Source organism: Clostridium sp. OM05-6BH (genome assembly GCF_003481635.1).
GTDB lineage: Bacteria > Bacillota > Clostridia > Lachnospirales > Lachnospiraceae > Butyribacter.
Map to the genome: position 1 here is coordinate 1 of NZ_QULH01000004.1, position 115,343 is coordinate 115,343.

Annotated in this window: 99 protein-coding genes, 1 tRNA gene and 4 pseudogenes (1 of these 104 running past the window's edge); 91 read left to right on the forward strand and 13 right to left on the reverse strand. The window is 42.6% G+C overall.

The window, feature by feature from the left end; translation table 11 throughout:
• Together DXB73_RS14485 and DXB73_RS05200 are read left to right on the forward strand one after the other, a co-directional pair.
• Positions 1-528 (forward strand): annotated as a pseudogene (locus DXB73_RS14485) (hypothetical protein); the annotation flags it as partial.
• Positions 529-752: 224 nt separating this feature from the next.
• Complete coding sequence (locus DXB73_RS05200) at positions 753-1,274, forward strand: hypothetical protein (protein ID WP_118690340.1); 522 nt, start codon at positions 753-755, stop codon at positions 1,272-1,274.
• A 207-nt stretch (positions 1,275-1,481) separates the two neighbouring features.
• Here DXB73_RS05200 and DXB73_RS05205 read toward each other — a convergent pair whose 3' ends face one another.
• Positions 1,482-2,684, reverse strand: a complete 1,203-nt coding sequence (locus tag DXB73_RS05205) for an AraC family transcriptional regulator (RefSeq protein WP_118690341.1) — start codon at positions 2,682-2,684, stop codon at positions 1,482-1,484.
• A 176-nt stretch (positions 2,685-2,860) separates the two neighbouring features.
• On the opposite strand from DXB73_RS05205, the gene DXB73_RS05210 reads away from it, so the two are divergent.
• From DXB73_RS05210 to DXB73_RS05230, 5 genes are all read left to right on the forward strand, one after another.
• Positions 2,861-4,030, forward strand: coding sequence for a cellulase family glycosylhydrolase (locus DXB73_RS05210; protein ID WP_118690342.1), 1,170 nt, complete (start codon positions 2,861-2,863; stop codon positions 4,028-4,030).
• A gap of 24 nt (positions 4,031-4,054) precedes the next feature.
• Complete coding sequence (locus tag DXB73_RS05215) at positions 4,055-5,452, forward strand: glycoside-pentoside-hexuronide (GPH):cation symporter (RefSeq protein ID WP_118690343.1); 1,398 nt, start codon at positions 4,055-4,057, stop codon at positions 5,450-5,452.
• Positions 5,453-5,576: 124 nt separating this feature from the next.
• Positions 5,577-7,628 (forward strand): beta-galactosidase, encoded by a 2,052-nt coding sequence (locus tag DXB73_RS05220; RefSeq protein WP_118690344.1) that lies wholly within the window; start codon positions 5,577-5,579, stop codon positions 7,626-7,628.
• On the forward strand, positions 7,625-8,965 hold the full coding sequence (locus tag DXB73_RS05225; protein WP_118690345.1) for a glycoside hydrolase family 30 beta sandwich domain-containing protein: 1,341 nt from the start codon (positions 7,625-7,627) through the stop codon (positions 8,963-8,965). The genes DXB73_RS05220 and DXB73_RS05225 overlap by 4 nt, the downstream gene beginning before the upstream one ends.
• An 86-nt stretch (positions 8,966-9,051) precedes the next feature.
• A complete protein-coding gene (locus tag DXB73_RS05230) occupies positions 9,052-10,698 on the forward strand; it encodes a glycoside hydrolase family 43 protein (protein WP_118690346.1) in 1,647 nt (548 codons plus the stop codon).
• Between the two features lie 139 nt (positions 10,699-10,837).
• Here the strand turns inward: DXB73_RS05230 and DXB73_RS05235 are convergent, their stop codons facing one another.
• Positions 10,838-11,344, reverse strand: coding sequence for an ECF transporter S component (locus tag DXB73_RS05235; protein ID WP_022024761.1), 507 nt, complete (start codon positions 11,342-11,344; stop codon positions 10,838-10,840).
• A 160-nt stretch (positions 11,345-11,504) separates the two neighbouring features.
• Here DXB73_RS05235 and DXB73_RS05240 point away from each other — a divergent pair, with 160 nt between their 5' ends.
• The 24 genes and pseudogenes from DXB73_RS05240 to DXB73_RS05350 all read left to right on the forward strand — a co-directional run bounded on the left by DXB73_RS05240 (position 11,505) and on the right by DXB73_RS05350 (position 33,036).
• Complete coding sequence (locus tag DXB73_RS05240) at positions 11,505-13,787, forward strand: GGDEF and EAL domain-containing protein (RefSeq protein WP_182448257.1); 2,283 nt, start codon at positions 11,505-11,507, stop codon at positions 13,785-13,787.
• A 29-nt stretch (positions 13,788-13,816) separates the two neighbouring features.
• Positions 13,817-14,035, forward strand: a pseudogene (locus DXB73_RS05245) (hydrolase); the annotation flags it as partial.
• A 134-nt stretch (positions 14,036-14,169) separates the two neighbouring features.
• Positions 14,170-15,045: a C39 family peptidase gene (locus DXB73_RS05250; RefSeq protein ID WP_118690348.1), complete on the forward strand. Its 876-nt coding sequence runs from the start codon at positions 14,170-14,172 to the stop codon at positions 15,043-15,045.
• 73 nt (positions 15,046-15,118) lie between these two features.
• Positions 15,119-15,814, forward strand: a complete 696-nt coding sequence (gene vanR / locus DXB73_RS05255) for a VanR-ABDEGLN family response regulator transcription factor (protein ID WP_118506648.1) — start codon at positions 15,119-15,121, stop codon at positions 15,812-15,814.
• A 424-nt stretch (positions 15,815-16,238) separates the two neighbouring features.
• Positions 16,239-16,922, forward strand: a pseudogene (locus DXB73_RS14805) (HAMP domain-containing sensor histidine kinase); the annotation flags it as partial.
• A complete protein-coding gene (locus DXB73_RS14490; protein ID WP_182448256.1) occupies positions 16,900-17,037 on the forward strand; it encodes a hypothetical protein in 138 nt (45 codons plus the stop codon). The pseudogene DXB73_RS14805 and the gene DXB73_RS14490, both read left to right, overlap by 23 nt.
• A gap of 264 nt (positions 17,038-17,301) precedes the next feature.
• Entirely contained in the window at positions 17,302-17,508 is a 207-nt protein-coding gene (locus DXB73_RS05265) for a type II toxin-antitoxin system Y4mF family antitoxin (RefSeq protein WP_118690349.1), read from the forward strand.
• Positions 17,505-17,837 (forward strand): HipA N-terminal domain-containing protein, encoded by a 333-nt coding sequence (locus DXB73_RS05270; RefSeq protein ID WP_118690350.1) that lies wholly within the window; start codon positions 17,505-17,507, stop codon positions 17,835-17,837. Before DXB73_RS05265 ends, DXB73_RS05270 begins: the two co-directional genes overlap by 4 nt.
• Positions 17,834-18,784: a HipA domain-containing protein gene (locus DXB73_RS05275; protein ID WP_118690351.1), complete on the forward strand. Its 951-nt coding sequence runs from the start codon at positions 17,834-17,836 to the stop codon at positions 18,782-18,784. Before DXB73_RS05270 ends, DXB73_RS05275 begins: the two co-directional genes overlap by 4 nt.
• A gap of 225 nt (positions 18,785-19,009) precedes the next feature.
• Entirely contained in the window at positions 19,010-21,148 is a 2,139-nt protein-coding gene (locus DXB73_RS05280; RefSeq protein ID WP_118690352.1) for an EAL domain-containing protein, read from the forward strand.
• Positions 21,149-21,177: 29 nt separating this feature from the next.
• Entirely contained in the window at positions 21,178-22,374 is a 1,197-nt protein-coding gene (locus DXB73_RS05285; protein WP_118690353.1) for a cation:proton antiporter, read from the forward strand.
• 124 nt (positions 22,375-22,498) lie between these two features.
• Positions 22,499-22,894: a C-GCAxxG-C-C family protein gene (locus tag DXB73_RS05290; protein WP_118690354.1), complete on the forward strand. Its 396-nt coding sequence runs from the start codon at positions 22,499-22,501 to the stop codon at positions 22,892-22,894.
• 341 nt (positions 22,895-23,235) lie between these two features.
• Positions 23,236-24,228, forward strand: a complete 993-nt coding sequence (locus tag DXB73_RS05295; RefSeq protein ID WP_118690355.1) for a Fic family protein — start codon at positions 23,236-23,238, stop codon at positions 24,226-24,228.
• Positions 24,229-24,575: 347 nt separating this feature from the next.
• Positions 24,576-25,439, forward strand: coding sequence for an EamA family transporter (locus tag DXB73_RS05300; RefSeq protein ID WP_118690356.1), 864 nt, complete (start codon positions 24,576-24,578; stop codon positions 25,437-25,439).
• 29 nt (positions 25,440-25,468) lie between these two features.
• Positions 25,469-25,714: a nicotinamide mononucleotide transporter gene (locus DXB73_RS05305; protein WP_243104002.1), complete on the forward strand. Its 246-nt coding sequence runs from the start codon at positions 25,469-25,471 to the stop codon at positions 25,712-25,714.
• A 172-nt stretch (positions 25,715-25,886) separates the two neighbouring features.
• Positions 25,887-26,348 carry an S-ribosylhomocysteine lyase gene (locus DXB73_RS05310; RefSeq protein ID WP_118506601.1) on the forward strand — a complete coding sequence of 154 codons (462 nt, stop codon included), beginning with the start codon at positions 25,887-25,889 and terminating at the stop codon, positions 26,346-26,348.
• Between the two features lie 72 nt (positions 26,349-26,420).
• Positions 26,421-27,113, forward strand: coding sequence for a 5'-methylthioadenosine/adenosylhomocysteine nucleosidase (locus tag DXB73_RS05315; RefSeq protein WP_118506602.1), 693 nt, complete (start codon positions 26,421-26,423; stop codon positions 27,111-27,113).
• Between the two features lie 41 nt (positions 27,114-27,154).
• Positions 27,155-27,958, forward strand: a complete 804-nt coding sequence (locus tag DXB73_RS05320; protein WP_118690357.1) for a PfkB family carbohydrate kinase — start codon at positions 27,155-27,157, stop codon at positions 27,956-27,958.
• Between the two features lie 108 nt (positions 27,959-28,066).
• Positions 28,067-28,531 (forward strand): GNAT family N-acetyltransferase, encoded by a 465-nt coding sequence (locus DXB73_RS05325; protein WP_118690358.1) that lies wholly within the window; start codon positions 28,067-28,069, stop codon positions 28,529-28,531.
• A 409-nt stretch (positions 28,532-28,940) separates the two neighbouring features.
• The gene (locus DXB73_RS05330) at positions 28,941-29,942 is read left to right on the forward strand and encodes a calcium/sodium antiporter (protein WP_118690359.1); all 1,002 of its coding nucleotides are present in this window, start codon (positions 28,941-28,943) and stop codon (positions 29,940-29,942) included.
• 106 nt (positions 29,943-30,048) lie between these two features.
• Positions 30,049-30,738: a TMEM165/GDT1 family protein gene (locus tag DXB73_RS05335; RefSeq protein ID WP_118690360.1), complete on the forward strand. Its 690-nt coding sequence runs from the start codon at positions 30,049-30,051 to the stop codon at positions 30,736-30,738.
• A gap of 378 nt (positions 30,739-31,116) precedes the next feature.
• Entirely contained in the window at positions 31,117-31,242 is a 126-nt protein-coding gene (locus tag DXB73_RS15070; protein WP_279221299.1) for a hypothetical protein, read from the forward strand.
• A 1-nt stretch (position 31,243) separates the two neighbouring features.
• A complete protein-coding gene (locus DXB73_RS15145) occupies positions 31,244-32,179 on the forward strand; it encodes a cysteine-rich small domain-containing protein (protein WP_118690361.1) in 936 nt (311 codons plus the stop codon).
• A gap of 80 nt (positions 32,180-32,259) precedes the next feature.
• Positions 32,260-33,036, forward strand: coding sequence for a GNAT family N-acetyltransferase (locus tag DXB73_RS05350; RefSeq protein ID WP_118690362.1), 777 nt, complete (start codon positions 32,260-32,262; stop codon positions 33,034-33,036).
• Here DXB73_RS05350 and DXB73_RS05355 read toward each other — a convergent pair.
• The gene (locus DXB73_RS05355; protein ID WP_118690363.1) at positions 32,996-33,670 is read right to left on the reverse strand and encodes a DNA alkylation repair protein; all 675 of its coding nucleotides are present in this window, start codon (positions 33,668-33,670) and stop codon (positions 32,996-32,998) included. The genes DXB73_RS05350 and DXB73_RS05355 overlap by 41 nt on opposite strands.
• A gap of 215 nt (positions 33,671-33,885) precedes the next feature.
• Between DXB73_RS05355 and DXB73_RS05360 the strand changes: the two genes are divergently transcribed.
• The 3 genes from DXB73_RS05360 to DXB73_RS05370 are packed head-to-tail and all read left to right on the forward strand — an operon-like array spanning position 33,886 to position 36,706.
• Positions 33,886-34,215, forward strand: a complete 330-nt coding sequence (locus tag DXB73_RS05360; RefSeq protein WP_118690364.1) for a PadR family transcriptional regulator — start codon at positions 33,886-33,888, stop codon at positions 34,213-34,215.
• An 8-nt stretch (positions 34,216-34,223) separates the two neighbouring features.
• Positions 34,224-35,918, forward strand: a complete 1,695-nt coding sequence (locus DXB73_RS05365) for a permease prefix domain 1-containing protein (RefSeq protein ID WP_118690365.1) — start codon at positions 34,224-34,226, stop codon at positions 35,916-35,918.
• Between the two features lie 14 nt (positions 35,919-35,932).
• Positions 35,933-36,706: a hypothetical protein gene (locus DXB73_RS05370; RefSeq protein WP_118690366.1), complete on the forward strand. Its 774-nt coding sequence runs from the start codon at positions 35,933-35,935 to the stop codon at positions 36,704-36,706.
• Here DXB73_RS05370 and DXB73_RS05375 read toward each other — a convergent pair.
• The gene (locus DXB73_RS05375; protein ID WP_118690367.1) at positions 36,703-38,034 is read right to left on the reverse strand and encodes an MATE family efflux transporter; all 1,332 of its coding nucleotides are present in this window, start codon (positions 38,032-38,034) and stop codon (positions 36,703-36,705) included. The two genes, DXB73_RS05370 and DXB73_RS05375, sit on opposite strands and share 4 nt — an antisense overlap.
• A complete protein-coding gene (locus tag DXB73_RS05380; protein ID WP_118690368.1) occupies positions 38,031-38,975 on the reverse strand; it encodes a GTP-binding protein in 945 nt (314 codons plus the stop codon). The genes DXB73_RS05375 and DXB73_RS05380 overlap by 4 nt, the downstream gene beginning before the upstream one ends.
• Before the next feature lie 99 nt (positions 38,976-39,074).
• Between DXB73_RS05380 and DXB73_RS05385 the strand changes: the two genes are divergently transcribed.
• From DXB73_RS05385 to DXB73_RS05405, 5 genes are all read left to right on the forward strand, one after another.
• The gene (locus DXB73_RS05385; RefSeq protein WP_118690369.1) at positions 39,075-40,085 is read left to right on the forward strand and encodes a hypothetical protein; all 1,011 of its coding nucleotides are present in this window, start codon (positions 39,075-39,077) and stop codon (positions 40,083-40,085) included.
• A 126-nt stretch (positions 40,086-40,211) separates the two neighbouring features.
• Positions 40,212-40,862 (forward strand): TetR/AcrR family transcriptional regulator, encoded by a 651-nt coding sequence (locus DXB73_RS05390; protein WP_182448255.1) that lies wholly within the window; start codon positions 40,212-40,214, stop codon positions 40,860-40,862.
• A 149-nt stretch (positions 40,863-41,011) separates the two neighbouring features.
• A complete protein-coding gene (locus tag DXB73_RS05395) occupies positions 41,012-41,713 on the forward strand; it encodes an ABC transporter ATP-binding protein (protein WP_118690371.1) in 702 nt (233 codons plus the stop codon).
• Between the two features lie 29 nt (positions 41,714-41,742).
• Entirely contained in the window at positions 41,743-44,472 is a 2,730-nt protein-coding gene (locus DXB73_RS05400; protein WP_118690372.1) for an FtsX-like permease family protein, read from the forward strand.
• Positions 44,473-44,568: 96 nt separating this feature from the next.
• The gene (locus DXB73_RS05405) at positions 44,569-45,171 is read left to right on the forward strand and encodes an HD domain-containing protein (RefSeq protein WP_118690373.1); all 603 of its coding nucleotides are present in this window, start codon (positions 44,569-44,571) and stop codon (positions 45,169-45,171) included.
• 80 nt (positions 45,172-45,251) lie between these two features.
• On the opposite strand, the gene DXB73_RS05410 is transcribed toward DXB73_RS05405, so the two are convergent.
• Positions 45,252-46,634 (reverse strand): polysaccharide biosynthesis protein, encoded by a 1,383-nt coding sequence (locus DXB73_RS05410; protein ID WP_118690374.1) that lies wholly within the window; start codon positions 46,632-46,634, stop codon positions 45,252-45,254.
• 118 nt (positions 46,635-46,752) lie between these two features.
• Between DXB73_RS05410 and DXB73_RS05415 the strand changes: the two genes are divergently transcribed.
• Entirely contained in the window at positions 46,753-47,883 is a 1,131-nt protein-coding gene (locus DXB73_RS05415) for an aminotransferase class V-fold PLP-dependent enzyme (protein ID WP_118690375.1), read from the forward strand.
• Positions 47,884-47,890: 7 nt separating this feature from the next.
• On the opposite strand, the gene DXB73_RS05420 is transcribed toward DXB73_RS05415, so the two are convergent.
• Together DXB73_RS05420 and DXB73_RS05425 are read right to left on the reverse strand one after the other, a co-directional pair.
• A complete protein-coding gene (locus tag DXB73_RS05420; protein WP_118506621.1) occupies positions 47,891-48,736 on the reverse strand; it encodes a histidinol-phosphatase HisJ family protein in 846 nt (281 codons plus the stop codon).
• Positions 48,737-48,756: 20 nt separating this feature from the next.
• A complete protein-coding gene (locus DXB73_RS05425; RefSeq protein WP_118690464.1) occupies positions 48,757-50,535 on the reverse strand; it encodes an NFACT RNA binding domain-containing protein in 1,779 nt (592 codons plus the stop codon).
• Positions 50,536-50,691: 156 nt separating this feature from the next.
• Between DXB73_RS05425 and DXB73_RS05430 the strand changes: the two genes are divergently transcribed.
• Complete coding sequence (locus DXB73_RS05430; protein ID WP_243104001.1) at positions 50,692-51,444, forward strand: lysophospholipid acyltransferase family protein; 753 nt, start codon at positions 50,692-50,694, stop codon at positions 51,442-51,444.
• Here DXB73_RS05430 and DXB73_RS05435 read toward each other — a convergent pair.
• The gene (locus DXB73_RS05435; protein ID WP_118690376.1) at positions 51,417-52,697 is read right to left on the reverse strand and encodes a D-alanyl-D-alanine carboxypeptidase family protein; all 1,281 of its coding nucleotides are present in this window, start codon (positions 52,695-52,697) and stop codon (positions 51,417-51,419) included. The two genes, DXB73_RS05430 and DXB73_RS05435, sit on opposite strands and share 28 nt — an antisense overlap.
• A gap of 179 nt (positions 52,698-52,876) precedes the next feature.
• Here DXB73_RS05435 and DXB73_RS05440 point away from each other — a divergent pair, with 179 nt between their 5' ends.
• From DXB73_RS05440 to DXB73_RS05590, 31 genes are all read left to right on the forward strand, one after another.
• On the forward strand, positions 52,877-54,310 hold the full coding sequence (locus DXB73_RS05440) for a carboxyl transferase domain-containing protein (protein ID WP_118506624.1): 1,434 nt from the start codon (positions 52,877-52,879) through the stop codon (positions 54,308-54,310).
• Positions 54,311-54,325: 15 nt separating this feature from the next.
• Entirely contained in the window at positions 54,326-55,117 is a 792-nt protein-coding gene (locus DXB73_RS05445; RefSeq protein WP_243104000.1) for an OadG family protein, read from the forward strand.
• A 26-nt stretch (positions 55,118-55,143) separates the two neighbouring features.
• Positions 55,144-55,503 carry a biotin/lipoyl-containing protein gene (locus tag DXB73_RS05450; protein WP_118690377.1) on the forward strand — a complete coding sequence of 120 codons (360 nt, stop codon included), beginning with the start codon at positions 55,144-55,146 and terminating at the stop codon, positions 55,501-55,503.
• 13 nt (positions 55,504-55,516) lie between these two features.
• Positions 55,517-56,665 (forward strand): sodium ion-translocating decarboxylase subunit beta, encoded by a 1,149-nt coding sequence (locus DXB73_RS05455; RefSeq protein ID WP_118506625.1) that lies wholly within the window; start codon positions 55,517-55,519, stop codon positions 56,663-56,665.
• An 89-nt stretch (positions 56,666-56,754) separates the two neighbouring features.
• Positions 56,755-58,161, forward strand: coding sequence for an oxaloacetate decarboxylase subunit alpha (locus DXB73_RS05460; RefSeq protein WP_118690378.1), 1,407 nt, complete (start codon positions 56,755-56,757; stop codon positions 58,159-58,161).
• Between the two features lie 159 nt (positions 58,162-58,320).
• Positions 58,321-58,677, forward strand: coding sequence for a YlxM family DNA-binding protein (ylxM, locus tag DXB73_RS05465; RefSeq protein WP_022025752.1), 357 nt, complete (start codon positions 58,321-58,323; stop codon positions 58,675-58,677).
• A gap of 219 nt (positions 58,678-58,896) precedes the next feature.
• Entirely contained in the window at positions 58,897-59,931 is a 1,035-nt protein-coding gene (locus DXB73_RS05470; protein ID WP_118690379.1) for an Ig-like domain-containing protein, read from the forward strand.
• Positions 59,932-60,062: 131 nt separating this feature from the next.
• The gene (ffh, locus tag DXB73_RS05475; RefSeq protein ID WP_118690380.1) at positions 60,063-61,409 is read left to right on the forward strand and encodes a signal recognition particle protein; all 1,347 of its coding nucleotides are present in this window, start codon (positions 60,063-60,065) and stop codon (positions 61,407-61,409) included.
• 33 nt (positions 61,410-61,442) lie between these two features.
• Entirely contained in the window at positions 61,443-61,688 is a 246-nt protein-coding gene (rpsP, locus tag DXB73_RS05480) for a 30S ribosomal protein S16 (protein WP_022025755.1), read from the forward strand.
• 26 nt (positions 61,689-61,714) lie between these two features.
• Positions 61,715-61,945 carry a KH domain-containing protein gene (locus DXB73_RS05485; protein WP_022025756.1) on the forward strand — a complete coding sequence of 77 codons (231 nt, stop codon included), beginning with the start codon at positions 61,715-61,717 and terminating at the stop codon, positions 61,943-61,945.
• Between the two features lie 314 nt (positions 61,946-62,259).
• Positions 62,260-62,763 (forward strand): ribosome maturation factor RimM, encoded by a 504-nt coding sequence (gene rimM, locus DXB73_RS05490; RefSeq protein ID WP_118690381.1) that lies wholly within the window; start codon positions 62,260-62,262, stop codon positions 62,761-62,763.
• 9 nt (positions 62,764-62,772) lie between these two features.
• Positions 62,773-63,522: a tRNA (guanosine(37)-N1)-methyltransferase TrmD gene (gene trmD, locus DXB73_RS05495; RefSeq protein WP_022025758.1), complete on the forward strand. Its 750-nt coding sequence runs from the start codon at positions 62,773-62,775 to the stop codon at positions 63,520-63,522.
• Positions 63,506-64,699 (forward strand): FAD:protein FMN transferase, encoded by a 1,194-nt coding sequence (locus DXB73_RS05500; protein ID WP_118690382.1) that lies wholly within the window; start codon positions 63,506-63,508, stop codon positions 64,697-64,699. Before trmD ends, DXB73_RS05500 begins: the two co-directional genes overlap by 17 nt.
• Before the next feature lie 17 nt (positions 64,700-64,716).
• A complete protein-coding gene (locus DXB73_RS05505; RefSeq protein ID WP_118690383.1) occupies positions 64,717-65,073 on the forward strand; it encodes a DUF4190 domain-containing protein in 357 nt (118 codons plus the stop codon).
• Between the two features lie 219 nt (positions 65,074-65,292).
• Positions 65,293-66,771, forward strand: coding sequence for a stage IV sporulation protein A (spoIVA, locus tag DXB73_RS05510; RefSeq protein WP_118690384.1), 1,479 nt, complete (start codon positions 65,293-65,295; stop codon positions 66,769-66,771).
• A 164-nt stretch (positions 66,772-66,935) separates the two neighbouring features.
• A complete protein-coding gene (locus tag DXB73_RS05515; RefSeq protein ID WP_182448254.1) occupies positions 66,936-68,270 on the forward strand; it encodes an SH3 domain-containing C40 family peptidase in 1,335 nt (444 codons plus the stop codon).
• 136 nt (positions 68,271-68,406) lie between these two features.
• Positions 68,407-70,116, forward strand: coding sequence for a hypothetical protein (locus DXB73_RS05520; RefSeq protein WP_118690386.1), 1,710 nt, complete (start codon positions 68,407-68,409; stop codon positions 70,114-70,116).
• Between the two features lie 198 nt (positions 70,117-70,314).
• A complete protein-coding gene (locus DXB73_RS05525; RefSeq protein WP_182434094.1) occupies positions 70,315-70,980 on the forward strand; it encodes a BofC C-terminal domain-containing protein in 666 nt (221 codons plus the stop codon).
• A 32-nt stretch (positions 70,981-71,012) separates the two neighbouring features.
• A complete protein-coding gene (locus DXB73_RS05530) occupies positions 71,013-72,293 on the forward strand; it encodes an aminoacetone oxidase family FAD-binding enzyme (protein ID WP_182448253.1) in 1,281 nt (426 codons plus the stop codon).
• Positions 72,290-73,939, forward strand: coding sequence for an FAD-dependent protein (locus tag DXB73_RS05535; RefSeq protein ID WP_118690388.1), 1,650 nt, complete (start codon positions 72,290-72,292; stop codon positions 73,937-73,939). The genes DXB73_RS05530 and DXB73_RS05535 overlap by 4 nt, the downstream gene beginning before the upstream one ends.
• Before the next feature lie 90 nt (positions 73,940-74,029).
• Positions 74,030-74,260, forward strand: coding sequence for a DUF896 domain-containing protein (locus DXB73_RS05540; RefSeq protein ID WP_118690389.1), 231 nt, complete (start codon positions 74,030-74,032; stop codon positions 74,258-74,260).
• Positions 74,261-74,839: a 5-formyltetrahydrofolate cyclo-ligase gene (locus DXB73_RS05545; RefSeq protein WP_118690390.1), complete on the forward strand. Its 579-nt coding sequence runs from the start codon at positions 74,261-74,263 to the stop codon at positions 74,837-74,839.
• 121 nt (positions 74,840-74,960) lie between these two features.
• Complete coding sequence (rpsO, locus tag DXB73_RS05550) at positions 74,961-75,227, forward strand: 30S ribosomal protein S15 (RefSeq protein ID WP_118690391.1); 267 nt, start codon at positions 74,961-74,963, stop codon at positions 75,225-75,227.
• Between the two features lie 251 nt (positions 75,228-75,478).
• Positions 75,479-77,575 (forward strand): polyribonucleotide nucleotidyltransferase, encoded by a 2,097-nt coding sequence (locus DXB73_RS05555; protein WP_118690392.1) that lies wholly within the window; start codon positions 75,479-75,481, stop codon positions 77,573-77,575.
• Positions 77,576-77,659: 84 nt separating this feature from the next.
• Positions 77,660-78,151, forward strand: coding sequence for a Gx transporter family protein (locus tag DXB73_RS05560; protein WP_022025809.1), 492 nt, complete (start codon positions 77,660-77,662; stop codon positions 78,149-78,151).
• Between the two features lie 75 nt (positions 78,152-78,226).
• The gene (locus tag DXB73_RS05565; protein WP_022025808.1) at positions 78,227-78,892 is read left to right on the forward strand and encodes an ATP-dependent Clp protease proteolytic subunit; all 666 of its coding nucleotides are present in this window, start codon (positions 78,227-78,229) and stop codon (positions 78,890-78,892) included.
• Positions 78,893-79,016: 124 nt separating this feature from the next.
• On the forward strand, positions 79,017-79,892 hold the full coding sequence (locus DXB73_RS05570; RefSeq protein WP_118690393.1) for an undecaprenyl-diphosphate phosphatase: 876 nt from the start codon (positions 79,017-79,019) through the stop codon (positions 79,890-79,892).
• Between the two features lie 13 nt (positions 79,893-79,905).
• Positions 79,906-82,863: a DNA translocase FtsK gene (locus tag DXB73_RS05575; protein ID WP_118690394.1), complete on the forward strand. Its 2,958-nt coding sequence runs from the start codon at positions 79,906-79,908 to the stop codon at positions 82,861-82,863.
• Positions 82,860-83,810: a RimK family alpha-L-glutamate ligase gene (locus tag DXB73_RS05580; protein WP_118690395.1), complete on the forward strand. Its 951-nt coding sequence runs from the start codon at positions 82,860-82,862 to the stop codon at positions 83,808-83,810. The genes DXB73_RS05575 and DXB73_RS05580 overlap by 4 nt, the downstream gene beginning before the upstream one ends.
• Before the next feature lie 4 nt (positions 83,811-83,814).
• The gene (locus DXB73_RS05585; protein ID WP_118690396.1) at positions 83,815-84,756 is read left to right on the forward strand and encodes an ATP-grasp domain-containing protein; all 942 of its coding nucleotides are present in this window, start codon (positions 83,815-83,817) and stop codon (positions 84,754-84,756) included.
• A gap of 75 nt (positions 84,757-84,831) precedes the next feature.
• Positions 84,832-86,502 carry a formate--tetrahydrofolate ligase gene (locus DXB73_RS05590; protein ID WP_118690397.1) on the forward strand — a complete coding sequence of 557 codons (1,671 nt, stop codon included), beginning with the start codon at positions 84,832-84,834 and terminating at the stop codon, positions 86,500-86,502.
• A gap of 172 nt (positions 86,503-86,674) precedes the next feature.
• On the opposite strand, the gene DXB73_RS05595 is transcribed toward DXB73_RS05590, so the two are convergent.
• A complete protein-coding gene (locus tag DXB73_RS05595; RefSeq protein WP_022025802.1) occupies positions 86,675-87,139 on the reverse strand; it encodes an aspartate carbamoyltransferase regulatory subunit in 465 nt (154 codons plus the stop codon).
• A gap of 11 nt (positions 87,140-87,150) precedes the next feature.
• A complete protein-coding gene (gene pyrB / locus DXB73_RS05600) occupies positions 87,151-88,068 on the reverse strand; it encodes an aspartate carbamoyltransferase (RefSeq protein WP_118690398.1) in 918 nt (305 codons plus the stop codon).
• Positions 88,069-88,240: 172 nt separating this feature from the next.
• Here pyrB and DXB73_RS05605 point away from each other — a divergent pair, with 172 nt between their 5' ends.
• Both DXB73_RS05605 and DXB73_RS05610 read left to right on the forward strand, forming a co-directional pair.
• Positions 88,241-89,737, forward strand: a complete 1,497-nt coding sequence (locus DXB73_RS05605; protein WP_118690399.1) for a methyl-accepting chemotaxis protein — start codon at positions 88,241-88,243, stop codon at positions 89,735-89,737.
• 115 nt (positions 89,738-89,852) lie between these two features.
• On the forward strand, positions 89,853-92,138 hold the full coding sequence (locus tag DXB73_RS05610) for a hydratase (RefSeq protein WP_118690400.1): 2,286 nt from the start codon (positions 89,853-89,855) through the stop codon (positions 92,136-92,138).
• A 136-nt stretch (positions 92,139-92,274) separates the two neighbouring features.
• Here DXB73_RS05610 and DXB73_RS05615 read toward each other — a convergent pair whose 3' ends face one another.
• Complete coding sequence (locus DXB73_RS05615; RefSeq protein WP_022025797.1) at positions 92,275-92,535, reverse strand: DUF4321 domain-containing protein; 261 nt, start codon at positions 92,533-92,535, stop codon at positions 92,275-92,277.
• 213 nt (positions 92,536-92,748) lie between these two features.
• Here DXB73_RS05615 and DXB73_RS05620 point away from each other — a divergent pair, with 213 nt between their 5' ends.
• Positions 92,749-93,855 carry an LCP family protein gene (locus DXB73_RS05620; protein WP_118690401.1) on the forward strand — a complete coding sequence of 369 codons (1,107 nt, stop codon included), beginning with the start codon at positions 92,749-92,751 and terminating at the stop codon, positions 93,853-93,855.
• Between the two features lie 56 nt (positions 93,856-93,911).
• Positions 93,912-94,946 (forward strand): LCP family protein, encoded by a 1,035-nt coding sequence (locus tag DXB73_RS05625; RefSeq protein ID WP_182448252.1) that lies wholly within the window; start codon positions 93,912-93,914, stop codon positions 94,944-94,946.
• A gap of 138 nt (positions 94,947-95,084) precedes the next feature.
• On the opposite strand, the gene DXB73_RS05630 is transcribed toward DXB73_RS05625, so the two are convergent.
• The gene (locus DXB73_RS05630; RefSeq protein ID WP_118690403.1) at positions 95,085-96,356 is read right to left on the reverse strand and encodes a D-alanyl-D-alanine carboxypeptidase family protein; all 1,272 of its coding nucleotides are present in this window, start codon (positions 96,354-96,356) and stop codon (positions 95,085-95,087) included.
• A gap of 379 nt (positions 96,357-96,735) precedes the next feature.
• Between DXB73_RS05630 and DXB73_RS14815 the strand changes: the two are divergent.
• From DXB73_RS14815 to alaS, 15 genes and pseudogenes are all read left to right on the forward strand, one after another.
• Positions 96,736-97,017: pseudogene (locus DXB73_RS14815) on the forward strand (YhbY family RNA-binding protein); the annotation flags it as partial.
• 165 nt (positions 97,018-97,182) lie between these two features.
• A complete protein-coding gene (nadD, locus tag DXB73_RS05640; RefSeq protein ID WP_118690405.1) occupies positions 97,183-97,842 on the forward strand; it encodes a nicotinate-nucleotide adenylyltransferase in 660 nt (219 codons plus the stop codon).
• Positions 97,843-97,844: 2 nt separating this feature from the next.
• Complete coding sequence (yqeK, locus tag DXB73_RS05645) at positions 97,845-98,426, forward strand: bis(5'-nucleosyl)-tetraphosphatase (symmetrical) YqeK (RefSeq protein WP_118690406.1); 582 nt, start codon at positions 97,845-97,847, stop codon at positions 98,424-98,426.
• Between the two features lie 26 nt (positions 98,427-98,452).
• Positions 98,453-98,803 (forward strand): ribosome silencing factor, encoded by a 351-nt coding sequence (gene rsfS / locus DXB73_RS05650; RefSeq protein WP_022025790.1) that lies wholly within the window; start codon positions 98,453-98,455, stop codon positions 98,801-98,803.
• Between the two features lie 211 nt (positions 98,804-99,014).
• Positions 99,015-99,632, forward strand: a complete 618-nt coding sequence (gene lexA / locus DXB73_RS05655; RefSeq protein WP_118690467.1) for a transcriptional repressor LexA — start codon at positions 99,015-99,017, stop codon at positions 99,630-99,632.
• An 80-nt stretch (positions 99,633-99,712) separates the two neighbouring features.
• Entirely contained in the window at positions 99,713-100,687 is a 975-nt protein-coding gene (holA, locus tag DXB73_RS05660) for a DNA polymerase III subunit delta (RefSeq protein ID WP_118690407.1), read from the forward strand.
• A 142-nt stretch (positions 100,688-100,829) separates the two neighbouring features.
• Positions 100,830-100,916 (forward strand) — tRNA-Ser (locus tag DXB73_RS05665).
• A 160-nt stretch (positions 100,917-101,076) separates the two neighbouring features.
• Entirely contained in the window at positions 101,077-101,223 is a 147-nt protein-coding gene (locus tag DXB73_RS14495) for a hypothetical protein (protein WP_182448251.1), read from the forward strand.
• Between the two features lie 139 nt (positions 101,224-101,362).
• Complete coding sequence (gltB, locus tag DXB73_RS05670; protein ID WP_118690468.1) at positions 101,363-105,904, forward strand: glutamate synthase large subunit; 4,542 nt, start codon at positions 101,363-101,365, stop codon at positions 105,902-105,904.
• A gap of 33 nt (positions 105,905-105,937) precedes the next feature.
• The gene (locus tag DXB73_RS05675) at positions 105,938-107,419 is read left to right on the forward strand and encodes a glutamate synthase subunit beta (protein WP_118690408.1); all 1,482 of its coding nucleotides are present in this window, start codon (positions 105,938-105,940) and stop codon (positions 107,417-107,419) included.
• 279 nt (positions 107,420-107,698) lie between these two features.
• Complete coding sequence (locus DXB73_RS05680) at positions 107,699-109,009, forward strand: glutamine synthetase family protein (RefSeq protein ID WP_118690409.1); 1,311 nt, start codon at positions 107,699-107,701, stop codon at positions 109,007-109,009.
• A 36-nt stretch (positions 109,010-109,045) separates the two neighbouring features.
• Positions 109,046-109,606, forward strand: coding sequence for an ANTAR domain-containing protein (locus DXB73_RS05685; RefSeq protein ID WP_118690410.1), 561 nt, complete (start codon positions 109,046-109,048; stop codon positions 109,604-109,606).
• The gene (locus DXB73_RS05690; RefSeq protein ID WP_022025781.1) at positions 109,603-110,703 is read left to right on the forward strand and encodes a carbamoyl phosphate synthase small subunit; all 1,101 of its coding nucleotides are present in this window, start codon (positions 109,603-109,605) and stop codon (positions 110,701-110,703) included. The genes DXB73_RS05685 and DXB73_RS05690 overlap by 4 nt, the downstream gene beginning before the upstream one ends.
• A gap of 42 nt (positions 110,704-110,745) precedes the next feature.
• A complete protein-coding gene (gene carB / locus DXB73_RS05695; protein WP_118690411.1) occupies positions 110,746-113,961 on the forward strand; it encodes a carbamoyl-phosphate synthase large subunit in 3,216 nt (1,071 codons plus the stop codon).
• Between the two features lie 66 nt (positions 113,962-114,027).
• Positions 114,028-115,343: the start of an alanine--tRNA ligase gene (gene alaS, locus DXB73_RS05700; protein WP_118690412.1), read on the forward strand. 1,354 nt of this gene lie beyond the right edge of the window; 1,316 of the gene's 2,670 nt are visible here — the first part of the coding sequence; it begins with the start codon at positions 114,028-114,030; the stop codon falls past the right edge of the window.

Here is a 115,343-nt window from a genome sequence, read left to right on the forward strand (position 1 = left end):
GCGATGTTGAATTATGGTGCCTGCTCACAGAAGTATTTTAATAAGGCAGTAGATGATCTGGCAAATAAGAATTTAAATTCTTATGATCAGGAAATACCGGATCGATTTGATGGTTATATTAATGGTTTTGTTGCTGAAAAAGCTGAAAATGGTGTGCTTGGACAATTTGCCGGACTTAGTATGGTGTTAAAATCGGAAACTACATTGAATATCTTCTATGAACCGAAGGAAGGAATTGATGTGTCAAAGCTGACATTTTCGGTAGACGGAAAAGAAATCACACCGGTGAAACGAGGGCAGTATTATATTCTGTCTCTGGAAAATATCAAGGCAAATGAGTTGGAAAATTCAAAAACATTTACCGTAACGGATGGCACGAACACATTGAGCGGAGAGTACTGTGCAATGATGTACTGCTATCAGGTATTAACTGCTGCAGAAGGAACTTATGCGGATGATCTGGTGACACTGGTGAAAGCATTCAGTGATTATGCATATACCGCTAAGTCTGTATGCGGATCTAATTAGTAAGAGAATGACCAAGGTAACCGAATGGCAAGAGTACATAGATATGAACAAAGAATTTATTTGAAAATGAAAGGAGTATCAGATTATGAAAGAGAGATATGAAGTACCGGAGATGGAGATTGTAGAGTTTGAAACAGAGGATATTATTACAACAAGTGGTGATCCGGAGACGCCTTTTGTACCGTTTTCCGAAAAATAATGAAGATAATGTTAGGAGACCGGCTATGAAAAATAAGAAAAAAACAATGATTATTACGGCGATTGGTCTTGTGGTTATGCTGGCAGTCATTGTCGCTGCGGTAGTGATGAGGCAGTCTGGTCAAAATACTGCAAAGGAATCGGATAGGTCAGAACAGACAGCAACAGATCCGACATCTTTGGATGACAATATGTCATCCAAAGCTTCATCCGATCAGAAGGATGATACGAGCAGGGATAGCGGTAAGAATGATTCAGATAACAAAAATTCCGGTAACAAGGATTCTGACAGCAAGGATTCCGTCAGCAAGGATTCCGTCAGCAAGGATTCCGTCAGTAAGGATTCCGTCAGTAAAAATAACGATAGCATAGATTCCGGCAACAAGGATTTCGGCAGTAAGGATTCTGACAGCAAAAAAAACGATAGCATAGATTCTGACAGCAAGGATTCCGGCAGTAAAAATAACGATAGCATAGATTCTGGCAGTAAGGATAACGGTGAGAAAGATTCGGATACGATTGAGCTTCCGTTTGTTCCGGCAGAATAGAATGGTGTCACGAAAGGTGGCATTGTGAGGAAGGATCGGAGGGTATCGGTGAAAGAAAAAAGTACACTTACATGGCTTAGAAAAGTGACAAAGAAATACCGTTCCTTTGTTGTACTGTTGACCATATTTGAAATTTGTATCCCATAGGTTGCCTGCGTTGGAGATCTGCAGCAAACGGCTTCATTTTGAAGAGGGAATTACGCTAGATCATTCCTTTCGTCCGTAGATTTCACGGTATTGACGCAGAGTGTATCCGGTGTGCTTTTTGAATTGGGTTCCCAAGTGGCTTTGCGATGAAAATCCCAGATAAGTTGCGATCTCTATATAGGAATAATCGGAATAGATCAGTAGATTTTTGGCACGGTTGATCTTCTCCTGAAGAATGTAACCGGATATACTGATCCCTTCGCATTCCTTGAATAGCTGGGAGAGGTAGTTGGGGTTACAGTCTGCTTCAGCAGCCAAATCTTCCAGTGTGATCCGGTCATGTAAATGAGAAAAGATAAAATCCTTGCATTTATTAATGCGGGGATTTTTCTGTTTTTTCAAAATGCCTTTCTGCTTCTCTTTGATCTCATGAACCATTTCAGCATATTGAAATTCTGCTTTGTGGGCAAGGGGAGCGACAAGGGCAAGATCCTTGCACTCTTCGATCTGTTGGATGTAGGAATCGCTCAGAGAAAAGGAAATTTCAGGAGAGAGGCCTCCGCGGATCGCAGCACGGCTTGCGAGAGTGACCAGAACAATACCGAGATTTTTGAGATTGCGCAAGGGGTCCTTTGCAAGAGTGCCGATTGTTCCGTCATAATCCTCTTGCATGCTTTTTTCTAGTTGGATCAGATCACCGTTTTCGATGCTGCCAAATTCCCGCATCTCCTGATCGTAGGGATTATGATGGATATTATTTTCATTGTTTTCAAATAGTATATCGTTAAAGTGTTTTTGTACTTTTACCGTATGGTCATGATTGAGGCAGTTAGTCTCTATGATCTGCTCGGTTGTTGATTCTACTCCGGTGATCATATGGTTCAGAAACAATATATCTTCCAGGTAGTCATCCGGATTGACCTGTGGAACGTATTTTTCAATTTCTTCTTCTAATATTAGTTCGTTGTAGTCGCAGTTCAGATAAACAGGAGAGGCAAAATTGACAGGACCGACAATATAAATAGCATTGCGGCCTGTAACGATGCCGTAAATATCTTTTTGCCGGATGGATCTTAGACAAGGAACTCCCTGTGGCAGTGATTCCAGTAAAAAGCCCAGAAACTCCTTGTCTTTGATATAGGTATCCTGAAAAGCAAGGACTTTGCAGCAGGAAAAAGTAATTTCCCCGTCGATGGTTAATTTATATGCATGAGTGTGCAATTTTTTGGAAAGATATTGAAGTAAAATGGTATCTTGCATCATGGTTTCCTCCTATTCTGTCATGTTATAGATGAAGTATATCATATTATCTGATAATTATGATATAAATCTAATATTTTTAATATAAATGAGCCCGTTTCCATCATAAAATATGGTCACAAGTTAAGAAACAACCGAAACGGAATATCTAAAAAGAAAGAAAGGTAGGGTGAACATTTATGAAAGTGAAGGGTGTTAATTTAGGAAACTGGCTTGTTCTGGAAAAGTGGATGAATCCGGCATTGTTTGAAGGAACCACGGCAGAGGATGAGTATTGGCTTCCAAGACAGTTGTCAAAAGAAGTATATGAGGCAAGGATCAAGATCCATCGCAGTGAGTACATTACGGAGCGTGATTTTGTAACGATTAAATCATGGGGATTGGATGCGGTTCGTATTCCGGTACCATATTTTATCTTTGGAGACAGAGAGCCATTTATTGGATGCATTGAGGATCTGGACAAGGCATTCAACTGGGCTGAAAAATATGGTTTGAAGATACTGATCGATCTGCACACTGCACCGGACGGACAGAATGGATCTGATAACGGCGGAATCTGCGGCGTGTGTAAATGGGCACAGAATCCGGAAGAGGTGGAATTTGTTCATACCGTATTGGAACGACTGGCACAAAGATACGGACACAGAGAAGGACTTTGGGGGATTGAGCTGATCAATGAGCCGGCATTGCAGGGAGCATGGGAGCTTCTCAATATCCAGAAGAGATATCCACCGGTAGACGAGGAGATGGCGAAAGGAAGCGCTCCGATCACCGTGGAATTCATCCGGAAGTTTTATCTGGATGCGTATGACCGCATTGAAAAATATCTGTCAGAGGATAAATACATCGTTATTCACGACGGATTCGAACTTACTATTTGGAAAGATTTTATGCGGGAAGAAAAGTATAAAAATGTCGTTCTGGATACCCATCAATATTTGATGATGGCAGAAATGATGGGATGTGAGCAGACAGTAGAAGGATACGAAAAATATGTGAAAGAGCACTTCATGAAGGAGATCGAGGAAATGCAGCAGTATTTCCCGGTTATCTGCGGTGAGTGGTGTCTGTTTAATTCTCTTGCCTGTGGTTGGGATACTAAGGGAGGACAGACCGTTCTTAACGGACTGGAAGGTGCTTCTGTGGAGACATATACTCCGGAGCAGAAAAAGGAAATCTATCAGGCGGTTGCAAAAATGCAGAAAGAGGCCTGGGATAAGGGATCTGGATATTTTTACTGGAGTTATAAGTTGCTTACAGATACAGTCAACACAGATGGCTGGGTCGGCTGGGACAGCTGGGATCTGGGACGTTGTGTTGATTTTGGATGGTTTCCGTTAGATAAATAAATTACAAAATAGGAGGTAACAAGTATGAATGATAATAAGATGAATCCAAATGCAAGACTTACCTTTTTAGAGCGTTTTGCTTATGGTATAGGAGATTATGCAGGAAATTTAGTATATTCTGCAATTAGTGCATTTTTGTTGGTATATTACACGAATGTGGTGGGAGCCAGTGCAGCAGCAGCCGCTTCGATCATTGCAATTTCAAAAATATTTGATGGTATTTCAGATCTGGTAATGGGATATATTATTGATCATACCCATAGTAAATGGGGAAAAGCCCGTCCATGGATCGCCAGATTATGTATTCCGCTGGCTGTGTGTACGGTTCTGATGTTTACCGTTCCGGCATCATTTGTTGGCAAGACACAGTTAGCTTATATGTTCCTAACATATAACTTGGTATCCACGATCTTCTATACAGGAATCAATGTTCCGTATGCTACGCTTAACGGATTGATGACAACCAACCAGTATGAGAGAGGTCTTCTTGGCAACTTCCGTAACCTTTTGGCAACGGCAGGTACGATGACGATCAACACGGTCGTATTAAAGATGACAGCAGCTTTTGGTGGTGGAGATGTTTATTCCCAGAAGGGTTGGACGCTGACATTTATCGTTTTGATGATCGTATTTGTAATCTTGAATATGTTCACATTCTTTATGTGTAAAGAACGTGTCGTAGAGAGTGGTTCCGATCAGAAAGAAACAAAGGAAAACCGGATTTCTTTCTTCAAGGGGATCAAGGGATTATTTGTAAATAAGTACTGGGTACTGCTTGTAATCGCAATCTTTGCAATGTACTTTATGATGTCCTGTTTCTTCGGATCAGCTGTATATTTTGCGCAATATAATGTTGGAAATGCCGGAAAATACGCAATTATTTCGAACTGTCTGTCCATGGCACAGATCGCATTTCTGTTTGTGACACCGTTTATCATGAAAAAGGTTTCCAAGAAAAATCTGTTTATGTGTGGAATGGCTGTTTCCGGAATCGGATTCCTTCTCTCCGGTTTTACAACAAATGTAACACTTACCTGTGTATTATCTGTTGTAAAGGGTATGGGATTTGCTTGTGGAGGAGCATCCATGTTTGGTCTTTTGCAGGATGCGATCACTTATGGAGAGTGGTACAACGGTTATGGTACTGCCGGCATGGGCAACGCAGCTTCCTCTTTCTGTATGAAAGTTGGATCCGGTATCGGTACTGCAGCACTGGGCTGGGTTTTAGGTTTCGGTGGATTTGATGCAAAGAATGCAGTACAGTCGGCAAAAGCATTGGCTGCGATCAACTGGTCCTTTGCTTGGATCCCATTTATAATGGTTGTGATCGTCGTAATCTGCATGGTATTCTTTGATCTGGATAAGAAATACGATCAGGTTATCGCAGATCTGGAGCAGGGAAAGCATCGTAACGATCAGTAGTAATTTGTAATCTGACAGAAAGTGTGCATTCACTGTACAATGTAAAAGTAAAAAAGACCTTCCGAGATCATTATGGTTTTGGAAGGTCTGTCTTATATGAAGCTATGTGTGATGGAGGAATGTTATGAAAGATTTAGAAAGAAATGATATAATGTTTGGCGCAGCATATTATCCGGAGTATATGCCCTACGAACGTTTACAGGAGGATATTGCCATGATGCAGGAGGCGGGCATGAATACTGTCCGCATTGCCGAGTCGACATGGAGCACGTTGGAACCGGTCGAGGGGAAATTCGATTTTTCTTATGTTGACAAGGTTCTTGCAGCGGTAGAAAAAGCCGGGATGTATGCAGTGATCGGGACACCTACTTATGCTATTCCTTCCTGGCTGGAAAAGAAATGCCCTGAGGTGATGGTATTTGATGGTTATACCAGGGCAAAATATGGACGGCGCCAGATCATGGATATTGTTCATCCGGTGTTTCGGCAGTGTGCTGAAAATGTAATTTGTAAATTGCTCGAACATACAGCGAAGAATCCTTGTGTCATCGGCTTTCAGATTGATAACGAAACAAAACATTACGGCACTGCTTCTCCTGAGGTACAGGCAATGTTCGTGGAGTATCTTAAAGAGCAGTTTCATACGACAGAGCGGTTAAATGAGGTGTTTGGACTGCGTTATTGGAGTAATTCGATCCATGACTGGTCAGATTTTCCGGATATGGCCGGATGTATTCACGGCGGGCTTGCCAGTGAATTTGCCAAATTTCAGAGGAGTCTGGCGGCAGAATATCTGATGTGGCAGTCCGAGATCGTAAAGAAATATAAGAGGCAGGATCAGTTCATTACGCATAATTTTGATTTCGAATGGAAGAAATTCGGAGCCGATATTGCACAGGATGGATATTCTTATGGAGTGCAGCCGGACATAAATCATTATGAAGCGTCTAAGGCAGTAACGATTGCAGGAACGGATATTTACCATCCGACACAAGATGATCTGACCGGGGCAGAAATTGCATTTGGCGGTGATGCTATCCGTACCTTGAAGGATAGTTCATATTTGGTGTTGGAATGCCAGGCACAGGCATTTAAATACTGGACGCCGTATCCGGGGCAGCTGCGACTGCAGGGATACAGTCATCTGGCAAGTGGTGCCGAAGGAATCATGTACTGGAACTGGCATTCTATTCATAACGGGTATGAGACATATTGGAAAGGTGTTTTAAGCCATGATCTTGCTGTGAATCCTGCTTATGAAGAAGCCGGAACGTTTGGAAGAGAGATAGCGGGAATCGGAAAGGATGTCCTGCGCATTTCAAGAAAAAGCCCGGTGGCACTGGTAGTAGATAATCAGTCGCTAACCAGTTTCCGGTGGTTTCCAATTGACAAGGATTTAAGCTATAACGATGTGGTACGCCGGATGTATGACTGCCTGTATGAAATGAATATTCCATGTGATGTGATAGATATTCATCAGATGGAAGAACGATTAGAGCAGGAGGATAAGCCATATCAGATGATCGTTACTCCAGCGTTATACAGTGTTTCAGATACCTTTATACAGAAACTAAAGAAATATGTACAGTCAGGGGGTGTGCTTGTCAGCTCCTTTAAGTCCTTTGTGGCAGATCGTCATTTAAGCGTGTATCCGGATGCGCAGCCTCACGGTATGACCGAGTGCTTCGGTATGAGCTATAATCAGTTTACTGAGCCGGGTCGGATCAAGGTTGCCGGAGAACAGGTTTTATATTTTGCAGAATTGCTAAAACCGGACAGTGCTCAAGTAATGGAACAATATGAGCATAAATACTGGGGAAAATATGCGGCGGTTACAAAGAATTCTTTTGGTCAGGGATATGGATATTATATCGGTTGTTACGTAACAAAGGACAAGCTGAAAGAAATATTGAAGGATGCCATAGCATGCGCTCACATTGACAATTATTTTAAGGATAATATTATGTGGCCGGTGATCATTCGCAGTGGGATCAATGATAAACATGAAAATATCCACTATATTCTTCATTACAGCGAAGATGAGAAAGAGATTCCATGTCCTTTTGAAATGGTGGAGGATATTCTCACCGGACAGTGTTATAAAAAGGAGCAGAGTTTGCCGTTGAAAGACTGGGGTGTTATGATTCTGCGGGAGAAAGAAGGAGGAAAAGAATGAAGCTGACTTATGTAGAAAGTGTTGGAGTAAAAAAGCTTGAACAATATGAAAAAACAGTGGAATTTGTTGATGATGACGGTGTGGAGGATCAGGTGATAAACGTTTATCCGCAGGTGAAATATCAGAGCTTTGAAGGATTTGGCGGAGCTATTACGGATGCGGCAGGTTATGTGTTTCAACAGCTGGATCCGGAGCAGCAAGAAAGACTTCTTACGATGTATTTTCATCCGGACCATATGAATTACCGGAAGGTGAGGATCCATATGGACAGCTGTGATTTTTCAACACATTTGTATTCTGCCATAAGCGATCCGCTGGATCAGGATCTGGAATCATTCGATTTTTCGGACACAGAGAAATATATTCTTCCGCTTCTTGCTGCCGCGCAGAAGATGGCACAAAAACCATTAAAGATCATGTTGTCTCCATGGTCACCGCCTGAATTTATGAAGACAAATGATTCGCGAAAAAATGGTGGAAGCTTAAAAAAGGAATATTATCCGTTATGGGCAAAATGTATCTGCCGTTATATCACAGAGTTTGAAAAACGTGGCTATGAGGTGGAGCGTATATCAATACAAAATGAACCAAAGGCTGTCCAGCTCTGGGACTCCTGCGTGTATTCTGCAGAGCAGGAAAAAGAATTTCTTACAGATCATTTATACCCGGCGATGAAGCAGGCCGGTCTGGAGCATGTAGAGATCTTTATATGGGATCACAACAAGGAACGTGTTTTTGAAAGAGCCTGCGATCTGATCGATGCGACGACAGATGGCATGATTGCCGGAACAGCATTTCATTGGTACAGTGGGGATCATTTTGAGGCATTGGACCTGGTACGACAGCAGTTCCCGGATAAAAAGCTTATTTTGTCCGAAAGCTGCCTGGAATACAACAAGTTTGATTCTGCTGCAGAATCGGTCAATGCCGGTCGACTCGCTCATGATATGATTGGAAATTTGAATCATGGTCTGAATGCATTTTATGATTGGAACATCCTCTTAAATAAAGAGGGGGGACCAAATCATGTGGGAAACTATTGTGATGCACCGTTCTTGTTTGATGAGGAACGCAAGAAATTGCTGCAGAGGATGAGTGCGGATTACTACTGGCATTTTGCGCATTTTATCCAACCGGGTGCAGTGCGTCTTGGCTTTAGCAGATATACCGATGAGATAGATGTCACTGCATGGGAAAATCCGGATGGAAGAATTGTATTGATTCTGTTAAACCGTGGAGAAGAAGCAGTACCGGTTCATATACGGATTTCCGGAAAAGAAACAGAAATTGTTCTGTCTGCCCACAGTATAGTCAGTGGTGTGATCAGTAGGGAGTAAATGGATTGATCATTTTTATGCAGCCGAAATGACTCGTTTTGAGAAGATAACGAGAGTACATTTTTTATGAAATGGAGGAAACAAATATGCTTAGAAATCCAATATTAAAAGGTTTTAATCCGGATCCTTGTATATGTCGGAAAGGGGAAGATTATTATATTGCCGTATCTACCTTTGAATGGTTTCCGGGGATTCCGATCTATCATTCTCGCGATATGAAAAACTGGGAGCTTTATACCCATGTGCTGACAGATGACAGCAATCCGGATCTAAAAAAACTTCCATCAGCGAAAGGAATTTGGGCACCATGCCTGACTTACTGCGAGACAGAGGATATGTTTTATGTGATCTATGGTGTGATGAATTCCATGAATGCACGTTATTTTGATGTGGATAATTTCCTGATCACCGCTAAGGATATTAAGGGTCCATGGAGTGAGCCTGTATATTTGCATTCCTCCGGTTTCGATGCATCTATTCTTCACGATGATGATGGGCGAAAATATATTGTATCTTTGGATTGGGAGACAAGAGAAGGCTATGAGAAACCAGGAGTGATTGCTGTTTCTGAGTATGATCCGGAGAAAAAGGAGATTATTGGGTATCCAAAACGGATCTGGAAGGGTGGAACAGACAGAGGCTGTATTGAAGCACCACATCTGACCAAACGAAATGGATATTATTATATTATGTGTGCCGAGGGAGGAACCGGATATAATCATTGTGTAACCATGGGGCGTTCCAAAAATGTATGGGGACCTTATGAAGGAGATCCACAGAATCCAATCGTTACGTCTAATCCGATAGAGTCCAACGAAAGACATGATCCGGACCATTTAAAGCCAAAGTATTTCAACCCGGATGTGGTATTGCAGAAAGCCGGTCATGGAAGCTATGTGGAGACGCAGCTTGGAGAGGTATATCTGGTACATCTTTGCTCCAGACCATTCCGTCCGGAGCTTCGCTGTACGCTTGGCAGAGAGACTGCCATCCAGAAAATGAAATGGACCGAGGATGGCTGGCTTCGCATGGCAGACGGAAGCAATATTGCTAAGGAATACTGCGAAGAAAGTGAATTGCCGGAATATAAGGTGTCCGAAATACCGGACTTTGATGATTTTGACGGAACGGAGCTTGGCAACTTTTATTATGCACCTCGTCTCATGCCTCAGAGCTTTGCAGACATTCATGCTAGAAAAGGATATGTCCGATTAAGGGGACAGGAGTCAAGAACTTCTCTAAATAAGGTGAGTATTCTGGCAAGGAAACTCACAAGTGTTTATGCAACGATAACGACAAAGATGGAGTTTGTGCCGGAGGTACATCAACATTCGGCAGGTCTTATCATTTATTATGATAATATGAATTATATCAATCTGCGGAAATATTACAGCGAAACGCTGGGACAGAGTGCAATTTCCATTATTGCTCTGGAAAATGGAGAGAAGACAGAATTTGTCAATACAAGAAAAGCAGTGGATGATGTACCGATCTGTTTCCGATTGGAGATCCGAGGGAAACATTCACAGTTTTATTGGGGGTATGATGGGGAACATTATGAAAAGATCGGCATCCCATTTGATACCACAAAGTTTTCTGATGAGTATTGTAAATATGGAGAGTTTACCGGAACAATGGTGGGCATCACCTGTGCGGATCGTGTTAAACACAAGCATTACGCCGATTTCGATTTCTTTGAATATGTGGCAAAGGAAGACTGCCCGGTGGAGTAGAAATACTTTATTTGTTTTAAGATATATAATGATGGCAGTGATTCAGAACTGTAATTATATGCCTTGCCATACGATTAGTCATGGATGATGATTAATCGTATGACGGCAAAGCATTGGTAAAAATGATTATGAGATAATCTTATTCTATAGTTATCTTACTTTTTTCAAAGGCCTTGATTAGTATAGTGCCAAGGATCAGACCAACAATTCCTTGAATGGCATTGGCCGGGATGTTGACTGCAGAAGCAATAAAGCCATACATAAACCCTTCAAATACATAATAACCAAGTACCATTATGATCTCAGCTAAGATACCGCTGACAATGCGTGCAGGAAGATTATGACCTAAAGATTTGCGTATCAACTTAAAGGTATAGCAGGCGATCAGAGCCATAAGACCTTTAATAATAAAGGTGGCCGGGGCATAGACGAGATAACCGGATAATAGATCGGCTAATCCGGAACCAAGACCGGCTGCAACAAAACCGTATACCGGAGATAACATCCAGCCACAAAGCAATACGATGCAGTCACCAATATTTAAGTAGCCTTTTAAGGGTGATGGGAATTTGATGATCATTGTTGCAACGCAGGCGAGTGCTGCGAAGAGTGCTGCGGTTACTAATTTCTTTGTTTTCGTTTCCATAATTTTTACTCCTTTGTTTTTATTCATGTGACAGTATACAATAAAATTGATCGGATAACAATATAAAGCAGAGAACTCTGAAATCGAAAGTCAATTGACAAGTACGCGTTTCAGGGTATAATGTAATAGGATTGTTTGTGTTGGAATGGAGGATATCTATATGGACAAGTTGTACATGGTCATATTATTGTTAACAATAATTCCTATACTGATTTGTATAAAATATGCCAGAAAGGTAAAAAGTGATGTGGCAGATTCTATTACCAGATGTTTGTTCTTTGTGACAATCACGATAATTAGCAATATCGTATTTGCTTTTTCGCAGTATCAGCTGGTGGCATATTTTATGGAAAGTGTTTATTTGTTTTTCTTTGATCTGGTGTTGATATACATATTACAGTATTCCCAACAATATACAAGGGTATTTCATGAAGTGTCCGCATTTCGAATCGGATGCTTTATTGTTGCGTATTTGGATGGGATTTCTTTGCTCTTAAATACATTCTTTCACCATGTCTTTACGTTAAAAAAGGTAAGCTATATAGGGATTCAAATGTATTGTATTAGCAGCAAAACTATTTTTTATGATCTGCATTATGTTTTTGTGTATTGTTTGATGTTTTGCGCGATTGCATCTTTTCTTACAAAGATCATGCGTATTTCGAGCTTTTATCGCACGAAATATATTCCGATCTTTGTAGTCCTTTGCGTGATCATGGCATTGAACATGGCGTGCAATGTTTCCGGCTTTCCGTTGGATCTGTCACTTCCGTTTTTTGTGTTTGCGGCAATTTTGATATGTTATCTGACCCTGTATCGTACGCCGAGGGAACTGATCGAAAAGACGTTGTCTTTCGTTGTAACTAAAATGAATAATTCGGTAGTTTGTTTTGATATCAATCAAGAGTGTGTCTATGCAAATGACCATTTTCGCAGTAGGCTCTCATCTACAAATGACGATTTTTCAAAAATTACACAGCTGATACGCCGTTGGATCAACGAGAATGATTTTCAAGATCAGAATAGTGTGGAGACGAGTAGTCAATGGGTTATTGACGGTGTGACGCATTATTTTGATATTGAATACCGAAAAATATTTGCAAAAAAAGGGGAGTATATCGGATTCTTCTTGAATTTTATAGACACTACGGAAAAACGACTTGCCTTTGAAAAAGAAAAATTTTTGGCAACGCATGATGCTTTGACCGGATTATATAATCAAAGTTATTTTGCAACAAAGGTGTCAGAGGCTTTGCAGCAAACGCCGGATGTGGATTGGCTGCTGCTTTGTTCTAATATTAAGGACTTTAAGTTGATCAATGATCTCTTTGGTCTGGAAAAAGGAAATGAAGTGTTAAAGATGGAGGCTGATCTTCTGAAAAAATACTGCGTTAAAAACGCAGTCTATGGAAGGATCGGTGGTGATAAATTTGCAGTATGCATTCCAAAGGATCAATTTCTAGAGCAGAAGATTATGCAAGTGATACAAGATATGGGACAGACTTTTAATAATACTATGTATCATATGCATATATATATCGGTGTCTATGAAATAACAGATAGAGACGAAGATGTTTCAATCATGTGTGATAAAGCAAATATTGCTATTAAAACCTTGCGCGATAATTATGACAGATCAATTGCATATTATAGCGATACAATATTGGACAAGACGATTAAGGAAAAGCAGCTTGTGGGAGATTTTGATGAGGCGATTGAACAAAAACAGTTTTGTATGTATTTACAGCCTCAGATGACATCGGATGGTAAAATGATTGGTGCAGAAGCTCTGGTGAGATGGCAGCATCCAAAACGCGGACTGATCTTCCCGGGTGACTTTATTGAAATTTTTGAGCGAACAGGACTTATTTACCGTCTTGATCGATTTATATGGGAGCTTGCTGTGCAACAATTGGCAAAGTGGCAGAAAGAGGGACGTGATGAGCTATACATATCTGTAAATATTTCGACCAAAGATTTTCAGTATATGGACGTTTATCAGACGATCACATCTCTTGTGGAACGGTATGGCATTATTCCATCTACTTTGAAGTTGGAGATTACAGAGACGGCGATTATGATGGGAAATGCCGGAGAACTTGAAACTATTGGCCGTTTTAGAAACTATGGTTTTGAAGTGGAGATTGATGACTTTGGCAGTGGATATTCGTCCCTCAATACATTAAAGGATATAGACGTTGATGTGTTAAAGATCGATATGGGCTTTTTGAGGACAACCAGATCGGAGCGAGTAGAAAGAAGTATGTCAATCTTAAATATGATCATTTCGCTAAGTAAAATCCTTGGTTTGTCCGTGGTGACAGAAGGTGTGGAGACAAAAGATCAGGTCAGCCGTCTCTCGCAAATGGGATGTGGAGTGTATCAAGGGTATTATTTTTCCAAGCCGATCCCAGTCCATGAATTTGAGGAGCGGTATATGTAAATCAATTCATACAAACAGATCCAAGAGGACGTCCATCGAAGAGTACCAAGGACATGGAGTTAAAATCCTTAAAGAAAAAGTATAAAGCGAAAGGTTTTGCGGCGGGATGCTCTCGTGAGGTCATCGCACGAGGCGCTGAGCAGCTTGGCTGGGAGTTGCCAAAATTATTGGAAATGACATTGCAGGCAATGGCGGCGTCTGAAGACACGATCAATGCGGAGATGGCCGCGATTGAGGCGCAAAAGTAGTTCGCACAGATGCAGTCATAATTTTGTAAGAAATTTGGAATAAAAATATCACAAAGTCGTGATACGAATTATAAAAACAGTCTTTTTTATTTTGCTAGGATGTTATCAGAAGCAGATAAAGGAGGCTATTTTTTATGGAAAGAAGGAAATACAGAAAACATAGATTCATGAAAGTGCTGGCGTTTATTTTGACGGTGATCGTAATGGGGAAATTGATAGGAAATGCGGGAAGCTGGGTCAGGCAGTGGCAGTCGGATGAGGAGTATGGCGTGTCTGCACAAAATATGTCTATTCATGATGCGAAGGAGAAGGCACCGCAAAAGCTTAGTACAACGCAGATTAAGAAGAGACTGCACAGTTTGGCTAAGAAGGATTCAGCCTATATAAATATTTATGACAATCGGGATAAATATCCCACCGTGTTGTTGCGTTCCCTTTGTAATAATGCGGAGATGTTGGAGTTTGTGAAAGGTTATTTGTCAGCGGATGGCTTAGCACACGGTCATTTGACGAAGAAAGAATGTAAGGAAAAGATACCACTTTTGCTGCAGTGGGATCAAAGATGGGGATATGTTTCCTATGGAAGCAGCGACATTGCGTTATCCGGTTGTGCACCTACCTGTTTGTCAATGGTGATCGTGGGTTTGACCGGAAATCATAATGCAACGCCGGATAAGATTGCGAAGTATGCACAGGATAATGGGTACTATCTAAAAGGAACGGGAACGAGTTGGAGTCTTCTTACTGAGGGAGCTTCTCATTTTGGTGTTGTGGGACGTGAGATCAGTTTAAGCAAGGAAACTGTTTGTGGTGTCTTAAAACAGGGACAGCCGGTCATCTGCAGTGTGGGGAGAGGAGATTTTACGACAGAGGGGCATTTTATAGTATTGACGGGAATGAAAGATGGCAGAATTAAGGTGAATGATCCAAATTGTATACACAGGAGTTGTTTATGGAAGTATGAGACATTGGAACCACAGATTAAAAATTTATGGGCGTATCAGGGATGAAGGATATTTGCAGAAGCTATTTGCTTGTAGTACAATGACCTCAAATAAGCAAACGAAAGAGGGGAATAGGCAGATGGCGGAGAGTATTTTAGTGGTAGACGATGAGCAGGAAATTGCCGATCTGGTAGAGGTATATTTACAAAATGAGGGGTATACAGTGCATAAGTTTTACAATGCAAAAGATGCTCTGAATTGCCTGGATAAGACCACGATCAGTCTGGCATTATTAGATGTTATGCTTCCAGATATGGATGGCTTTTCGCTTTGCAGGCAGATCAGACAGAAGTTTTATTTCCCGATTATCATGTTGACGGCAAAAGTGGAAGATATGGATAAGATCATGGGTCTGACGGTGGGCGCTGATGATTATATTACCAAACCCTTTAATCCGTTAGAACTTATGGCGCGGGTCAAAACACAGTTACGACGATATACGCGCTACAATACGGCAGGTGTTACGCAGGAGCGGGATGAGGAGATTGATATACGAGGTATGCACATATCAAATATTAGTCACAAGTGTATGCTCAATGGACAGGAAATTGCATTGACACCTTTGGAGTTTGACATTGTGTGGTATTTGGCAAGAAAACAGGGAAAGGTTGTTTCTTCCGAGGAATTGTTTGAAGCTGTTTGGAAAGAAAAATATTTGGATAACAATAATACCGTGATGGCGCATATTGCCAGGATACGGGATAAAATGCATGAGACGGCACGTAAACCAAAGTTTATAAAAACGGTTTGGGGGGTAGGATATACCATTGAGTAAGAACATAACATTAGAGGCGAAACAAGGGGAGCAGCATGATCATAAAGCGATGCAGTTTTTGATGCAGTATGTAGTCACGCTGGGAATATGCATAGGCGGTTTGGTAATACTTGTGGTATTATCAAAATTGGTGTTATCCACGAGAATATGGTATCAGACAGATCCTTATTGGCCGATGCTACATTGGTTGAATTTACATGTGATCTCAGTCTGTGTTGCAGCTAGTGGCGCAATCTGTCTTATTGTGACGATTTATTATTTGTTCCGTGCTTTCCGGCAGATGGATGAAGTCGTGGAAGCAGCAGGAAAGTTAGTGCATCAGCCGGAACAGCCTTTACGGTTGTCGCGTTCTTTGCAGGGGGTGCAAAATGAGTTGAACCTTGTGCGGGAACAGGCATTGCGCAATGAGATGGCGGTGAAAGAGGCTGAGCAGAAAAAGAATGATCTGATCGTATATTTGGCGCATGACTTAAAAACACCACTTACTAGTGTGATCGGGTATTTGTCATTGCTTCGAGATGAGCCGCAAATATCGGAACAGTTGCGACAGCGGTATACAGGCATTGCGTTAAATAAAGCAGAACGATTGGAAGAACTGATCAATGAATTCTTTGATATTACACGTTTTAATCTGTCGGTCATGACCCTGGAAAAGGAAACAATCCATCTGAGCCGTATGCTAGAGCAGATTGCCAGTGAGTTTGCACCGATTTTGCGGGAAAAAGGTTTGACACTGGAGCTTGCAATAGAAAAAGAGGTCGATCTGTCCGGAGATCCGGATAAATTGGAACGCGTCTTCGATAATCTGCTTCGCAATGCGGTCAATTACAGTTATCCGAATACAGTGATCCAGTTGTCGATGGAGCAACGGAAAGAAGAGCATAAAGTATTGCTTCGTGTACAAAATCATGGGCGGACGATTGCAAAAGAAAAATTAGAGCATATTTTTGAACAGTTTTTTCGTGTGGACGCGTCAAGATCCTCTGCAACGGGTGGGTCCGGACTTGGCTTAGCGATCGCCAGACAGATCGTGGAGATGCATCATGGACAGATCCAGGCAGAGAGTGTGGATGAGATGATAGTGTTTGAGGTGGAATTGCCAATATAAAGAGCATTCCTTTGGGATCGGAACGGTCGTTTCAGTACTTGGTGTTGGAAGAGTGATCGCCGCATTTAATCATTTCTTTATGGAACGCATGGTTGCCGCAGCAGATGTAGAATGAGGGGAACCAGGACCTGTAAAAAGTATATTGTAAAAGTTAAAATGTATAAGCGTACCTGATCAGGTATAAAATATAATGACATATAATATTATATCTGATAGGGTATGATGTAAAAAAATACGGAAGCTTACACCCGATAAGGTATAATAAATAATGAAATTTGTCTGTTTGCACCCGATAAGGTATAAAAATTGCGATTAATGTTGCAATTATACCTTTTCGGGTGTAATATATTATATAAGTATTTTGAAATGGAGATTAGTTATGAATAAAATTGCGGAATTTGTAAAAACACAGCGTAAAGCAGCCGGTCTGACACAGGAACAGTTTGCGATGCGCTCGGGGTTGGGACTGCGTTTCGTTCGCGAATTAGAACAAGGCAAAACAACAGTACGAATGGACAAAGTGAATGTTGCACTTGCAATGTTCGGGATGGAAGCGGTTCCCGGAAGAAAGGAAGATGAAGTATGAGTGAGATCTTTCGCACAGCATATGTGTATGTAAGAAATGTTTATGCCGGCATGGTGTGTGAGACTGATGAAGGGTATCGGTTTATATATGATCAAGAATATATGAACAGGGTTGATGCAAGTCCTGTATCGCTCACTTTGCCTCTTTCGGAGGAGGCTTACGAATCCAAAACTCTTTTTCCTTTTTTTGATGGTCTTATTCCGGAGGGATGGCTATTAGGAGCTGTCAGTCGTAATTGGAAAATTGATACGAAAGATCGTTTTGGATTGCTTTTAGTTGCTTGTAAGGACGCTATAGGAAATGTTAGTGTAAGAGGAGAAAAAATATGAACTGTTTGTGTTGTGGCAAAAGACTAAAAACAGACGATGGAACGGGCTGGCATAAGTCATGTGTGAAACATTTTTTTCAGACAGAGATTTTGCCAAAGATAGAGATCGATCAACAAGCATTGCAGGAATTGGTAATACAAAATGTTGATAAGGGATACACAGTACCTGGTGTACAGAAAAAATTGTCATTACATTTGCTTTCGGAGATAAATAATCCAAGATTGACTTTAGTGGATTATCCGACAGGGTATATTCTGAAACCGCAAGTTACACAGTTTGAGGCTTTGCCGGAAGCGGAACATCTTGTTATGGCAATGGCGGATGCTCTTGGAATTGTTACAGTACCGCATGCATTGTTGAAAGGAAGTGGAGAATATGCGTATATTACAAAAAGAATAGACAGGCTGTTTGAAAAGTCAGAGGTTCAAATGTTTGCAATGGAAGATTTTTGTCAGCTTGATCTGCGCCTTACCCAAGACAAGTATCGAGGCTCTTATGAACGATGTGCGAAAATCATTGATAAATATTCTTGCCAAACGGGACTTGATATGACAGAACTTTATTTACGATTAGTATTTTCCTTTGTGATTGGAAATTCTGATATGCACTTAAAGAATTTTTCGCTTATAGAAACTGCGCCGTGTAGTGGAAGATATAAGTTGTCTCCGGCATATGATCTGCTTCCGGTTAATGTTATTATGCCGGAGGATAAAGAGCAATTGGCACTTGCAATGAATGGAAAAAAAAGAAATATTCGACGAAAAGATTTTTTAGTATTTGCAGAGGAATGTGGATTGACGCGAACCTCAGCAGAAAAAATGATGATGGCTGTTATCAAACAAAAAAATTCATTCCTAGCGATGTGTGAGGAATCCTTATTGCCAGCCGGATTAAAAGAGCGATTTGCATTTCTTATTGAGCAAAGAGTAGATATTTTGCAGGGGTAGAAGCTTAGATTATGAAAAGGATAGAAGGATTTATTGCAACGAATGCATATATCGCTGTTAGACCAGGTGATGTGTAAGCTCACGGCACTTGGAAATGCGGGAGTGTTATGGATTGCGCTAGGATAGTAGAAGAATTGTATTTCAAGGAATAACGTGGTAAAATATGGCTAAATACAGGTGGCTGTGATTATGGGGATCCGGCCCGCCTAAGGAACGATAATTACGATGTTAGAAGTAATAGATATAGAGGGACAGAAGATGGAGAAGGTAAAGAATATTATTATTCGTGTTACGGATAAACTAGAGGAGAGTTGTGTACTGGGGGCTATCAGGCAGGCGATGATCATGATGATTCCGTTGTTGGTGGTTGGCTATATGTCGGCAATGTTTCTTGATTTGCCGATTCCTGCATATCAAATGTTTATTACAACGTTGTTCGGAGGACGTGTTGCTGAAGTGCTGCAGTGTGTCTATTCGACAGTTAATGATTTTTTCTCTGTATTTTTGGTTGTAGCAACAAGCGTGAGTTATTCGATCATAAAACGGAAAAAGCAGGGAATATATGAAAGTACCGGGAATATTATTATTCTTGTCATTATTTCTTTGGCAGCATTTGCCGGGTATTCCGGAATACAGTATGATGATTTTTCTATTACGAAGTTTAGTAATATGTATGCGTTTAGTGCATTGCTGGTTTCCTTGGTTTCGAGTGAGATGTATTATGTGCTGAAAAATAGTGGGCTTTTTCGGTTGAAAAAGCAAAGAACGAATACGGATAGTGTTTATGAAGAAGCAATTGAGGGAATTATTCCGGCAGTGATCATTGTTGGTTCCTTTTCTTTATTGCATCAGTTCTTTCGTGTGTGTTTTGGAGTAGATGGTCTGCAAGAGTTGATGGAGAGGATGTTTAATTACATTTTAGGACCTTTGCAGAATGGCTTGGGAGCGGGGCTGATCGTTATTTTGCTGACACATGGATTGTGGTTTTTTGGTATTCATGGGCATAATATGTTGGACACAGTCATCAAACAACATTTCGCAGATGCGACAGCAGGGATTTTTAGCAAAACAATGCAGGATGTATTTGTACTGCTTGGCGGAACGGGAGCTATGCTTTGCTTGGTCGTGGCACTATTGCTTTTTGCTAAGAAAAAGGGTACTCGTAATCTTGCGTGGATGGCGGCACCGACAGTTGCATTTAATATTAGTGAGATCGTGTTGTTTGGTATTCCGATCATATTAAATCCAATTTTTGTTGTGCCGTTTATGCTTGTTCCACTTGCTAATTTTTTGATAACTTATGCGGCAATTTATTCGGGACTGGTACCGCATCTTGTTAGTGAAGTGAATTGGACAACACCGATTTTCCTAAGTGGCTATCAGGCAACCGGTTCTTGGGCGGGAGCAATACTACAGATGGTATGTCTGGCGGTTGGTGTATGCATCTATATGCCATTTGTTCAATTGTATGAGGAGCAGAGTGCTCGTAAAATGGAGCGAGATCTTAAGCTGCTCGTTCAGGAAATGCAGCGTGAGGAAGAAAATAATGCAATTATGACACTGACAAAACGTGAGGATGAATTAGGACACGTGGCACGAAGTTTGGCGGTAGAACTTGTTGATGCGATACAACATCAGGAATTGTACCTCATGTATCAGCCGCAAGTAAATTGTGAGGGTGTGTGTGTTGGTGTTGAAGCACTGATTCGTTGGAATCACCCGGAACTTGGTTTTATTTATCCGCCGCTGATCATTGAATTGGCAAAAGAAAAGCATGTATTATATTTGCTGGAACAATATATTTTTGATACAGCGGCAGCTACAGCAGAAAAGTTAAAACCATATGCAGGAGAGGAATTTAAGGTATCCGTCAATATCACCAATGAGTCTTTAGAGTGGGAGGGCATTGAACAATGCATTGATGATACGGTGGCCAAATATGATATCCCGAGCGAGTGGTTCTGCTTAGAGATCACGGAGCAGGATGCGCTTTCCTCCTCCATTGATATTGCGGATAAGATCAAAAATATTAAGGCAAAAGGACATAAATTCCTGATTGATGATTTTGGAATGGGACATACTTCAATGGCATATTTACAGACAAATTATTTCGATGTAGTGAAATTGGATGGATCATTGACTAGAGATGTTTTATGCAATGAGAGAAACAGTGACATTATCGGTTCCATTGTGTATCTTAGTAAGTCATTGCATTTTAAGATCATTGCCGAATATGTAGAGGATGAGAATCAGAGAGATGAGTTGAAGCGGCTTGGCTGTGATGCGTTCCAGGGTTATCTTTACAGCAAACCATTGGAGGAAGATGCACTTCTTACATGGATGAAAGAGAGACAGAACGTGTGAATTGAATTTTCAGGAAAAAGGTAGTAGATATGTTGACATCATTAGCGTTTATTTTTCTGGTAGGACTGGCGATGGGAGCCATCTGCCAAAAGTTAAAGCTGCCAAGGATCATTGGTATGCTTGTAACGGGTATCGTATTAGGCCCGTATGTTTTGAATCTGTTAGACCCATCAATTTTGGGAATCTCAGCGGATCTGCGCAAGATGGCTTTGATCATTATTTTGTTGAAGGCAGGACTGTCATTAGATCTGGCGGATCTTAAGAAAGCGGGGCGTTCGGCAGTAATGATGGCGTTTGTGCCGGCATCTTTTGAAATCGTCGGATATATCGTATTTGCGCCGATGATCTTAGGCGTGAGCAGAGTGGAGGCGGCTGTGATGGGAGCAGTGCTTGGAGCGGTATCACCAGCCGTGGTTGTGCCAAGAATGGTTGGCCTGATGGAGAAGAAATATGGAACCAAAAAAGCGATACCACAGATGATCTTAGCAGGGGCATCTTGTGATGATATTTTTGTGATCGTACTTTTTACGACCTTCTTAAGCATGGCGCAGGGTGGCAGTGCTCATGTAATGGACTTCGTTAATATACCGATATCTATTGTTTTAGGCGTATTACTGGGTGCTGTAGTCGGTTATGCCTTGTATTTGTTTTTTGAAACGGCATATGCGAGAAAACACTGCGTGCGCAACAGTATGAAAGTCATCATTGTACTGGGATTTTCGTTCTTGCTGATCGCTATCGAAGGATGGCTGGAAGGAAAAGTGTCGGTATCCGGTCTGCTGGCAGTTGTCAGCATGGCGTGCGTCTTGAAGTTCAAAAGTACCGAATTTGTATCCAAAAGATTATCCGAAAAATTTGGCAAGCTCTGGCTTGCAGCGGAAGTTGTGTTGTTTGTGCTTGTCGGTGCGGCAGTGGACATCCGTTATACGCTGAGTGCCGGACTGGCGGCGGTACTGATGATTGCGGTGGCACTTGTCTGTCGTGCAGTTGGTGTGCTCCTTTGCGTTACCGGGACACAGCTTTCTTGGAAAGAGCGAATCTTTTGCGTGATCGCCTATCTGCCTAAGGCAACAGTGCAGGCAGCAATTGGTTCGGTGCCTCTGTCTGCAGGACTTCCTTGCGGCAAGATCATTTTGTCCGTAGCGGTGCTCGCCATTATCATTACGGCACCGATCGGAGCAATCGGCATTGACTGCAGTTACAAAACGTTATTAGAAAAAAATTAGGATTTGGTGTGTGTAGTACGATAGGTCTGGATCTAGACGGTTATATCGGGAACATGGACATTTTCACAGGAATTGATTATAATAATAACATTAGAAACAATAATGCTATACGGAGGACAAGCAGATGTGCGATACGATACAAGAGAAATGCGAGAAGGCAGTAGCCAAAAAACATAGCGGTTATAATTGTGCGCAGGCGGTTGCCTGCACTTTTTGCGAAGAGGCAGGTTTAGATGATGAAACGATGAGAAACCTCATGCAGGGGTTTGGCGCAGGACTGGCAACGATGGAAGGAAACTGCGGTGCAATCGCCGGAGCGGTGGCGGCAGCAGGAATGATCAATAAGGATCAGATGAACACTTTTCAGGATGCGCGTTTGATCATGCAGCAGTTTATGGAGCAGAATGGAACGGTTATCTGCAAAGAACTGAAAGGAATAGAAGCGGGACATGTGGTCCGCGACTGTGATGACTGCGTCAGAGATGCGGTTCGCTTTTTGGAGGAAGCATTACAGAAATGATAAATTCGATCAATGAGAGGCGTTAAAAATAGTGCGGCGTTACATAAAACAGAGGCAGAAGATGGGGATGGGGTGTACTATCTCGAAAGTACGAATGAACTTGTGATTGTGTCAACTGATGGATATATTAGAACATTTTTTAAACCGAATGATGGGATCGCTTATTATAATAGGCAATGATAGTTGGAAGAATGGTTAAAAAGAATTTGTATAGATGGTAAAAATATGGATTGGCTGGCTTATGTAGAGGTGTTTAAAGTTTTATTGAAATTATGTATAATTTTGCCTATAATAGGGGAAGATAATGCGCAAGATAATGCGCAAGATAATGGAGGGCATTTATGGAAAAATATCAACCACCATATACGATTACCAACCAAATGTTATCATATGTAGCATCGATTTCAGAAAAAATAGGGCGTATTACACTGATCAGTAATATGGAAAAAAAGCCTCATCTTAGGAAGAATAATCGAATTAAGTCCATTCATTCTTCTTTAAGGATTGAGGATAATTCGCTTACCTTGAATCAAGTGAGAGATGTTATTAATGGTAAAATAGTGTTAGGGGAACAAAGAGAGATACAAGAAGTTAAAAATGCCTATTGTGCTTATGGAAAGATAGCAGAAATTAATCCTTATAGTATTCGGGATTTGAAAAAGTATCATGGAATTATGACAAAATATCTCGAAGAACAATCGGGAGATTTTCGTAGAGGGGAAGAAGGTGTATTTCATGGTGATGAGTGTATTTTTATGGCACCTCCGGCACAGTATGTCCCACAGTTGATGGAAGAACTTTTTGCATGGATGAAGGAGGTAGCGAGAGAAATACATCCACTGATTCTTAGCAGCATATTTCATTATGAGTTTGTATTTATCCACCCGTTTTCAGATGGAAATGGTCGAATGGCAAGGCTATGGCATACGGCAATTCTCTATCGATGGAAACCAATATTTGAGTATATTCCGATTGAAAGTCAGATTGAAAAATTTCAGGATGATTATTATGAGGCAATAGCAAAGTGTCATGTTGCTGGAGAATCTACCCTGTTTATTGAATTTATGCTCGCACAGGTTGATAAAATTTTGGATGAGATAACTGTTCAGGTTGATGAAGACAATGAACAGCTTACTGAATATATTAAGAAACTACTTGGAGTTATGGAATATGATGTTCCCTATACAAGTAATACGCTTATGGAAAAGCTAGGTTTGAAATCTAGAGAAGGTTTTCGTAAAAATTATTTGCGACCGGCATTGGATTTGCAGATGATTGAAATGACCATCCCGGACAAACCGAATAGCAGAAACCAGAGATATAGAAAGGTTTGAACTGTAGGTGGAATGAAATGGTGCAGTGCCAGAAATGTGATCACCACAGATAAGGAGAGAAACAATGCTTAGATACACAGAAGCAATGATCGCAGAATGAAGATGTTAGACCGCATTACGGATGAACGATTGATGCCGATTGTTGGACAACTTCAAAAATATAGAACGGCAGGTTATCAGGAAGGATTGGCATGGGATGAATTTGTTTGACAAGTATTTTTCTTTGTATATAAGATAGAGATGTTTACTATGCGCGTAGAGAATAGCGGTTCGCAATTGTGATGACTGTGTTAGAGATGCGGTTCGCTTTTTGGAGGAAGCATTACAGAAAGGAATGTGATTTTATCATGTGGTTATTGTATGCGGTAGGTTCTTCCTTTTTTGCAGGAATTACATCTATTCTTGCAAAGTGTGGAATTAAGAAAACGGATTCCGATGTAGCAACCGCGATCCGTACGATTGTAGTCTTGTTATTTTCGTGGCTGATGGTTTTGATCACCGGGACGAGTGGTCAGATCACACAGATCAGTGGCAAGACATTTTCGTTTTTGGTACTTTCGGGATTAGCGACCGGAGCCTCTTGGCTGTGCTATTTTCATGCATTACAAAAGGGTGACATCAATAAAGTTGTGCCGATTGATAAAAGCAGCACCGTATTGACGATCTTGTTAGCGCTTATTTTTCTGCATGAGGGCATTACCGTTCCTAAGATCATTTCTGTTGTATTGATCGGTGTGGGTACTTTGTTGATGATCGATAAAAAGCAGGATAGTAAGGCGCAGACTGCAGGCAAAGAATGGATGATTTATGCGGTGTTATCAGCAGTATTTGCAAGTCTTACTGCCATTTTGGGCAAAGTCGGCATAGAAGGTGTAGATTCTAATCTTGGAACGGCAATCCGTACAACGGTCGTGCTCGTTATGGCTTGGCTAATGGTCGTGGTTAAAGGGAAATGGAAGCAGGTCAAGACGGTCGAAAAAAAGGAACTTGCCTTCGTGATGTTATCGGGACTGGCGACCGGAGCCTCTTGGCTGTGCTATTACCACGCACTTCAGACAGGGCAGGCAAGTGTTGTTGTACCGATTGACAAACTCAGCATTTTGGTGACGATCGCATTTTCATGGATCGTCTTTCGTGAAAAACTTTCCGGCAAAGCAGTGTTTGGGCTTATCGGCATTGTAGCGGGAACACTGTGGCTGGCATTATTGTAGGAGGCTTTAGGAGAAGTTTTAGAATCAATATGAGTGATCCAATTGCAAGTTTAACAAGGAGAGAATGGTGGGTGTGGATCTGTTCGTTGGTAGTGATCGTTATGGCAAATATTTTGCCGGGGGATTTTGATCTTCTCACATTAATTGCATCATGCATAGGAGTTACCTCTCTTGTCTTGGCAGCAAAAGGAAATGTGTGGTCGCAGATTTTGATGATCATATTTAGTATTCTTTATGGTATCATTTCTTGGCAATTCCGTTACTGGGGGAAATGATCACCTATCTGGGAATGACGATGCCGATGGCTATTCTTTTATGATGTCTATGGTTTTATCAGTTGGAAGAAAAGAGAACGGGAAATCACCGTTTAGATTGTAAAAAAGGACAAGAAATGGTATGCTATAAATGTTTTGATTTGGACGAACAAGAAAGGAATGGTGAATTATTATGGAGAGAATAACAAGTTTTACGATAGATCATGATGTATTGGTTCCGGGCTTTTACATTTCCAGAAAAGATGGAGATATTACAACCTATGATCTTAGAACGAGAAGACCGAACAAAGGAGATTATATGAGCAATGCGGATATGCATTCTGTAGAGCATATGTTTGCGACCTATATCCGTAATTCGGAAATTGCGGATTCGGTTATTTACTTTGGACCGATGGGATGTCAGACCGGATTTTATCTGCTGGTCAGAGAAGTAGAACCTAAGAAAGTTTTTCAGATCACGAAAGAGGTGTTATCTCAGATCATTGCTCATGAAGGAGAGGTATTTGGAGCATCTGCGGCAGAGTGTGGTCATTATGAGAACCTTGATCTGGAGATCGCAAAGGAAGAGTGCAGAACTTATCTTGCTGTTTTGGAAAAACAGACTAATATGGAATTTTCATATCCAACAAAATAAATACGGTAAATTTGCGCTTGCGGCAAAGCGATAAAGCGCCTGTAAGTGTGCGAATAAAGAAAGGAATATACGATGAGAATAGGTGTGATCGGTGCCATGCAGATTGAGATCGACAATCTGAAGAAGTCACTGGAAAATAGTACAACAGAGGAAATCAGCAGTGTTCAATTTGTCAAGGGTAATATTGGAGAGGTAGAGGTAGTTGCTGCAGTGTCCGGCGTAGGAAAAGTGTTTGCGGCAATCTGTACGGAAGCCATGATATTAAAATATCAGGTGGATATGGTGGTCAATATTGGTGTTGCCGGAACGCTGTGCAAGGAACTGGGCGTGATGGATGTTGCGTTAGCAAGTCAGGTGGTACAGCATGATATGAATACTTCTGCTTTGGGAGATGACATTGGCTTGCTTTCCGGAATCAACCAGATTTATATTCCAAGTGATGAGAAGATGACGGCATTGATGGAACAATGTATTGCTGAAAAAGAAATTCATTACAAGGTAGGAACCATCGCTACCGGAGATCTGTTTATGCAGGGAGAACGGCAGAAAGAGAAACTTCATCAGCGATTTGATGCGATCGCGGCAGAGATGGAAGGTGGCAGCATTGGTCATGTTTGCTATATGAACCATGTCCCATTTACCGTACTTCGCACAATCTCCGATGGTGAGGGCGGAGCGATGGATTATGCTCAGTTTGCCAGGAAGGCAGCTAAATTGGGCATCGAGATCGTTATTGAGTTTATTAAGAAAATTATTATTTCATAAAGTGACGCGATGAATAAAATCAAGTTGACCGAGGTGACGCAATGAATAAAATCAAGTTGACTGCACTTCCCTGCATATGTGTAGATGTTTTTGACGGGATTGAAATGATCAGACCGGGCGGAGAAGCGTTAAATTTTGCTGTTCATGCTTCACGTTTTACAAATATAGATGTTACGCTTCTTGGTGTTATCGGAAAAGATAAATATGCAGAAGTGATAATGGATTCAATAGCAAAATTTGCTATTGATAAAAAACATATACGGATTGATGAAAGGCATCAGACTGCAAATAATATGACGTATCTTACGGAATCAGGCGATAGGTATTATAAAGATGATTCTTGGAATGGTAGTATTCTCGATAATATCGTGCTGAATGATGACGAAATCAAAATCTTATCAGAATCCGATGTGGTATTTGTTCATTTTTGGGCCTCGTGTCTTTCACAGGTAATCGAACTGAAAAAAACACATGGCTTTAAGCTTGTGGTAGATTTTGATGTATATAGAGATTTTGCTGATATGGAACGCTTTGCTCCGTATATTGATTTCTTTTTGATAAGCGGATCGGAAGAACTTCTGCCGATGTTTAGGGGGTTATCGAATAAATACAGCTGCCTGTTCAATGTGTCACTTGCAGAACATGGAAGCGTTACATACTTTAATGGACAGGAATACAGAGTGCAGGCTGTAAAAGTTGAAAGCATAATAGATACCACAGGTTGTGGTGACAGCTATCACGCCGGCTTTGTTTGTTCATATATGCTTGAAAATGATATTAAAAAGGCAATGAATGTCGGCTCTGAAATTGCAGCAGAAACCTTAAAACATTATGGTGGATTCTGAATTGCAAAATAGCTATTGTTTTACTGACATAATAAGCAATATGTGACAACATGATAATTTTTGATGTGCGAAGATTGAGTTATATCAACAAGTAAAGGAGAACAGATTATGAGCGAAAAATTTATCGTAAGAAAAGCAGAGAAAAATGATATAGCAGAGATACAAACACTGATAAAAGATTTGGCAACATACGAGAAAAGACCTCAAGATATGACAGCTTCCCAGGAAGATCTGTGCTACTGGATTTTTGAGAAGAAAATAGCAACAGTATTGATCGCGGAATATAATGAGGAGATCATCGGGTATGCTATTTACTATCCTATATTTGGATCGTTTGCGGCAGAAGCAGGGGTTCACTTGGAAGATGTGCTTTTGAATGAGAAATATCGTCATTGTGGATTAGGGAGAAAGTTCTTTTCCAAAATAGAAGAAGTTGTTAAGGAAGATGGGTATTCAAAAATGGAATGGAGCTGTCTGGACTGGAACACACCGTCAATTCGTTTTTATGATAAAATCGGTGCCACGCAAGAGCAAGGACGAGTATATTTTTCGTATAATTGTAAACAAATTTGAAATCGTATTGAAAAGATGAGAGGTTATCAATGGTTGAATGAAAATGTAAAAAGTTAAAAAGCTACCAGTCGTGAAAATAATGTTGACATAGGCATCCTCATTTGATATTATTTATCAAGTAATTAAATATTTCATGAGGGAGTAGTTGGCGCGAAAGTGTGATTTGTCAACATTCTGATTATAAACCGAGAGTATAATCTGGCAAATCTTAAATAATGAGACTCATGTATATCGATTAACTGCTTGTGCAGAAAGCGCAGGTGGATAATTGATATACATGAGTCTTTTTAATTTATAGGAAATTGCTGTTATGTAGCGTGACAAAAGCAAAGCGCTGGCTTTGCCTTTTTGTTTCGGCATAGACTTCGGCTGACAACACTGCCTTGGAAAAGAGAAAAAGGAGAAAAATATGGAAAAATTGATTAATGACGCCCCATTTGTTCTTGTGCTTGTGTTCCTTGTAATTGGTTTTACATTGTTGATCAAGGGTGCAGATCTATTCGTGGAAGGAAGTTCAAGCGTAGCCAAGAGACTACATGTGCCATCTATCATTATCGGACTTACGATTGTAGCAATGGGGACATCGCTTCCGGAGACGGCGGTAAGTGTATCGGCTTCCCTTGTAGGCAATAATGAGCTTGCAGTTAGTAATGTGGTTGGTTCCAATATCTTTAATCTGATGGTTGTTATCGGCGTATGTGCAATGTTAGCAACGGTAAATGTTGCTAAAGAAACCATAACGAGAGATATTCCGTTGTCATTGATCTGTGCCGGACTCTTGATGTTGTTTGGAAGTGTCGGAATTGGTGACAAATCAGATTTAACATTAGGACGCTTTGACGGTGTGATTTTAATTGCTTTCTTTGCCGGCTATTTATTCTATATGGTTAAGATTGCATTAAAGGCAAGCAGAGAAGGCAAGAGCGTTGAGATTGAAGGTGGATCTGATGAGGACATTAAGATTGTTTCTGTTCCGGTAAGTATAATATTTATTGTCGGTGGAGCGATCGCAATAGCATTTGGTGGAGATGTTACTGTAGATGCCGCATCGAGGATCGCAAGCGATCTCGGAATGAGCCAAACGCTTATCGGACTTACGATCGTTTCGATAGGAACATCGCTTCCGGAGCTGGTAACTTCTATTGTTGCAGCCAGAAAGAATGAAGTTGATATGGCACTCGGTAATGCGATAGGATCCAATATATTTAATATACTTATGGTACTAGGTGTGGCTTCTGCAATCAGTCCGATCAGCATAATCAAAGAGAACATTATAGATATGTGCGTACTTATTGTGTTTACCGTGTGCGTATGGATCTTTGCAGGGACTAAGAAAAAAATTGGGAAGATAGAAGGTTTCTGTATGGTTGCGTTTTACTTAGCGTATGCGGTGTACATCATAATAAGATGATGTTAAGGGCAAAATGATCTTTGAACGAAACATTATAGTAAGATAATGTTGAGAACAATATATTTTCGAACGAAACATTATTGGAGATATATGAGGGATAAGACAAATGATATTATTTTTAAAAATTTTTTTCACAGAATTTATAGCAGAGATGGGAGATAAAACGCAGCTTATGCTGATCGCTCTTACATCTAAGTACAAGTTAAGAGATATTATATGTGGAACGGCTATTGCCATCCTTGTACTAAATGGACTTGCTGTTCTTGCCGGCGGATTGGTTAGTGAATTGATTCCGGAATGGCTTATTAAAATGATCGCAGCATTTGCTTTTCTTTATTTTGCAGCATCAACGATCGCAGGGGATGAGGAAGAAGAGGAAGAAGGCAGCAGATCAAAGATTCAGTTTGCTCCACTTGCAGTATTTTGCACATTTTTTGTAGCAGAGCTTGGCGATAAGACACAGCTTACTGCCATTACTTTTGGTGCTAATGAAGGTATGAGTGCAGCATTTGTCGTATGGATCGGCTGTTCTTTGGGACTTTTTGCAGCAGATATTCTTGGAATGTTGATTGGCTATTTGTTAAAGAGCAAGGCACCGGATGGACTGCTGAATACACTTGCCGTTGCCATCTTCTCCGTATTTGGTGTATACACACTTTATCAGGGGCTAAAGCTGATAAGAGCAAGCGTTTATGCAATTCCGGTATTCCCGATCCTAATTGTGATAACGGTTATTTTTGCAGGTTTGTGTGGCTGGCTGTTTTACAGAAAAATGAAAAAGAAGGATGTAAACTAATCAAGAATAAGAAAAGCAGAAGATGCATTTGACATATGAGAAGTTAAATGTTAGTATACTGATAGAAAAGGTGCTACCGATAGACGGTTAGCCTTGATATAGTAAGTAGTGAAAATAACCGCTTAGTTTATCAGACTGGGGCGGTTATTTTTGTGTCTGATCATTGCTCTTAGAACCAACGGTATAACCAAGAGCAAAGCAAGTCATACATAAGCTGATAATGGCTATAAATAAATCCGTTGTAAGCATAAGCACAAAACCTCCTCGTAAGATCTCCTAATAGGACTTCTATGTAAACACAAGGCTATAACTCCTGTGGAGAAGGCTAACCGCCTACCGAATAGGGTAGCACAAATATTATTATAGCATACATATATTATGAGTATTCAGCCGAATGCCAGCTTGACGATGATCGGATTGGCGGCACCAGTTTCAACGGTGGTTGGAATCGTGCTGAATGTGAGCTTTTACCTGTGGTATAACCGAGGGGAAAGGAAAGAATAATTTGGACGCAAGTTATCGTTTTTTTCAAAATAGAGCGTGTGAATTTTTTCCATGTCATGCGGTAGAAGATGTGGAAAAGTTTAACTGTCTATTTTGCTATTGTCCGCTATATTTGCGGGAGAAATGTCTTGGAAATCCGTCTTATCTGGTTGATGGGCGAGGATGTAAGATCAAGGACTGTAGTAATTGTACGGTAGTGCATCGACCGGAGATGTATGATGAGATCATGCATCAGCTTAGCAGACAAGATCAAGTGTTGGAGTTATCGATTCGCAGTTTTTGGAATGAAATTTTAGAGCGGATGGCAGAGATTGCCGGATGGCATCAAATGGACGAGGAGATGAAAAGGGAGCATCGTTCGACAGCGGTGAGTGCGGTCACTAATCTGTTGCAAAAACATAAATATTTGTATCGGGTAGAAGTGATGTTGCAGCCATTTGATAAGTCTTGTGTGCAGAATGGCTGGTTTCAGTTTGGCGGACAGGAGATCCGATGCAATGTGTTAGAGCGGATCGATCGCAGCCAAGTGGAAAATGGCTATATCTATGCATTTCATGCACCGGATATCAATGTAGACGAGGGAGAGTCGCTGCTTGCTAAATATTATTTGGAAGTATTTCAGATTGCCTGTATGGATGTCTGTAGACAACAGATACAGGACTATTTGGAACGTAAACACAGTGTCCTTCAGAAACAATACTGCAGTCCGTCTTTTGGACCAGGATATTATGGAATGGACATTGATGCAGTTCCTAAATTAATCTCATTTCTTGAGGCTGATACAGTTGGCGTGAAGTGGCAGGAGGATAAGTTGTATCCAATCATGAGTTTGGTTGGGGTGTATCTGATCAGTAAGGGCGAACTGTTAGCTGAATGCAAGGACTGTGCCGGTTGTTTGGGCCAGGCGGGTGGCTGCCAGTATTGTATGAATCGATAAGAGCATCCATGCAGGATACGACAAGGATCAGCTATCTTTCAATGTTGGAGAAAATTTGGGGAAAATTGGAGTGACTTATCATGAGTGAAATTACGATAAGAACAGCAAGGCTTGACGATGCGTCCAAGCTGGTTAGCATATATCGGTATTATGTAGAGAAAACAGCGATCACCTTTGAATATGAAGTGCCTACGGTAGCAGAGTTTCGACGCCGCATGGGAACTACGATGCAGAAGTATCCGTATCTGGTGATTGAGGAAGATGGTGTCATACAAGGGTATGCTTATGCAGGAGCGTTTAATCCAAGAGAGGCATATGATTGGTCGAGTGAACTCACGATTTATATGTCGCATACAGCGAGAAAAGGCGGTTTGGGCCGCAGGTTGTATGAAGCATTGGTAGATCAGCTGCGCAGTATGGGGATTCTTAATGTATACGCCTGCATCGGCTATCCGCAGCAGGAAGATGAATATCTGACAAAAAACAGTGAGCAGTTCCATAGACATCTTGGATTTGAGACGGTAGGAACTTTTCATCATTGTGGTTATAAATTTGGCCGTTGGTATGATATGATCTGGATGGAAAAGATGATTGGATCGCATGATTCGGTACAACAATCCGTGCTTTTTCCAGAGAGAAAAGCGTATACGATCACAGAGATTGTAGAGGATGATTTTGGCTGTGAGGGAAGACCGGAGGGAGCAGAACCGATGGTGACCGTATCTTTGGACAGCGATCATGGAGTCTGGGGCAAAGTACGCATTGCAGATGCTTATTTGTACGAACACCATTTGGATGTCGGCTCTGTTGTTCATACTACCGAAATGTTTTTAGATAGCATTTCCGTTCGTCCGTGATCCGGTAGCTTTCCACTGCCTTTTGGATGGTTTTGTGATGCACCCATGCAGGGAGGATACGTTTTTCAATATAAGGAATTGTCGCATCCCATTGCTTTGCCAGTGCAGTGGCGAGATACCATGCGATCATCATGTTGACATAGTATTCATCGGATGTGGTATCGGTGACAAGTTTGAGATATTCCGGACGAAAATCTTCGTCCAAGTAAAAACGCATTAACATTTCCATACCATACCGGATGGTGTAAGTATGAGTGGAATGAATCCATTCTTTGATGTGTTCGAGAAGAACTTCTTTATTTTTGGCAAAACATTTGGGCGCAGGCAGATCGCAAGTTGCCCAGTTATCAATATAGGGCAGAAAGCGTTCGATTTCTTTCAAACAATTCTCAAAGTCTTTGATATTTGCTACGAGCATCATATGGAGATTGTTTTCTTCGTAATAATGATGCGGAAGCTTATGAAGAAACTGTGCGGACTCTTCCTGTGCGGCAAAATCTTTTGCAAATTTGCGTAGAATGGGCGTTCGAATCCCGATGATCGTTCCTTTGTCTATACCCGGCAGCAGCTTGGCATGAAAATCCCGATATTTTAAGTCTTGTAAATTAAATAATTGTTGTTGTAAAGCCGTCATAATATGCTGTTGTTCCTTTCTCTATATTCCGTAATGTTTCATAATTATATGTCACTATTGCAATGGAGTGTTTCCGATAGCAGTGTATCAGATAGCAGTTATTTTGTAAAAGGTCTATGTAAAATATTACTTGACCTGTCGTAGTAATTATGATATGCTCTATCTACGACAGACGTACTACGACAGTCGTGGTATGACGGAGAGGAGGCAGAAATTTGATCAGCAGTGATGTCATTCGCGGATACAATGATACGATCATTTTGTATCTCCTTCAGCAGAATCCTTCGTATGGCTATGAGATTTCTAAACAGATTCGGACGATTTCCGAGGAAAAGTATATTATCAAAGAGACAACGTTGTATTCAGCATTTACCCGCATGGAGAAAAACGGATACATCGAATCTTTTTCCGGAAATGAGACAAATGGAAAGCGGCGGACCTATTACCGAGTGACGCCAGAGGGAATGGCGTATTACAAAGAAAAATGCAAGGAATGGGAAGTGACGAAGGAAGTCATTGACAAATTTATTGTCAGGAAAGGATGAAGTAGAACATGGAGGCAATTAGGGAATATTTACATAATATGTTCTTGAATCTACCGGAGACGCCGCAGGTATTGCGTGCGAAAGCGGAATTGATGGAGATGATGGAAGATAAATATGAAGAATTAATGCAGGAAGGAATGTCAGAGAAAGAGGCTGTGGGAACGGTAATCTCGGAATTTGGCAATCTGGATGAACTTGCGGAGGAGTTAGGAATTGACGGTTTTGTGAATCAGGAGCAGACGCAGTCAGAGACAAGGGAAAACTCCACTACAGATGACACAAGCAGACAATCCGATTCCCGTTGGGGACTAGAAGAGGTGCGGAGGTATCTTTCGGATGGACGAAAGCATGCACGAATGATTGCTTTTGGAGTAATGCTTTGTATTTGGAGTCCGCTTTTGTCAAGTGTTAGTGATGGTGCAGTGGAAGAGGGGTACATAACGAATATCCTATCAGACGCTATGGATGGTTCCTTATTCCTGTTCGTGGGAATTGCGGTGCTGTTGTTTATTATGGCCTCCAATTGTCATAAACGTTATGCGAAGATCAAACATTTTACCATAAATCTGGATGAGCAGGCGGTTTCTTATCTAATGATACGGGGAAAAAAGGACGAAAACAAGCGGTTTGTTTTGTTGTGCTTGGGCGTACCGTTGTGTGTGTTCAGTGTGATACCTTCTATGTTTTCTGATTATATAGACAATGCACTGATACAGGAAATAATGGATAGCAGCGTTTTATTCATTGTGGGAATAGCGGTATATTGTTTTGTATATGGTGGCAGTGTGAAAAATCGTTACAAAGACTTGTCCAAGGCTGTAAAAAATCATGCAGGAGCATATCAGACCGGTGGAAAGAATTATTATGGAGCAGGTACACAGCCGCTATTTGAGAAAAAACGTTTTCCTGTCGGAGTCTTTCTTAGCGTACTTCTGATTACAACGGCAATACTTGCTGTGGTTTCTGATTTCTCAAACACTGTGTACCAAAATGCGGACAGACAACAAGAAGATTTTACACAGATATTGAAAAAAATTTCTTCCACAGATAAGATTCGTGCCATTGATGTGGAAGAAAATGCAGGGAAGATTGCTATCGAGGTTGATGATGATATTACAAAGCCCGATATACATTATGATGGCAAAAGCAATAAGCAGCCTCAGATATCTTATAAAGATGGTAAGCTTACCGTAAAAAGTAAGTCCACAGGATCGTTTCATTTGTTTTCGCAGCGTACTTGGAAGCGCAGTTATTCTATGACGATCAAGATTCCGGCGGCGATGTATGATCATGGAAAGCTTGCAGTAAATATGTCTGCAGGGGATATTCATTTGACAGGACTTACCGGTGGTGAAGCAAGTGTTAGTGTGGATGCCGGTAATGTCCAAGTGAAGGATTGCAGTTTGGATCGCATAGAGGTTGAGGCAGATGCCGGGAATGTTGATATGAAGGGCAGTCATATATATGATGTAAATGTAGACATTGATGCCGGTAATTTTAAGATGGATTTTGACGGACCACAGGAGGCATATGCATATGACTTAAGTGCTGATCTAGGACTCATTTCGGTCGGTCAAAATAAAAACAGTGGTGTTAGCAATGAATATACGGCACAAAAGGATCAGCAGATAGAGGGATATGAATCCTATCAGCAGATAAAAGCCGATGTAGATATGGGAAATATTACGATCAAGACAGAGTAGAGGAGGAAGAGACTATGAACAAAGATAATTTATTTTGGGGTGTTGTATTTTTAATGGCAGCGATTTATATTTTAATGCGGAGTGTTGGGATGGCACCGGATGTTAGTATTGTACGGATCATCATTGGACTGCTTTGTATTACCGGATTTATAAAAGCTGCGATCGATCTGGAATTTGGTGGGATGCTGTTTTCGCTGGCAATTTTATTTATTGTTTTTCGTCGTTATATAGGATTGGAAAGCATGTCTTCATGGTCGATCCTGATGGCGGCATTATTTGGAACGATAGGATTAAATATGCTTTTTGGAGATCATGCCTCTGCATATCGTAACCGCAAAAGAGCAAAACGTTATGGAGAGCAGTTTGAGCGGCAGCAGGAGCAGTATGAGGGACAGATGGGCGAAAATACGGACACTTCCGGAGCGAGCCAAGGCTTTTACGATTCAAATATGCAAGGGGAACATATTGTACTGAGTGGATTGTTTAATGGAACGAAAAAGAATCTGCAGTCTGCAAATTTCAAAAGTGCGCTTGTGGATTGTACCTTCTGTGGAATGGAAGTGAATATGACAGGAGTGAATATTCCTTCCGGCACAGCGGTGATCACGCTGGATATTCATTTTGCAGGAGTGAATTTCTATATTCCTGCAGATTGGAATATCGTGGATCAAACCGGCTGTACCTTTGGAGGGTTGAAAGAGCAGCAGGCTGCGGCGCCAACGGTAGGACCGACCATTATTTTCGAAGGCAAGATCACTTTTGGCGGTGTTGAGATCTATCGCGTTTAGGCATAATGATAACGCCCACGCATTGTAAATAATAGCATCAGAGTGACACAGAGTGTGAGTAGTTCAGCTGCATTGATAGACCACCAGATGCCCATGATGCCAAAGAGCAGAGGAAGCAGCAGTACAGCTGCGATCTGAAAGATCAGCGTGCGCAGGAACGAGATCAAGGCGGATAATGGACCGTTATTTAAAGCCGTAAAGAATGAGGAGCCAAAAATATTAAATCCATTGATCAGATAGACGAGGCAGCAGATGCGGAAACCGGTCTGGGTCATTGCGTGAAGTTTGGCGTCATAACCAACAAAAAGTTTGGTGATATAAGGTGCTAATAATTCTGCCGCACCGACTAATGCAATGCCCCATACGGCGATCAAAGATATGCTTTTTCGAAATATATTTTTAAGCTCTTGGTGATTTGCAGCACCATAATGATAACTGATGATCGGAGCACTTCCAATGGAGTAACCAAGGAACGTGGATATAAATATGAAATTGACATACATAATTGCGCCATAGGAAGCGACACCATTTTCACCGGCATAATTCATAAGCTGTAAGTTGAACAGAGAGCTTACGATAGAGTTGGATACATTGGTCATCAATTCGGAGGAGCCGTTTAGACAGGTTTGGAGAAGTACTCTGCCATGAAATTTTGTTTTGCCAAGATGCAGTAAGCTTGAATTTTTACGGCTGAAATAAAATATTGGAAAAATACCACCAATAAATTCACCACATACAGTAGCAATGGCGGCTCCGGCGATTCCCCAATGAAATACAGCAATAAACAAAAAGTCAAGAACCATATTTGTGACTCCGGCACTGATGATCACATACAATCCAAGTTTTGGTTTGCCGGCAGTCACAAAAAAGCTTTGAAAAACATTTTGCATCATAAAAGCGGTCATGGAAATAAAAGAGATACGACCATATAAAGTGCAATTCTTAAGCAGCTCACCGTGTGCACCGAGCATGCGTGCGATAGCCGGGGTAAAGATGATACCGAGCAGCGATAAAATAAGGCCGCCAATGGCAGTGGCATATACCAGAAGAGAAAAGTATTCGATGGCTTTCTCTTCTTTTTGCTCGCCCAGTGTTTTGGCAACAATGGCACTGCCGCCGGTTCCCATCATAAAGCCTAATGCTGAAATTCCCATAATAAATGGCATGATCAGATTGATAGCGGCTAAGGCTGTTTTACCAACAAAATTAGATACAAACAATCCGTCAACAACGCTGTATATGGATGTAAATATCATCATTACGATAGATGGAAATACGAATCGCAATAATTTTTTATACGTAAAATGTTCCGATAATGAAATACTCATACACAACTCCTTCCCCAGTAGCGTTCGATGACATCTTGATGGAGATCTTCACCAATAATGATGAGGATTGCCTGTCCGTTTGGGACGGGCGTAAGCACCGTCTGCTTTTTGGTGGCATTTACCGACAGCCAGCTTCCATCAGGAAGCTGTTGAAATCCTTTAATGCGGAAAATGTTACCACAGTTCGGATCTTGAAATAATTTTTGGCAGGATTCTTCTAGAAATTCTGCTGTAAAGTCCATATTCATGAAATAGAGACTGTCATAGGATTTGTCGGTGTCAAACCATAATTTGGTATACTCGGCATTATGCCAGCCGGAAGTCATGATCGCTTTGTAATCAGAATCGTTTAACTGATCCAGTGGCTTGTCGATGATAACTTGTTTTGGTAATGTTTGTATTTTGATTTCATGATAGGTGTCAAAAAGATAATTCTTCATAGCCATTACCTGTGCGTCATTCGCATCATCCATGTGGCTGAAAATGATGGTTCCGGCTTCGGATGCTTGCGAAGCGAGCAGATAACGTGATGTTTCGGAGAGAGGGAGTGGCTGGGAAACATCCACAATAGTAATAACATTACCAATGGTATACCAGCGTTCCAACGGATCTTCGTGCAATACGTCAAAAAATTCATCCATATCAAAAATGCCGGACGGCTCCACTAAAATGCGGTCATAGCCGCACATTCCCATTGCGATCAATTTTGTTTTGAAACGGCGTTTGTGGCAGTCTGCATCGCAGCCTCCTGCAACCATTTCCAATGTGCAATGTTCTCCTAAAATGTCCTGAAGCAGCATGGCGTCCACATTGACTGCACCATGGTCATTTTCCAATATACCAATATTTAAGCCCTGCTCCATCAGGTGAGTTGCATATTTTCGAATAAACGTAGTCTTGCCTGCACCAAGAAATCCCGTGATCAAATCAATAGTAATCATAGCAGCCTCCTTTTTGCAATATTGTAACATATAGGAGATGGTATTGACAGATGTTTTGAAATATCAGATAATAAATAGAAGAATGGGGGGATGTAGATCGTGGCAAAGAAAAAAAAGTCCAAAAAAGAAAAACAATCAGTGGCAGTAAATAAAGACGCTGCAATTTCAAGATTTCGTAATCGGATTATGAGTGATGAGACAGTGAAATATATTTATTCTGAAAAAGAATCAATACTTCATGATAAGCATTGTTTGTATGCCAAAGAGATCCCGGATAGTGATTTGTTTTATGAAAAGCAGTATTTGCCATCTATGAAACAGTGCCCAAAGTGTGCATTGCGTGCATATATCAGTTCGGGTGCTAAAGACAGTCAGAATATATCCATGTATTTGAAACTATTTAAACAGTTTCAGATCAAACTAAAACAAATACGTCATATGTATATTGATTGTGGAATGCAGACGGAGGCCTTTCCGAATATGATGATGGTATGGGATCGCGAAGATGCTTGGAAGATACAATCGATCCGAGGAAGAGGGCAGGTGTGTCTATATCATAATAATTATCATATCAATGAAGAAGGTAAGCGGGTTTTTGACAAGGGATTTCACATTCAAAGCGAATATTTAAGCAGGACAACCATTGATAAGGCGTTGGAAGCGATAGAAACATATTCTTATTCGAAACACCGTAGTGCAGCAAAAGTGAATAGTAAGCTTACGAATGGATCTGACAAAGGAGCAGCAGGTTTTGCAGCAAATAAACGTGTAAAAGGGCTGTTAGAGAAAGTACGGGGGTGGTTCGCTGCTTGGAACACAAAGGAAACGGAGGAACACTTGGGACTTCGGCTCGACAATTTCAAAATACCGTCCCGGGATGGCTATCCACATGATGGAGAGCGCTGCGTGTATATCTGGGAAGGCAGAGACGGCGAACGGAAGTGGCAAGTGGGTGCGTATGAATGGAGTAACCGTGCATTTACTGTGCAGTTTGGCAACAACCATTTTGTGACAGACAAGAATAAGGTGATCGCTTGGAAACGGATTGACAGTACACAAGGTATTATCGGTGACTGTGGCGAGAATCGGTACATTGGGGTTGACAAATGAGGAAAGTTCTAGTAACATAACAGCGTTATGTTGCGGCTGTGTCGGTGAAATAGTATTTTGACTGAGGATATGTGAATGGGGATTTCATGACAGAGCATAGAGTGATATGAGGAAATGGAGTTTGCGATGGGAACAGAGTCTGCATCACTAGAGACAAAGGTTCGCTTACAGCAGTGTGCAGTATGTGAATTTATGGAGAAAGGTTTTTTGAAAGCTTCTTTGCGGTCTATTTGCCGTGAGGCGGGAGTGACAACGGGGGCGTTGTACTTTTTCTTTCAAGATAAGGATGACCTGTTTGTTTCTTTAGTGGGTGATGTTTTACAGCAGATTCAGGGTATGATGCAGGAACATTTTGATAAAGAGCGTGTTGAGGCAGACGGGGACACCGCTGTTGATCTTGAAACTGGTGATTATTCAGAGGATGAGGCGGTTTCAAAAATGATCATTCATGCACTTTATGAGCAGCGTGACAGTGCATTGCTGTTATTGACAAGATCCCAGGGGTCGTCGTTGGAAGGTGCGGTTGACGAATTGATTCGGGTAGTTACGATTCATTATCGTATGCTGGCGGATGTGATGACGGAGAAGTTAGGCATGGAATCGTTGGAGGAATCTTTCGTACATTGGATATCCCATATGCAGATCGATACATTTATTTATATGATCACGCATATTGAGAAAGAGGAAGAAGCACTTCGTTATATCCAGCAGGCGACACATTATATGGTGAATGGCTGGTATGGAATGTTCCGCAGTTTGGGCAATGACCGTACCTGATATACGGTCAGAAAATACTGTTGGAAAATGTTGATGAAATAAGGTTACTATAGGAGCTGTTTCAGAGATAGCTCCTTAAAAATAACAGACAACATAACAGCGTTATGTTAAGGCGAGTGCAAGTTGCACGGAGTAGATTGGAGGATGCAATGTATATTGAAGTAAAGGATCTGAAAAAAAGTTATGGCACCGGTGATAGTAAAGTGCAGGTGCTGCGTGGCGTTACAACGGAAGTGGAGCAAGGGAAAATGTGCGTTATTCAAGGAACGAGTGGTTCTGGTAAATCCACGTTATTGAACTGTATTGGGGGACTGGATACGATCGACTCAGGATCTGTTGTTGTCAATGGTACGCAGATTGCAGGCATGGCACAGGATGCTTTGGCAGAGTATCGCCGTGCTAATTTAGGATTTATCTTTCAGTTCTATAATCTGGTGCCAAACCTGACGGTTCGTGAGAACATTCAGGTTTGTCAGTACTTGACAAAACAGCCATTAGATATGGATGATCTGCTTGAAACTCTCGGATTATCGGAGCATCAGGATAAATTTCCTTCACAGCTTTCGGGTGGACAGCAGCAACGGTGTGCGATTGCACGTGCTCTGATCAAAAATCCGGCATTGCTGTTATGTGATGAACCAACGGGAGCACTGGACTCGAATACCTCTAGAGATATTTTGGTGTTATTAGAGCAGATCAATCAAAAATATGGAACAACAATGCTTATTGTCACGCATAATAATTCAATCAAAAATATGGTACATCAGGTTATTCGGATTAAAGATGGCATGATCCGAGAGTGTTATGAAAATGAAACACGAGTACCGGCAGCAGAATTGGAAGATCTTTAATATAGCAAAGGAAAGGCAAGGTTATTGTTATGCAGACAATATTACGAAAAAGAGTATTGCGTGATCTGAAAGAGAATTTGTTTCGTTATCTTGCGTTGGGGATATTGATACTTGTCAGTATGTATCTTATTGTAAGTATGTTAGGTGCGGCAGAAACGATCATTCAGGGCGGAGAGTACTTTGAAAAACAACAGAATGTTGAGGTGGGACAGTTTACGGTGTTTGTTCCATTGAATAAGACACAGATTGGAGAATTAAAACGTAAAGGAGTACAGTTAGAAAATACCTTTTATATGGATTTTTCCGTGAAAGATGACAGTACACTTCGTATCTTTAAGGATAGAACAGCGATCGATAAAGTATATGTAGAAAAGGGACATAAGGCACACAAATCCAACGAATTGGTGTTGGAAAAAAGATATTGCGAGACGAAAAAACTTCATGTGGGCGATACGATTCAGATCGCCGATAAATCTTTCACGGTGACAGGAATCGGCTGTGCACCGGATTACAATTCTGTGTTAAAAAGTATTAGTGATAGTACGGTAGACAGCAAACAGTTTGGCGTTGCGTTTTTAACAGCGGAAGGCTATCAGAGTTTATTAGACAGCGGCAAGAGTGCGAAAACGGAAGAGTATGTATACGCGTATCGTTTGTCGAGGGGGATGACGGATAAAAAACTCAAGGAGATACTCAATGAATATAAGGTAGATGCCTCTGATATTAATGATACGTACTTCCAAGAGTATTGGAAACATACCGGCAAGAAGAAAGATGATCTGCAAGACGGTATTAAGAAGTTAAATGATGGCGCAGTGACACTGCGGAATGGTTTGTCGAAGCTTTCGGATCATAAGGATGATCTGCAAAAGGGAGCATCACAGGTATTTGATGCGTATTTACAACAGGCATCGGATGCTCTGCAGGAATATGGACTGCAGGGAACTCTTACGGAGGATAATTACCGTACAAAATTAGAAAACATGTACCAAAAGTCGGACAATGCGCTGTTTCGCTTAGAGTTGTCTTCAGTGAAAGAACAGTTGATCGGTCTTCAGGCGTATAAGGATGGAGTAGATGAATATACAGAGGGGGTGTCAAAAGCCTCCAAGGGAGCTGGAAAGTTACAAAAGGGAACGAACAAATTAAAGAATAAGACGGATGATATCATTGATGAATATTTTTCGTTTGATCTGAGTAATTTGACGCAGTTTTTGAAAGCGTCGGACAATCCGCGTATTAGTGCTGCAGCAGAAGATCAAGTGATCAACAAATATGCCGGTCTGGTTGCCGGAGTCATAATTATTATATTATTTGCCTATGTGATTTCCGTCTTTGTTGTGCATGGTATTGAGCGGGAAAGCAGTGTTATTGGAGCATTATATGCACTTGGTGTCAAAAGAAATGATCTCCTGCGTCATTATTTGACACTGCCGGTCTGCGTGACAATGTTATTTAGCGTGCTTGGCACAGTAATTGGCTATTCTCCAATCGGTGTACAGACCCAGATGGCAGATTCTTATGCGTATTTTTCAATTAAGCAGATGTCACCTGTTTATGCGCCATATATTTTGGTCTATGCGCTGGTGATGCCGGGAGTGATGGCAGCGATCGTCAACTGGTTTGTGATCCGTGGAAAGCTTTCCAGACCGGTATTATCCCTGATGCGTAAAGAAGCCAAGGAACCACCGGTGCGAAAGGTGCAGATCCATCGGTTAGGTTTTGTTGGAACATTTCGTTTGCGTCAGATGCTGCGTGAACTGAGAACCGGTTTGACGGTTGTTTTTGGTTTGTTTATCTGTATGTTGATCACAATGCTGGCGCTCGATTGCTATGTTATGTGTGAGAATGTAAATGTTGAGAGCAAACGAGATACGAAATTCTCCTATATGTATACCTATAAGTATCCGGATGAAAAAGTTCCGGCACACGGGACACCGGGATTTGCGAAGAGTCTTAAGCGTGAAATGTATGGTAATAATCTGGATGTTACACTGTTAGGTATTACGAAGGATAACCCATACTTTGATGCGAAGGTCACGAAATCGGCGAATAGGGTGATTTTATCCAGTGCTGCCGCTGAAAAATATCAGCTTGGAAAAGGTGACAAGATCATTCTGACAGATGAAGAGGAAGAAAGAGATTATGCCTTTACGGTAGATGGAGTTACAAATTATTCTGCCGGTTTATATGTGTTTATGAATATAGAGAGCATGCGGGAACTATTTGGTCAGGAGGATACCTACTTTAATGTGGTCTTTTCAGATCGCGAATTATCCATTCCTTCCGGCAAGTTGTATTCGATCCTATCCCGCCAAGAGATTGAAAAATCATCAGAGATTTTTGTAAAAATGATGATGAACATGATCTATACATTGTTGATCGTTTCGGCGGTAATCTTTTGTGTGGTAATGTATTTGATGATGAAAGTGATGATCGACCGGTCTGCGTTCGGCATCTCGCTTGTCAAAATATTTGGCTATCGTATGAAAGAAATTCGCAAACTGTATCTTAATGGAAACTTTTATGTGATCGCTGTTGGAACGGCAGTCTGCATTCCGTTGGCGAAGGTTGTGATGGATGCGATGTATCCGTTGATGGTAAGCAATGTAGCGAGTGGCTGTAATATACATTTTGGATGGCAGATCTATGTAGGATTATATGTATGCGTAATAGCATTGTATTTTGTCATCAATCATTTTTTGGTAAGACATCTGCAAAAGATCGAGCCGGCAGAAGTCCTCAAAAACCGCGAGTGATCTTTTTGGAAGGTGCGTTGTTGTATTAAGTGCCAAAGTAAGGTAAAATGTAAAGAGGAATTTACAATCGCACTGTGTCTGGAAAGGAGCAGCGGCTTGGACAATAAGAAAATGATGATGGACAAACAGATGGCAGAGGGAACTGCATTGCATCAGGCAATCCTTCTTGCCGGAATGGCACATAAGGGACAATTGCGCAAGGGGACAGCGTTAGATTATCTGGTGCATCCGATGGAGGTGTTAGAAATATTATCTTCCATGCATGCCGATATTAATCTGCGAATTGCGGGGGTGCTGCATGACACATTAGAGGATACAAAACTATCCGCGATACAGATTAGAGAGCAGTTTGGGGATGATGTAGCTGATCTTGTGGTTGAACATACCGAAAATAAGGAGAGATCATGGAAAGAACGCAAACAGGAACATATTAGAAAGTTGTATCACGGTTCTACGAGACATCGGATGTTGGTGCTTGCGGACAGTTTATCGAATCTGCGCAGTATGGCGGCAGATTATAAAGTGGAGGGGAACGATCTTTGGAAGCGATTTCGTGCACCAAAGGATGAACAGAATTGGTATTATCACGGAATGCGGCGCGGTATGGCTGATCTTGAGGCGCTGCCGGAGACGCAGGGGGCATATTTAGAAATGACGGCGTTGTGCTATCAGGTGTTCGGTGACGAAATCACACTGTAAAGAAGAGGCGAAACAATTAGGCGTTTAGTGGTGGAATCGCCCGATGCAGCAATTAGGTGTTAAGTGGTGGAATCGTCAGATTATGCGAGCAGGTGCCTTGCGGTAAGATAACAGAGCAGTGCCATAAATGCCTGACTGAGTATTGTGCCATAGATGTATGCCATAATGCCGAAATGCGGAACAAGTGCAACGAGACAAAAAAGTTTCATGCTCTGGCTTACGCAGGTGATCAAAAAAGTATCTTTGGTTTTGCCCAGCCCATTGATAATGCTTGTAAGCGTTGTTGACATATAGAGAAATGGGCATAATAGCGAGAACAGGCATAAGAATTCTCCGGCAGTCTGATCGTGAAAACAAAAATCGCCGAGGAAATTGCCAAAAATCATGAAAAAGGCGGTGCAGGCAGCACCCAGTAACAGACTGTATTTGTTGGAAGTGGAAAAATAGCGGTGTACCTTTGCGTGGTCACCGTCGGAGGAAGAGGTTGCAACAGCAGGAAGCAGCATTAATGCGATGGCATTTGTAATACTGGATGGAAACAGGATAAATGGCATGACCATGCCGGATATGATTCCATAAATACTCAAGGCTTCCTTTGTGGAACAGCCGTATTGACGCAGCGCGGCAGCGATAAAAACAGATTCTGCACTGTGCAGCAAAGCGATGACCAGTTTGGTGCCGGTCAGACTGGTACTTAATGAAAGCAATGGAACTGAATAATGGCGTAAGCCGTGTCGAAAGGAGGACAGAGCATTTGCTTTGTCCTTTTTTGGCTGATGCATATATTTATACACATTATAGACAGCGGAGACAATTTCACCAACGACGATTCCCCATACCGCAATGATGCAGTTATGTTCAGCACTGCCCGGAAAGATGATGAGCAGTATAAAAACGAATGACAGACGACTGATCTGCTCGACGATCTGCGTTATAGAAGGAACGGTGGCGTTTTGTATGCCGTAGTAATATCCATTAATGCAGGCACCAACGCCACAAAAGGGAAACAGCATGCACATAATCTGCAAATAAGGTGCACACTCCGGTGCCATAATGAAACGTGCAGCGATCCAATCTGCTTTTGTGTATACCCAAAAAGTGAGGCTGCCGGCAAGCAGAAAGGAGAGGATACACCCAAGCAGTAATATAGCTCGACAATTTTGTTCGATTGTATTTTGGGAAGTTGTCAGACCTTTCGCAGTAGGAGAGTCAGAAGAACATAGTTTAGAACGTTTGCCTTGTTCTGCAGCAATTAATTGGGAAACAGCTGTTTGAACACCGGCGCCATAGATTGAGGAGCAGATCGCAAATATCGGAAAGATCAGTTGATAACTTCCGAGTACAGCAGCTCCCAATTTGTCAGCAAGAAAAATACGATAAAAAAATCCCAAAATACGGGTTATAAATCCCGCAACAGTAAGCAATAGTGTCCCTTGGATGATACGGCTTTTCAATAAATTCATGTATTCCTCCGTTGGAAGTTTGCGTTCGCAGCAAAAATATTTCTTTGGGTCGTTATCAATATATGAAATGTTTCATAAAATATTAGTATAATTTACGTGGACAGAAACGGAGATTACAATGATTTATCTGGATCATGGTGCAACAACGGCGGTTCTACCGGAAGTCGTAGAAGCGATGACGCCGTATTTTATGGAGTATTATGGGAATCCATCAGGACATTATGAATATGGGGAGACAAGCAAGAAAGCAATTGAACAGGTACGAAGAACGATCGCAGACAGTCTTGGAGCACAGCCGGAGGAAATTTATTTTACGGCGGGAGGTACGGAGAGTGATAACTGGGCGCTTCACGGAATGGCAGACTTTCATCCGGGAGGGCATATTATTACTACTCAGATCGAGCATCATGCCATACTTCATACTTGTGAGTATTTGGAGAAAAAGGGAATGCGGGTGACATATCTGCCGGTAGATGAGAAAGGGATGATCTCATTGGATCAGTTGGAGGATGCGATCTGTGAGGAGACTTGTATGATCTCTGTGATGTTTGCGAACAATGAGATTGGCACAATACAGCCGATTGATGATATTGGAAAGATCGCGACCAAGTATAATATATGTTTTCACACGGACGCAGTACAGGCATATATGCATTTAAGGATCAATGTGCATGACATGGCAATCTCTATGCTCAGTGCAAGCGCACATAAGTTTGGCGGTCCCAAAGGGGTTGGTTTTTTGTATATCAGGAAAGATCAGCCTATTAGAGCGTTTATGCACGGCGGAAGTCAGGAACGGCATATGAGGAGTGGTACGGAGAATGTACCCGGTATTGCAGGGATGGGAAAAGCAGTCGAATTGGGGATGAAACATGGGAAAGAAGAGGCAGCCTATGTAAAAAAACTGCGAAATGATACGATAAAAAAATTGTTTCGGGAAATTCCGTATTTGCGCCTAAATGGGGATTTACATCATCGTTTGCCGGGGAATATAAATATTAGTTTTCAATTTGTGGAAGCACAGTCTCTTCTCGTTCTTTTAGATATGCAGGGGATCTGTGCTTCGGCAGGATCAGCATGTACTTCGGGGGATAAAGGAATATCCCACGTGCTGCAGGCAATCCATCTTCGTGAGGATCTGGCACGTGGGACATTACGGTTTACGTTAGGGGCAGATAATACGCCCGAAGAGATGGAGGAGTTGGTAAAGCAGTTGAAATTGCTTGTTAATGACCTCCGTTCTTTTTGAAAATTGATCAAGACAGCGGGATCATTCGTGGTTTGCGGTCTTTGAATTCCGTATAATAACGGAAACCGCATTGTGACAAAACTTCCGGAACTTGTTCAAAAGAATATCCTAAATGTTTTGCTTCGTGGGCGTCCGAACCGATCGATAGTATTTCGCCTCCTAACTCCAAATAGCGGGTTAGGATCTTTTCGTGAGGATTCGGATGTCCTAATCCATATTTCCAGCCTGCTGTGTTAATTTCTATGCCACGACCCTGATCGATCAGGAGCTGCAGTATTTCATCTATAATATCCATAAATTGATCGGTGCATTTTTCAAGATAAAAATCTTTGGCGGCAATATCATCACCGAGCTGTCGCATGGTTGGTGTATAGCGCAAAATATAGTCGAGATGTCCATATACGTCAAAGTCGAATCCGAGTTGCAGATTGTTTAATGTTGTTTCATAGTATTGACGGATTCCGTCAGCCTCTTCGTAGCCTTCCCAAAACGAATCATAATACGGATCCGTGTTGTCGACGAGATGGGTAGAGCCGATCACAAAATCAAAGTCATAGTTGTTGATCAAAGCGGATGCCTGTGGGAGGGCGGAATCTTTCAGCCCCAGCTCAACACCCTGTCTGATTTCCAAATTTGGAAATTTCGGCCGGATCTGCTGTAAGGCCACAATATAAGCCCTAGGATCAAATTCAAAGTTCATCCCATTGCCGAGATCCGGAAAATCATAATCCATATGATCGGTAATGCAGATGGAAGATAAACCGATTTCCACGGCTTGTGTGAGCATCTGTTCCAGAGGTTCCTCCGAATCGGAAGAAAAAACGGTGTGAACATGATTGTCTGATCGTATCATAATTAGTTCTTATACTCCTTTCATACTTCGCGAATACCGGTAATATCCGTTGATATTGTCATGGAATAATTTGTATAATATACCACAAATCCCGGTTTACTGCCGTTGGGTTTTTTGATGTGTTTCTTTTGGATATAATCAACCTCGGCTTTATCCTGACTGCTTGCCTTTGAAAAATGAGCAGCTAAGCGTGCTGCCTCCTCGAAAGTCTGATCAGGCAATTCTTTGCCTTCCGTTTTGACGATGACATGAGAACCGGCACTTGCTTTGGCATGGAACCACCAGTCATTTCCGGTAGCCAAATGGAAAGTCAGCTCATCATTTTGATAATTGTTTTTGCCAACATACATATCAAATCCATCGGAAGAGATAAAGTGCATCGGTTTGCTCTTTTCGCTGTGTTTAGCACCGCGCTTGCTATTGCTGTGCTTACGGATATAGCCGTATTCCGTTAGTTCGCGCTTTATATCAGCCAGATCGCTTTCCTGTCTGGCAATATCTAAGGCGTTACTGATCGATTCCAAATGTTCAATATCTTCTTTGGTTTCTGCAATCTGTACGGTCAAAGCTTCGTAAGTTCGTTTTTGTTTTGCATAGCGGTCGAAATAGCGCTTGGCATTTTCTAGCGCAGACTTTGTCTCATCGAGTGGGATCGTGACCGGTTCATTCGTATAATAATTGTCGCAGGTTAAAGATTTTTCGCCGCCTTGCAGCTCATACCCGTAGGTTGTCAACAACTCACCGTATATTTTGTATTTTTCGCGTTTTTGGGTGTCTTTTAACTGACGGCTTTGTAAGTCGTATTTTTTGGTGGCACGTTCCAATGCTGTCGTGGTGATACGCCTTAAATCCGAGGATTTTTGATGAATACGGGTCAGTATTTCTTTCGTTTCATAATAGGAACGAAGCATCGTGCTGACATCCGACAGGGCAGTACACTGATAGGATGCATCCTGTTCATAGCCGGTCAAATGGATGCTGGAAAATTCTACCGGCATATCGTTTTTAGTAATGATCGTCGGGGTGAAAGCATTTTCTTTTACCTGGTCAATGATCCGCATAACGTTACGGTACAGATGCAGCTGTTCCATTTCGGAGAGAGAATCTGTGCTTGTGCGGTCTGACAGGCTGGCACGATATAACATTTCCCCGGCAACGACCGGGCTGAGACCGGTAAGTGATGTATACAATGCTTTCACCGGAGTAACCGGCTTTGTCATGACCTGCTCCATAAATTGTTCTTCCGTTAGTGAGAGCGGGTCTAATTTATGCTGCGTATTTGGGATAAAGTAGGTTCGGCCGGGAAGTACTTCTCGGACAGAACTTACTAATAGTGATATATGTTTGATGCTGTCAATGATCGTATTATCTTCTTCACAGAAAATAATATTACTGTGTTTACCCATCAGTTCGACGTAGAGCTGCTTGGTACACAGATCCCCCATTTCGTTGAGGTGTTCTAAACGGAAGCGAAGAACACGTTCCAATCCAATCTGTTCGATCCCGACAATGCGGCAGTTATTTAAATGCTTGCGCAAAACCATACAAAAGGTGGGCGCCTGCAGTGGAGAAGTTTTATTGTCCTCTGTCAGATATATAAGCGGTAAACTGGGATTGACGGAAATTACGAGCATATGTTTGCTTCGGATCGTTTTACCGTCTGACCCTTCTTTACTTTGTTTGATCGTGAGCAGAAGTTCATCCTTTTCCGGTTGTGCGATCTTAGTGATCCGGCTGCCGGTTAAGATCTTGTTTAATTCGTTTGTGATATTTGCGATCACGATTCCATCTAAAGCCATAGTCTTTTCCATGCCTTTCTATTATCTTTTTAACTACTGACAGTATATTTAGAAATGGAAGAGAATGCAAGGTGAAAATAGGAATTTGTGATTTTTGTCGAAGTATGGTATACTGCTTGTTTGCGTAATGGATTGCGGAGAAAATGATGAGAAAGAGTGGTAAAAGAATTGATTCGTTTTATATATGTAATTGCCGGTAATCTTCATCGTGCCTGGATGATCCCGTTGATGGGTCATTATTCCAGACATCCGGAGAAGTATTCGGAACGATTTCGTTATGAATATAATAAACATGCGATCCGTTTGATGAATCATACCGGACGGATCTATACGCAAGCCTATGGAGCGGAAAATCTTCCAAAAGACGGGGGATATGTCATGTTCGCCAATCATCAGGGAAAATATGATGCACTTGGTATTATGCTGACGCATGAGGAGCCTTGTTCCGTAGTGATGGATGAAGCGCGCAGCAAGATGCCATTAGTAAAACAGTTTATTGATATGGTAGGCGGCAAAAGACTCTGCCTGCATGATCTGAGGCAGGCAGCAAGGGTTATCCGTGAGGTAAGTAAAGAAGTTGAGTACGGACGTAAATATATTATTTTCCCGGCAGGCGGTTACAGCCATCGCAATGGCAATCATGTGGATGTGTTTAAGGCGGGCAGCTTTAAGAGTGCCATGCGTGCGAAAGCACCGATTGTACCGGTTGCGCTGGTAGATTCGTGGAAAGTGTTTGATCTGTGGTCTTTGCGTAAAGTGAATACACAGGTATATTATTTGAAACCGATTCCTTACGAGGAATATCGGGATATGAAATCAGTAGAAGTTGCTAAGTTAGTATATGATCGCATTACAGCAGCGATCGCCTATGCGGAAAAACATCATCCGGAAATTGCGGTGATACAGTAAAGCTGATAGAGAAGTCGTGCAACATAAGGTGCATCGGCTTCTTTTATTTTTGAAGAGGATGCGATGGGAATGCTTTGTAGCAGGGTATCGTTTAAGTAGTAATTTTCATATCCGATAATATCTCCGGAGCGGATGGGAGCTTTGATGGAATGAGGCAGTTCATAGCAGATCCTGAGCGTATCAGCAGAGGTCATGAGTAACTTGGTGTCTCTGGCAGGAACACTTCGCCGTGGCTGCATAATATTAGATCGACCGCCGTGAACCGGGATTTTTTGGAGCATTGGTGTTTCGGTCAGTCTTACAAGTTTATAATTAGTAAAACCATAGTCCATGAGTTTTTTCGTGTCAGTCCATTTATATGTTTTATGAGGTGGCCAGCCACAGGCTAAGACGCTGGAGATTAAGGTGATATCGCCTCTTTTTGCAGCACCACAGAAACAATATCCGGCATTGCCGGTAAATCCGGTCTTGATGCCGATCGCGCCTGCATAATTTGTCAGAAAAGCATCGTGATTTGTTACGTGATATTGTTTGGTGTTTGTTCGGTTTGCAAAGGAATGGGCGGGAGTGCGGATGATCTTGCAGAAAGTCTGATTCTGCAGTGCATAGGATGCAATCAGGCACAGTTCTTTGGCGGTCGTATAATGTTCATCAGCATCCAAACCATTAGGGGTTACAAAGTGTGTGGAAGACAGACCGAGTTCTGCTGCTTTTTCGTTCATTTTGTCAGCGAAGGCTTCGGTGGAACCACTGACATGCTCTGCAATAGCAACTGCAGTGTCGTTATGAGATTCCAACAACAGGGAATACAATAGATCACGCAGCGTGAATTGTTCGCCGGACATGGCATTTAACTGAACATCCGGCATAGAAGCTGCATGTGCAGAAAACGTGATGGTATCTGACAGATCTGAAGATTCCAGTGCGATGAGAGCGGTCATGATCTTGGTAGTACTTGCCATGGGGAGTTTTTCGTCAGCATTTTTGGCAAAAAGAACCATACCGCTGTCAGCATCGATCAGGCAGGCTGCTTTAGCATTGAGAGAGGAAGGAAATTTGGTGGTGGTGTCTGTCACCCCCAGCTCACGTGCGGTATATTGGATGTTTTGCTGAACGATTTGTTTTGACCTGGGAGAATAGGCAGGAAGTGTGGCAAGCAGTTTGTTCAGCCCTGCGTCAAAGCATAGAGAAGACAAGCCGATACTTATGAGAAACAGTGAGAAACTGATGATTTTTTGGAGTTTTGCATACATAAAAAACACCTCAGCCGGGTTTGTATTAATCTTATGATATTCCGAAAAAAATATGAGAAAAAGGTTGCCTTTTTATCACAAAAGGGCTAGAATTATCATTGGTGTAAATTTTGTTTATACATGACTTTTTCGCCATGGCGAAATGAGTCAGATAAATATCAGAATATGGAGGGCTGAACATGAGTAACACAAATGCTTTATCAGCAAAAGACCGCATTGCGGGACTTGTTGATGAGAACAGTTTTGTTGAGATCGGTGCCGGTATCACCAAGAGAAGCACGGATTTTAACATGCAGGAGAAGTCAGTGCCATCTGATGGTGTCATCACAGGATATGGTTTGATCCAGAATAATCCGGTGTATGTATACAGTCAGGATGCATCCGCACTGAATGGAACAATTGGAGAGATGCACGCAAGAAAAATTGCACATATTTATGAGCTTGCCATGAAGACGGGAGTTCCTGTGATCGGCTTGATCGATTGTGCAGGAATGCGTTTACAGGAGGCAACAGATGCACTTGCAGGATTTGGTCAGATTTACCAGATGAAAGCAAAAGCATCTGGTGTAGTACCGCAGATCAGTGCAATCTTTGGCAATTGTGGTGGTGGTGTTGCAGTGATGGCTGCTATGAGTGATTTCACATTCATGGAGCAGAAAGAAGCCAAACTTTTTGTGAATTCTCCAAACACATTGGAGGGCAACTATACAGACAAGCTGGATACGGCATCTGCTGATTTCCAGAAGACAGCATCTACAGTGGATTTTGTGATCGAGGGTGAGGCTGAGGTCCTTGCAGCAGTGAGAGAGTTAGTTTCCATCCTGCCTGAGAATAACAATTCTGAAGCAGGTTCCGCAGAGTGTATGGACGATCTTAATCGTGATGTACCTGATTTTGCGGCAGAGGCAGCAGACCCTGCGGCAGCACTTGCAGATCTTGGCGATAACAACTTCTTCTTAGAGGTAAAGAGCGGCTATGCACAGGAAATGGTTACCGGTTTCTTATGCTTCGATGGAATGACTGTTGGTGCCGTTGCAAACCGTACTAAGAAATATGATGAAGAGGGTAAGGAAACTGCTTCATTTGAGGCAAGACTTACAACAGCAGGATGTGAGAAGGCAGCAGCTTTTGTAAAGACTTGTGATGCGTTCAACATTCCGGTACTTACCTTGACGAATGTAGAGGGTTATGCAACTTCTGTTGAAGAGGAGAAGACGATCGCAGCAGCAGCAGCTAAGCTTACGGCAGCATTTGCTGAGTCAGATGTACCAAAGGTAAATATGATCACAGGCAATGCCTATGGCAGTGCTTACATAACAATGAATTCCAAGCACATTGGCGCTGATATGGTATTTGCATTAAATGGAGCAAAGGTCGGTATGATGGACGCGAATGTTGCAGCAAAGATCATGTATGCAGATGATAAGGATGCGGATCTTGCAGAGAAGGCAGCCCAGTTCGCAGCTCAGTCCGGAACAGAGGCAGCAGCAGCCAGAGGTTATGTTGATTCTGTCATTGAGCCGGCAAGTGCCAGAAAGCAACTATTGTATGCTTTTGAGATGCTTTATAACAAATGTGAGTATCCGATTGGCAAGAAACATGGAACCATCTAAGTAAGGAGAGGCAATATGAAGAAGAAAGTGTCTTTGATTCTCTGCATTCTCACCTGTGCTTTGCTGGTAGCAGGCTGTAACGTCAGCTTGACGAAACAGAACAAAAATTTCAACGAAAAGAAGTTGGAAAAGCAAACAGATAAATATCTGCAGAAGTGGTTTACAACAGACCACAAAGGTCAGGTAGAGCAGTTAGAATCCGCAATTGAGTATTATGATGGAATGAAAGACAGTCTCAGTGAAGACGAATGGAATTCCTATTTAGAGCAGCGCAAGACAGCCAAAGAACAGATCAAAGAGTACAAAGAGGCTGTTAAGCAGAAAAAGAAGTTTGGTGACGAGATGGATAAAAAGATCTCTACAGACTTTACGGTAAGTTCTACTTCCGCAACAGTCAATGAGACCATCCGCACAACAAAAGGTAAGACATTCATCTATTCGGTATCTTATGACAAAGACGGTAATAAGACCGAAGAAAAGATTGATGAATATAAGACAATGGGAGCAAAGATGGCCAAGGCCGGCATAAATACGATCCTTAGTATGGCAATCGTATTTTGCGTATTGATCTTTATATCCCTGATCATTGCCTGCTTCAAGGTGATCGGTTGGGCTCAGAACCGCAAGAATGCTAAGCAGGTTGATAAGGCAAAGGCTCAGCTCGCTTCAGTAGAAACAGCACCGCAGCCGGTAGAGGAGAACCTCGTTGATGATCTGGAACTGGTTGCTGTGATCACTGCAGCCATTGCAGCAAGTGAAAATGCAAGCGCAGATGGATTGGTAGTTCGTTCTATCATTCGTCGCTAACACAAAAATAATTGGAGGACAAATCGATGAAAAATTATACAATTACTGTGAATGGTAACGTTTATGATGTAACAGTAGAAGAGGGTGCAGCAGGTGCAGCAACAAGCGCACCAAAGGCAGCAGCACCAAAAGCTGCAGCTCCGAAAGCAGCACCAAAGGCAGCAGGACAGGGTTCTGTTAAGGTGAATTCCCCGATGCCTGGTAAGATCCTTTCTGTAAAGACCAGCGTAGGTCAGGCAGTGAAAAAAGGCGAGGTTCTAATGATCCTTGAAGCTATGAAGATGGAGAACGAGGTGGTAGCACCGGAAGATGGAACTGTTGCCAGCATTGATGTAGCTGCGGGTGATTCTGTAGAAGCAGGAGTTGTACTTGCAACATTAAACTAGGAGGGATCTAACATTGGATTACGTAATTAACACGTTAGAGAACTTAGTAGGTCAGACTGCGTTTGCCAACTTAACGCTTGGCAATTATCTTATGATCTTAGTCGGCTGCTTGTTTCTCTATTTGGCGATTAAAAAAGAATATGAGCCATTGCTGTTAGTTCCTATTGCGTTTGGTATGATCCTGGTTAATATTTATCCGGATATCATGGCGAATCCAGAGGATACTTCAAACGGTGTTGGCGGTTTGTTACATTATTTTTACATTTTGGATGAGTGGAGTATCTTACCTTCCCTGATCTTCTTGGGAGTAGGAGCGATGACCGATTTTGGTCCGTTGATCGCAAATCCGATGAGTTTCCTGCTTGGTGCAGCAGCTCAGTTTGGTATTTTCTCCGCTTACCTGATTGCAATCTGGTTTGGCTTTTCTGATAAAGCTGCGGCTGCAATCTCTATCATTGGTGGTGCTGATGGCCCGACATCTATTTTCCTTTGCGGTAAATTGAAACAGACAGAATATATGGGACCGATCGCGGTTGCTGCATATTCTTACATGTCTTTGGTGCCAATTATCCAGCCACCGATCATGAAGTTATTTACTACGGAAAAAGAGCGTAAGATCAAGATGGAACAGCTTCGTCCGGTATCTAAATTGGAGAGAATCCTGTTCCCGATCATCGTTACGATCATTGTATGTTTGCTGCTTCCAACGACAGCACCACTGGTTGGTATGCTGATGCTCGGTAACCTTTTCAAAGAGTCCGGTGTTGTAAAGCAGTTGACAGAGACTGCAAGCAACGCATTGATGTACATCGTTGTTATTCTTCTTGGTACATCGGTAGGCGCATCTACCAGTGCAGAGGCATTCTTAAAAGTTACAACCTTAAAGATTGTTGCTCTTGGTTTGATCGCATTTGCAGTAGGTACCGCAGCAGGTGTATTGTTCGGTAAGTTGATGTGCCTGGTTACAAAGGGCAAGGTAAACCCATTGATCGGTTCTGCAGGTGTATCTGCTGTGCCGATGGCAGCGCGTGTATCGCAGAAGGTCGGTGCCGAAGCGGATCCAACCAACTTCCTGCTTATGCATGCAATGGGACCTAACGTTGCCGGAGTTATCGGTACGGCAGTTGCCGCCGGTGTATTTATGGCGATCTTTGGAATTTAACACTAGAAACATATAATTAGTCGCGAGAAGATCATATACAGCCCTTTGGCTGGCTGTATACATCTTCCGGCGCAGAAAAGAGGAGAACTATGGCAGAGAAGAAACCATTGAAGATTACGGAGACCGTACTTCGTGATGCGCATCAGTCTCTGATTGCTACTCGTATGACAACAGAGCAGATGCTTCCGATTGTTGATAAAATGGATAAGATTGGATACCATGCAGTAGAGTGCTGGGGTGGAGCTACATTTGATGCATCCCTTCGCTTTTTGAAAGAGGATCCATGGGAGAGACTTCGTAAGTTAAGAGACGGCTTTAAGAATACAAAGCTTCAGATGTTATTCCGTGGACAGAATATTCTTGGTTACAATCATTATGCAGATGATGTGGTAGAGTATTTTGTACAGAAATCTATCGCAAACGGTATTGATATTATCCGTATCTTTGACTGCTTGAATGACCTTCGCAACTTGGAGACAGCGGTAAAGGCTGCTAACAAAGAGAATGGTCATGCGCAGATCGCATTGTCTTATACATTGGGTGATGCATATACATTAGATTACTGGAAAGACATGGCTAAACGTATCGAGGATATGGGTGCAAAGTCACTTTGTATCAAAGATATGGCTGGTCTGCTTGTTCCGGCAAAGGCTACAGAGCTTGTACAGGCATTGAAAGAGTCTGTAGAGATTCCGATCGACCTGCATACACATTATACTTCCGGTGTGGCTTCTATGACTTATATGAAGGCAGTAGAGGCAGGCTGTGACATCATAGATACGGCGATCAGCCCATTCTCTATGGGAACCAGTCAGCCGGCAACAGAGGTTATGGTTGAGGCATTCAAGGGTACTGAGTATGATACCGGTCTGGATCAGACAAAACTTGCTGAGATTGCTGATTACTTCCGTCCAATGCGTGAAGATGCATTGAAGAGTGGTTTGATGAATACAAAAGTACTTGGCGTTAATATTCAGACACTTCGTTATCAGGTTCCTGGTGGAATGCTTAGTAACTTGGTATCCCAGTTGAAAGAGATGGGACAGGAAGATAAATATGAGCAGGTATTAGAGGAAGTGCCAAGAGTACGTAAAGATTTTGGTGAGCCTCCTTTGGTTACACCTTCTTCACAGATTGTTGGTACACAGGCGGTGCTTAACGTAGTATCCGGTGAGCGTTATAAGATGGTAACCAAAGAGTCTAAAAAGCTTCTGTCCGGTCAGTTTGGCCAGACAGTTAAGCCGTTTGATCCGGAAGTACAGAAGAAATGTATTGGCGATGAGAAGCCGATCACATGCCGTCCGGCAGATCTGATCAAGCCACAGCTTGCAGATATTGAGAAGGAAATGGCACAGTACAAGCAGCAGGATGAAGATGTGTTGTCTTATGCATTGTTCCCACAGGTTGCTACTGAGTTCTTCAAATACCGTGAGGCACAGCAGAATAAAGTAGATGCAAGTGCTGCAGACACAGAGACAAAGGCTTATCCGGTATAATTGATTTAAAAGATTAAAGTTGCGCTTGAGGTGATTTCTATCTGTGTAGGATAGAAATTGTCTCAAGCATTTTCTCTATACAGGACTTTTTATTCCTGAAGATCGAGAATATCAAATAATATTCCGTGGGGATGCGGTTGAAAATGGAGGATGGACACAATGGAAAGTAATGCGATAGAAGAGAGAGTTGAATTATCTATGCTGTATGACTTTTATGGTGCCTTGTTGAAAGAAAATCAGCAAAGAATGTTTGAAGCGTGCATCTTGGATGACTATGGTTACACAGAGATAGCGGAGGAAGAGGGGATTTCAAGACAGGGCGTATACGATGCGATCAAGCGTGCTTCGAAGCAATTACGGGAATATGAGCAGAAACTTGGCCTTGTGGCACGTTTTCAACGTCATAAGGCACAGGTAAAACAGGTACAGAAAGAATTGGAAGCCAAAGGTTTATCCGGTGATGAGGAGCAATGGAAGACGTTGTTCACGCTGTTAGAGGAGATCACATCGGAATAGGGATCACATATATCTGGCTGGGATTATATTAGAGCCCGGGATATAGATTTTAGTTATTGTGAGGATATGGTTGCATTAGCTGACATATTTTAGTATAGTTATTACAAAGCAGTTTGGCAGTAGGATTCTGTCAGCCTTTAAGTTTGTATCTGCTTTAGAATATACGGCAGATATGAAGCGTATGAAAATGATTGTTTTAAAAGAATAGGAGGGTGAAGTATGAAAAAAACATCAAGAGTATTAGCAATACTGTTAGCATTAGCACTTATTGTAGGGATGGGACCATTTAGTACGAAAGACGTTTCGGCGGCAACTGATGAGAGCTATATGTTAGAGGCATCCGGAGCAGCTACGGCAGGAGTGCCGATCGAGGCAACATTTACGATGCAGAGCAGTGGCGTGGCTCAGTTTGCAATTGCTGTAGCAACGCAATGTAATGTAACATATTCATTCCGTAATAGTGCGGGAGAGACAGTATATGGACCAAAGACTTTTTTGGAGTCAGATTCCCAGTGGAGTTCAACAGGAAGTTATCCTGCATTTGCATTTGCAGTGAATGTGCCGCAGGGAACATATACCATTTCTGTAACTTTTGATGTTGATCAGCTGGCTTATGCAGTTCTTGGACAGCCTGATCTGACATCTACGCCGACACCGACACCGAAGTTGGCTCCAACCATTGACTCTAAGACGTTGACGATCACAAAGGGATTTAAGGATCAAATAAAGATCTTAAATGCAGGTGGTGCTAGGATTACTTATAAGTCCAGCAACGCAAAGGTTGCAGCAGTGAACAGCAAGGGTAAGGTGACAGCTAAGAAGAAAGGTACAGCGACGATCACGGTAAAGACGTCTACCGGTTTTACGATTCCTTGCAAGGTAATTGTAAAAGATAATGTATATACGGTACGGAAAGTTGCTGTGAGTGCATTGCCGGCAGGAAGTTTTGGTGTGAATGTATATAAGATGTCTTATGACAAGAAAGGTAACCTTGTCTTAAAAGCCAGAATGTTAAATAACCGTGGTTACAAGGCAAAATATTTGAAGAATTTTAAGATTACGGTAAAAAACGGCAAAGGAAAGAAAATTGGCGTATATTCAGCTAAGAAATTAACGATCAATTTGAAATCCGGTAAATCTAAGGCATATACCTTTAAGATCAAGAAATCCAAGCTGAAAATAAAAAAAACACAGGATCTGCGTAATGCCTCTTATCCGAAGTCAACCGGAAAGTACTATTATACGTATCGATAATAGCAGTATTTGTGTCGCCGGACAATGATAATAGATTTTAACTTTAGAAAAACTTTGTCAAGAAAAATGCTTGACAAAGTTTTTCTGGTTCGTTATACTATGACTTGTGTTTGACAAAGAGGAGGTTATTTATGGCATTCGATTTGACAGAAAAATTACAAAATGTTTTTAAAAACCTTCGAAGCAAAGGTCGTTTGACCGAGGAGGATGTAAAGGCAGCACTTAAGGAAGTCAAGATGGCTTTGTTAGAAGCTGATGTAAACTTCAAGGTTGTTAAGAACTTTGTGAAAAAAGTGCAGGAACGCGCAGTTGGACAAGATGTTCTAAACAGCTTGACACCGGGCCAGATGGTCGTGAAGCTGGTAAATGAGGAGCTTGTCGCATTGATGGGAAGCGAGACGACAGAGATCGCACTCCGGCCCTCCAATGAAATAACAGTACTGCTGATGTGTGGTCTGCAAGGTGCCGGTAAGACGACAACAACGGCGAAGATAGCCGGAAAGCTTAAGAAAAAAGGCAGAAAGCCTTTGCTTGTAGCATGTGATGTGTATCGTCCGGCTGCGATCGACCAGTTAAAGATCAATGGTGAGAAACAGGATGTGGAAGTTTTTGCCATGGGGACAAATCATAAACCGGTTGATATTGCGAAAGCAGCGATGGAGCATGCATCTAAGAATGGATTGAATGTGGTGATCTTGGATACAGCGGGTCGACTTCATGTGGATGAGGATATGATGGCCGAGCTGCAGGAGATTCAAGCAGGTGTTGCCATAGATCAGAAGATTCTGGTCGTTGATGCGATGACCGGTCAGGATGCGGTAAATGTAGCTTCTACGTTTAATGAAAAGATCGGTATTGATGGTGTGATCCTGACGAAGTTAGATGGTGACACGCGAGGTGGTGCTGCACTTTCTATCAAGGCAGTTACCGGGTGTCCAATCCTATTTGTTGGTATGGGCGAGAAGCTTTCGGATCTGGAACAGTTTCATCCGGATCGTATGGCATCGCGTATATTGGGAATGGGTGATGTGCTAACCTTGATTGAGAAGGCAGAGGCTGAGATCGATCAGGATAAAGCCAAAGAGATGGAGAAAAAATTCCGTAAAGCGGAATTTGATTTCAATGATTTCCTGGATCAGTTAGCCCAGATGAAGAAGATGGGTGGTATTCAAAGTATTTTGAGTATGCTGCCCGGTATGGGGCTTCCGGCTGATCTGAATATAGATGATGATGTGTTTAAGAGCACAGAGGCGATCATATATTCAATGACTCGCGAAGAGCGTGGTAATCCCGCTATCATCAATCCGTCACGCAAACGTCGTATTGCGAAAGGCGCAGGAGTTGATATTTCAGAAGTTAATAAGCTGATCAAGCAGTTTGAGCAATCCAAAAAGATGATGAAGCAGATGTCCGGTATGATGGGCGGTAAAGGCAAACGTCGTCGTGGAGGCATGCCAAAGTTGCCGTTTGGCTTTTAACGATATAAACGCAGATTTAAGGAGGTGAAAATCGTGGCAGTAAAGATCAGATTAAGAAGAATGGGTAAGAAGAAAGCACCTTTCTATAGAGTAGTTGTAGCTGATTCCCGTTCTCCAAGAGATGGAAAGTTCATCGAGGAGATTGGTACTTACGATCCTAATCAGGACCCTAGTGTATTCAAGTTTGATGAGGAAGCAGCAAAGAAGTGGTTAGCAAATGGTGCTAAGCCAACTGAGACAGTAGGCAAGCTTTTGAAGCAGGCTGGAATCACAGAGTAATTCTTGTACACGGGGAGGTTTCAGGTATGAGAGAATTGGTAGAAGTTCTTGCACAGTCCCTTGTTGACCACCCTGAAGAGGTCACCGTTCAGGAGACTGAGAAAGATAACGAGATTCTGTTAGAGCTCAAAGTAGCTCAAGAAGATATGGGCAAAGTTATTGGAAAGCAGGGACGTATTGCTAAGGCAATACGTGCTGTTGTCAAGGCTGCCGCTTCTAAGACAGACAAAAAGGTTATCGTGGAAATTGGTCAGTAAACTGACTGTTTACGCCTGTAGCTTATGCTATGGGCGTTTGTTTCTTTATAGGATTAGGGTGTCAAAAGGTCTGAATTTCCCTGACGGGCTATTTTCTCGAATCTTTGACCACAATATCTATCAACGATGCGCCGCATCGCCTCAAGATATTGTAGCGCAAATCTTCAAAAAAATATCTCTGTCATGAAAATGGACTTTTGACACCCTAATCCTTATAGGAACCTGCTCACAATGTGGTGCTATGCCACCAAGAATTGCTTTAGCAATTCTTGCAAAGTAAAGTGCTGGCTTTGCTTTTTTATTGGAGGATAAAAATGGAAGATATGTTTCGCGTTGGCGTAATCGCTAATACACATGGTATTCGTGGGGAAGTCAAAGTGTATCCTACGACAGATGATGTGACACGTTACAAAAAATTAAAAGAAGTTTTATTAGATACCGGAAAAGAATATAAGACCTTAGAAATTGCATCGACACGATTTTTTAAGAATCTCGTGATCGTGAAGTTCAAAGGGATTGATAATATTAATGATATTGAACAATACAAAGGCCACGATCTATATGTCACGCGTGAAAATGCAATCCCATTGGAAGAGGGAGAATATTATCTGGCAGACATTATAGACGCCAAGGTTGTTACGGAAGATGGAGAAGATTTTGGCATTTTGAAAGATGTCCTGGAAACAGGAGCTAATCTTGTATACGTTGTCGAACACGAGGGGAAAGAAGTACTGCTTCCTGTTATACCGGAATGTGTTAAAAACGTCGATGTCTCCGCTGGGATCGTAACGGTACATATTATGAAAGGATTAGTGTAAAAAACAAATATGAATTATCATGTAATGACATTATTTCCGGATATGATCACCAATGCGATGTCAGAGAGCATTACCGGCAGAGCATTAAAAGCAGGCTATTTGGCGCTGGAAGCTGTCAATATTCGAGATTTTGCGGATAATAAACACAACAGAGTAGATGATTATCCATACGGTGGGGGCGCAGGAATGGTTATGCAGGCAGAACCGGTATACCGCTGTTATGAGGATATTATGACAAGGATCCGGGAGCAGGGCGGATCAGCAGCTGCGAAGGTGATCTATCTGACACCGCAGGGAAAGGTCTTTGATCAGCAGATGGCAAAAGAGTATGCCAAAGAGGAAGATCTGATCTTTCTGTGTGGTCATTATGAAGGGATAGACGAACGCGTGTTGGAACGAATCGTTACAGATTATGTTTCCATTGGAGATTACGTATTAACCGGTGGGGAACTTCCGGCATTAGTGATGATGGATACGATTTCCAGATTGGTTCCGGGTGTACTAAACAATGATATGTCGGCAGAAACAGAATCTTTCTCGGAAGGGTTGTTAGAATACCCACAGTATACAAGACCGGCAATATGGAGAGATGAAGCGGTTCCAGAGGTGTTACTGTCGGGCCATCATAAGAAATTGCAGGAATGGTATCGACGTGAGTCGGTCATTCGGACAGCTAAGCGGCGTCCGGATATGTTAATGCAGGCACAGTTATCAGAAGAGGAAAAGGAATTGGCAGAGCAATATGCAGACTTGGAATAAAAGACGATTGATAAATACGTTAGCTATTTTTATAATAGCCGGAGTTATAGTGTATCTGATCGGGAGTGGTCATTTGCCACGGAAGCAGCAGAATGAGACCAAGAATATACAAGGATTTGCGTTTGATACGACCTATCAGATCACAATCTATCAAGGCGGCACGAAAAAGACATTGCAAAAGTGTGTGTCGGAATGTAGTTCCTACGAAAATGTGATCAGTCGGACGAAGGAAACCAGTACTGTGTACCGGATCAATGCTTTGTCAAAGAAGTATGAGGAGCTTCTTCCGGGCAAATTGTGTCAGTCTTTGCAAAAAGGACAAACGATCATGTTGTCTAAACAGCAGAGAACAGAGTATGAGACAAAACTGAAGCAGGCATTGCCGGAAGCGTATACAGAGCTTGCTTGCCATGTTAGTTCCGATGGAAGCATATCTTTTCAGGTAAATGATATGCTGCAAAAACTGGTGAATTATTCGTTCAAATATGGTAAACTGTCTAAAGGATGTTTTACGATGGGAATAGAGCCTGTTAGCAGCTTATGGGATTTTTCGACAGATCAGCCAACTGTGCCACAGGACGCGGAGATTCGCAAGGCGCTGACCTATGTGGGAGATGAGCATATTCGTTTGCATAATGATCGATTATCGTTTTCGGTGCCCGGCACCGGCATTGAATTTGGAGGGATCGCCAAAGGATATATAGCAGACCGCTTAAAAGATCTGTTGCGTCAGGATGGTGTGACATCAGGATTGATCGATCTGGGTGGAAATATATTATGTTTGGGCAATAAACCGGATGGAACTGCGTTTCGGATCGGAGTCAGACAACCGTTTTCAGATCGGGATGCAGTAATTGATACCGTAGCAGTGAAGGATCTCTCTGTGGTATCTTCCGGTATTTATGAGAGATGTTTTAAGCAGAACGGAAAATTCTATCATCATATATTGGATCCGTCTACCGGTTACCCGGTGGATAATACGTTGATGGCGGTGACAATACTTTCAAAAGCATCTGTAGATGGAGATGGATTGTCTACCACTTGTTTCGGCTTAGGTTTGGAGAAAGGGATGGAATTGATCGACTCTTTGGACAATGTTGAAGCGGTGTTTGTGACAAAGGATGAAAAAATGCATTATTCCAAGGGCTATGCGAAGTATCGTGCCATGCAGAAATAATGCGGAAAGGGGTCATAATGGAAGAAAATGGTTACACGAAAGCTCCGCAGGAGGGATATTATGTGCCAGAGGAGCCAAACCCGGGAATGGCAGTAGCCGGAATGATCTGTGGTATTTTATCGATCGTGTTATGTTGTTGCTCGCAGTATATCACATTGCTCCTGGCCGTTGTAGGATTGGGATTATCCGGTTATGTACTGGCAAAGCAAAAGGCGGGTACCGGGATGGCAATTGCCGGGCTAGTATGCTCGATCCTTGGATTACTTATTTCGGTTTGCCTGATCATCGTGAGTTTGTTTTTTGTGGCAAATCAGAACACTATTTTGAAAGAGATACAGCAACTTTCAGCATTGGCTGGTTCTTTGAAGATATAAACATATATGGATAACAGTATGAAAGGCAGTGTATGAATGCACTGTCTTTTTTGAATGATAGGAAATTGCTGTTGTGTAGCGTGATGCCATCAAGAATTGCTTTAACAATTCTTGCAAAGCGCTGACTTTGCTTTTTTGTCATATTCTGTTATGCCGGTGCATAGATTGTGGTAGAAACCTTAGAGTAGCATGGCATATATTATGGAAGGGGAATGCCTGATGAGTGAATTTCAAGTATATAAAGATCTTGCTGAACGCACAGGAGGAGAGTTTTATCTGGGAATCTGCGGACCGGTGCGAACCGGTAAATCGACCTTTATCAAACGTTTTATGGAATTATTGGTCTTGCCGGAGATGGAACAGGAACACGAAAGACAACGTGCTGTAGATGAACTCCCACAGTCGGCTGCCGGCAAAACGATCATGACAACGGAGCCGAAATTTATTCCCAAAGAGGCGGCAAATGTTAAACTGTTTGGAGAAAATGAAGTTAAGATCCGCTTGATCGATTGCGTCGGTTACATAGTTAAGGGAGCAGAGGGACTTTACGAGGAACAAAATGAAAGAATGGTTATGACTCCTTGGTCAGAAAGTCCAATGCCTTTTACACAGGCTGCCGAATTTGGCACAAGAAAAGTGATTCATGATCATTCAACGATTGGAATCGTTGTGACAACTGACGGCTCTTTTGGAGATTTGCCAAGAGAGGCATTTGAAGATCCGGAGAAACGAACGATCCAGGAGTTGACAGCGATAGGAAAACCATTTGTGGTACTTGTAAATTCGGCAAAACCTTATGGTTCAGAGACCGCAGCATTGGTGGAAAAACTGGAGCAGACATATCATGCGGTCGCTATGGCTGTCAATTGTAACCAGCTTCGCCGGGAGGACGTTCTTGCAATTTTAGAAAAAATCCTGTCTTCTTTTCCGGTACGCCAACTAGCCTTCCATTTGCCGAAATGGGTAGAGATGCTGCCACAGGATCATTGGCTAAAGCAGGAACTGGTGCAAAAAGTTCGTATGATTTTGGGTGGGATCAGCAGACTGTGTGATGTGACAGCCGCCAATCTGGCGATCACCAGTGATGCGATCAAGGGGTTTCGGATTGGCCGGATCGGTATGGAAAACGGAGAAGTCCGGATCGACACATTATTTGATGATGGAAGATATTATCAGATACTTAGTGAATTGGTCGGGACACAGATAGATGACGAGTATCAACTGATCCATTTGCTGCGAGAATATGCTGACAATCATGCAGAGATCGACAAACTGAAAAATGCGTGGGAGGAAGTACACCGTAAGGGGTACGGCGTTGTGACGCCATCGGTAGATGAGATTGAGATCGATCAACCGGAACTGATCAAGCACGGCAGTAAGTATGGTGTGAAACTTCGAGCTGTCAGCCCATCTATTCATTTGATACAGGCCAATATCGAGACAGAGATAGCCCCGATCGTTGGTACGCAGGAACAGGCCAATGACTTGATTGCCTACATTGCAGATCAGCATGGGGAAGATGATGAAAAAGGTATATGGGATACCAATATCTTTGGAAAAACCGTCCGTCAATTGGTTGAAGAGGGGATGGATACGAAAGTGGATCGACTGGGAGATGAGAGTCGTATCAAATTGCAGGAAACCATTCAAAAAGTGGTCAATGATGGAAATGGCGGACTGGTGTGCATCATTATTTGACAATTTCTTAACAGTTTGTTATACTTCGTAATATATTTGTAACAATTATACAAAATAAATAACAGAAATACTTTCTACGACCGTCTGCGTTGCAGGCGGTCGATGGAGAAATAAGGATCCTGTGTGTTTGTTGCAGACAGGATCATGAGAATATGGAGGATAACATGGATAAGAATAAATTACATGTAGTGATCGGAATGGCAGTTGCATCCTTGGGTGTCATCTGTCTGGGACATGTCGTTTCAGCAGGTAATGATTGGAGCACACAGACGGAAAAGCCATTGGCAGGATTAGCGGTATCTTTTGATAAATATTGCGAAGATGCTCTGCAGGATATGGAACTTGAGGAGGCGTCAGAAGCACTTACTAAGGTACCGGAGCAGGACAAGGCTGAGGGTGTGACACAGACTAACGCTGTTGTACAGCAGACCGGCACTTCCGGTCAGTCTGCACAGAGTACGACAGTACAGGCGACGGTGACAGCAACACCTGCACCGACAGCAACACCTGCGCCGAAGAAGATCAAGCTGAATCTTGTGTATGATCGTTTGGGCGTGGTACAGGTCAAGAATTATGTGAATGTACGTAAAAGACCAAGTGAGAATGCTAAAATAGTCGGAAAGATGACAAATAATTCCGGTTGTCATGTATACAAGATCAAAAAAGGATGGGCTAAGATCGTATCCGGTGGTGTGAGAGGTTTTGTCAAAGCCAGTTATCTGATCACGGATGAGAAAGCGGAGGCAAAGGCTCAGAAAGTAGCAACATTGCGTGCAACGGTTACAACTGAAACGTTAAATGTACGTTATCTGCCGTCAACGAAGGCAAACGTATTTGACCAGATTTCAGCAGATGAAGATTATAAGATTACCAGAGAGAAATTAACCAAAGGCTGGCTGGATGAATATATCCGCAAAAATGTGAAGAAGTCTCAGCTAAAGGGGATTGACAAAGAGAAAATGTATGCTGACCTGAATAATTGGGTTATGATCGCTATTGATGACGACAGAGCATTTGTATCGAAAGATTTTATTAAGATGACTTACAATCTGAATCGTGCCGTTTCGATCAAAGAAGTAGGTCAGAGTAAAAAGTCCGGCAAAAAGGGCGGCAGTCGATCACAGGATAGAGACAGTGGAAGCTCTTCAGGAGCATCTTCCTTGATCTCCTATGCAATGCAGTTCTTGGGCAATCGTTATGTATATGGTGGTACAAGCCTTACGAGCGGAACAGATTGCTCCGGCTTTACGATGCGTGTATTCCAGCGCTTTGGTCATTCACTGCCACGTACGTCCGGTGCACAGGCATCTGCGACTAGAAGCGTATCACAAGGAAGCGAAAGACCGGGAGATCTGTTCTTCTATGGAAGTGGACATGTCAGCCATGTAGCAATCTATATTGGAAACGGTCAGATCATTCATGCAAGTAACCCGAGCGATGGAATTAAGATTTCCAGTGCTTATTATCGCAAGCCGATCAAGATCGGCCGTGTTTTATAAAAATGATGTCCCGGCGTAGAGTTATCTTATGTATAACGGGTAGCTTAGTGCCTGCATCATACAATAATTCTAATTGGAAAGAGAGAGTTGCAATAAACTCTCTTTTTCTTTCGTAATTACATGTGGAGGTTTCAAAATGGACATAGGAATTAAGATCATTATCGCAGTAGTAGTAATTTTGGTGCTTATCGGGATCAAAATGGTCTGTGATGAAAAGGCGAGAAAGAAGCGGATGAGAGAGTTTCTGATCAACTCATGGGGAAAATCTGCAGACCGTAATTATTCGGAGGAACAGTGGAATGCTATTGTCAGCTATTATAAGGTGTTAGAAAAAAAGGCGGAGGAAAGCCAAAAGCATGAATTTGTGGACGATATTACCTGGAATGATCTGGATATGGATGAAGTGTATCAGGTATGGAATCATACACGGACTTCGATCGGAGAAGAATATTTGTATGCAGCACTCCGTCATCCGATTGCTTCAGATGCAGAAATGGAAGAACGCGAGCGAGTGATCACATATCTGTTGGAGAATACACAGGAACGCATGTATTTACAGGAGGCGCTTGCAGAGATCGGCAAATTAGAACGAATGTCCGTGTATGATCATTTGGAATTAATACAGGATATGAAACCGATCGGGGCACTGCCTCATATATTGGCAGGTGTCTGTCTGGTCGGCGCTCTTATAGGCTGTGCCTTTGCACCGGAATTTATGGTGATCGCCAGTATTGCGATCATGGGTGGAAATATTATATCGTATTATCAGGCTAAGGCAAAGGTGGACAGTTATATACGGCTGTTTACGTTTATACTGCATATGGTAGAGCAATGCGAGGGCGTTGCGAGGAAGACGATTCCGGGTCTTGAAAAGTATCAGGATCAGCTAAAAAAGCAGACATCCTGTTTTGGAAAATACAGACGTTTCTGTTTTTTGGTGAATGGTGGAAGCGGGATGTCCGGAGATATTATGGATTCGTTGATGGACTATATAAGAATTTTGTTCCATGTAGATCTGGTCAAAATGTCGACAATGATCCGTGAGGCAAAAAAATACGAGCAGCAGCTGCGAATCATGTATGATACGATAGGATATTTAGATACGATGTTATCGACGGCATCTTGCCGTATTATGTATGGAGAATATTGTGTACCGCAGTTGTCACATCAGGCAAATGGAAAGTTTGCGGTAACTGAAATGTACCATCCGTTGATCCCGGAGGGAGTCAGAAATTCTATTACGGCAGAGCGCAGTGTGTTATTGACGGGATCGAATGCATCGGGAAAATCAACATTTATCAAGACAGTAGCACTCAATGCGATCTTAGCGCAGACATTGCATACGGTTTTAGCGGAGAATTATCAGGCTTCGTGGTTTTGTATCGCCTCGTCCATGGCGCTGCGAGATGATATATTAAGTCAGGAAAGTTATTATATTGTGGAGATCAGATCGTTAAAACGAATCTTAGATCTGACAAGATCGTCGGAACTGCCGGTGCTTTGCTTTATCGATGAGGTACTTCGAGGAACCAATACAGTCGAAAGAATCGCTGCTTCCAGCCGGATCTTGCAGGCAATAGCAGAACAGGGCGGATTATGTTTTGCAGCCACGCATGATATTGAACTGACGTATTTATTAGAGAAAGAATACGATAATTATCACTTTGAAGAACAGGTGGAAGATGATAAAGTGACGTTTGATTATTGCTTGCGTGAAGGTCGTGCCTGCACAAGAAATGCGATCCGGTTGCTAAAAATGCTTGGGTATGATGAGAAGATAGTAGACGATGCCAACGAGCGCGTTGCTTTATTTTTGAAATCTGGCAATTGGGTGTCGTCCCATTAAGGTGGCAGGTAACCGGTTGCCATTATATTGAGCAGACAGAAATTTGTGGCAATTTTAACTATAGAGCGTTGAATTGGTAGTTATGTCGGGATAAGGGTATATCTTTCTTGTTTCGTGGGAAAATGGTACTAAGACATCTAATACGGTCCAAACAGGGCAGTGATCTAAGTGTGGATGCTTAGTAAGGAGGAAACAAGAATGAGAAAACGCAGATTTTTATATTGGAGTGCGGCATTTGGAGCATTGACAGTCGTTGTGTTAATGAATTATTATTGTTATCGTGCAGCGATGGGAAAGTATACGCAGCTTAGCCGGTCATATCGTGAGGAGATTGCCGGAGCCGTACAAAAAGAAGTTTCTAAACAGGTCGAGGTCAAATTCGAAGATCTGTCAGAGGGGCTTCCGGTGGCAAACACAGAGGAAATGTTATCGGTTAATACGGTGTATCAGATTGAAAATTACGACAAAGTGAAAGACCAGACCACGACAGAATACGAAACGATTCCGGAGGAATTAGTTGGTTTTAACAGGGAAGAAGCAGATGGCTATTTCAAAAAGTACATGCAGAATCTTCCGGTGGAGGAGTTCTTAAATGGTTTGCAAAGTATAGGGATCACAACATTTTCGAAAGATCGGATCATTGTGCGAAAAATTTATGATCCTTCAAAAGTAAAATATCGTTATTATTTGATCGCAGTAGATGGAGAAGTGGTTGTCTATTATGGTGACCAGAAGACGGTTTATGAATATACCGGAATATCTACGGATACTTTGTCGAAAGAGGAGCAGATGTCATTAAAAAATGGCATTGAAGTAAAAGATGAAGATGCCTTATATGGCTTATTGGAAAATTATTCTTCATAAGAGCAGTAATAAAAGGAACAGGGAGGATGAAGATGCGAAGCATACCTGTACTTGTGGCGGGAGGCGGTGCGTCCGGAATGGTTGCAGCGATTGAGGCTGCAAAGCTGGGCGCTAATGTTACCGTGATCGAAAAGAAAAATAAACCGGGTAAAAAGATTTTAGCGACCGGGAACGGACGCTGCAATTTTACGAATCGAAATCAGGAAATATCCTGTTATCACAGCAGTGATGATATGTTAGTTCAAATGGTGCTACAGCGGTTTGATCACCAAAAAGTCATTGATTATTTTTGGGAAAGCGGTGTGATGTCAAAAGAACGTGATGGTTATTATTATCCGTTATCCGGGCAGGCGGCTTCGGTACGAGCTATGTTAGAGCGCGAGATGGATCGGTATAAGGTGGAGGTTCATTGTGACGAAACGTTGCAGCGGATCATTCCGAGAAAGGATCTGTCCGGTCAGAATATTACCGGTTATGAAGTACAGACGGACCGCGATAAATATCTTGTACGTAAACTGATATTAGCAGTTGGCGGCAGTGCGGCTCCTGCACAGGGTACGACCGGAGATGGTTATCGTATGTTGCAGGAACTTGGAGTGGCGATCGTACCGCCATTGCCGGCATTGACATCGATCGAACTCGATGATGCCTGCTGTAAATTATGGAGTGGTGTCCGAATTATGGGACAGGTAGAGCTGTGGTGTGAGGGCAGCAGACTGGCAGAAGATATTGGAGAGATACAGATGGTTGCCAAAGGGATTTCCGGTATTCCGGTATTTCAGATCAGCGGAAGAGTTTCCCGCCTCTTGTATCAAGGAAAAGAACCTTATTTAAAACTTGATGTTATGCCGGATCATACCAAAGAACAGGTTATGGAAGAACTGTTGCGCCGGGTTAAGACCTATGGAGTTGGAAGAAGTCTGGGGGATGTTTTGGACGGTATGCTTCCGGATAAATTAGCGAAAGCATTGTTGCAGGCATTGCATAAGAGCCCTGGAGACGGGGCTGAAATATTGCAGGAGGACAGATGGCGAAACGATCTGGCAGATCAGATCAAAGGCAAAAAATTACATATCCGGAAGGTGAGTGATTTCGACAAGGCGCAGGTTACAACCGGAGGCGTGGCTTTAAGCGAACTGCAGGCTGACACTTTGGAACTGATCAAGTATCCGGGAATATATGTTACCGGAGAACTGGCGGATGTTGATGGGATCTGTGGCGGCTACAATCTGCAGTGGGCTTGGTCTAGTGGACATTTGGCAGGGCAGAGTGCGGCGTGTGCATTAAAAACAAAGATAAGGAGTAGATCATGATACAGATCACACAGATAAAAGTACCGTTGGCCAAGGTACAACAGGAGGTGCCTGCCGAAGCACTTCGTCGTGGTATATTGACGGAGTCTGAATATGCATTGGTATGCAAGGCGGCGGCAAAGTTATTGCACCGCAAAGAATCACAATTGCGGGATTTGACGGTGAAACGGCGTTCCATCGATGCGAGACATAAGGATGCAATCGTGTTCAGTTATACCGTGACGCTTTGTCTGGATGGCGAACATAAGCTGTTGCAGCAGAAAGCATTTCAATCGAAAGTTACTTTGGTGAAAGCATCAAAGCAAAGGAAAGTTGTTACTTTTGCAGATACGATCAGTGCTCCGGTTGTGGTCGGCATGGGACCGGCAGGTTTATTTGCTGCATTAGAGTTGGCGAGAGCCGGGTTAAAACCGGTTATTTTGGAGCGGGGAAGCGATGTCGATGTGCGAAGGCGCAAGGTGGATCATTTTTGGCAGACAGGAGAGCTGGATCCGGAATGTAATGTGCAGTTTGGGGAAGGCGGAGCCGGAACCTTTTCAGACGGCAAACTCAATACGATGGTAAAGGATCCTTCCGGCAGAAACCGAAAAGTGCTGGAATGTTTTGTGGCGCATGGAGCACCGGAAGAGATTTTGTATATGCAGAAACCGCATATCGGAACCGATAAACTTCGAGAGGTAGTACGGTCGATCCGGGAAGAGATCTTAGCGCTGGGCGCAACGGTGCATTTTGACACGCGTTTTGTGAGGTTTCTCTTGCAGGGGGACCGCATTTGTGGCGTGGAATATGAACAGGCGGGCAGAATTTCGCAGATGGCGTGTGAGGCCGTGATACTTGCCACAGGACATAGTGCAAGAGATACGTTTATAGAGCTTAAAGAACAGGGCGTTGTTATGCAGCCTAAGGCATTTGCTGTAGGCGTGAGGATGGAACATCCACAGGAGATGATCGGTTTATCGCAGTATGGAGAGGCGGCTAAGATCCTTCCACCGGCTTCATATAAACTGACCAATACAACATCGGATGGCAGAGGCGTGTATTCTTTTTGCATGTGTCCGGGTGGACAGGTTGTCAATGCCTCTTCGGAGTGTGGAAGGCTGGTTGTCAATGGTATGAGTGAATATGCCAGAGACAGAGCCAATGCGAACAGCGCCATTGTCGTAACGGTGGGACCGGAAGATTTTGGCGAGGGGCTGTTTGACGGTATGCAGTTTCAACGTCGGTTGGAACAGGCCGCCTATGAGCAGGGGCAAGGAAGAATTCCGGTACAGCTATTAGGGGATTTTCTACAGAACCGGGAAAGTACAGCACTTGGCGAAGTGACGCCGTGTCTGTGTGGGGAATATACGCTTACCAATGTGCGAAGCATTTTACCAAAAGAGATTGGCGATGCCATTGCGGAGAGCATTCCGCAGTTTGAAAGACGTATCCATGGATTTGGAAGAGTGGATGCGATCGTATCCGGCGTGGAGACGAGAACGTCATCTCCAATCCGCATTATACGGGATGATACGCTGCAGGCAAATTATGAAGGGGTTTACCCATGCGGTGAGGGTGCCGGTTATGCGGGAGGAATTACTTCGGCGGCGATGGATGGGCTGAAAGTGGCAGAACAGCTTCTGCAGCAATTGGGAGAAAAGAAGTAACGGAAATTTCTCATACCGGAAGTTACTGTTTGAACAACATATGTGCAGCATATTTAGAGCAAAAGATCATAGAAAGGAATGTAGGAAAATATGGATGATAAGAAAATTGCAAGAATTAACGAATTGTATCACAAATCAAAATCAGAAGGATTGACGGCAGAAGAAAAGGCAGAACAGCAGAAATTGCGCAAAGAGTATATCGACTCCGTCAAAAATAATCTGCGTGCGCAATTAAACAATGTAACGATTGTCAATCCGGACGGAACGACAAGAGATCTTGGTAAGGAAATGGCAGCGAAAGAGAGAAAGAGGGGACATTAATTGACCAAGGAAGAGCTTCGTGGACAAATGCGTGCCATGCGTGCCGAACTAACAGGGGATAAGAGAGATGCAGCAGAGCAGCAGGCAGCAGATCATATGATGGCTTTCTTACGTCAGAAGAGACCTCGCCGGTTCTATCCATTTGTGTCCTGCCGTACAGAGATCGATACACTTCAGTTATTGCAGAGAGTGTGGAAAGAACTGCCGGAAATAGCAGTGGCAGTGCCTCGCGTGGAAGGAAATCGGATGCATTTTTATGAAGTAAGGGCAATGAACGATCTGCACAGAGGCGCCATGGGGATATTAGAGCCGGCTGGTGCGGAGCCGGTTCGGGCAGAAGATGGAGTTATGCTGGTGCCGGGGCTTGCTTATGATGAAAGAGGTTACCGGGTCGGGTATGGTGCCGGATTTTATGACCGCTACTTTGCGGAATATGGATTGTGTAAACCGAATGCCGGAGGAGTACTCAAGATCGGTTATGCATTTTCGTTTCAACTTGTGCAGCGGATGGAAGCACAGGAGCATGATGTTGCATTGGATGCGCTTATGACAGAAAAGGGAATAAATTTTTTCGGATAACACTTTACAGGCAATCGGTTTTGTGTTAATATGTGAAAGTTGTTAATACCGTCACTCAGAAAGTGGTCACTCCGTCCATTTCTTAGTGATTGGAGAAAATAATTGATAGGAGGATTTTATTATGATCAGTAAAGAGAAGAAAGCAGAAATCATCAAGACTTATGGACGTACTCCAGAGGATACAGGTTCACCGGAAGTACAGATCGCTATCTTAACAGAGCGTATCCATGAGTTGACAGAGCACTTAAAGGTTAATAAGAAAGATCATCATTCCAGACGTGGTATGTTGAAGATGATCGGTCAGAGACGTAATCTTCTTGCATATCTTCAGAAGAAAGATCTTGAAGGATATCGTGCATTGATCGAGAAGCTTGGTCTTAGAAAATAATCAAAGTAATGGCTTGTATCGGCCGGTTGTGTATAGATTGCACAACCGGTTTTTTGCTGTTGCATATCATATGGTTCCATGATATAATTATACAGATAGTGTGCAGGCGGTTTCCGAGACTTCTGAAAAGATAATCTGAGCAGGTCGTTTTTTCAGTTGTTTCGGCTATGCCTGCATCCGGACGAGACAGGGAGTGTGCTGTGCCTGCCTTGTGCCGAGTATATTTTACAGCACGGAAATGAGGTTAATATATGTCATACAAGACTTATTCAATGGAGCTTGCAGGCAGAACTTTATCAATTGATATTGGACGAGTTGCTAAGCAGGCAAACGGTGCAGCATTGATGCACTATGGAGACACAACTGTATTATGTACGGCTACAGCATCCGATAAGCCACGCGAGGGAATCGATTTTTTCCCATTGTCTGTAGAGTTTGAAGAGAAGATGTATTCCGTTGGAAAGATTCCGGGAGGATTTAACAAACGTGAAGGTAAGGCTTCTGAGAATGCAGTACTTACAGCACGTGTTATCGACAGACCAATGCGTCCGTTGTTCCCGAAGGATTACCGCAATGACTGTTCTTTGAACAATCTGGTACTTTCCGTAGATCCGGAGTGTCGTCCGGAGTTAGTTGCTATGATCGGTTCTGCAGTGGCAACAAGTATTTCTGATATTCCTTTTGCAGGTCCTTGTGCTACAACACAGATGGGACTTGTGGATGGTGAGTTTATCGTCAATCCAAATCAGGAGCAGTGGGATAACGGAGATCTGCGTTTGACCGTAGCTTCTACCCGTGAAAAAGTTATTATGATCGAAGCTGGTGCGAATGAGCTTCCGGAGGACAAGATGATCGAAGCGATCTATAAGTGTCACGAAGTAAACCAGACGATCATTCAGTTTGTTGATCAGATCGTTGCTGAGATCGGCAAGCCAAAACATGAGTATACAAGCTGTGCGATCCCTGAGGAGATGTTTGCAGCGATCAAAGAGATCGTTCCTCCGGCAGAGATGGAAGAGGCAGTATTTTCTGACGATAAGCAGACAAGAGAAGAAAATGTTCGTCTTGTAACTGAGAAGTTAGCAGAGGCATTTGCGGATAAAGAGGATTGGTTAGAGATCCTTGATGAGGCTGTATATCAGTATCAGAAGAAGACAGTTCGTAAGATGATCTTAGTAGATCACAAACGTCCGGATGGACGTGCGATCGATCAGATCCGTCCGCTTGCAGCAGAGGTTGATCTTGTACCGAGAGTACATGGCTCTGCAATGTTTACACGTGGACAGACACAGATCTGTACGATCACAACGCTTGCACCGCTTTCTGAGTGCCAGCGTGTTGATGGATTAGATCCAAATAAGACAAGCAAGCGTTATATGCATCATTATAACTTCCCGTCTTATTCTGTTGGTGAGACAAAACCTAGCCGCGGACCTGGACGTCGTGAGATCGGACATGGTGCATTGGCAGAGAGAGCTCTTGTTCCGGTACTTCCAAGTGAGGAAGAGTTCCCATATGCGATCCGTACTGTTTCTGAGACTTTTGAATCCAACGGATCAACTTCTCAGGCAAGTATTTGTGCATCTACAATGTCATTGATGGCAGCAGGTGTACCGATCAAGAAACCGGTTGCAGGTATTTCCTGTGGATTGGTAACCGGTGATACAGACGATGAATATCTGGTATTGACAGATATTCAGGGCTTAGAGGATTTCTTCGGTGACATGGACTTTAAGGTGGCAGGTACCAAAGATGGTATTACAGCGATCCAGATGGATATTAAGATTCATGGACTTACAAGACCGATCGTTGAGGAGGCAATTCGCCGCACACGTGAGGCAAGAATGTACATTTTGAATGAGGTTATGCTTCCGGCAATCGGTGCACCTCGTGAGAAAGTGGGCACATATGCTCCGAAGATCGTTCAGATTCAGATCGATCCGCAGAAGATTGGCGATGTTGTTGGTCAGCGCGGTAAGACGATCAATACATTGATCGAGCGTACCGGTGTGAAGATCGACATTACAGATGACGGTTCCGTTTCTGTTTGTGGCGAAGATGAAGCGATGATGCAGGAGGCAATTCGCTTGATCCAGATCATTACAACGGATTATTATGAGGGACAGATCTTAGAGGGCGATGTTGTCAGCATCAAGGAGTTCGGTGCATTTGTTGAGTTCGCTCCGGGCAAAGAAGGAATGGTTCACATTTCTAAGATTGCAAATGAGCGTATCAATCATGTTGAGGATGTTCTTACCCTTGGAGATCATGTAAAAGTGGTATGCTTAGGTAAGGATAAGATGGGACGTACCAGCTTCAGCATTAAAGATGTAAAAGATCAGTTATAATCTTTTATTTATGCAGTAGATTGTGAGGATTGTCATAGGATGTTCGTATGGCAATCCTTTTTCTATAGTTGAGGAGAAACGAAGATGGATACAAAATCTCATAAAATTGCAGGCGTAGGAGTGTTAGTGGCTCTTGCTATGGTCCTTAGCTATTTGGAATCATTGATACCTATATCATTAGGTATTCCCGGAATTAAGCTTGGATTATCGAATGTGGTAACACTATTTGCGTTGTATCAGTTCGGTGGTGGGATAGCATTCGGAGTGGCTGTCTGCCGTATTGTACTATGTGGGGTCACCTTTGGTAGTTTGTCTACGATGCTGTATAGCTTTGCGGGGGGATTACTTAGTTTTGCAGTTATGTTTGTTTTGAAAAAAACAGAAAAGTTTTCGATATATGGGATCAGCATTGCCGGCGGCGTGATGCACAATGTCGGGCAGCTTTTGGTTGCGGCATACGTGATGCAGACTGCAAAAATTATTTATTATATGCCGGTTCTTCTTGTTGCCGGGACTCTGGCAGGTGCGGCAATTGGCATATTAGGAGCGATGATCTATCGCAGGATCGATACATAAACACAAGAACCGTATAATAGAAATCTGTTTGGCGCATACTACAAGAGATGAAACAGAAAAGTGAGGTGTGTGCAGATGGACGAGGTACTAAAAGAATATGGAATGCGTTTGCTGGTGAATGAAGAGACGGGGGTGAGAATGCAGCTGGTCTCGATCATTGGAGAGATTGAAGGACATGAATCGGCTTCCAGCCAGACCAAAACGACAAAATATGAGCATATGCTCCCGATCTTGGCGTCGTTAGAGCAGAGTGACAAATTGGATGGCATATTATTTTTGATCAATACGGTAGGTGGAGATGTGTCCTGTGGACTTGCGTTGGCAGAGATGATCGCCGGTTTATCCAAGCCAACAGTAGCGCTTGTTGTGGGAGACAGCCATTCGATCGGAGTGCCATTGTCAGTTGCGGCAGATTACACAGTGATCGCCCCATCGGCGACAGTGATCATTCATCCGGTACGCATGAGCGGAATGGTGCTTGGAGCGCCGCAGACATATGAGTATTTTCGTTTGATACAGGAACGGATCACCGGATTCATTGCCGCCCATTCTAACGTGAGTGAGGATACGATCGAACAGTGGATGATCACTCCGGGCATATTGAGCAGAGATCTGGGCACAATCTTGGTCGGCAGGCAGGCGGTAGAGGCAGGCTTGTATCAATGTGTGGGCGGTATTCATGAAGCACTGCAGGAATTGCAGCAGCGCATTGCCAAAAACAGAACAGACATTTGCAGTTGATATGAGGGTATGCTATAATGAGCTATAAGACGGCTCATTATAGTAGTTTACATAACCCGTTGTGTTCAGGTGCGCAGAGCGCGGGGGGAAGCTGTAAAGATTGCGTACAGAAATGAGGATGGATATGCCAGTTTGGAAGGGGATTATATTAGGTATTGTTCAGGGACTTGCAGAGTTTTTACCAATAAGCAGTTCCGGGCATTTGGTTATTTTGAAAGAGATCATGCACATAGACTTAGAGGGCGGTGGCCTTTTCTTTGATGTTATGCTGCATTTTGGAACATTATTTGCTATTTTTGTAGCATTCCGACATGATATTTTGAAGATGATCGTGGAAGGATTACATATTGTAGGAGACGTATTTGCAAATATCGGAATTTGGTTCTCAGGATTTCGTGGGAATGAGCGTCATTATCACAAAATTGTTCGTACAGCTTATCGAAAGTTTGTTATGTTAGTGATCGTGTCTACGATTCCGACAGGCGTGATCGGCATCTTATTTAAGGATACGGTGGAACTTGCAGGAACTATGTTGGTCGTTCCGGGCATCTGTCTGTTGATCACTTCTGTATTTTTGGTTATTGCAGATTATGCCGATGAAGGAACAAAACGACCAAGAGAGGCGTCGTATGTCAATGCGGGATTGATCGGTGTTGCACAGGGAATCGCAACAATGCCGGGGCTGTCGCGTTCCGGAACGACGATTACAGCTTGTCTGCTTTGCGGTTTTGAAAAGAAGTTTGCTGTGAAATATTCTTTTATTATGTCGATCCCGGCTGTTTTAGGCGCGGTCGTGTTGGAGTTAAAGGATGTTGCTAAGGCTCCACTGCAGGCGTCAGCAGTACCGGCATGTGCAGTGGCGACAGTTATTTCCGCAATAGTAGGATATTTGTCAATCTGCATTATGATGCGTTTGATACAGGGAAAGAAATATAAAATATTTGCAGTTTATTGTGCAATCGTAGGACTGATCACGGTCGGCTGTGGAATATTCAGATAATTGGAGGAGTGTCATGGCAGCAAAGACATCTGCGGCAAAGAAAAAGGCAGGCAGCGGAGGGCGAAGTGCCAAAAAAACGACAAGCGGAGTAAAGGCAGTACATAGTACCAAGCCGTCTGGCAGGACAACGTCTAAAACGACGGCTCACAAGAAGAATGGAAGCGGCAGTACATCGAAAGCGAGTCGCACCGGGACGAATACATATCGTCGACGCACGATTGAAGAAATGAACGAGTATCAGGACCATATCGCATTTGAGCAGGGAATGACGATTTTGCTCAATTGTGCTGTGTTAGTGCTATGCTATGTGAGTTTCTTTGGGCTTGCCGGACAATTTGGAGCGGTAATAAAAAACATTTTTATGAAATTATTTGGCTGGACGGCATGGATGATTCCGATGGCAATCGTTCTTGCTGTTATTTTTTCAATCGTAAATCCGGGAGACAAACGCGTACCGCGCAGAATTGCCAGTGGTACGGTAATCGTGTTGGCGTTAATGGGATTGACGGGCAGTGGTATTGTTGGCAAATACATCGACTTAGGAGTATTCCGTGTACTGGGTGAAGTGGGTGGTTATTGCGTATTAGGCGCATTATTATTAGTTAGCATTTACATATTTTATGGAATTGAATGGATGGCAATGCTGCGCAAGCGAAATGCCTATTATCAGGAGATGGGAGAAGCCTATGAGGTGATCCGTCAAGAAGAAGATTACACGGAGCCATCTTACAAGGTTCGTCCACCGAAACGACGTAAGATATACTCGAATCATCAAATGCAGTCTGTCAATTTGCAGCAGATGAATGAGCAGATAGACCGGATGCAGAAAAAAGAACAGGAAAATCGCAAAAATACAAATACAACCAAAGAAAAAGCCGGAAAGCTGGAAGAGATATTACCGAGTGGGAAAAGTGTGCGTACGCAGACGCAGGAACAGGAGTCGATAGAGCGTCAAAAAGAGCAGCAGGAAGAACAGCATATGTCGGTGGAGCCATCTTCGGAGATTCCAATCTATCGTGAGGAACTGCGACGCAAGTTTGACAAACCGTTGTCGGAAACGATCACATCACCGTTACACGAGCAGCCTTCGACGCAGTCACTTGAGAGTTACATTGCGGAAACGAAGGAGAATATGACACAGGCAATGACAGAGAAGGTTTCTGAAGAGCCGAAGAAACCGGCAAAGACAAGTCGGACAAATCGTAATAGTCAGAATAAAGCAGAACGTTCAACGACAAAATCAGAGAGCAGTACGGTGCGAGGAGGAAGTGGCGCGGTTTCTAACTATAACGCTGCGGAGATTGCAGATGCTTTTGCGTCCGGTAAGGAAAAAATGACTGCAAAGCAGAGTGAAGAACAGCATAAACCATATGAATTTCCTCCGGTGGAATTGCTTAGTGTTCCAAAGGAGATACCGGGAAGGGTCAGCGACAGTGAGCTTCGTGAGACAGCAGCCAGACTGCAGGATACGCTGCGCAGCTTTAATGTGAACGTGACGATGGGACCGGTCACCTGTGGACCAACCGTTACCCGTTTTGAAGTGCTTCCGGAACAGGGTGTCCGAGTAAATAAGATCACTAATCTTACCGACGATCTTAAGCTGAGTTTGGCGGCACCGAGTGTTCGTATTGAAGCACCGATCCCTGGAAAATCAGCGGTCGGAATTGAAGTGCCAAATCCGGAGCCAAGTCCGGTGTATTTTCGAGAATTATTGGAGGGCGATGATTTCCGTAAGGCAAAATCGCCGGTTACGTTTGCGGTTGGTAAAGATATTGCCGGTAAACGCATTATGACGGATATTGCCAAGATGCCGCATTTGTTGATCGCCGGAGCGACCGGTTCCGGTAAATCAGTATGTATCAATACGCTGATCATGAGCATTTTGTATAAGGCAGATCCATCTGATGTCAAGCTGATCATGATCGACCCGAAAGTGGTAGAGCTTAGTGTATATAATGGAATCCCGCATTTGTTCTGTCCGGTTGTGACGGATCCACGCGAAGCGGCATCTGCGCTTAATTGGGCGGTGCGGGAGATGATGGAACGATACAATTTATTCAAAGAACTGGGAGTACGTAATATTTCCGGTTACAATCAAAAGATCAAGACAGTAGAGGATCCGGAAAAAGCAGGATATTCCAAAATGCCATCGTTAGTTATCATTGTTGATGAGTTTGCTGATCTGATGATGGTTGCTTCTAAAGAAGTGGAGGATGCGGTGTGCAGACTGGCTCAGTTGGCACGTGCAGCGGGAATTCACTTAGTATTGGCAACACAGCGACCATCGGTAAATGTCATCACCGGCGTTATCAAAGCGAATATTCCATCGAGAATTGCATTTTCGGTATCATCAGCCATTGACTCCAGAACGATACTGGACAAAGGTGGAGCAGAGAAACTGCTTGGTAAAGGTGATATGTTATTTTTTCCATCGGGAGAATCGGAGCCGGTACGTGTGCAGGGCGCATTTGTTTCGGATAAAGAAGTCAGCGATGTGGTTGAATTCCTATGTGAGGCAAATGAAGAGCCGGAATACAATCATGAGGTGACAGCAATTACGGAAGAGCCGGATGGCACAGTGACAGAAGTCGTATCCGAAAAACCGGATGTTGATGAGTATTTTGCCGATGCAGGACGTTTTGTTATTGAATCAGAGCGTGCGGCAGCAGGACAATTACAGCGTCGTTTTTCAATAGGATTTAATCGTGCAGGACGCATTATTGACCAATTGCATCAAGCAGGAGTAGTCGGACCGGCAGAGGGCACTAAGCCTAGAAAGGTATTGATGACGATGGAGCAGTTTGAGGCATATCTGTCAGGAGGCGATGCAGCAACAGAAGCAGATGAGATGGAAGCTTATGCACAGGAACTTTCTGCAAGTGATATGTTAGAAAATCCGGAGCATGTGATCTCGGAAGAGCAAGATCCATTACAAGGGATGGTAGATGATCTGGAGGAGCATGGAGTATGATGGCGACAAAAAATATCCGGGGATTGTTGGTGACAAATGCGTTTCTAAAAAACGGCAAATTTGTCGAGCATTATGAGTGGCTGCGGGAAGCTGCAAGGCAGCAGGAGATCCGGCTGGATCTGTGCGATAACGCTATGCTTCATGCAATCTATGGAATGGAATCTGATGAGGCAAAGTTAGCGTCATATTCGTTTATTATTTTTTGGGATAAAGACATACGTTTGGCAAAATGGATGGAGCGTTATTGTCAAAAACGGGGGATCCCGATCTTTAACACGCCTGAGGCGGTTGCGGCTTGTGACGATAAGAGTGAAACTTTTCGGTTGCTAACAGAGGCATCGGAGGAGGCGTTTTCCTTGATCCCATCTGTTGTTGCTCCCTTAACATTTGCTGCTGTGGGTTATACAGATGTGGATTTTTTGTCTTCGATCGAGAAGCAGATAGGCTATCCGATGGTGATCAAAGAGTGTTTTGGGTCGTTTGGCTGGCAGGTTTATTTGGCAAAGGATCGGGAAGAGGCACTTAGGTATACGAAAAAATTGGCGGGCACCCCATTTTTATATCAAAAGTTTATTGCTGCGAGTGCAGGTGTGGACGTGCGTTTGCAGGTTGTAGGAACAGAAGTGGTAGCGGCAATGAAGCGTCGGTCAAAAACGGATTTCCGTGCAAATTTATCGAATGGCGGTCAGATGGAAGCTTATGAAGCTTCGCAGGAAGAATGTGATCTTGCTGTTCGCGCAGTGCTTGCATTGGGGCTTGATTTTGCGGGCGTTGATCTGTTATTTGCAAGTGGTGAAGATAAACCGGCAAATATGATCTGTGAGGTGAATTCCAATGCACATTTTCGAAATATTGCAGAATGTACCGGGGTAAATACAGCAGACAAGATCATGCAGTATATTAAGCGTGTGTTGGAAGGAAAACAGGAGAGAAATCATAGAGGATGAATAAATGCAGCGCATAGGTTATATGATTTATGAAACGGCAGAAGGGGAGAAAAACCGTGGCTTTGTGTCTATGTTTGCACAGGCAGGAAAAGCCTATGGTCTGAGATTTTGCTTGGTGACAAAGGATCAGTACAAAACGTCCCCCTTACCGGATTTTGTGATCAATCGGACCAGAGATCCTGAAGTCAGTCTGTTTTATGAATGTCATGGAGTTTTGGTATTTCATTCTAGTGATATCGTTCATACCGGGAATGACAAAGCGGTGACTTTGCAAAAACTCAAACAAAAGTGGTCAGCAAAGATCCCACTACAGATACCAAAAAGCACTGTGATCGATCTGACGCAGTATGCGGTCGGACCGGCAGATATGACACAGGTATCCATTGAGGATGGGAAGAAGAATGCTTTTATCAAGCTGAAAAAGGAAGTGTTGAAATGGCAGGACAAATGCGGTCTGATGGGCCATAATGTAGTGCTTAAATCGGTTGGTGGACATGGCGGCAGCGAAGTATTTCTGGTATCTATGGAAGAATGGGATGAAGAAGAGAAAACACAGGAGAAACTGCAACCGCTTTTTAACCGAAAGTTGTTGTGTCAGGAATGGATAGACAGTGACAGCCGCGATATACGCATCTATGTTATAGGAGGACAGCCTTATGCAGCGGTACTTCGTCAGGGTTCCGGTGATTTTCGCTCGAACTATTCCCTGGGTGGGTCTGTGCGAGAGTATCCTCTGGACAATATGACAAAAGAGTTAGTCAGACAGTATATTATGGCGTTAGGAGGCAGTGCCTTAGCGTTTGTCGGAGTGGATTTTTTGTTAGAGAAGAGTGGATGCATGGTATTTAATGAGTTAGAAGAAATGGTGGGATGCCGTATGTTGTACGCCTGCAGTGATCATGACATTGTGTCGGATTATGTAGGGTGGCTTGCCAAAAAACTATAAAAATGATAGGATAAAGATTAGTCACTTTTAGGGGGACTATGAGGAGCAGGAGAAAGAGAATGGAGGATTTTGTACATGAAATCAGATATTGAAATCGCGCAGGCAGCCAATATGATTCCAATTTGGGAAGTGGCAGAACAGCTGAATATCCCGAAGGATGAATTAGAAATGTATGGTAAATACAAAGCAAAGCTTGGAGATGAGCTTTGGGATAGAGTAAAAGATAACCCGGATGGAAAACTGATCTTAGTGACAGCGATCAATCCTACCCCGGCAGGAGAGGGCAAGACAACAACTTCCGTTGGTCTTGGACAGGCTATGGGGAAGCTTGGCAAAAAGGCAGTGATCGCACTTCGCGAGCCATCTCTTGGACCATGCTTTGGTATTAAAGGTGGAGCGGCAGGAGGCGGTAACGCCCAGGTAGTTCCGATGGAGGACTTAAATCTTCATTTTACCGGTGATTTTCATGCAATTACATCTGCCAATAACTTGTTGGCAGCTATGCTGGATAACCATATTAAGCAAGGCAATGCATTGCAGATCGATACGAATCAGATCGTGTGGAAACGCTGTATGGATATGAATGATCGTGTGCTTCGTAATATTGTGGTTGGTCTTGGACGTCCGGTAGATGGAGTTGTACGCGAGGATCATTTTATTATCTCTGTTGCCTCAGAAATCATGGCGATCTTATGTCTTGCGGATAATATGAAGGATCTGAAGGAACGTTTGTCTCGTATTATCGTAGCTTATAATTATGCCGGTGAACCGGTAACGGCAGGACAGTTAAATGCAGTAGGAGCAATGGCAGCGTTATTAAAGGATGCCATCAAGCCTAATATGGTGCAGACACTTGAAAATACACCGGCGTTAGTACATGGTGGCCCGTTTGCTAATATTGCACATGGCTGTAATAGTGTCCGTGCAACAAAGACAGGACTTAAATTAGCGGATTACGTCATTACAGAGGCTGGTTTTGGCGCAGATCTTGGTGCAGAGAAGTTTTTTGATATTAAGTGTCGTATGGCAGGCATGAAACCGGATGCAGTTGTATTGGTTGCTACGGTCCGTGCCCTGAAATATAATGGCGGCGTTGACAAAGAAAATCTTGGTGAAGAGAATCTGGAAGCGTTAAAAGCAGGTATCGTAAACTTAGAGAAACATATTGAGAATGTTGCAAAATTCAAGGTACCATGTGTAGTAACTTTGAACCGTTTTGTAACGGATACCGATGCAGAGCTTCAGTACATTGAGCAGTTCTGTAAAGAAAGAGGCTGTGATTTTGCACTTTCCGAAGTATGGGAAAAAGGTGGAGAAGGCGGCATTGCTTTGGCAAAAGAGGTAATTCATACGCTGGAAACCAAAGAGAGCGATTTTACACCGTTATATGATACTGAGTTATCTATTCGGGAAAAGATCGAGAAGATTGCGAAAGAAATTTATGGCGCCGGCAAGGTTAATTATGCACCAGCAGCAGCGAAAGCAATTGACCGTTTAGAGAGTCTTGGGTATGGCGATACACCGATCTGTATGGCAAAGAATCAGTATTCACTGTCTGATGATCCTAAGAAGTTAGGTCGTCCGGAAGGATTTGAGATTACGATACGTGAAGTGTATGTGTCCGCAGGAGCAGGATTTGTCGTTGCGATCACCGGTACGGTCATGACAATGCCGGGATTGCCACTTCATCCGGCGGCTGAGCGCATTGATGTAAACGAGGATGGTGTGATCACCGGTCTTTCCTAAAAGAAATGTAGTGGAATATATCGCACAACCGTAGTTTTTGATGATGTTACAAACATAATAGCAGCTAAAAAGGCTGTCCCTTTACCGAACATCTTGTGGAAAGGGGCAGCCTTTTTTTGACTTAAGTAGAGCAACAACACATTGTTTTACAAATCAGTAGAAAAGTGATCTGTTAGTTGACCAAACTTCCTTTGAATTTAGATTCACAATAAATGCAGCGATAAATCCGTCTGTTGCGGTCTGTCAATTTGAAAGAGTGTGGTAACTCCTGCTCGATCGAAGTGATACAACGCGGATTTTTGCAGCGGATAATTCCGGTAACGGTTTCCGGAAGTTCCAGTTTATGTTTGGCAACGATATTGTTATCCTTTATGATATTGATCGTTAAGTTTGGATCTAATACACCGAGAACATTCAGATCAATATCCAAAGGACCTTCGATCTTGATAATGTCCTTTTTGCCCATTTTGTTGCTGCGTGCATTTTTGATAATGGCAACAGAGCAGTCTAATTTTTCTAAGTTGAGATATTCATATATTTTCATGGCACCTCCGGCCTGAATATGATCGATGACAACACCCTCGTTTAATCCACCGATATTTAATCTGCCGGTTTCCGGAATTTCTTTCTGTGACATAGTTACCTCCTTTATTTTGCAAGTCCAAGCAAAGTCATGATCAGAGCCATTCGTACATAAACACCGAATTGTGCCTGCTTAAAATATACAGCACGAGGATCATCATCGACTTCAGTTGCAATTTCGTTGACGCGCGGAAGCGGATGCAGTACATACATATTTTCTTTGGCATAGCGCATCTTAGCTGCATCTAAGATGAAACTGTCTTTTAAGCGGATATAATCTTCCTCATTGAAAAAGCGTTCTCTCTGCACGCGTGTCATATATAAAATATCAAGTTTTGGCATATATTTTTCCAATTCATTGGTTTCGATGAAATCAATGTTGCCGTCCACCAGGACTTCTTGGCGAAGATAATCCGGAATACGAAGTTCATCCGGAGAGATCAATATAAAATGTATATTCGGATAACGTACCATAGCATTGATCAGAGAGTGTACGGTACGGCCGAATTTCAGATCACCGCACATACCGATGGTCATATTATCCAGACGCCCGGTCAGTGTTTTGATCGTTAAGAGATCCGTTAATGTCTGCGTCGGGTGATTATGTCCGCCATCACCGGCATTGATCACCGGTATCCGTGAATGCATTGCAGCTACGGTAGGAGCTCCTTCTTTTGGGTGGCGCATTGCACAGATATCTGCATAAGAAGAGATTACGCGGATCGTGTCAGCGACGCTTTCTCCTTTGGATGCTGAGCTGGAATCAGCGGAAGAAAAACCAAGCACGCTACCGCCAAGATTTAACATGGCTGCCTCAAAACTGAGACGTGTACGAGTGCTTGGTTCATAAAATAAAGTTGCTAATTTTTTGCCATCGCATACATGTGCATATGCTTGCGGATCATGCATGATCGACTGCCCTAAGGTCAATATGTGGTCCAGTTCATCCACCGATAAATCAAGGGGACTGATTAGATGTTTCATGAAAAGTACCTCCGTTGTATTTTTACAATATATTACCACAACATTTCGGGACATACAATGCTAACTTGAGAAAAAGAAATGACAAGTTAGTATTGAAGAAGAAAGGCAGTTTATGGTACTATATAGGTACTGATGTAGAGGTGGGATATTAACAGAAGGGAGAATTCATAGTATGAGTGAAATTTCAAAGAAAACAAAAAGCGAAAATGAGAGAATTAATCTTTTAGTATTCATTTTTGCGACCTTGATGGATGCATTTTTTGTAGTAGGATATCTGCAGGATGCATCGGTAGGAAACATTAGCTGGACATATGCGATTATTGTAGTTGCAGTTGTTGCAGTAGGGTTATTGATCAATGCGGTTTTATATATTCGTAATCATGGAAGTGTGGCACTGCGTCATACGGTTATGGTTGGATATGGTGTGTTATATGCAGTGATCATGTATGGCGCCAATAGTGACCTTGTATTTATTGCTGCCTTTCCAATGGCAAGCATTTTCATTTTGTATTTCGACTTTGCGTTCATCCTGCGAAGCAGCATTGGTTTGATCATTATCAATGTGGCATACGTAGTACGCTGTGTAGTCAATGGCAAGATGAATTCAGGAATTGATATTACAACGAGTACGCTGATCCTTCAGCTTGCAACGGTCGTTCTTACAATGGTGGTTGTCTGCGCAATTACTAAGCTTGCTGCACAGCTTAACAGCGAGAAAGTAAGTCGTGCACTTACTAATCAGCAAAAATCAGAAACTTTGCTGGAGGAAATTCTTCATATTTCCAAGCAGGTTAAAGAAAATTCTTCAACAGCTGCATCTTTGATGGAAGAGTTGCAGCAGTCTACAATTAGTACAGCAAATGCATTGGACGAGATATCGACCGGTAACAGTTCCAATGCAGAGAGCATTGAGCAGCAGACGGTGATGACTTCACAGATTCAGGAAATGATCACGAAGACCAGCAATCGATCTCAGGGAATGAAGCAGGTTGCCGAGATGAGTATGGAGTCGATCGATAAAGGCCGTGACTCTATGCAGAAATTACTTGAGCAGGCAGATGCTATTGCAGCTGAGAATGCAAAGGTACATACTTTAATGGGGGCTTTGACGGAGAATACCAAGGAAGTGGCTGAGATCACGCAAAATATTTTTGACATTTCCAGTCAGACAAATATGCTTGCTTTGAATGCATCGATCGAGAGTGCAAGAGCGGGAGAAGCAGGTCGCGGCTTTGCGGTTGTTGCAGAGCAGATCCGAGTACTTGCAGAGCAGACCAGACAGTTGACGGAAGGAATTTCTCAGATCACTGCCAAATTACAGGAAAATGCAGAAGAGACACAGGAAAGAATCAATGGTGTGTTGGAAGCATCTGAACAGGAGAAAAATTTGATCCAGGTAACGGATAAAGATTTCACCCAGATCCGTTCTCAGATGGATCATTTGAATGAGGACGTAGTAAATGTTTCCGAGGAGATCAGCCAGATCATGACCGCGAATGACTCTATTGTGGAAAGTATTTCACAGATATCAGCGGTCAGCGAGGAAGTTTCCGCTAATACATCTCAGGCGGCAGAGATGGGATATCAGACAAGCGAACAGGCTGCCAAAGTTGGCTCTTTGATGAATGAATTGCAGGAGAGCGCTGTAGAACTTGAAAAGTACATTTAATTCTATTAGAATAGAACAGTATGTTGTGTTTACCACATGACATATGATTACTTGAGCCAAGAGCATAATATGAAAGCTTAAAATCACTGGCTTAAGAGAAAGGTATGGTAACAGTATGATTAAGTTGTATGATAATGGTGTGTATTTGCTGAATGGGACAGATATCGTAGAAGATAACGGCCAGGCAGAAGCACAGATTCAGGCAAAATGTGGAGAGGTGCCATCAAAGGAGCAGGCCTCCGAGGGAACGATTGCATATTCTATTTTGAAAGCACATAATACTTCTGGTGGTATGGATAATCTTCAGATTAAATTTGATAAGTTAACGTCTCATGATATTACATTTGTTGGCATTATCCAGACTGCAAGAGCATCAGGATTGGATAAATTTCCTGTTCCTTATGTTTTGACAAACTGTCACAATAGTTTATGTGCGGTTGGTGGAACGATCAATGAGGACGATCATATGTTTGGTCTTTCTTGTGCTAAGAGATATGGTGGAATGTATGTGCCACCACATCAGGCGGTTATTCATCAGTTTGCAAGAGAAATGTTGGCAGAGGGTGGTAAAATGATCCTCGGTTCTGATTCTCATACAAGATATGGTGCCCTTGGTACTATGGCAATGGGTGAAGGTGGTCCGGAATTAGTAAAGCAGTTGTTAGAGCGTACGTATGATATTCCAATGCCTGGTGTGATCGGTATTTATCTGGATGGCGAGCCAATGCCTGGCGTCGGACCTCAGGACGTAGCACTTGCTATTATCGGTGCGGTATTCAATAACGGTTATGTTAAGAATAAAGTGATGGAATTTGTAGGTCCTGGTGTTTCTAAATTGTCTGCAGATTATCGTATTGGTATTGATGTAATGACAACGGAGACTACGTGTCTGTCTTCTATTTGGAGAACAGATGACAAGATCAAAGAGTTCTATGAAATCCATGGACGTGCCGGCGCATATAAAGAGTTGAATCCGGCAGCAGTTACTTATTATGACGGTATGGTATATGTAGATCTTTCTAAGATCCAGCCAATGATCGCAATGCCATTCCATCCAAGCAATGTATATATGATCCATGAGTTACAGGATAATCTGATGGATATTTTGGATGACTGCGAGAAGAAAGCATTGGTATCTTTGGATGGTCAGGTTGATTTTAAGCTTAAGAATAAAGTGCGTAATGGCAAACTTTATGTAGATCAAGGTATTATTGCAGGATGTGCAGGTGGTGGTTTTGAAAATATCTGTGCTGCAGCTGATATTTTGAAAGGCGCAAGCATTGGAGCAGATGAGTTTACATTGAGTGTGTATCCGGCCTCTACCCCAATTTATATGGAGCTTGCTAAGAATGGTAAGTTAGCAGATCTTATGGAGACCGGAGCAATCGTGAAAACAGCATTTTGTGGTCCGTGCTTTGGTGCAGGTGATACTCCTGCAAACAATGCCTTTAGTATTCGCCATTCAACGCGTAACTTCCCGAACCGTGAGGGATCTAAGATCCAGAACGGTCAGATCTCTTCGGTAGCATTGATGGATGCACGTTCTATTGCAGCAACAGCAGCAAATAAGGGCTATTTGACAGCTGCCACGGACGTTGATGCAACGATCAATACACCAAAGTATTTCTTTGATAAAAATATTTATGCAAACCGTGTTTACGATGGTGTAGGAAAACCTGATTATAATGAAGAAGTGAAGTTTGGACCAAACATTAAGGATTGGCCGGAGATGTCTGCATTGACAGATGACATCTTGATCAAGGTTGTATCTGAAATTCACGATCCGGTTACGACAACTGATGAGTTGATCCCATCCGGTGAGACATCTTCCTTCCGTTCAAATCCTTTGGGACTGGCAGAGTTTACACTTTCCCGTAAAGATCCGGAGTATGTAGGCAAGGCAAAGGCTGTTCAGCTTGGTGAGAAAGCACGTGTTGCCGGCGAGGATATTTTCGCAGCACTGCCGGAAGCAAAAGAAGTTTTTAATAAGATCAATGAGAAATTCGATGTTGATCCTGCTAAGACACAGATCGGAAGCATGGTATATGCGGTGAAGCCGGGTGATGGATCTGCACGTGAGCAGGCAGCTTCCTGTCAGAAAGTATTAGGCGGTCTTGCAAACATTGCAAAGGAGTATGCAACTAAGAGATATCGTTCTAATCTGATCAACTGGGGTATGCTTCCATTCTTGTATCCGGATGAGATTCCATTTGAGAATGGTGATTATATCTTCGTCAAAGATATTAAGAAAGCGGTAGAAGAGAAGCAGGATGAGATCAAGGCTTATGTAGTCGGTAAAGATATGAAAGAATTTACTTTGAGTTTAGGAGCGCTGACAGATGATGAGCGTGATATCATTACAAAGGGCTGTCTCATTAATTACTACAGAGCACACAAATAATATATAGTAGTATGATTTTTAATTGAAAAAGCTGCAAGCATTACGGTGTACCTTGTAATGCCTGCAGCTTTTTTTGATATTCTTTTCGTTAGCAATGATTTTGTCATTTATGAATTTTGCATCGTTATTATGACGTTTAGATAAAATGATAAATGATCGTTGCGATCAAAATACCAAGAATACTTCCGATGGTAATTTTGATCTTGAGCCCGAACGTTAATACCAAAATTCCCAGATCTAGGACAAAAGGAGTTGTAAACCCAAAGTTTTTGCCATAGTTTAACCAGGACAGAGCAGAGATACCTGCAGTAGCCTGTGCGATAAAACTTCCGATCACGATACCTGCCAATACTAAGAGAAAAAGCGCCCAATTATTTTTTCCAGCACCACGTGCCATGTGTAACCCTCCATTCTTATAACATATACTTAGAAATAAATTATAGAGGATAGTACACTTGTTCGTCAAGTGCAGTTTTACAAGGCCGAAATCTGTCATTTCTATGAAGAATTTGTCATTTTTTTGGTAATAGCATTGTCATACCGTATTATTTTTGCTATAATTGTACAGATTAGTACGTAAACACAGAAGAGTTTTAGGGGGAATACGAACATGTGGAAAAAGGTGGTATTAAGCATTTTGCTTGTCATTAGTGTTGCAACAGGATTTTTCGCAGCGAAAGCGCAGGTAACGATCGAGGGGCGACTCAATAAGGTGAACCGTGATTATGACACAGATTTGAGTTCAGTAGATCTGAGCAACATTCATGTGGAGACGGATAGTAAAGTGATCAACATCCTGTTATTAGGAGATGATTATAGAACTTACGACGGCAGTACATCTCCGGGATTGAATGATGTCATCATGATCGGTACATTGGACATGAAGCATAATACATTGAAATTGACATCCATCATGCGCGATACGCTCGTTGATGTATACGGTCAGAATAAGAAAATGAAAGTTAATGCTGCCGGCAAGAAAGAGTTTGGCGGTTTGAAGAATCTTTACAAGACATTGGCAGAGAATTTTAATGTTAAAGTAGATGGGTATGCAGAAGTTGGCTTTAAGGGATTTGAACAGGCTGTAAATGCCGTTGGCGGCGTTGAAGTAGAGCTTTCGGATACGGAGGTTGAATACCTTAATAGGACCAATTATGTCTGGAAAAAGAAAAATCGCAAGTTTAAGGTTGGTAAACAACATTTAAATGGTGCACAGGCATTAGGGTGGTGTCGAATCCGCAAAGGAATGGACGTTATTGGAAAACCGGTGAAAACGGTAACCGGTCTGGCAGATGATTATGGACGTACTTGGAGACAGCGTACAGTGATCACTGCTCTTTTTGACAAGATGAAGTCACAGCCGCTTTCTAAATGGATGGAAGTAGCAGACAAAGTGTTAGGAAATGTCAGAACAGATCTGGATAATGATACGATCCTAAAATATATGAAAGATGCTGTGATGATGGGTACAACACAGATTCATCAAATGCAGATTCCGGTCAACGGATATTATAGAAATGACAAAAATAATGAATTTCCGGATGCACAGGGATGGAGTCTGGTTCCGACTAATGGTATTACAACGGATTATGACAGGACAGCCAATTCGGAAGCATTACGTCAGTTTATCTTTAAATATGATGGTAAAGATGAATTTAAATATACACCAAAAGATACAAGCACGGTGAGCAGTACCGGCAAAGATTACGATGAATAATGATATGCAGCCCCGCAAAGCCTGGATACGTTGCATACGACATGGAGGAATACCAAATGTGGAAAAAAGTATTAATGGGAATCTTATTAGTTCTTAGTGCTACGGCAGGTTTTTTTGTGGCAAAGGCGCAGGTGCTGTATAACAACAGCTTGAATCAGATCAATCGAGATTATGATACGGCACTTGCTAACGTTGATCTAAGCGGAATTCATGTGAATTCAGATGATCAGATTGTGAATATTCTCGTGGTCGGTAACGATTACCGAGAGGAAAGAGGATATGGTGCTAGTGGTCTTACAGATACAATGATCATTGCAACGATGGATATGAAGCATGGGACACTCAAAACAGCGTCATTGATGCGTGATCTTGTTGTTGAAATACCGGGACATGGCAAGAATAAGTTGAATTCTGCCAATTCTTTTGGTGGCATAGAATTGTTATATAAGACGATTGCTACGAACTTCAATATTGAATTGGATGGATATGTGGAGGTTGGATTTGCCGCATTTACCAAGATTATTGATAAAGTGGGGGGTATAGAGTTGGAACTTACTGAGTCAGAAGCAAGTTATTTGAATTCAACGAACTATATTCGAAATAAAAAGAGCCGTAATGTAAAGGTTGGAAAGCAGACCTTGAATGGTGCACAGGCATTAGGTTACTGTCGAATCCGTAAGGGTGGTGTTACAACGATCAATGGACTTCGCGATGATTATGGACGTACTTGGAGACAGCGCACGACGATCAATGCAGTCTTTAACAAGATTAAGAAGCTTCCGATGACGGATTGGCTGGACATTGCCAATGTAGTACTCAAAAAAGTAACAACAGACCTGACAAATGAGCAGATAACCGAATATCTGAAAGATGCAGTTTCCTTAGGAACGACCACGATCAATCAGATGCAGGTTCCGGTACAGGGATATTTTCGCAGTGGATATAATGGTGAGTATTCTTGCGGGTCATGTATTGTTATGACTTCTGGTGGAACTGCCTGGGATACCAGTGCTAATGCGGAAGCGTTGAATCAATTTGTATTTGATTATGATGGCAAAGAGGAGTTTAAGTATTCCCGTAGCGATTCCTAATTTTCATGGAATGATCGGTTATAAATAAGAACGGTAACAGGAACAAAGCAGGGTTTGCGGCTTTGTTCCTGTTTTTCTTGAGTGGATTTCTTATTTTGCTAGGGCACTGATGAATACATGCCCGAAGAATTGTCTGAGTTATTTACCAATAATGGCCTGCAGTAGTTTTAGAAAAATATCGCTATAGCAGGCTTTTTTGATACTTTGCGCTGCTACAATGGGAAGGGAACCGATCTCCTGATCGTTTAATGTATATTGAACAGAACCGATGATTGTCCCCTCTTTGATCGGAGCCTGTAAATGTTTGCGATAGAAAATCTTGCGCTTAGGCTTATAGGATTGTTCATCTCCACAAAGTACGTATTGGAATGGTTTTTCGACGCGCGGGATTATTTCCGGCGTGATACCACCGGAGATCTTTTGCGGGGGGAGAGTGATATCGTCCGGATTTTCCTGAAAGGCGGTACAGTTTGCAAAACCATAATCCAACAGGGCTGCCGCCTGCACAAATCGGATTTTTGGGTCTGGAGCAGCCATAATGACGGCGGTAAGGCTGATTCCATCTCGTTGTGCAGTAGCACTGAGACAATATTTTGCTTTCGATGTGGATCCGGTTTTTAGACCGGTAATTCCCTGATAAGTACGGATTAGTTTATTGGTATTCGTTAGTCCAAATTTTTTCTTCCCCTTTTTGGTGACATGTGTAATAGTATCCATCCATACAGTAGAATACTTGGAAATGTCCGGATACTTGGACACAAGCGATTGTGACATTAAGGCTACATCGTATGCACTGCTGTAATGTCCGCTCTCTATGGAGTCATCCAGACCGTTACAGTTTTTGAAATGAGTATGTTTCATACCGAGAGCTTTTGCTTTTTTGTTCATACGTTTTACAAAGGATTGCTCTGATCCGGCAAGGTGTTCTGCCATGGCCACAGCGGCATCGTTTGCGCTGGCTATGCTGATGCATTTGATCATTGTATTGACGTCCTGCGTCTCTCCCGGTTCCAAAAACACTTGTGAACCGCCCATAGATGCGGCATATTCACTTACTGTTACCTTATCTTCAAGTTTGCATTTCCCCTGTTCGATGGATTCAAAGATCAGAAGGAGGGTCATGATCTTGGTGATACTTGCCGGTATTAATTTTTTATTTTTGTTTTTGGCATATAAGATGCGTCCGGAAGCGTTGTCGATCAGAACGGCAGCTTTTGCGGTAATTGCCAGATCATTATTATGTGCTTGGTCTGCCTCAGCTTGTTTATTTGCTGTGCACCGAAAAGCTGGCTGATTTGTACATACTTTCGCAAAAACCTTGACAGATGTGAAGGCGTTGACATAAATAAGTACGGCACATAATATAAGAGCAAGCATTCGTCTTGACAGGATGGAACGAAATAATTGCATTGTGAGAATCCTTTCTGTACCAAATAGGTTAGTGCAGTAATATCAGTACGATTTGAAATATAATTATAGCAACATATGCGACAAAAAGAGAGAATATGTGTATTTTATCAAATTGAAAATTTGAAAAAAAGATATTGCTTTTTTCTGCCGCTATTTTGTGATATAATGAGCCGCAGAGAAAAACAAGCGGCTGCGAAGCAGACATTTGTTTTTCTGGGCTCATTAACGAGCAAATAAGCTTGTGAAACAAGCGAATGAGCTCTGAAAGAGCGGATTTGCGAGTTTGAAAAAAAGGCAACTTAATGTATGAACAATGGCCGCAGAGAAAAACAAGCGGCTGCGAAGCAGACTGAAAAAAATGATAAAAGTGAGGATAAATATGACAAGTAAAGAAAGAGCAGAATTGAAAACACAGGCAATGAAATTAGACAGCATATTTCAGATTGGAAAGGCTAGTTTAACGCCTGCGATGGTTAATGCAGTAAAGGATGCCTTGCATGCAAGAGAATTGGTTAAAGTATCTGTACTCAAAAACTGTTTGGATGATCCGCATGAGATTGCACAGGTATTGGCAGAGAGAACCGGTTCAGAGGTCGTGCAGGTGATCGGCAAGAAGATTGTTTTGTATAAGAAAAACTTTGAATTGGAGGAGAAGCGTAAACGTGCTTTGAAACGTGAAAAGCAGAACCGTCATGGTGCAAAAAACATGAAAAAATCAGACAAAGTACAGAAAAGTTTTTCTAAGCCGGACAAGAGATCTGCAGCTAAGGGGAAGAAATCTAAGACGGATCAAGGCACTGCAAAATATCTTTGGGGCGATAAGTAAATGTTAGTGAAGGATAGTGGAGTCACAGCCAAAAGAAAAGTTGGTATTATGGGCGGGACGTTTGATCCGATCCATAATGGGCATATGACGATGGCGAGGCAGGCAGCACTTCAGGCTTCTTTGGAATGTGTGCTATTTATGCCTACCAAGATACCTCCACATAAAGAAAGTACTAAAATAACATCGGAGTCTGTTCGGTCTCAGATGGTTCGACTGGCTGTGGCAGGAAATAATGATTTTATGTTTTCGGATTTGGAGTTACGACGCACAGGGACGACATATACTGCAGATACTCTGCAGATACTCACAAGAGAGCATCCTGAGTGTGAGTGGTACTTCATTTTGGGAGCAGATTCTTTTTTTCAATTAGAACAGTGGTATCACCCGGAAAGAATATTTGCCAATGCTATTATACTGGCTGTGGGACGGGATGATGTTCCGGCAGAGCAGATGCGTAAGCACAAGGAATATTTATGTCAAAAGTATCATGCGCGTATACAATTGATCGATATACAGCAGATCGAGATCAGTTCTCATGAGATTCGCGAAATGATCGCGCAAGGGCATTCTGTGGATGAGATGCTTCCGCAGGCGGTTGCAGCTTACATTCACGAGCAGCGATTGTACCTGGATCCGGTGCAGGGCAGGAAAGGAAACTAGAGATGCAGCAACAGATACAAGAAATTCAAAGTAAGTTGAGTAAGAAATTATCGGAAAAACGATTTACGCATACGATAGGAGTGCTTTATACGGCAGAAGCGCTGGCAATGCGCTACGGAGAAGATTTAGATAAGGCGGCGTATGCGGCGGTATTGCACGATTGTGCAAAATATTGCAGTGGCGAGCAGATGCTTCAAAAGTGTCGTAAATACAATATTGAGATTTCAGAGGTGGAACAGAAGAATCCGTCGCTTCTTCATGCAAAACTTGGAGTCTATTATGCGAAACATCGTTACGAAATTGATGATGAGCAGATATTGGCTGCAATTCGCTGGCATACGACAGGAAGACCGGAGATGACCTTGTTGGAGAAAATAGTATTTTTGGCAGACTATATTGAGCCCAACCGCAAATTGATACCGGGACTTACACAGGTACGTCAGATAGCATTTTGTGATATTGATAAGGCAGTGTGCATGACGTTAGAAAATACAGTTTCGTATCTAAAAGGAAGCAGCCGCGGGATGAAATGTTTTGATCCGAATACCAAACAGGCATATGAGTATTATAAACAATATCAATAAACAATCGTAGAAAGGATATAATAATTATGACAGAACAGAAAAAAATGGCAAAGATCGTATATGAGGCATTAGACGAAAAGAAAGGTTATGATATTAAATTGATCGACATTTCTGAGATTACAATGATCGCAGATTATTTTGTGATCGCAAGTGGGGACAGTACCACGCAGATCCAAGCGATGATCAATAATGTTGAGGAGCATATGCACAAAAACGGATATGCCGTAAAACGTGTCGAAGGTAATAAAAACAGTACTTGGGTATTGATGGACTTTGGCGATGTGATCGTGCACATTTTTGATAAAGAGGATCGCCTGTTTTATGATCTGGAGCGTATTTGGGCAGACGGTAAGGTGCTGCAGGCAGACTCGCTATAGTTTAACAGCCTTCAAATAGAAAATTTGTTCGGAACATTTGTTTGACACTACAGAACATATGTGTTACTCTGTTAATGATGAGACTGCCCATATCGTGTGCAGCAGTATATATAACACACATTGTTTGTTAGATGAGCAGATGCACTGTATTATGCAGAACATGCGCAGTAGATTATTTGATAGAACGAATACAGGAATTGGAGGCATATTTATGGCTAAAGGTAAAATATCTGCAAAGCAGGAAGAAATATTAGAGTATATTAAATCACAGACATTACAGCGCGGATATCCGCCGGCTGTACGTGAGATCTGTGATGCGGTACATTTGAAATCAACTTCATCTGTACACTCTCATCTCGAGACGCTGGAGAAGAATGGTTATATTCGTCGTGATCCAACGAAACCTCGTGCGATTGAGATCATTGATGATGAATTTAATCTGGCGCGAAGAGAGATCGTAAATGTTCCGGTGATTGGGGAGATTGCAGCAGGAGAACCCATTTTTGCAGAGCAGAATATCGAGGGGTATTTTCCATTACTTCCAGAGGATGTACCGACAGGAGAATCATTTATGTTGAAAGTGCGTGGAGAGAGTATGATCAATGTCGGAATCTATGATGGTGACAAGATATTGGTAAAGAAGCAGAACACTGCGAGAAATGGTGAGATTGTGGTTGCTTTAGTGGAAGACTCTGCTACGATCAAGACTTTTTATAAAGAGGATGGGCATTATCGTTTGCAACCTGAAAACGATACAATGGATCCGATCATTGTCGATCGGGTTGAGATTTTAGGTAAGCTTGCCGGATTATACAGAACATATCGTTAGCAGCAGATATGACACCAAGAAATTTCTTTACCGGAGCTCTATACTCTATAAATAAGTAGGAGAGAAAGGCGGACAGTAAGTTGCAAAAACTAAAGGCGGATATTAAGAATAGACAGTTTAAGAACTGCTATCTGTTTTATGGAGAGGAAGATTATCTCAAACGTCTTTATAGAGACAGCTTAAAGGCTGCTGTTTTAAATGGCGGAGATGATATGAACTGTACGCGGTTCCAAGGTAAAGAAACAGATGTGGTGCAGATCAAAGATCTTGCTGATACACTGCCCTTTTTTAGTGATTATCGATTGATCATTGTGGAAAATTCCGGTCTGTTTAAGTCGGCAAATGATCTTGCAGATTATCTGCCAAATATGCCGGACTCTACAATCTTACTTTTTGTGGAGAGTGAGATTGATAAACGTAACCGCCTGTATAAGTATGTCAACAAATGCGGATATGCGGTTGAAATGAAGCCGATGAACGATCGGGAGATCAAGCTGTGGACTGTAGGGATCCTCAAGCAGGCAGGAAAGAAGATGAGGGAGAATACAGCAGAGTATTTTTTGGGATTGATCGATAATGATATGTATCATGTGAAAAATGAACTGGATAAATTGATCGGTTTTGTCGGCGATCGCGATGAGATCACGAAAGAGGATGTCGATGAAATTGCGTGTGTACAAGTGAATGGACAGATTTTTCAGATGATGGATGCAGTCGCTTCCGGTGATCAGAAGCGGGCGATGAAATTGTATCGGGATCTCTTGGAACTTCGAGAGAGTGCAATGTCCATTTTGTACTTGTTATCGAGACACTTTAATATATTACTGCAGATAAATGATTTAGGGAGTGGAGTCCCAAAGGGAGAAATTGCACGAAAAGTTGGAATTCCGCCCTTTTCTGTGGGGAGATACCAAAGTCAGAGTCGTCATTTTTCGACAGCGAAGCTTAAGGAAATGCTGGAACAGTGTGTAGAGACAGAATATCTGTTTAAGCGTGGACGGATTGAGGATCAAATAGGTGTAGAATTATTGTTAGTACAATTTACGAAGCAGTAATTTTGACAGATGAAAATACTTATGATATAATACTCGAAGTGTGCTCAATTTACGAGCTTCTTTGAAACTTCATTATATGCTGTGAATCGTGTACAATGATTCAGGATAATGAGTCTTACTGAGCTTTAAGGGCTATATATATGGAGAGTTGTCCGAGAGGTCGAAGGTGCATCACTCGAAATGATGTGTCGGTGAGAACTGACCGAGGGTTCGAATCCCTCACTCTCCGTTTCATGTTATGAAATTTTATAGATCGGTGTTACGCTTTAAGAGTGTAACATCGATCTTTTGTATTATGGGATTAAGGCGTCAAAGGTCCTTGATCATCATAAAACAATGCTTTGTTTTCTTATTGAAATAAAATGATCAATTGAAAATGGAGGAACTTTATGAATGGGAACAAAAGAAAAATAAGTAAAACGATTATTTACTTTAGAAAACAAATAAAACATATAAATTCACAAAATAATATTGCTTTTTTGAGAAAAAAACCGTATAATATCAACAAGTTGATGAACAAAGGGGTTCAGCAATGAGAGAATTCATGGGCTTTTCCTGAAGTGGAAAGAGCTTGCGTGTGGTCTCTGTTGCTGGACTCCTTTTTTGTTGGATAGGAGGAATAACATGGCTAAGGAAAAAGCGAGAAACAATGCGCAATCTGAAATTGCAAAGGCAATGCAGGTGGTCGATCATGAAAAAAGAGGACTTTATGATCCTCGTTTTGAACATGATAACTGTGGTATCGGTGCAATCGTCAATATTAAAGGTAACAAGACGCATGATACCGTTTCGGGAGCATTGGACATTGTAGAGAAACTGGAACATCGTGCCGGCAAAGATGCAGAAGGAAAAACCGGTGATGGTGTTGGTATTTTATTACAGATCTCCCACAATTTCTTTAAGAAAGCGGTTGCTCCATTAGGAATTGAGCTTGGAGAAGAGCGGGATTATGGTATTGGTATGTTTTTCTTCCCACAGGATGAATTGAAGAAAAATCAGGCAAAGAAGATGTTTGAGGTCATCGTCGAAAAAGAGGGACTGGAATTTTTAGGATGGCGTGAAGTTCCGGTATCGCCAAAGGTGTTAGGACATAAGGCGTTAGAGTGCATGCCATGCATCATGCAGGCATTTGTAAAGCGTCCGGAAGATGTGGAACGAGGCTTAGACTTCGATAGAATGTTATATGTAGCGAGACGTGTATTCGAACAGAGTAACGATGATACCTATGTCGTATCGTTTTCCAGTAGAACGATCGTATATAAAGGAATGTTTTTGGTGGGACAGCTTCGTTTGTTCTTTGAAGATCTGCAAAGCCCGGAATATCAATCTGCGATTGCAATTGTTCATTCCCGTTTTAGTACGAACACAAACCCAAGCTGGATGAGAGCACATCCGAATCGTTTTATCGTTCATAATGGTGAGATTAACACGATTGTCGGTAATGCTGATAAAATGTTAGCGCGTGAAGAGACAATGGAAAGTCATTATCTTGCTAATGAGTTTAGCAAGGTGCTTCCGGTCGTTAATCCGAACGGATCTGATTCCGCCAGACTTGATAACACATTGGAGTTTTTGGTAATGAGTGGTATGGAACTTCCACTTGCTGTCATGATCACAATACCGGAACCGTGGGAAAATGATATGAGTGTAAGTCAGAAAAAGAGAGACTTTTATCAGTACTATGCAACGATGATGGAGCCATGGGATGGACCGGCTTCTATCTTGTTTTCCGATGGTGATTATATGGGTGCCGTACTCGACAGAAACGGACTCCGCCCATCTAGATATTACATTACGACAGATGATCAGTTGATCTTATCTTCTGAAGTTGGTGTATTTGAAATTCCACCGGAAAAAATCGTGAAGAAAGACCGCCTTCGTCCGGGACGTATGCTTTTGGTTGATACAGTCAAGGGTGAATTGATTGACGATGATGTATTAAAAGAGCAGTATGCGTCTCGTCAGCCATATGGCGAATGGTTATATAACAATTTGATCACTCTTCAGGAAATCCATATTCCAAATCAAAAAGTAGAGCAGATGAGTGACGAGGAAAGAGTTCGTCTGCAAAAAGCATTTGGATATACTTTTGAGGAATATAAGACATCTATCCTGCCGATGGCACAAAATGGAGCAGAGCCGATCGGAGCGATGGGTACAGATACGCCGTTGCCGATGCTTTCTGAGAAACCGCAGCCATTATTTAACTATTTTAAGCAGTTATTTGCACAGGTAACAAATCCGCCGATCGATGCGATCCGTGAGGAGATTGTAACTTCTACGAGTGTTTATATTGGACAGGATGGTAATCTGTTAGAGGAAAAGGCAGAAAACTGCAAAATGCTCAAGATCAAAAATCCAATCCTTACAGATACGGATCTTCTTAAGATCAAGACACTGAATAAAGATGGATTTAAGGTGGAAGAAATTCCGATCACGTATTATAAAAATACATCATTAAAAAAGGCGTTGGATCGTCTTTGCTTAGAGGCAGACCGTGCGTATAAAGAGGGCGCAAATATTTTGATCCTGACAGACCGTGGTGTAGATGAAAATCACGTTGCGATCCCGTCTCTGCTGGCTACGGCAACGATGCAGCATCACTTGGTAACAACCAAGAAAAGAACAAGCGTTGATATGATACTTGAGACAGCAGAACCAAGAGAAGTACATCATTTTGCAACTTTATTGGGTTATGGTGCAAGTGCTATTAATCCGTATCTTGCACATAGCACGATCAAGGAATTGATCGACAATGGAATGCTGGACAAAGATTATTATGCAGCAGTAGATGATTACGATGCAGCTGTCTTACATGGCATTGTAAAAATTGCCTCTAAAATGGGTATTTCAACAATTCAATCTTATCAGGGATCAAAGATCTTTGAGGCGATTGGTATTGATCAGGATGTAATTGAAAAATATTTTACGAATACAGTTAGCTGTGTGGGTGGAATTACTTTGGAAGATATCCAAAATCAGGTAGATGAACTTCATTCTTCTGCATTTGATCCGTTAGGACTTCGCGTAGACTTGAATTTGGAGAGCAGAGGACAGCATAAGGCAAGAGGCGGTAAAGAAGCCCATCTTTATAATCCGGAAACGATCCATTTGCTGCAGCAATCAACGTGGACAGGAAGTTATGATCTGTTTAAGCAGTATACCAAGACTGTTGATGAAAAAGAAAACAAGATGACCCTGCGCAGTATGCTTGACTTCAAGTTCCCGAAGAAAGGCATTCCAATCGATGAAGTTGAGAGTGTGGACGAGATTGTGAAGCGTTTTAAGACCGGAGCAATGTCTTATGGATCTATTTCTCAAGAAGCACACGAGACGTTGGCAATCGCTATGAATCGTTTGCATGGTAAGTCCAATAGTGGCGAGGGCGGTGAGAGTCTGGAACGTCTTGAGACAGCCGGTGCCCCGGACAGCAGATGCTCTGCGATCAAGCAGGTGGCATCAGGACGATTTGGTGTCACTTCCCGTTATTTGGTAAGTGCTAAGGAGATTCAGATTAAGATGGCTCAGGGCGCTAAGCCGGGTGAAGGTGGTCATTTGCCGGGTGGTAAAGTGTATCCTTGGATCGCCAAGACAAGACATTCAACACCTGGTGTCAGCTTGATCTCCCCGCCACCGCATCATGATATTTATTCGATCGAAGATCTGGCACAGTTGATCTACGATCTGAAAAACAGTAATAAAGATGCCAGGATTTCTGTTAAACTGGTTTCTGAAGCAGGTGTCGGAACTGTCGCAGCCGGTGTTGCCAAAGCCGGAGCTGCAGTTATCTTGATCTCCGGATATGATGGAGGTACCGGAGCAGCACCGAGAAGTTCGATCTACAATGCCGGACTTCCTTGGGAACTGGGACTTGCAGAGACTCACCAGACATTGATCATGAATGGCCTTCGATCCCGTGTTATGATCGAGACAGATGGTAAATTAATGACCGGTCGTGATGTTCTCGTGGCAGCATTGCTCGGTGCAGAGGAGTATGGTTTTGCAACAGCTCCGTTAGTTACTATGGGTTGTGTCATGATGCGTGTCTGCAATCTTGATACTTGTCCTGTAGGTGTTGCAACACAGAATCCGGAACTTCGTAAGCGTTTTATGGGCAAACCGGAATACGTTGAGAACTTTATGCGTTTTATTGCGCAGGAACTTCGCGAATATATGGCAGCACTTGGAATTCGCAAGGTCAATGATCTGATCGGACGTACTGATCTGCTGAAGATCAAGGATGGTGAAGAAGAGAAGGCAAAACACATTGATCTTAGTGCGATACTGGATGCAAGTTTTGCGGGTGAGCGCAAAGAAAATAAATTTAATCCAAAAAATAAATTTGATTTCGAACTTGAGAAGACAATGGACGAAAAGGTGTTCCTTCCTAAGTTGAAAACAGCATTGGAGACTGGTGAAAAAGCTAAGATTTCCGTGAATGTTACGAACTTAAACCGCTCCCTGGGAACGATTCTCGGCTCTGAGATCACCAAGAGGTTCCATGAAGGATTGGAAGCAGATACGATCACTGTAGAATGTCATGGCAGCGGTGGACAGAGTTTTGGAGCATTTATTCCAAAAGGACTTAAATTGGAGTTGATTGGTGATTCCAACGATTATATGGGAAAAGGTTTATCCGGTGGAACAATCGTTGTCTATCCTGAGAAAGGATCTAATTTTAAGGCAGAGGATAACATTATTATCGGTAACGTTGCACTGTATGGAGCAACCAGCGGTAAAGCATTTATTAATGGTATCGCCGGAGAACGTTTTTGTGTCAGAAATTCTGGTGCAACGGCTGTTGTAGAGGGTGTCGGTGATCACGGATGTGAGTACATGACCGGTGGACGTGTCGTCGTACTGGGGCCGACGGGCAAGAACTTTGCAGCCGGAATGAGCGGCGGTGTTGCTTATGTTTTGGATGAAAACAGTGACCTTTATCTGAAGTTAAACAAGGAACTGGTATCCAGCGAACCGGTAACGGATAAATATGATGTCTTAGATCTGAAAGCAATGATCGAAGAACATGTTGCTGCAACAGGTTCCGAAAAGGGACAGATGGTGTTAGATCACTTTAGCGAGTATCTTCCGAAATTTAAGAAGATTATCTCTTATGACTATAGTAGAATGTTGCAATTGATCGCTCAGATGGAAGAGAGAGGTTTAAGCTATGAACAGGCACAGATCGAAGCATTCTACGCACACAAGAACCAGTAAACAGGCATAAGTTAAAAGATGGAGGAAAAAGCGATGGGAAAACCTACGGGATTTATGGAATATGAACGAAAAGACAATGCGGCAATAGAACCGCTAGAGCGCATCAAAAACTTTAATGAATTTCATGCACCAATGCGTGAAAAAGACCGTAAAGAGCAGGCAGCACGTTGTATGAACTGTGGAGTGCCGTTTTGCCAGTCGGGCATGATGATCGGTGGAATGGCCTCCGGATGCCCTCTGAATAATCTGGTTCCGGAGTGGAATGATCTGATCTACCGTGGCAACTATGAGAAAGCTCTGCAAATGCTGCGTCAGACGAATAACTTTCCGGAATTTACATCAAGAGTGTGTCCTGCCTTATGTGAAGCAGCTTGTACCTGCGGTTTGCATGATACACCGGTCACTTGCAAGGCGAACGAAAATTATATTGTGGAGTATGGATATCGACATGGCTTGATGGAAGCAAATCCACCAAAGGTACGTACCGGAAAGAAGATTGCGATCGTTGGATCAGGCCCTTCCGGACTTGCGGCAGCAGATCAGTTAAACAAACGTGGTCACAGTGTTACGGTTTATGAGAGAAACGATCATATCGGAGGCTTACTGATGTACGGCATTCCAAATATGAAATTGGAAAAATGGGTGATCGACCGTAAGCAGAAAGTCATGGAGAAGGAAGGTATCAGATTTGTTGTCAATGCGAATGTCGGCAAAGATATTAAAGCGTCCGATCTGTTGCAGCAGTATGACAGTGTGATCTTATGCTGCGGTGCATCCAATCCGAGAGATATTAAGGCTCCGGGGCGTGAGGCAGATGGCATTTATTTTGCAGTTGACTTTTTGACGCGTTCTACCAAAAACGTATTAACCGGTGAAAAGAAAAACTGGGTCAACACCAAAGGAAAAAATGTCGTAGTGATCGGTGGTGGAGATACCGGTAATGATTGTGTTGGTACGGCGGTACGTCAGGGTGCAAAGAGTGTCGTACAGATTGAGATGATGCCAAAACTTCCGGATCAGAGAGCACAGAATAACCCATGGCCTGAGTGGCCAAGAGTCTGCAAGACAGATTATGGTCAGGAAGAGGCAATCGCTGTATATGGACAGGATCCACGTATTTATCAGGCAACCGTTAAGGAATTTATAGCCGATAAAAACGGCAGGCTTAAGAAAGTTAAGCTTGTCAAACTGGAGCCGAAAAAGGATCCTAAGACCGGACGAATGAATATGACAGAGATCGCCGGCAGTGAGTTTGAGATCCCGGCAGACTTCGTGTTGATTGCAGCCGGTTTCTTGGGAACACAGGATTATATCGCAAAAGCGTTTGGCGTAAAACTGAATGCCCGCACTAATGTGGAGACGGAACCGGGCAGCTACAAGACAAATATAGATAAAGTATATACGGCCGGTGATATGCACCGTGGACAGTCATTAGTCGTATGGGGTATCAACGAGGGACGTCATGTCGCCAAAGAGGTAGATAAGGCGCTCATGGGCTATACCAATCTGGAATAGTTCGAAAGAAGCCTGCAAAGCATTTCCTTGCTTTGATAAGATTATGTGGACTTTAGTCCCCTGATCTTTTATAACAAAATCCAACAAGAAGAGCGTCGCACTTTCAAAAAGTGTTGACGCTCTTCTCATTTATAGGTATAATAGGATGAATGTGTAAATTGGTATAATAGGGTCAAAAAATATACGGTTTTATATCAGTTCTATAACAGAGAAAAACCGTATGGAAAAGACATAGTTAGCATGATGAGCCCCTTACACAGGCGCAGAATGGAGGACATGATGGCAAAGTATACCAGACAGGATATACTGGATTTGATTGAAGAAGAAGATGTTAAGTTTATACGACTTCAGTTTACCGATATTGCCGGTAATCTGAAAAATACGGCAACAACAGTTGATCAGATCGACAAGATCCTAAGCGGTCGGTGTCGATTTAACTGTGCAGCGGTAGACGGATTCCGTGGTGTTGGCTATGAAGAACTGTTTTTGGTTCCGGATTTGGATACGTTTGTAACTTTTCCGTGGAGACCACAGAACGGCAAAGTGGCACGTTTTATTTGTGACATTGTTAAGCCGGATGGTACTCCGTTTAAGGGAAGCAGCCGTTATATTCTAAAAAAGGTCATCGCAGAGGCAGAGCAGATGGGATATACACTTGATGTAGGTATCAAGCATGAATTCTTCCTGTTCGATCTGGATGAAAATGGAGAGCCGACCAATCAGTCATCCGAACGGGGCGGCTATTTTGATGTTGGGCCTTCTGATGGCGGTGAGAATACAAGACGTGACATGGTATTATATTTGGCAGACATGGGCATTGAAGTGGAAAGCTCCTATCATTCGGATGAGGCGGCGCAACATGCTTTGGAGATGGCACACGATAATGCACTGACAGTGGCGGATAATATCATGACGACTCGTCTGGTAGTACGAACTGTCGCAAAACGACACGGTGTACATGCAACGTTCATGCCGAAGCCTCGTAAGCATGTCAAAGGTTCTGGTGCGCATTTTACGTTTTCATTGAGCAAAAATGGCAAGAACATCTTTTGCAGCGACAGTGATGAACATGGCATTAGCGCGGATGGGTATCAGTTTATGGCGGGAATGCTTCGTCATATGAAGGGGATGAGCCTGATCACAAATCCAATCGTGAACTCCTATAAGCGCTTGATACCGGGATATTTAGCACCGGTTGCGGTTGGCTGGTCGTTTACCAATGATAGTCCACTGATCCGCTTAACGTCGATTGGTGGAGACGGGGCGCGTATCGTGTTGCGCAGTCCGGATGGGGCTTCTAATCCATATCTCGTGATTGCAGCCTGTCTGGCAGCAGGATTGCAAGGGATCCGAGAGGGCTTGGTTCCACCGCGGTCAATGGAAGAAAGTGAAGGAGAGAACAATCCACAGGGCAATCTTCCGCGAACCCTGCATGAAGCTGTTAAACAGTTTGAACAGGATGAGCTGTTAAATAGTGTGTTAGAAAGCCACATTAAGAATCACATGATCCACACCAAAGAGGCAGAGTGGAATGAGTACTGCAAGCAGGTAACACTTTGGGAAAGAGAGAAATATCTGGGAACGATATAAACATTCTTAAAGCGTGATAGGAGGTTTGCTGACAGCATGGCAGATATTATTATCGCTTTTCCAAAGATTGAAGATGCTAAAAATCTTCGGCGGATTTTGAATAAAAATGGTCATGATGTCACCCTTGTGTGTGACAGTGGGGCACAGATTGTAAGTGCTGTAAATTCGCTTGATGGCGGAATTGTTATTTGTGGTTATCGCTTCTCGGATATGCATTATTCCGAGATTCACGAATATCTCCCTAAGGGGTTTCAGATGTTATTGCTGGCATCACCGGTAAAACTGGCAGACTGCGATGTGCGCGGTCTGATGGCACTACCGATGCCCTTTAAGGTACAGGATCTGATGAGCACCTTGGAAATAATGCTATCACAGTATTATCGATGGTGTAAGAAGCAAAAGAAAAAGCCAAAGGCACGCTCTGAGCAGGATCAGAAAAAGATCGTTACGGCAAAAGAGCTGTTAATGGATCGAAACCACATAACAGAAGAGGAAGCACATCACTATATACAAAAAATAAGTATGGACAGTGGTACCAACATGGTTGAGACTGCTGAAATGATACTAGAACTGAACGGAAAGGAATGGGATCTATGATGACAAAAGCGTTTTTGATCTTAGAAGACGGAACTGTCTTTGAAGGTAAAAGTATGGGAGCACAGAAAGAAGTGATCAGTGAAATTGTATTTAATACATCGATGACTGGTTATTTGGAGGTACTGACTGATCCTAGTTATGCAGGGCAGGCAGTAACGATGACTTATCCTTTGATTGGTAATTATGGCGTATGTTATGCAGATATGGAGTCGAAAAAAGGCTGGCCGGATGGTTTTATCGTAAGAGAGTTATCCCGTATGCCGAGCAATTTCCGTTCGGAAGATTCGATACAGCATTTCTTGGAAGAAAATGATATTCCGGGAATTTACGGAATTGATACCCGTGCTTTAACGAAAATCTTGCGTGAAAAGGGAACGATGAATGGAATGATCACCACAAATGAGAATTATGATCTGGAGGAAATTTTACCAAAGCTCAAAGATTATAAAGTGGTTGGTGTAGTAGAAAAAGTATCCTGCAAAGAGAAAGAAACGTACAAACCGGGAGATATCGGCTCTGAGGAAGTGCCGGTAGAGCGAAAAGTGGTTGTGATCGATGTTGGAACGAAGAAGAATATTATACGCTGTCTGTTAAATCGTGGATGCGAAGTTACTGTTTATCCACAGAATTTTGCGGCACAGGATGTTATCGCAGAGCAGCCGGACGGCATTATGATCACTAATGGACCGGGAGATCCTTCCGAGTGTACGGCAGTGATCGAGCAGATCCGCGTTTTGGCAGGATCCGGTATTCCGATCTTTGCGATTTGTTTGGGACATCAGTTGATGGCACTTGCACATGATGCTAAAACCTATAAAATGAAATATGGACACCGCGGTGCGAATCATCCGGTAAAGAATCTGGAAACAGGAAAGGTATATATTTCATCACAGAACCATGGATATGTGGTTGATGCAGACTCCATTGACAAGTCGGTGGCAGAGCCGTGGTTTATCAATGTCAATGATAAAACCGTAGAGGGCCTTTTGTACTTAAATGAACCGATCAAAACGGTACAGTTTCATCCGGAGGCAAATGCGGGCCCAAAGGATTCCGAACTGCTCTTTGATGAGTTTATGAAAATGATGAGTAAATAATAGACACAGTCAATAAAATACAAAAAGAAATGAGGTTTTCGTATGCCAAAGTTAGAAGGAATTAAGCGAGTATTAGTAATAGGTTCCGGTCCGATCATTATCGGACAGGCTGCTGAGTTTGATTATGCCGGAACGCAGGCGTGCCGCTCTTTGAAAGAAGAGGGCATGGAGGTTATTTTAGTAAACTCCAATCCGGCGACGATCATGACGGATAAAGATATTGCAGATAAAGTATATATCGAGCCTCTTACGGTTGAAGTGCTCGAACACATTATTGAGGTTGAGAAGCCGGACAGTCTTTTGCCGAATATGGGTGGGCAGGCCGGACTGAACTTAGGAATGGAATTAGCAGAGTCCGGATTTTTAGAGTCTCATGGCGTGAAACTTCTCGGAACAACAGCGGAGACGATCCGTAATGCAGAGGGACGCCAGGAATTTAAGGATATGATGGAGCGCATCGGTGAGCCTTGTGCACCATCTGAATTGGTGGAAAATATTGAAGACGGCGTTGCGTTTGCTGAAAAGATCGGTTATCCGGTGGTTCTTCGTCCGGCGTACACCTTGGGTGGTTCCGGCGGTGGTATTGCACATAACCGTGAAGAATTGGAGGAGATCTTATCAAATGGACTTCGTCTTTCTCGTGTAGGACAGGTGCTTGTTGAGCGCTGCATCGCCGGTTGGAAAGAGATAGAGTATGAAGTTATGCGTGACAGCAACGGAACCTGTATTACGGTATGTAATATGGAGAACTTAGATCCGGTTGGTGTACATACCGGTGATAGTATCGTTGTTGCACCATCACAGACGTTGTCGGATAAAGAGTATCAGATGCTTCGTACTTCTGCACTTCGTATTATTGATGAACTTGGTATTACCGGTGGATGTAACGTACAGTTCGCCTTACATCCGACCTCTTTTGAATATATTGTTATCGAGGTAAACCCTCGTGTGAGCCGTTCTTCTGCATTAGCATCAAAGGCAACCGGATATCCGATCGCCAAAGTATCTGCGAAGATCGCGCTGGGATACACATTAGATGAGATCCCGAACGCGGTAACAGGTAAGACGTATGCTAGTTTTGAGCCGGCACTTGATTATGTGGTTGTCAAGATTCCAAGACTTCCTTTTGATAAATTTATTACGGCAAAACGTACATTGACAACACAGATGAAAGCAACCGGAGAGGTTATGAGTATCTGTACCAGCTTTGAGGGCGGATTGATGAAAGCACTTCGTTCTCTGGCACAGCATGTGGACTGCTTAGAAACCGGTGATTATGATAATATGTCTGATGAGGAAGTATTAGAACAGCTTCATGTAGTTGATGACCGCCGCATTTACTTGATCGCAGAGATTCTTCGCCGTGGTATTGCAAGTTATGATCGTATCCACGAGGTCACAATGATCGATGAATGGTTCATTGATAAGATCGCGATCTTAGTGGAAATGGAAAAGAAGATCAAAGCTTGTGGAGGCAAGTTAGATAAAGAACTTCTCAAAGAGGCAAAGCGTATGGAATTCCCGGATAACGTGATCGCACGTTGGACAGGAAAAACAGAAGAGGAGATCAAGAACCTTCGCTATGAGTATGGTATCACCGCAGCGTTTAAGATGGTAGATACCTGCGCAGCAGAATTTGCTTCCGAAACGCCGTATTATTACAGCTGTTTTGATGGCGAAAACGAAGTGGAAGATAACCACGAACGCAAAAAGATCATGGTACTCGGTTCCGGCCCGATCCGAATCGGACAGGGTATCGAGTTTGACTATTGCTCTGTACACAGTGTGTGGGCGTTATCGCAGGAAGGTTATGAGACGATCATTGTAAATAACAACCCTGAGACGGTAAGTACAGACTTTGATATCGCTGATAAATTGTATTTTGAGCCGTTGACACCAGAGGATGTTGAGAATATCGTTCGTTTGGAAAAACCGGATGGAGCAGTTGTGCAGTTCGGTGGACAGACAGCAATCAACCTGACAGAATCCTTGATGAAAATGGGCGTTAAAATATTAGGAACCAGTGCAAAGAACGTTGATGCTGCGGAGGATAGAGAACTTTTTGATGATATTTTGGAGGAGTGCTGCATTCCTCGTGCAAAGGGTGACACTGTCTTTACAACAGAAGAAGCGCTTAAGGTAGCTAATGAACTTGGATATCCGGTGCTTATCCGTCCTTCCTATGTACTGGGGGGACAGGGTATGCAGATTGCCGTGAATGATAAGGATATTGTAGAATTTATGGCAGTGATCAACCGTTATCATCAGGAGCATCCGATCCTCATTGATAAATATCTGATGGGCAAGGAGATCGAAGTGGATGCGGTATGTGATGGCGAGGATATTTTGATCCCTGGAATTATGGAGCACATTGAGCGTGCAGGTATTCATTCCGGAGATAGTATCTCTGTTTATCCGGCACAGACAATTTCTGAAAAGATTCAGAATGTGCTTGTTGACTATACAAGAAAATTAGCGCGTTCACTGCATGTTATTGGATTGATCAACATTCAGTTTATCGTATATCAGGATGAGGTGTATGTGATCGAAGTAAATCCTCGTTCCAGCCGAACCGTTCCATATATCAGTAAAGTGACGGGTATCCCGATCGTTGATCTGGCCTCCCGTGTGATCCTTGGTGCGAAGATCAGAGATCTTGGTTATGAGCCGGGGCTTGCACCAAAGGCAGCATATTTGGCAATTAAGATGCCGGTATTCTCCTTCGAAAAGCTTCGCGGCGCGGAGATCAGCTTGGGACCGGAAATGAAATCTACCGGTGAGTGTCTGGGTATTGCCAAGACGTTTAATGAGGCGTTGTATAAAGCATTCTTAGGCGCAGGCGTTGATCTTCCAAAGCATAAAAAGATGATACTCAGCGTGAAGGATGCGGATAAGTTAGAGGCTGTCGATATTGCACGTCGTTTCAAGGCTCTTGGATATGAGATCTTTGCAACGAGAAATACTGCCAGAGTATTAAATGAGCATGGCGTACAGGTTGTGGCTGTAAACCGTATCAATGAAGAGTCACCGACACTGATGGATCTGCTGTTAGAGCATCAGATCGATCTGGTTATCGATACACCAACGCACGGCGATAAGTTAAAGGATGGCTTCCTGATCCGCCGTACAGCAATTGAGACCGGTGTAAATTGTTTAACATCTTTGGATACGGCAGATGCACTGCTTACCAGTTTGGAAAACGAGGAAGATAAGTTATCTATCGTCGATATTGCTACAATTTCAGAAGGTGCAAAATAAGACGTTCGTGCTAAGCGGGCCGTTTTAGAAGAAGTATGAAATCAATATAGAAAAGGGGCGAAAACCATGGAAAAATATGGTGTAAACGAACTTCGTAAAAAGTATTTGAATTTTTTTGAAAGCAAAGGTCATTTGGCAATGAAAAGTTTCTCTTTGGTGCCACATAATGACAACAGCTTGCTGCTGATCAATGCCGGTATGGCTCCTCTGAAGCCATATTTCACCGGACAGGAGATCCCGCCGAGAAGACGCGTGACTACATGTCAGAAATGTGTACGTACCGGCGATATTGAAAATGTCGGAAAGACAGCGAGACATCTCACGTTCTTTGAGATGCTCGGTAATTTCTCCTTTGGAGATTATTTCAAGCACGAAGCACTTGCCTGGTCTTGGGAGTTTTTGACGGAAGTGCTGAAAATGGATCCGGATAGATTATATCCATCAATCTATGGAGAGGATGAGGAAGCTTACGACATCTGGACAAAAGAGATTGGCGTTCCGGGTGAAAAGATCACACGTTTTTATCGTGATGAGAACGGTGAGTGTGATAACTTCTGGGAGCATGGTGCAGGTCCTTGTGGTCCATGTTCTGAGATCTATTATGATCGCGGTGAAAAATACGGCTGTGGAAAGCCGGATTGTAAAGTCGGCTGCGAGTGTGACCGCTTTATGGAGATCTGGAATAATGTATTTACCCAGTTTGATGGGGATGGCAAAGGTGGCTATACCGAATTAGAGAATAAAAATATTGATACCGGTATGGGACTTGAGCGTTTGGCAGTTGTTGTACAGGATGTCGATTCCGTATATGACATTGATACGATGAAAGCAATCCGTGATAAGATCTGTGAGTTGGCCGGTACAACGTATCAGAGTGATGAAGCAAAAGACGTTTCCATTCGTTTGATCACAGATCATATTCGCTCCTCTACATTTATGATCTCTGATGGTATCATGCCTAGTAATGAAGGACGCGGCTACGTTCTTCGTCGTTTGATCCGCCGTGCTGTACGTCATGGACGTAAACTTGGAATTGACAAGCAGTTTATGGCAGAACTTGCCCAAACAGTTATTGCAGAGTCTAAGGATGGTTATCCGGAGTTAGAGGATAAAAAAGAGTTTATTTTGCAGGTATTGTCTCAGGAGGAAGGAAAGTTTGACAAAACGATCGATCAGGGACTTACCATTCTGACACAGATGCAGGAAGAGCTGGAAGCGTCCGGAGCCAAAGAACTGAAAGGTGCCGATGCATTTAAATTGTATGATACGTATGGATTCCCGTTGGATCTTACTTTGGAGATCATGCAGGAAAAGGGATATACGGTCGATGAAAAAGGATTTGCGGCTGCCATGCAGGAACAGAAAGAAAAGGCAAGAGGAGC

Excerpts from the sequence above, each read along its gene's own strand:
- DXB73_RS05315 (WP_118506602.1), top strand. The coding sequence starts at position 26,421 with ATGAGAATAGGTGTGATCGGTGCCATGCAGATTGAGATCGACAATCTG.
- ylxM (WP_022025752.1), top strand. The coding sequence starts at position 58,321 with ATGGAAAGTAATGCGATAGAAGAGAGAGTTGAATTATCTATGCTGTAT.
- carB (WP_118690411.1), top strand. The coding sequence starts at position 110,746 with ATGCCAAAGTTAGAAGGAATTAAGCGAGTATTAGTAATAGGTTCCGGT.
- DXB73_RS05580 (WP_118690395.1), top strand. The coding sequence starts at position 82,860 with ATGATGGCGACAAAAAATATCCGGGGATTGTTGGTGACAAATGCGTTT.
- DXB73_RS05235 (WP_022024761.1), bottom strand. The coding sequence starts at position 11,344 with ATGGAAACGAAAACAAAGAAATTAGTAACCGCAGCACTCTTCGCAGCA.
- DXB73_RS05295 (WP_118690355.1), top strand. The coding sequence starts at position 23,236 with ATGGAAAAATATCAACCACCATATACGATTACCAACCAAATGTTATCA.
- DXB73_RS05460 (WP_118690378.1), top strand. The coding sequence starts at position 56,755 with ATGGCAGAGAAGAAACCATTGAAGATTACGGAGACCGTACTTCGTGAT.
- DXB73_RS05280 (WP_118690352.1), top strand. The coding sequence starts at position 19,010 with ATGTTAGAAGTAATAGATATAGAGGGACAGAAGATGGAGAAGGTAAAG.
- DXB73_RS05620 (WP_118690401.1), top strand. The coding sequence starts at position 92,749 with ATGTGGAAAAAGGTGGTATTAAGCATTTTGCTTGTCATTAGTGTTGCA.
- DXB73_RS05440 (WP_118506624.1), top strand. The coding sequence starts at position 52,877 with ATGAGTAACACAAATGCTTTATCAGCAAAAGACCGCATTGCGGGACTT.
- DXB73_RS05330 (WP_118690359.1), top strand. The coding sequence starts at position 28,941 with ATGGAAAAATTGATTAATGACGCCCCATTTGTTCTTGTGCTTGTGTTC.
- lexA (WP_118690467.1), top strand. The coding sequence starts at position 99,015 with ATGGCTAAAGGTAAAATATCTGCAAAGCAGGAAGAAATATTAGAGTAT.
- DXB73_RS05265 (WP_118690349.1), top strand. The coding sequence starts at position 17,302 with ATGAATAAAATTGCGGAATTTGTAAAAACACAGCGTAAAGCAGCCGGT.
- DXB73_RS05595 (WP_022025802.1), bottom strand. The coding sequence starts at position 87,139 with ATGTCACAGAAAGAAATTCCGGAAACCGGCAGATTAAATATCGGTGGA.
- DXB73_RS05200 (WP_118690340.1), top strand. The coding sequence starts at position 753 with ATGAAAAATAAGAAAAAAACAATGATTATTACGGCGATTGGTCTTGTG.
- DXB73_RS05420 (WP_118506621.1), bottom strand. The coding sequence starts at position 48,736 with ATGATACGATCAGACAATCATGTTCACACCGTTTTTTCTTCCGATTCG.
- DXB73_RS05425 (WP_118690464.1), bottom strand. The coding sequence starts at position 50,535 with ATGGCTTTAGATGGAATCGTGATCGCAAATATCACAAACGAATTAAAC.
- DXB73_RS05505 (WP_118690383.1), top strand. The coding sequence starts at position 64,717 with ATGGAAGAAAATGGTTACACGAAAGCTCCGCAGGAGGGATATTATGTG.
- DXB73_RS05215 (WP_118690343.1), top strand. The coding sequence starts at position 4,055 with ATGAATGATAATAAGATGAATCCAAATGCAAGACTTACCTTTTTAGAG.
- DXB73_RS05395 (WP_118690371.1), top strand. The coding sequence starts at position 41,012 with ATGTATATTGAAGTAAAGGATCTGAAAAAAAGTTATGGCACCGGTGAT.
- DXB73_RS05320 (WP_118690357.1), top strand. The coding sequence starts at position 27,155 with ATGAATAAAATCAAGTTGACTGCACTTCCCTGCATATGTGTAGATGTT.
- DXB73_RS05325 (WP_118690358.1), top strand. The coding sequence starts at position 28,067 with ATGAGCGAAAAATTTATCGTAAGAAAAGCAGAGAAAAATGATATAGCA.
- DXB73_RS05270 (WP_118690350.1), top strand. The coding sequence starts at position 17,505 with ATGAGTGAGATCTTTCGCACAGCATATGTGTATGTAAGAAATGTTTAT.
- rimM (WP_118690381.1), top strand. The coding sequence starts at position 62,260 with ATGGAAGATATGTTTCGCGTTGGCGTAATCGCTAATACACATGGTATT.
- DXB73_RS05225 (WP_118690345.1), top strand. The coding sequence starts at position 7,625 with ATGAAGCTGACTTATGTAGAAAGTGTTGGAGTAAAAAAGCTTGAACAA.
- DXB73_RS05560 (WP_022025809.1), top strand. The coding sequence starts at position 77,660 with ATGGATACAAAATCTCATAAAATTGCAGGCGTAGGAGTGTTAGTGGCT.
- DXB73_RS05350 (WP_118690362.1), top strand. The coding sequence starts at position 32,260 with ATGAGTGAAATTACGATAAGAACAGCAAGGCTTGACGATGCGTCCAAG.
- DXB73_RS15070 (WP_279221299.1), top strand. The coding sequence starts at position 31,117 with ATGAGTATTCAGCCGAATGCCAGCTTGACGATGATCGGATTGGCGGCA.
- DXB73_RS05375 (WP_118690367.1), bottom strand. The coding sequence starts at position 38,034 with ATGAGTATTTCATTATCGGAACATTTTACGTATAAAAAATTATTGCGA.
- DXB73_RS05535 (WP_118690388.1), top strand. The coding sequence starts at position 72,290 with ATGATACAGATCACACAGATAAAAGTACCGTTGGCCAAGGTACAACAG.
- DXB73_RS05680 (WP_118690409.1), top strand. The coding sequence starts at position 107,699 with ATGGCAAAGTATACCAGACAGGATATACTGGATTTGATTGAAGAAGAA.
- DXB73_RS05675 (WP_118690408.1), top strand. The coding sequence starts at position 105,938 with ATGGGAAAACCTACGGGATTTATGGAATATGAACGAAAAGACAATGCG.
- DXB73_RS05630 (WP_118690403.1), bottom strand. The coding sequence starts at position 96,356 with ATGCAATTATTTCGTTCCATCCTGTCAAGACGAATGCTTGCTCTTATA.
- DXB73_RS05575 (WP_118690394.1), top strand. The coding sequence starts at position 79,906 with ATGGCAGCAAAGACATCTGCGGCAAAGAAAAAGGCAGGCAGCGGAGGG.
- DXB73_RS05205 (WP_118690341.1), bottom strand. The coding sequence starts at position 2,684 with ATGATGCAAGATACCATTTTACTTCAATATCTTTCCAAAAAATTGCAC.
- rsfS (WP_022025790.1), top strand. The coding sequence starts at position 98,453 with ATGACAGAACAGAAAAAAATGGCAAAGATCGTATATGAGGCATTAGAC.
- DXB73_RS05485 (WP_022025756.1), top strand. The coding sequence starts at position 61,715 with ATGAGAGAATTGGTAGAAGTTCTTGCACAGTCCCTTGTTGACCACCCT.
- DXB73_RS05415 (WP_118690375.1), top strand. The coding sequence starts at position 46,753 with ATGATTTATCTGGATCATGGTGCAACAACGGCGGTTCTACCGGAAGTC.
- trmD (WP_022025758.1), top strand. The coding sequence starts at position 62,773 with ATGAATTATCATGTAATGACATTATTTCCGGATATGATCACCAATGCG.
- DXB73_RS14495 (WP_182448251.1), top strand. The coding sequence starts at position 101,077 with ATGAATGGGAACAAAAGAAAAATAAGTAAAACGATTATTTACTTTAGA.
- DXB73_RS05390 (WP_182448255.1), top strand. The coding sequence starts at position 40,212 with ATGGGAACAGAGTCTGCATCACTAGAGACAAAGGTTCGCTTACAGCAG.
- DXB73_RS05625 (WP_182448252.1), top strand. The coding sequence starts at position 93,912 with ATGTGGAAAAAAGTATTAATGGGAATCTTATTAGTTCTTAGTGCTACG.
- DXB73_RS05300 (WP_118690356.1), top strand. The coding sequence starts at position 24,576 with ATGTGGTTATTGTATGCGGTAGGTTCTTCCTTTTTTGCAGGAATTACA.
- DXB73_RS05275 (WP_118690351.1), top strand. The coding sequence starts at position 17,834 with ATGAACTGTTTGTGTTGTGGCAAAAGACTAAAAACAGACGATGGAACG.
- DXB73_RS05525 (WP_182434094.1), top strand. The coding sequence starts at position 70,315 with ATGAGAAAACGCAGATTTTTATATTGGAGTGCGGCATTTGGAGCATTG.
- DXB73_RS05250 (WP_118690348.1), top strand. The coding sequence starts at position 14,170 with ATGGAAAGAAGGAAATACAGAAAACATAGATTCATGAAAGTGCTGGCG.
- DXB73_RS05470 (WP_118690379.1), top strand. The coding sequence starts at position 58,897 with ATGAAAAAAACATCAAGAGTATTAGCAATACTGTTAGCATTAGCACTT.
- DXB73_RS05310 (WP_118506601.1), top strand. The coding sequence starts at position 25,887 with ATGGAGAGAATAACAAGTTTTACGATAGATCATGATGTATTGGTTCCG.
- DXB73_RS05305 (WP_243104002.1), top strand. The coding sequence starts at position 25,469 with ATGAGTGATCCAATTGCAAGTTTAACAAGGAGAGAATGGTGGGTGTGG.
- DXB73_RS05290 (WP_118690354.1), top strand. The coding sequence starts at position 22,499 with ATGTGCGATACGATACAAGAGAAATGCGAGAAGGCAGTAGCCAAAAAA.
- DXB73_RS05515 (WP_182448254.1), top strand. The coding sequence starts at position 66,936 with ATGGATAAGAATAAATTACATGTAGTGATCGGAATGGCAGTTGCATCC.
- vanR (WP_118506648.1), top strand. The coding sequence starts at position 15,119 with ATGGCGGAGAGTATTTTAGTGGTAGACGATGAGCAGGAAATTGCCGAT.
- DXB73_RS05585 (WP_118690396.1), top strand. The coding sequence starts at position 83,815 with ATGCAGCGCATAGGTTATATGATTTATGAAACGGCAGAAGGGGAGAAA.
- DXB73_RS05605 (WP_118690399.1), top strand. The coding sequence starts at position 88,241 with ATGAGTGAAATTTCAAAGAAAACAAAAAGCGAAAATGAGAGAATTAAT.
- DXB73_RS05410 (WP_118690374.1), bottom strand. The coding sequence starts at position 46,634 with ATGAATTTATTGAAAAGCCGTATCATCCAAGGGACACTATTGCTTACT.
- DXB73_RS05335 (WP_118690360.1), top strand. The coding sequence starts at position 30,049 with ATGATATTATTTTTAAAAATTTTTTTCACAGAATTTATAGCAGAGATG.
- DXB73_RS05285 (WP_118690353.1), top strand. The coding sequence starts at position 21,178 with ATGTTGACATCATTAGCGTTTATTTTTCTGGTAGGACTGGCGATGGGA.
- ffh (WP_118690380.1), top strand. The coding sequence starts at position 60,063 with ATGGCATTCGATTTGACAGAAAAATTACAAAATGTTTTTAAAAACCTT.
- yqeK (WP_118690406.1), top strand. The coding sequence starts at position 97,845 with ATGCAGCAACAGATACAAGAAATTCAAAGTAAGTTGAGTAAGAAATTA.
- DXB73_RS05365 (WP_118690365.1), top strand. The coding sequence starts at position 34,224 with ATGGAGGCAATTAGGGAATATTTACATAATATGTTCTTGAATCTACCG.
- DXB73_RS05540 (WP_118690389.1), top strand. The coding sequence starts at position 74,030 with ATGGATGATAAGAAAATTGCAAGAATTAACGAATTGTATCACAAATCA.
- DXB73_RS05240 (WP_182448257.1), top strand. The coding sequence starts at position 11,505 with ATGGACAAGTTGTACATGGTCATATTATTGTTAACAATAATTCCTATA.
- rpsO (WP_118690391.1), top strand. The coding sequence starts at position 74,961 with ATGATCAGTAAAGAGAAGAAAGCAGAAATCATCAAGACTTATGGACGT.
- gltB (WP_118690468.1), top strand. The coding sequence starts at position 101,363 with ATGCAGGTGGTCGATCATGAAAAAAGAGGACTTTATGATCCTCGTTTT.
- DXB73_RS05230 (WP_118690346.1), top strand. The coding sequence starts at position 9,052 with ATGCTTAGAAATCCAATATTAAAAGGTTTTAATCCGGATCCTTGTATA.
- DXB73_RS05565 (WP_022025808.1), top strand. The coding sequence starts at position 78,227 with ATGGACGAGGTACTAAAAGAATATGGAATGCGTTTGCTGGTGAATGAA.
- DXB73_RS05210 (WP_118690342.1), top strand. The coding sequence starts at position 2,861 with ATGAAAGTGAAGGGTGTTAATTTAGGAAACTGGCTTGTTCTGGAAAAG.
- DXB73_RS05590 (WP_118690397.1), top strand. The coding sequence starts at position 84,832 with ATGAAATCAGATATTGAAATCGCGCAGGCAGCCAATATGATTCCAATT.
- DXB73_RS05355 (WP_118690363.1), bottom strand. The coding sequence starts at position 33,670 with ATGACGGCTTTACAACAACAATTATTTAATTTACAAGACTTAAAATAT.
- DXB73_RS05435 (WP_118690376.1), bottom strand. The coding sequence starts at position 52,697 with ATGTATGCAAAACTCCAAAAAATCATCAGTTTCTCACTGTTTCTCATA.
- DXB73_RS05570 (WP_118690393.1), top strand. The coding sequence starts at position 79,017 with ATGCCAGTTTGGAAGGGGATTATATTAGGTATTGTTCAGGGACTTGCA.
- DXB73_RS05370 (WP_118690366.1), top strand. The coding sequence starts at position 35,933 with ATGAACAAAGATAATTTATTTTGGGGTGTTGTATTTTTAATGGCAGCG.
- DXB73_RS05380 (WP_118690368.1), bottom strand. The coding sequence starts at position 38,975 with ATGATTACTATTGATTTGATCACGGGATTTCTTGGTGCAGGCAAGACT.
- pyrB (WP_118690398.1), bottom strand. The coding sequence starts at position 88,068 with ATGAAACATCTAATCAGTCCCCTTGATTTATCGGTGGATGAACTGGAC.
- DXB73_RS05685 (WP_118690410.1), top strand. The coding sequence starts at position 109,046 with ATGGCAGATATTATTATCGCTTTTCCAAAGATTGAAGATGCTAAAAAT.
- DXB73_RS05500 (WP_118690382.1), top strand. The coding sequence starts at position 63,506 with ATGCAGACTTGGAATAAAAGACGATTGATAAATACGTTAGCTATTTTT.
- DXB73_RS05450 (WP_118690377.1), top strand. The coding sequence starts at position 55,144 with ATGAAAAATTATACAATTACTGTGAATGGTAACGTTTATGATGTAACA.
- DXB73_RS05445 (WP_243104000.1), top strand. The coding sequence starts at position 54,326 with ATGAAGAAGAAAGTGTCTTTGATTCTCTGCATTCTCACCTGTGCTTTG.
- nadD (WP_118690405.1), top strand. The coding sequence starts at position 97,183 with ATGTTAGTGAAGGATAGTGGAGTCACAGCCAAAAGAAAAGTTGGTATT.
- DXB73_RS05610 (WP_118690400.1), top strand. The coding sequence starts at position 89,853 with ATGATTAAGTTGTATGATAATGGTGTGTATTTGCTGAATGGGACAGAT.
- DXB73_RS05400 (WP_118690372.1), top strand. The coding sequence starts at position 41,743 with ATGCAGACAATATTACGAAAAAGAGTATTGCGTGATCTGAAAGAGAAT.
- DXB73_RS05690 (WP_022025781.1), top strand. The coding sequence starts at position 109,603 with ATGATGACAAAAGCGTTTTTGATCTTAGAAGACGGAACTGTCTTTGAA.
- DXB73_RS05520 (WP_118690386.1), top strand. The coding sequence starts at position 68,407 with ATGGACATAGGAATTAAGATCATTATCGCAGTAGTAGTAATTTTGGTG.
- DXB73_RS05615 (WP_022025797.1), bottom strand. The coding sequence starts at position 92,535 with ATGGCACGTGGTGCTGGAAAAAATAATTGGGCGCTTTTTCTCTTAGTA.
- DXB73_RS05555 (WP_118690392.1), top strand. The coding sequence starts at position 75,479 with ATGTCATACAAGACTTATTCAATGGAGCTTGCAGGCAGAACTTTATCA.
- DXB73_RS05530 (WP_182448253.1), top strand. The coding sequence starts at position 71,013 with ATGCGAAGCATACCTGTACTTGTGGCGGGAGGCGGTGCGTCCGGAATG.
- DXB73_RS05220 (WP_118690344.1), top strand. The coding sequence starts at position 5,577 with ATGAAAGATTTAGAAAGAAATGATATAATGTTTGGCGCAGCATATTAT.
- spoIVA (WP_118690384.1), top strand. The coding sequence starts at position 65,293 with ATGAGTGAATTTCAAGTATATAAAGATCTTGCTGAACGCACAGGAGGA.